Below are 95,746 nucleotides of genomic sequence, written 5' to 3' on the forward strand. Positions count from 1 at the left end.
CAATGTTGTTATTATTCCAGCTGTGTTCAGGCATGGTTCGCGCATAGCTGCCATCTTCTTTTTGGCTACGTTTTAAACCATAGTGTTCAATATAATTAATAATTTCAAACAGACTCACCCCATAAAATGCCTGTGTCACCAGATATGGCGCTACTTTTTTACCAAACAATTTCAACAAGGTTGCATGAAAGCCCGCACTCATTGCCCATCCATGAAACAGTTCATTTTCTTTGGAAAAGAATGACAGGCCTTTGCGTTTTAGGCGTTTATGTTCAATTTCAACCGCCGACTTCAATCCCCCCAAAACAGTTCGTGGCCAAAACTCATAAAAAGTCTCCCCCATTTTCGATGAAGCCGGATCTTCTGGCGTCGCAGCACGTTTATGGTGTCCATAAGGGTGCTCTATACGGAAATGATTGTAGACCAACGGCGCTAAAGTCATATGTGACCAATAATGATCTGATTTTTTAGGACGATGGCACAGCTCATGTGCTGTATTTACTGCTACTCCATTAATTGCCCCCATGGAAACACCCAATAATATTTGGTCGAGCATCGATACATTTTGGCGAGTCACCACATAACCTGCAAACAAATTGGCTGCCATTTGTAGCGGAATGAACAATTTCACAATACGGTCATAGTACGGGTCATTTACCAAGACCTTAATTTCATCATCTGAAGGGGTGTTCTCATCCGCACCGACCAAAGCATCTACCGCAGGAATAATGACATGCAGTAGCAACGGCCCACCCAAAGCGAAGATTTTCTTGGTGGGTTTCGGGCCAAAATGATAGCCAGCTAAAATGCCCATGCCAATCACAGGAAGCCCAGGACTCAATAGCCAGCCAAAACGCTTTTTATCGATCCCTGCTGCATTTTTGACGACCACGCTAGAATTCGTCATTTTCACTGATGCATTCATTACCATTCTTCCAATTTTCTTGTTATGCCTTTATATTTCTAGAAATGGATCATAAAGAACAGTTGCTAACGTCCAAGAAAACAGCGTAATCGTCCTTGGCCTAAAATGACTTAAATTGACCCTAAATCAAATATTAAGCCCAAGAAATATAGACAAGAAACCGTAAAGTATGGATGCTTTAAGTAAAATTTTTGAAGATATACACCTCAACCAATCTGAGTACCTCTACCTCAAACCGCATGGTGAGTGGGCTTTTCGCTACACCGAACAATCCACCATGATGGCTTATGCGGTACTTCAAGGTCATTTCAATATTTGCTTGGGAAGCAAACAAAGCGTACAAGTGGAAGCTGGAGATCTGATATTACTCCCCTCAGGGCCAAGCCATGAGTGTCGCTCCTCAACCACAGACCAACTGTTAGAAGTATTCGATATTTCTGACTTATTTGCCCAAAACCAACACAAAGAAGTCACTTTTGGAAGTGATGCGACACAACAAAAAACCGTAATCTTGGCCTTACATGCACATATGGACCCTATTATGGCGCGTCCGTTGGTACAAGCCTTACCCGCGTTTATTCACCTGCAACACCAAGACCTCAGCACAGTGCCTGAATGGTTGCAAATTGGACTACAATTTCTCGCTCTAGAAGTCCAACGTATACGCCCAGGTCGCGACAAAATTTTGGATCATTTGGTGAGTATTTTATTAATTGAATGTGTACGTGATTATATTGACGCGCTGCAAGACTCGAACAATTGGCTGAGTGCTTTATCTCATCCTGAGCTCTCCAATGCCCTTGCTAAAATTCATGCAGAACCCGCACAGCCTTGGACAGTTGAGTCCCTTGCAGAACAGTGTTGTATGTCACGTTCTAAATTTGCCACATTGTTTAGCCAAATTTTAGGCATTAGCCCTTTGGCTTATTTGCAACAACACCGTCTGCGTTTAGCCGCCCAATACCTGCGTAATGGACAAGGCACAATTCAACAAATTGCACATCGGGTCGGATACAACTCAGAAACAGCTTTTAGCCAAAGCTTTAAACGACAGTATCAAATGAGCCCAAGCCAATATAGAAATAATCAAAACCCAACTTAGAATGCTCGTCCGTAATGATTTAATAGCAATCTTCACTCTACTTATGACTTTGTGCGGTGAGATAAATACCTTGAACTTGCAGACAAAGATTAGCATCTTGTGAAAATCACACTATAATATCCCGCATCCTTGCTAGAGATGGCTTCAAACCACTGCTTGTTTGTTATTTTTCGCTCTAGCCACACTTTTTTAAGTCCAGTTTTCATCCGTGATTCGGCTTATTTTTCAATGTTTTATCTCTTATATGTCCATGCTGACATATAGGAAAATTTAGGTGCCAGCATGGAAATCAAGGTTAATTATCTCGATAATCTTCGCCAAGAAGCGAAGTTCGATGATTTTACAGTCATTGCCGATCAACCGATTCGCTACAAAGGTGATGGCTCTGCACCCGGTCCATTTGACTACTTTTTAGCATCTTCTGCGCTTTGTGCGGCTTATTTTGTCAAAGTGTATTGTTTGGCACGTGACATTCCAACCGACAACATTCGCTTGTCTCAAAACAACATTGTTGACCCTGAAAACCGCTATAAACAAATCTTCAAAATTCAAGTTGAGCTCCCTGCAGACATTTCAGAAAAAGATCGCCAAGGTATTTTGCGCTCTATCGACCGTTGTACGGTTAAGAAAGTGATTCAAACAGGTCCTGAATTTATTATTGAAGAAGTAGAAAGCATTGATGCCGATGCACAAGCCCTACTTATTCCAAGTCTTGCTTCTGAAACCAGCACCATCATTGCGGGTAAAGACCTACCTTTAGAAGAAACCATTGCCAATATGTCGGGTATTTTGGCTAATCTAGGCATGAAAATTGAAATCGCTTCTTGGCGTAACATTGTGCCGAATGTGTGGTCTTTACATATTCGTGATGCTCAATCGCCAATGTGTTTTACCAATGGTAAAGGTTCAAGCAAAGAAAGTGCTTTGGCTTCTGCGCTGGGTGAGTTCATTGAACGTCTGAACTGTAACTTCTTCTATAACGACCAGTTCTGGGGTGAAGACATCGCCAATGCCGAGTTTGTGCATTATCCAGATGAAAAATGGTTCATGCCAGGTCCAAATGGTGAAATGCCAGAAGGCGTTCTGGATGAATATACACTTGAAATTTATGACCCTGAAGAAGAACTGTTAGGTACGCATTTATACGACACCAACTCAGGGAAAACTGAGCGCGGTATTTGCGCTTTACCTTTTGTTCGCCAGTCTGATGCTGAAGTGGTTTACTTCCCATCAAACTTGATTGAAAACTTGTACCTTAGTAACGGGATGAGTGCAGGAAACACCTTAGCTGAAGCACAAGTACAGTGCTTATCTGAAATTTTTGAGCGTGCGGTTAAACGTGAGATTTTGGAAGGTGAACTGACCCTGCCAGATGTACCGCAAGAGGTTTTAGCGAAATATCCTAGCATTTTAGCGGGCATTCAAGGTTTAGAAGAGCAAGGTTTCCCTGTACTGGTGAAGGATGCTTCTCTAGGCGGTCAATACCCTGTCATGTGTGTGACGTTAATGAACCCACGTACAGGTGGTGTATTCGCGTCTTTCGGTGCACACCCAAGCTTTGAAGTTGCGCTTGAGCGTAGCTTAACTGAGCTACTTCAGGGTCGTAGTTTTGAAGGTCTGAACGACTTACCTCGCCCAACATTTAGCTCAAATGCAGTCACCGAACCCAATAACTTTGTTGAGCACTTTATTGACTCAAGTGGTGTAGTGTCATGGCGCTTCTTTAGTGCCAAATCGGACTATGACTTTGTCGAGTGGGACTTTACCAATCAAAGCCAAAACTCAAATGCTGATGAAGCTGATGAGCTGTTCGGTATTTTGGAAAATATGGGCAAAGAAGTCTATATGGCCATTTACCAACATTTGGGTGCAACAGCCTGCCGTATCTTGGTCCCGGGTTACTCAGAAATTTACTTGGTTGAAGACTTGGTTTGGGACAACACCAACAAAGCACTACTTTACCGTGAAGACATCCTCAACTTACACCGTTTAGACGATGAACAACTCGAAGCGCTGGTTGAACGTTTAGAAGAATGTGAGCTAGACGACTATACTGAAATCAAGACGTTGATCGGGATTGAGTTTGATGACAATACCGAATGGGGTCAATTGACTCTGCTTGAACTTAAACTACTCATCTATCTTGCATTAGAGCAGTTTGAGGAAGCAAAAGACTTGGTTGAGGCATTCTTACAATACAACACCAATACCGTTGAACGTGGTCTGTTCTACCAATGCATGAATGTCGTGCTCGAAGTGATGTTAGATGACGACATGGAACTGGAAGAATATGAAGCCAACTTCCGTCGTATGTTCGGTGATGAACGTATGGATGCGGTAATAGGCACAGTTGAAGGCCGTATTCGTTTCTATGGTTTAACAGAAACCAGTATGAAACTTGAAGGTTTAGACCGTCACTTACGTTTAATCGACAGTTATAAAAAGTTACACGCTGCTCGTGCCAAAGCTGTTGGACTAAAACCTTAAAATAAAAAGAAACAACCCAAATACGTTTGGGTTGTTTCTCACTTCACTATCACTATGTATTAAAGAAAATTAATCTAAAATATTTAAAATCGCCTCTACAGGGTTTTCACTATTGCCTGCAAGTAACTGTTTATGCATGGTAATGTTTTGCATGGCTTGAATTTGTGCTGTTTCAATATTCATTAATTTTTCAATTTCAGCTGCCAATTTCTCAGGTGTTGCATCTTTTTGAATTAATTCTTGTATCACTTTCTTACCCGCAATAATATTCGGCAATGAGTAATAAGGAATCTTAATCAAGAGTTTCACCACATGATAGGTGAGCCAGTTCAACTTATAGAAGGTCACCATTGGTCGGTGTAACAGCATAGCTTCTAAAGTTGCTGTACCTGAAGCCAAAGCTACAATATTAGCGGCATTCATAACTTGACGCCCAATCTTCGACTCGGTGCCTGAGTTTTCAAGCAAGTCTATTTGATCGACCAATGCTTTTGGATACTGAGTAAGCAAAGCTTCGATTTGTTGCTTACGTGCATCATTGATTGCTGGTATCACAAAGCGATAGTTTGGATATTTGGCGTAGAGCAATTTTGCAGCATCTAAAACCAGTGGACCGAGCTTTTCAATTTCACCACGTCGACTTCCCGGTAGTAAAGCAATATGTTTTTGACTCAGATCTAAACCCAGCTCTTCTTTGGCTTGTAAAATTGGGTTTTCCAAAGGCAATTGGCTGGCCAAGGGGTGTCCTACAAATGCAGCGGGAACATCCCATTTTTTATAAAATGCTTTTTCAAACGGGAACAAACACAATACCAAATCAATTGAGGCTTTGATGCCATGCACTCGTCCCTGACGCCATGCCCAAACGGAAGGACTAACGTACTGCACTGTTTTTATGGGCAGTTGTTTTTGCTTTAAACTTTTTGAAAGGCGCAGATTAAAGTCTGGCGCATCAATCCCAATAAACACATCGACAGGATGGGCAGTCCATTTCTCTACCAGTCCATCACGTACAGCAAAAAGTTTTTTAATGTCTTTAAGAACCTCAACCAGCCCCATGACCGACAAAATATCCATCGGATAAAAGCTGTTGAAACCCTCTGCAATCATTTGAGGGCCACCAATACCCTCAAATTCTGCATCAATTCCTTGCTCACGAAAACTGCGAATAAGTTTAGCACCTAAAGTATCACCCGATACTTCACCCACTACGATTCCAATTTTAAGTTTCCGATTTTGCAAAGCATTATTCCTTATTTTTCAACCCATACATCATAACATAGCCATTTTTAGATTGGCGCGACTATGTTGGCCCAATCTGGGAATAGCAAAGACTACGATAATGAAAGAAAATCTAAATACACTAAATACTGCGCTTCAAATCTATCAAACAAAATTTTTCGATTTATTTTTTCAATTGTGAAGAACTTGTAAACAATCTCAGCAAACAATAAACTTATCAATAATTATTCTCATTAGTATTAATCAATGTTGAACATCCAATCTCATGGCTTTAGGTTATCAATTATTAGCTTAGCTATTTTTAGTGCTCAATATAGCCTTGCACAAGATGCGCAAAATTTAGCAACGATTACTGTGCAAGCAAGTGATGAACAGGCAGAAGACAGTAAAGCCTATACCGTCAAAAATTCTTCTAGTGCAGCAAAATTAAACATTACTGTGAAAGAAACCCCACAAACTGTAAATGTAGTAACTCGTCAGCAAATGAATGACTTTGCACTCAATAGCACTCGTGAGGTTTTAAATAATACACCTGGAGTCACAGTTACGAACCAAGAAACGGAACGTTCAACGTATATGGCTCGTGGCTTTGAAATCTCAAATATATTAACAGATGGTGTTGGATTTCCATCGAGTAACTACAACTACAATAATACCAACCCAGACACATATTTTTATGATCGAGTAGAAGTCATTAAAGGTGCAGATGCTCTCACCAATGCCTTTGGTGACCCAAGCGCAACGATTGACTACATTCGTAAACGCCCTACCAAAGAGCTCCAAGCGAATGCTGGACTAAGTTACGGCTCGTGGAATACGCAACGATATGAAATGGATGTATCGGGTCCGCTCACTCAAGATGGGAGCATTCGAGGCCGTTTAATGGGTTATGAGCAAACTGGAGATTCATATATTGATCGTTATTCTTCAGAAAAAAATGGATTTTCTGGCATTCTTGAGGCTGACCTAACGGATAGTACTTTACTTACTGTTGGTTATAGTGAAGAAAAAAATAAACCCAATGCAAATAATTGGGGAGCACTGCCACTATTAGATTCAAGTGGCAATCAACTTTCATATGATCGTAATTACAACCCGAATCCTAATTGGGCATATTGGGATAATAAAAGTCAAAATGCATTTATAGAGCTAAAGCAAAAAGTTCACGAAAATTGGGTAGCAAAATTCAGTTATAACTACACGAATACTGAGCATAATAGCAAGTTGCTCTATTATTATGGCTATCCAAATCAGGATGGATCTGACGTATCACTCACTGCTTGGGGTGGTAAAGAAAGTCAAAAAAGACATTTTGCTGATTTAAATTTACAGGGGGAATATGCTTTGTTTGGCCGAGATCACGAGGCCACGATTGGATATAGCTATATTCAAAGTAAGCAATATGATCAACAAACAAATGGATATATTAATGATAACAACATTTCAGATGATTATTCACTGGGCTACTTACGCCAATTAACGACAAATTGGGCAAGTTGGACTCCTCAATCTGTAACTTGGTCTGATTTCAGTGAAGCTGCAAATTATACTCAGAAAATTAACTCTTTATATGCCGCAACTCGGTTACATCTCAGTGATGACTTAAAGTTATTATTAGGTGCCAATTATGTACAAGCAAAAAATGATGGAACTAGTTATGGTTCATCTGTTGCTTATGATGAAAGTAAAGTTTCGCCATATGCTGGCATCACGTATAATTTTACTCCTGAATATACAGGGTACTTAAGCTATACCTCTATTTTCCGCCCACAAACTGGTGCAGAAGTTGATAAAGCGCTTAAACCTGTTGAAGGTGAAAGCTATGAGATGGGAGTTAAGAGTTCATGGCTAGATGAGAAACTCACTGGTACATTTGCTGTATTCAGAACCGAGCAAAGTAACTATCCTTTACGTAGCTCAGATGGCAATCCACTAACACGGAAAGTGGAAACAAGTGATTTACGTTCCCAAGGCATTGAAGTGGGCTTAGCAGGCCAACTCACCGACCACCTGAATATATCTTTTGGCTATGCTCAATTTACCCTAAAGGATCTAAAAAACGGTGGAGATGCTCGAACTTATAATCCGAACCAAACCATCAATCTTTTGACGACATATAACATTCCTACTTTACCAAAACTAAAAGTTGGTGCGGCACTACAATGGCAAGATTCGACGAAATTATATGATTCATCAGTAGACAGTACGATCACTCAAGATGCTTATGCATTAGTCAATTTAATGGCGAGTTATGATTTGAATAAGCATATTTCCCTTCAAGCTAATGCAAATAACGTTACAAATGAAAAATACTTATACAGCTTTCCTGATGGTCAAGCATTTTATGGCGCACCAGCCAATTATAGTGTTGCTGTGAAATTTAAATATTGATTCAATTGCGCCTTGGTTTCAGCTTTTAAAGCCTAGAGACTAAGGTGCTATTATCTGAGTAAAATGTTTAGTCATGAATCAAGTTCTATACCCTGTATCCGTCTTGTATCGGTTTTTAGTTGCATTTGGCTTAGGCTATTTATGCACGTTCATTTTATCTGAACTACTGACTCTCAGTTTTTACCCGCTTTTAGATAAAGCAGAATCCATTTTTCTCGCTGCTTTTTTGTCGCTGATTTTTTTTATCTGTTTTGTTATTTTGAGTTTTTGTGTTCAATCCTTAAAAAAGTTAAGTCTTGTGACCTTTTCACTGGGTTTATGCTTTTTTCTCATGCTGAAGTTCGTAGGTTAAACCATGCAAAAATCCGTTCGCCAATCAATGGCATGGCTGCACTCTTGGCTTGGTCTGACATTTGGTTGGCTATTGTTTGCAATTTTTTTAACTGGTACTGCGACCTATTATCGTCATGAAATAAATCTGTGGATGCAGCCGCAATTTGCCACCATGCAAGTCAAACAAGACACCGCGATACAGTCAGCATATCAATACTTACAACAAAATGCCGCAGATGCACAAAGTTGGTATATAGGTCTGGCAAGTACAAGTTCACCAGTCAATAAAATTTACTGGCAAAAAGCCGACGGTGGTTATGAAAGTAAGACTTTAGATGCAACTACTGCAAAAGAAGTCAGCCTATCTGCAACTCAAGGTGGTGAATTTTTCTATGGCTTCCACTACCAGCTGTACGGTGTGCCCTATTTTATCGGCAGGCTTCTAGTTACTATCGCAGCGTTTTTAATGATGATTATCCTCATTTCAGGCATCATTACGCATAAAAAAATATTCACGGAATTCTTTACCTTAAGGGCATTTAAAGGACAACGTTCGTATTTGGATTTTCATAATGTCACTTCTGTGATTGCTTTGCCTTTTTTTCTCACTATTACATTTACAGGTTTAGCCATTTTCTTTTATCTCATTCTGCCGAATGGTATGAAAAAACTCTACCCTGAACAACCCTTTCAATATTTCGATGAAATACGAAACATTAGCATCGCATCAGATATAAAACCAACACCAGCAACTATGCAAACCATAGGCTACTTTATACAGCAGTATGAACAGCGCTGGGGTAAAACTGAAATTGATAATATCACGGTCAAACATCCTAATACGGACATGGCTCAAGTGAACTTTGTTGCGTCAACTGACTCAACCATCACACGTAGTCCTGACCAACTCAGTTTCAATGCTGAAACTGTTGCACTACTTGGTGATACACGCAATAATAGTGCGATTGCGACACTCAATAATGGTGTTTATGGCTTACATATGGCACACTTTGCGCAGCCACTATTACGTTTAGCATTCTTCTTTTCAGGGCTTTTAGGTTGCGCCATGATTGCTTCAGGACTTTTGTTATGGAGCTTAAAACGTCAATTACAAAATAAGAAACAAAGCTTCCACTTTGGACATTATTTGGTAAATCGTCTCAATACCGCAGCTATTATTGGCTTGCCAATTGCCATGCTGAGCTATTTGTTCACAAATCGTTTACTTCAGTTAGAAGCAGGTCAACCCAACTATGAGATTTACGCCTTTTTTGGCACTTGGTTACTCAGTTTATTCATCGCACTGCTTACTCCACAGCAACACCTTTGGAAAACTCAATTAAAGGGATTCATTTTACTTGCTGTGTCTTTGCCTATTTTCAATCTTTACTATTTAATCAGCCATCAATATGTACATAACTTAAATGAATATTGGTTGTTTTTTCGCGTTGATCTTATGATCATCACCCTTGCGATATTGGCTATTTTCTTACATCAAAAAATCCAGCCGATTCAACAAAAAGCAGTTCAAAAAATTCAGAAAAAATATGCCAATACTGCTACTCAGGAGACCCATTCATGATCTATATCATTACTGGGATCCTTATTGCATTATCCTGCTATATCCTTTTTCTGGTGAGTGAAAAGCAACGGCCTAAAACTCACAAATCACGTTGGTCGAAATGTGCAGAACATTATCAAATCTGTCGCTATTTTGCTTTTGCTGTATTGGCTGTAGCATTAACTTTATTGATTCAATACACGGGTCGCGGTGTAGGAAGTGTTAGTTTCTTTATATTTGCAAGCCCTATCCTTTTTATCCTGATTCTGCGCATCAATGACTTAAAGCCCAAGAAAACAACCAAATCTAGCTAAGCATTTATTTTAAACTCGCACACTTCTTATTTAGATCATGACCTAAATAAAAAGCTGTGCGATTCAATATAAACAAAAAAACTCAACAGAATTTTATAGACTGATCAAAATCATTTAAGTTGAAGCACCCTGCTTTTTTGGTTATAACATGTTTAATAATCAGCACTTTATACAACTTTCCACAGGGTAAAACATTGCGTTCAATTTTAAATTGGTCACAACAAGAAATCATCACTCCTCTTCGACAGTTATGGATTTGGTCGAAACATCATTTTGGCTGGACACTTCTGATTTCGGTCTTTTTAAACCTGATTGTCTTTATTTGTTTCCCGAGCAGTTGGATTCCTACACAGATTCAAAGCAAGATCTTTGATGAAATCACGATTGAAGTCAGTAAAGGAAGGATGAGTACGTTGAAATTTAAACAACAGCATCATTTATGGGTCGCAAACTGCGCATTGATGGTAAAACCGGTTCAGGCACTATGTGACCAATCGGTACATCGTCACCAATTTACGGTAAGGCAGGTCGAAATTTATTATTTGGAACGTGTTTTTTGGAACCTAAAAAATTCCAAAAAAGAGGTCTTTATTCATCAGCTCACTGTAGCTGATCCACGTCAGCAGCACTTCGATATGGCCTATACATCAACATTCGCAGACTTTGAAAAATGGAAACGTCACATCACCCGTCACATCTATGTTGTACGTGGGATGATCGCTCTCAATTTTTTATGGCTATTTACTCTTATATTGTTTAAATCACAAACCGCTTCTTAGCAAACATAATTCCTTGCTATATCTTTTTTTAGAATAAGTAAATCAACAATCAAGACAACGGCTTATATTAAAACGTCATAAGATATGCACGTTTTTGATATTTGGCATATAACAATGTTTGGTCCAATTGAATTTATTCTCGCAGGTGTTTTAGTCGGTTTTTGTGTGGGAATTACAGGTGTCGGTGGTGGCTCTCTGATGACCCCTATCCTGATAAGTCTTTTTAGAATCGAACCTCACATTGCGATTGGTACAGACTTACTTTATGCCGCAATCTCTAAGTTCTGCGGTTCATTTGTGCATGCCAAAAAGTTAAATATTGTCTGGCCAATTGTACTTTGGCTTGCAATCGGTAGTATTCCTGCTTCTTTTGCAACACATTGGGTACTCGACAACTATTTAAGCCAATCTACACATTATAAAGCTGTACTGACCATGGTCTTAGGCTTTATGTTAACCATTACAGGTTTGTCGATTGTTTTTCGTAATCAAATTGAAAAATTTTTCAATAAATTACGCAAAGATGAACTCCCAGACATGACTGAAGACTTAGAAAAAGTCCAGCTTCAAACCAGCAAGAAACGCAAATACATTGTCATAATGGGTGTGGTTCTTGGTGTCTTCGTAACACTATCTTCAGTTGGCGCTGGTGCGTTTGGCATTATGGCTTTGGTCATTATGTTTCCAAACTTACCAATGATTCGTATTATTGGTTCTGACGTAGTACATGCTGTCCTCCTTACTTTTGTAGCAGGTTTGGGTCATATGACTTCAGGCAATGTCGACTTTCACCTCCTGATGTGGTTATTGGTGGGTTCGATTCCTGCAATTATTGTCGGAACACTGATTAGCTCGCGTCTTCCTGAAAAAATCATTCGCAAAGTCCTTGGCATCACACTCTTTGCTCTAGGGGTGAACTTTATGTTGAATCCCGTTAAAGCAAAACCAGTTAAACCTGCAGAAACTGCGCAAGTCGTTCAAATTTCTACACATCAGAATGCCTCAGTTTAGGCATTCTGATTTAAAATAACTCCAAGATTCATCACTTTTTTTTCAAAGATTCATTCGACTTTTTTATAACCTTTTCTCAGCTAAACCGTGTTATATTCAGCTCATAAAGCAACTTAATACGATCGAACCAGTGACGGCAATGAATACTCTACAGTCAAACTCTATTACCCAAAACGATATCGATGACGTGAACTTACAAAGCATTCATCCGCTTGTAACACCTGCGGAATTAAAAACTGAATTGCCTCTCACTGAGTCTGCATATCAAACTGTACTTCACGGTCGTGAAACAATACGCAATATTTTAGATGGTAAAGATAAACGCATTTTTATGGTTATTGGCCCATGCTCTATTCATGACCCAATTGCTGCACACGAATATGCAGATCGTTTAAAAGCGTTAAGTGAGAAAATTAAAGACACCATTTATATCGTTATGCGTGTTTATTTTGAAAAACCACGTACCACTGTGGGTTGGAAAGGTCTCATTAATGACCCAGACATGAATGACTCATTTAACATTGAAAAAGGGTTACGAATTGGTCGTAAGCTTCTGGTTGAGTTAAATGAAAAAGGTTTACCGTGTGCAACTGAGGCACTTGATCCAAACTCACCACAGTACTATCAAGACTTAATCTCTTGGTCAGCAATTGGTGCACGTACCACTGAAAGCCAAACACACCGTGAAATGTCTTCAGGTTTATCTTCACCTGTAGGTTTCAAAAATGGTACAGACGGTGGTTTAACTGTTGCAACGAATGCAATGCAGTCTGTTAAACATGGACACCACTTCTTAGGCCTAAACAACCAAGGACAAGTTTCTGTAATTCGTACTTCAGGTAACCCATACGCACACGTAGTGCTTCGTGGCGGTAACGGCAAGCCAAACTACGACGCAGGTTCCGTAGCAGATGCTGAAGCAGCATTGGCTAAAGCTAAAGTCAGTACGAAAATCATGATTGACACCAGTCATGCAAACTCAAACAAAGACCCATTCCTCCAACCGCTTGTTCTGAAAAATATTACAGAACAAATCATTGATGGTAATAAGTCTATTATTGGCATTATGGTTGAAAGTCACCTTAAAGGTGGACGTCAAGAAATTCCTGAAAACTTATGCGACCTCGAATATGGTAAGTCTGTAACCGATGGTTGTATTGACTGGGATACCACAGAAAAGGTATTACTAGAGATGCACGAAGCACTTAAAGACGTTTTACCAAACCGATAAGTTTAAAAAACGCCATCTTCGGATGGCGTTTTTCATTCTATGATTAAGAAAAAATTATGAACGCTATTGAAACTCACTTAAGCCAAACCCTGAATTTTCAATTCATCCACGAGCATTTACTGACTTCTGGACAACCAACTGCAGAACAGTTAAAGCAAATTAAAGAGTATGGTGTAAATACTGTGATCAATCTTGCGCTCAGTAATGCCAGTAATCATTTGCCCAGTGAAGATCAAATTTGCTTAGATTTAGGGCTGAACTATATACATGTACCTATTTCGTCGGACATGCCTTCTGATGATCAATGTTTATTGATCTTAGATATGATTGATCATTTAGTTCAAGAACAAACCATTTGGGTACACTGTTCGAAGAACTACAGCGTCAGCAGTTTAATGTATTTATATCGTCAGTATTATATGAATATGGATATGCCGACAGCCCATGAGGCCATGCATCAAATTTGGGAACCCAATGACACATGGACAGGTTTAGCACATGCTGTTGCTTTACAACTTCAAGGCCGTAAAGCAACACAAGAGTTAAAACTTGCGATGATCAACCCTGATCATTTTGCATGAGAAATCAACACTGTTGCAGTAGATAAAATACCTTCTTGACGACCCGTGAAACCGAGTTTCTCTGTGGTCGTTGCTTTGATACTAATCTGCGTAACTTCGACATCAAGAACGTCTGCAATACTTTGACGCATTGCCAGATTATGCGGCGCTAACTTCGGACGTTCACATGCTACGGTAATATCAGCATTATTTAATTGATAGCCACGGTCTAAAATAAGTTGATAGACATGTTTAAGCAATACACGACTGTCTGCTCCCTTAAAACGAGGGTCTGTATCTGGAAAGTGTTGACCAATATCCCCCAAAGCCAACGCACCCAATAATGCATCTGTTAAAGCATGCAAAACAACATCACCATCTGAATGTGCTTTCAAACCGTGTGTATGTGGAATCTGAATCCCAGCCAACGTGACAAACTCACCCTCTTCAAAAGCATGTACATCAAGCCCCTGTCCTATTCGAATATGTGCAACCATGCTCAGTTTCCTTTAAGAAATAAATGATTGAAATCTTGTATTCACGCTTTCTCTTTCGCTATAGTTACAAGCAGCGCAACATAGTGAAAGTATAAGCGATCATGCTGTTGAAAACCGACATAAAACTTATGAAAAAATTTAGTATTTTAGTGTGTCTAAGTTGTCTTTGTACCAGCTTTAGTTATGCTCAAGTCATTGACTGTGACGCTCCTTCATCGTCTGGTCTTAAAAAGATCTGTGGTGATCAATTCAAAGACATTCGGCACAAATTAGACACGCAATCAATGACTGCTTTTTTAATCAGTGATGCCCCACAGCGTTTATTAGTCGATACCCAGCAGCTATGGTTGAACCGTCTACAACAATGTAAATCCTTAGATTGCTATCAACAGCAGATGGATTTTCGAATTGATGATCTGAATTTCTATACTTCACTTAATCAAAGTTTGACCCAACACTATTTAAAGTTTGAACATGGGACGATTGCTAAGCAACCTGTGCATCTGCAAGTTCATCAACTGTCTAAAGATAAAATTAAGATTGAAGGTATCGCTTACCGTAATCCTAATAATCGTATAGAGACTCAAACCATTTCATTTTTGGCCTACACTACACCAGATCAGAAACAAAACATCACGGACAATGAAAACAACTGCCATTATCAGTTCAACTTTCAAAAAGCCATTCTTTCTGTAAAAAGTGAAAACAAAGCATGTAATCGTTTTGTTGGTGTGTATCGTGTTTATGACTAGGCTGCCAAATAGATCAACCTAATGAACATCAGGAGGTTAAAAACGTGCAAATATTAGTACAATGCTGCAACCTCCTAGAACAGAAAAAATTGACCATCGCCTTTATCGAAAGTGCCAGTTCTGGTTATTTGTCCAGTCAGTTTTCGATTTATAAACATAGCGGAGCTGACATTTTACTCGGTGGACTGGTCAGTTACGATCCCAGTATCAAATGTGAAATTCTAAAAATAGATCCAGCACTGATTCAGCAATATACAGCAGAGTCGATTGAAGTCACTGAAGCTATGGCTATTCACGGTCATCAACTTTTTTTTCATGCCGATATCATTGTCTCATGTACAGGGTTATTGAAACCTGGAGGAAGTGCGACGCCTGACAAGCCAGAAGGCACTTTTTACACGGCTATTTATTATCAAAATACATTAAGTAGCTACCAGTATTTGCTGCTAGGAACTGCGCTCGAGCGACTTGATCAACTTACGAAAAACGTAGCCCAAATGGTCATTGAACGTATCCAAAATACTTAAAGCATTATACTCAAGTTAACTTTTCTACATTTTGTGACCACTAAAGTGAAACATCATCAGTAAAAAATATGAGGTGCCTCATGATGATAAGAATAATCCATCCACTACTTTTCAGTACCTTATTTTTTTCAAGCCACAGTTTTGCAACTGTAGGTGGACCACAAAATATTGAAGTTTTAGGACTCGACCAAACTGATCAGAAAATTTATGTGATGCGACATTATTTAGATGGTCGGGGTCGTTTGCCACAATTGTATTATTATCAACTCAACAGCAAAACCCCCTCCAAACTGATTGAAGTAAAATCTTTATATATCAATCCAAAAACTCAAAAAATTGACTATGATCAAGACAGTCAAAAGTTTGACCGTGACATTGCAAAAATTAAAAAACGACTCAAAGCTTTAACGCCGATTCCGCCCAAGCAGGTTAAAATTCAAGTCATCAATAAAAAGACTTCAAAAGAACCCTCTTGGTATGACCCTACACTCTCCATCCCGAAGTTTAGCTATCAATATCAAGTGAAATACATCAATTTGAAAAGTCCCATACACAAGGCGGTGGACTATAAAAATGGGCTGCGCATTTCGCAAACTTATAAAGTTCCTCATCAACAAAAAGCACTGGTGACAGTTCAATATCTCGGGATTCCTTTTGAAACAGGTTATAACATTGAGGACCCTGTACTTCTCACCCGCTAAAAAAATAAGCTCTAAAATTATGAAAGTAGAGCCTTTTGGCTGAGTGCATTAGATTTTGGCCAAAGCCCCCTATATCCTTTCTATTGTTAGTTATTGCGGGTCAGAGCCTATATAATCTGCATTTGCACAGAATTAGGATGTCTATACTTAGTTCCACTTGATGTATTGACCGAAACAATTTAGTAGCACCACTTGCTAGATGCATAAATTAATTCAACAACATTGAAAAATTCATCATTTTCTAAATTTCTTACGTATTAATATTCAAATCTTCTAATTGTTGGGATACTGTACAACCAAGTATGAAAAAGCTTGTTTTTTTAAAAAATCTTCGCTAGTATTCATTTCGCTTGAACTTGTTGATATATAACAAATTCAAGATATTAGGGCCTATAGCTCAGTTGGTTAGAGCAGATGTAAAGCCCTAAAGCTTTACAACTTTATAGTTAAAGTATTTATTTCAACTACTTATGTAGTTGTAAATTAACAACTCTAAGTTGTTAATTTATAACAAGGTACTTTAATTGATATTAGACATTGTACATGTTAAAATATCATTATAAATCAAGGGCCTATAGCTCAGCGGTGAGAGCAGCGGACTCATAATTCTATAATCTAATAAAAACAATACAATCTGACGCAATACCACGCAATACAAATTCTATCAAACCCCTTATATACAGTGCTTTATACAATACTTTGCAATATTCCCCAATCTATAGCAACACCCCACAATAGTTCTACAGTCTACTATGAGTCTACTTCGGAGTAGACCTGAGTAGACTCATACAACCATGCAAAGTACTTAGCTGATCGTAGAAAAATGATGCAAAATTTGGCGAATATTGTTGATAGCTGGAACAAATAAATTATGAAAGTATCAGATCTAACACCTATCCAATTACCATACCTTCTCGCTCAAGCAATGAAAGTGAAATCAATTCCAGTGATTGATTGGGAGTTGTGTGGAAAGTTGATAGAAAAAGAGAAAATCAGCTTAGTACGTTCATATTCAAGATGGACTGCTTTTTATGTTGGACCACGCGTTGATAGTCGAGAAGCTGAGCAAGTTGGTGATACGGCTATTGAGGCTGTGATGAAGTGCTACATTGAGAAGAAATTGGGAAGTGAAATTTAATGGCTTATATCACTAAAGATGGCAAGTGGCTTGCTTATCGAGATGCAACACAAGAAATATTAGAATACGATGATTTTTCAGATGTCCAGCAGGTCTATCAACCCGAATGGTTTTGGGTTGATAGTAAGGATGATGCCAAAGTATTTCATGCGGAAAGTATTGCGAGCTCTTTTCTAGTGCGTCGGCGTGGTGAGTTTTGGAAAGGTGCTAAGGTTCTAAGAAATAATTAATTTAAAAAAGAATAGGATAGAATAAGATTCGACAAAATTAATTAAATTTATCAATTATGCGTATACAACACATAGATGGACTACGAGGGATAGCAATTATTTGGGTTGTTTTATACCATAGCTATAGTAGATGGCCACAAAAATTAGATTTTATATCTGCAACACAGCAAATACCATTTTTTAAATATGGCTATTTGGGTGTTCCATTATTTTTTATGATTTCTGGCTTTGTCATATTTATGACACTGGATAAATCTAAAAGCTTTATACATTTTATAACTAAAAGATGGTTTAGATTGTTTCCTGCCATGCTTATAGCAACTATTTTAGTATATTCATCTTCTTCATTTTTTCACGAAAGACCAGCAGGTGATCCAAGTATTATCGATACAGTACCTGGGTTGTTATTTATTTCTCCAGAATTGATACACTATTTATCTGGAATACATATTTATAGCCTTGAGGGTGCATTCTGGTCGCTATATGTTGAAGTAGTTTTTTATTTTTTTATAGGAATAGTCTATTTCAAATTTGGTAGAGATTATTGCATTCCTGCTCTTTTTCTTGCATTAACGCTGTCTTACATTTCATTTGGATTAAATAAAATAGGTATTTCAACTCCTTATGAACTAACAACAATGTTAGGTTTTGTTCATTTTTCTTGGTTCATAATTGGATGTGTTGCATATGAATACATGCGAAAAAATACAAATAAAAACCTTTATATAATTTTCATTATTTCTGTAATACTCTCCATACTTCGCACCCTATACATTGACGAATTAAGTATAATTTTATTTCTATTTAGCTTCTCAACGATATTATTGTTTTTATCTAGCTTTTTCTCCCAAAAAGTTAAACACTTAATATCAAATAGATTTCTTCTTGCTTTTGGTTTTGTTAGTTATCCACTATATTTAATTCATGAAAATGCCTTAATATCTATATTGGTTAAATTAGAGAGATTAGATCTTCTGGAAAACATCTTAATTGCAAGCCCAATATTTGTAATAATGCTCTTATATATTGTGTCATTTATAATTGCAAAATATCTAGAGCCGAAGCTAAGAAACGTTATTGAAAAGGCTTTCACATCAGAACTTCTCAATTCACACACTGAACACAAACAGTGACATGCACTTTTGTCGAAATCGAATGAGCTGTGCAGCCTGAAAGCAGGATGCACAGCAATAGAAGATTAGTTATCTTGAGCAGCATATTTCAAATTATCCGCTACACGATTCGTCCAGCCTTTACCATACGTGGACCACGTCCCTAATGATGTGTAGAACCTCAATCGCTCTGCCGTCAATGAGAGCAATACATCATTCAGATCCAAGGCATTCACTGCAGCAATTGTTTTAGGTCCAATGATTCCATCTGCTGTCACACCGGCAACTTGTTGTAGCTCAATGATCGCTCTTTTCTTCCCCGCATTAATTGCAAAGTCCCAAAGCTGGAAAGTAATGGCTGAATGCAGACCGTGACCGCCTAATTTATCCCACCAGTCTTTTTTATAAATTTCTTTGGCTCTGGCTAATGTGAGATTTTTAATATCAAGATTTGGATAGGTGTTAGCAGCTAAGCCAAACTTTGTACCTTTTAAAGCACCTACCCCAACCTTGCCGCCTGTCCAGTTACCCGGATCACGCTCATCATTGCTGTACCCACCTTCATGGCCAATCAATCGTTGAAAGGCCTGATCAAAGGTAATCGAATTTACTGGTAATGCAGCAAAGCCTAATAGTTTTGGTACAGGATGTATTTCAGGTTGCTTTTTCAAACGTGCAAGCACCATGGCCACACCAACAAACACCCCCAACCACTCAGCAACGTTTTCAGGAATCTTATTTTTAAGCTCTTGTGGAATTAAGTTCCACACTCCTAAAAACTGCTCTGATAATAAAATCAAGGCATAAAAAAAGGCGCTTGCTGCGCCTACTTGTACTGACTTGAGTTTCCAAGCCTGTTGCCAGTTTTCAATTAGTTTCATTTGACTTTCCTTTAGATATAAAAAAGCCCACATGATGTGGGCATGAAGTTTAAGTACGAATTACTTAAAGATAGACCTGAACGTTTCTTTAACTTCAAACGCAATTTCTGAGATTGATTTACCCTTCATGAGTTGAACTGCCTGATATACGATACCAATACAAAGCATACCGAATACTGCAAATATCAGCATCACAAAACCTTGCGCCATATGGGAATAATGACCCAAGCTGTAGTACTCAATAAAAGCAGCTCCTCCATATAAGCTAATCGCTACACTAAAGACGAATTTCATAATCACACCAGGTGTAATCTTGATACGTCCCTGTGTATCAATATCCCCCGATAATGTCAGAGCAAATATAGCCCCAATAATTGCAGCTAAAATCTTTAACACCCAAGGCAGACCCTTAATTGAAATTGGGTCATTCATAGACCACTCCTAATTTTTGGCAATAAAAAAGCACCCGACTGGGTGCTATGAAGTTTTAAACATCTCGCCAGGCGGCGTAAAACCAGAAATATTGTATCTTACAGCTCGCGTAATGCGTAAAGATGATGAATAACCAATAGTATGGGTACTATATCCCCCAAGCCTGAAGTTGGTCTTGTTTATTACATATGATTTATACTGATCATAAGATGATTGTAAAACACCATCCAAGAAATAGTAAAAAATACCATCTTTTCTCATTAGACAATGATGCCTCAATGAGTTTCCAGTAGGGTTTAAACTAGTACCAACTTGTCTGATGCTTCCATCATTAATATATAACTTCGTAGTGCCATCACTCGCCAACTGTAGCTGAAGCGCCCCATTACTTACGGATTCTTGAGTATCAAATAAAAACACTCGATGATAAGTCCCTTGATTTACATTCACCTTGAGAAATTGTTCAATTGTAAAGTCATTCGTATTTAGTGCAGGCACCGATGCTTGCAGATATCTCACGACTGACGTAGTTGTGTAATCAAATGCACCACCATCAATAGTTACTAGAGAATTAGTGATTGACACACCGCTTCTTGTTATAGCTCTTGCGTATTTCGAACGGTCAACAATGTTAGTTGATGGGTAGCTCGTAGCATTTGCAAGCAATAAAAGTTCAACTTGTTGATAAAATTCATCTTTGTTTGATGCCCACACACTAACTTGCTCACCAAATTTTTCGACTGAATTTTTAACAGAGCTCAGCAATAAGTGGTATCTTTTTTCATCAATATCGGTATCAACATAAGCCCTTACATCACTGGCCAATATTGCTTTGGGGGGCGGAAGATTTAGTAGATCAATAGGTGTTTCTGAGCAGTAATAACGCTGCTCATCGACAAAGCCATCCAGCTTCCAATTCAATTCGAGTCTATTAGTCATTTTTAAACTCAACTGTTAAGTTGTAAGGTGCTGAGAAGAATTGACTTAACTCAACTATGTGAATAAAAGGGGTTAGACACTCATAACCATCTCTCAGGGTTTTTAAAATCACTCTGACTGTTCGTGCGTTAGCCTGCATGGACGAAATTGGCAATGTGTAACTTGTGGTACCCGTCACGTTGGCATTTGTCGTTGCTAGTTCAAGATCGTTTTCATCAAGCTGCGTCAGAATTAAATGCGTTTGTGTGCCTAGTTCAATTGTGACACCACCCTCATACCAGCCCAGAATGCTGCCACCCGTTTGCTGTATCCGGTTACGATCCACCCAAGTTAAGACTAAATCTGTCTCAATTTCGGTTGGCCAGTACACATCGTTGATTTTTACATTTGCAGGTGGATACGGTCGAATTGCACGAGCCTGTATCTCAACTTGCTGTGCATCCACATCTTCCAGACTTAGAATTCCACTTGGTGTTGTGGTCAGGGTTTTTACGTTGATGATCTCGCCAGTGACATATTCAGTCGGATCGACCGTGATAAATTCATCTGCAAAGTACAGTACACTGCCCGCCACGTGATTTTGAGGAGTCGTATCGAGCGCACCACGTTTGACAGTGAGTAGCCCAGTTTCCTCATCATAAGCTTGATACACCATGATCTCGTGATTCACCGTAATCTGCGTACCGAGACTGACCATATCAATATCACCTGTATTTTTTACAATGAATGTAGTGTTGATCTGAGAAATATTCTGATCAAGCTCAGCGGTTTCACTATATGTAATTCCGCCTGCTCGCTCATAATCATTGCCGGTATCGGTGTACATCAAAGCATTTAATGAATTACTTTGCGGGCGCTTAGCAATCACTGCTGCATAACCCGCATCTGGGTTATAAGCCAGAGCCTCATCCACAGATTTCTGCCCATTCAATTGAACGGCCTCTAAATAAGACAATTCAAATGCTTTAAACAATGCAGGCTGTGGCGGTTTTGGTGTAGTGTCTACAGGGGTATCAATCACAATGCTTGAAGAAAGATCACTTGAATACGGCACCACTTCAACAAAATCAATGGAGACATCTGTACCCGTACCTAAGTTGATTTTCATGATCCGAACCAAAATGGTACCGCTCCAACGTCTTGGCCATTCCAGTTTGAGTAAGTCATAACGATTCCATTTGCGTGCCTCGTAGAAACCCGTGGTAAGTGTGCCTTGCCAAACTGGTGTAGACATTTGTTTCAGCTTCCACTGACTTACAATAGCTGCATTACGCTGATGCATGAAATAAGGAAACTTCACATCATCAGAATTTTCATGTCCATTTAAGTTCCGAATTGCAGCATTCTCGGCAATTGAAAATGAAGAGTTTTTAATCGCACTTTGATTGTAATAACTCACGTTCAACTTATTAATCAGTTCATCTGCAGATGTTGCTCCATCCAACTGCATACTCTTAATTTTGTTGACAGGCAGTGTTTGAACTTCATTCTCTGCAAACCAGTCATCACGAAATAAAACCATCTCATATAAACCGGTTTGACGGTTCATCCGCACACCCGCTTCGATATGCCCACAAAGCTCATTAATCGCCTCAAGGCACGACTTTTCTGTCACCGACCAAGAGATACCCAATTTTTCTTGATGAAGCACGTCTGCAGCTTTCTTAAAGTTCACATCATTCACATCAGACTCAGGCTTATTCATCGCTGTGTCATCGGTCAAAATTTCACGGATTTTATGAATCGGATTGATATAGCGATGTGCTGCACTTGTTGCACTGAAGCGCATGTACTGCTGATATCCTTTTGTCTCTCCTTTCGCCATGAGACCATCGGCTGGATCGCAAATACAGGTTACGGTTGCACCATTCTTAACTTGAAGTTTAATCATCGCAAATCGTTCCTGATCATCATACGGATCACTCGACACACCATGATTAAAGTAATACGTTGCAGGTGGTTCACTAATTTGAATCATGTAGCGATTAAAGCTAGAACTCGCATATACACCACCTTTTCGAATCCAGTCATAATCTCCAACTTTCTCACCGCCAACGACGGGGCGAAATTCTGTTGAAGCTGTTACAGCTAAATCAATTTCAAATATAGTGTCTGCAGAAAAATTGGAGGACTGAATGGTAAAACTGGATGTGCCAAAATTTCCTATTGGAACGTTTGAATTCCCATGAGGACCATCCTCTCCGACCATGTCCCAACTGAGTTGGTCAAAGTCATATTCAGGCGCATCAGCTTCAGGTGGAGGGAAAATCTCAGCTTTTTCGTCATACCACTGTGGGCGACCATCATTACGAACATGGATTCGCTGTGGCCAAAGCAACATTTCTTTCATGTAACCCGAGTTGCCATGATAAAACGAGTTGTTGTAATACTTAGGTGTGCTCTGTACAACAGCCCCAACAGTTGCTTGCGTTTCTGCTTTTTTTCCAAGCCCACGAAACAGCAAATACGACTGAAAGGGATAACCCGATACTTTAGGAAAGTCTTTTTCATACGTAGCGTTTGGAGGTTGATCTGCTGTACCTGTATGAATATCAATAAATCCAGCAACACCGCCCTCTTTATCCCCATATAAATTTGGGCTTTCGACACGCAGAAAGCTTTCTTCATTATCCGGTTTGAAAATCCAACCGCGGTTATCAAAGTTAATCCCAATCAACTTTTCAATCGGATTGCCAATGAAGGTGGTGAGTTTGGCGAAGTATCTTTGACCAATTGTTTGACTACTGCTTCCGCCCATTTTTTACATACTCCACAACTTGCTGCGCCATGGCATCATTGGTTTGTTCAACAATTTCAATATCAATGCCGTTTTCAAGAAAGACTGTCCAGTCCCAACCTTGAGATAAAAAAAATGCCCGCGATCCGCGAGCACACATTCCAGCTTGACGTATATCTGACATGTAAATCTTCACTTGCCACCTTTCTGTTTGATATCCGTTGTCGCATGCCCCCAAATATGGGTGATGTTTCCATACATATGAGGACTACCTGCTACGTCTGAAAAGGAAACACCTTCATCAGCGATGGTGCCGTCTAATTGATTGGCTGTTTGTTGGTTCTTCTTTTGGGCTTTGCGTATGGCGTAATAGCTGTAAGCCATTGTGACTACCATTAGCGCAAGCATGGCGTAAATCACCCAGGGTGCAATAACCATTCGACACCTCGCTTACTTAATCAATTGCGTATAGATTGGGTTGCTGTTCGGGATGAATTGATGCCCGGCATAACGCGCCCAATTCTTAAACTTCTCATCACACATTTTTTTAGATTGATCACAACCCGGTACAACAGAAAACACATCACCCACTGCTAAACCGACATGCTGGCGGTATAGCGTGAAGCTATTCGCTGTGCTGGTCGTTATTAAGGTATGTACACCACCTTTCAGCATCAACCCCAAATCCAACCATTGATCTGGATAAGACTTGGTTTCCATCACGGGTTGTCCTTCTTCATCAAACATTGGATTGCCTTCTGCATCAAGCACCTGCGTCGGATTAACGGTGAATGTGACATTCAACCCGCTGATTGCAGTGACGGTAATGTCAAAGGCCCAATCTTCAAACTTAAGCCCACACCAGCGGTCATAGATTGAGTTTGGGCAAGAATACTGAAACTTACGTGTCAAAATATTGCGGTTTAAATAAGATTCTCCGGTTTCACATACCAGCGTCAGTGTGTCAGCATCTTCATCATATTTTGGCTGCGTCACCCGGCCTTTATGCAGGACCAGTGTTTCGCCCTGGTAAAGTTCAAGTATGGTAATCGTCACACCACCATAGAAGATCTTGCCTGCAAAGATGGCGGCCAAATCTTCACCCTCTGCATTGAATAAATGCATTTGTGGAAAAGTCACTTCGGTATCGCATTTATCAATACTTTCATCTTCAATGGCAGTGCGTTGCAGGCCACGGATCGGCAAATACTCAATCCCTGCATGAATGATTGCTTTGCGCTGATCCGTAAAATACCAAGCACGTGCACCACGCTTGAGTTGATATAACTCTGCTCTGTTTCTCATGATGATAGTTCCACAATAGGCACGGTCACTTGTGTAATCTGTGCACCTAAAAATTGAAATTCGATTTGATCTGCATCAAAACGGTGTAAGCCCAAATAGCAAATGGTTTGGATGTCGTTGCGCTGCACATTGATCGCTGGTGAAACCGTTAAAGAGCCGCCAGTTTTGGCGGTAATTTCATGTGCGGTCCACATTCCGTTTTTACGCTTTACCGCAATATGCTTACGATCAGCCTCAAGCAAGTATTTCGTGTTGGTACTCAGTGAGGTGGTGATATTTGCCGTGTTTAAAATATTCAAATGCTTTTCATATAAAGGCATCCAAAAGGCTTGGTAGCGGCCCATACGTCGAAATAAGAATCGACGATATTCGCTATATTGATCCCATCTCTTCAACACAGACTTAAACGGTTTTAAATAGCGTGGTTTCTTCCAGTGGGTGAATTGTTGAAACCCACCCACATCAGCATCCACAATGTTTTGGTGTTGAGTCAGTGTCATTTCTAAAGCGCTGCCGTCCAACAACAAAGGCTTAAAGTAGATATCTTCGCCCTGATACTGTTCTGGAATATCTCCCGCATATTCGGGTGAATCTTCAGCCAACACCCGAAAAACAACGCTAGAATTTGACCAAAACCCGCCTGTGCTGATTGATGCATCACCATCAATGATGCAGATCCGCAGCGGCATAATGGTTGCATTCTCCACAGTCACATTTGCAGATAATCGAAAGCCATCTTGATATTCAGTAATTGGCTCTTGAATGACCTCATTCGTTTCAGGATCTCTAATTTCTTCCTGAGTAATGATGTATCGACCAATGCTCACAATCTCTGCAACTTGAGCACCTTCAGAACTTTCAAGCAAAATAAAACCGACTCTAAGGTCGGCTATGTGTGCTGTCGTGTCCATGATAATAAAATCACTGTCCACCATATCTGGAATGCGCTGTCGGAACTGCGGCAATGGAATACCCCATAGATTACGCAAGTTGGCATAGAACATATGAAACATGTCGCCCATCGCTTTCTGCATATTTACGTAATTGAAACTGAGGACCTGTCTTGGTGCATCCCGCTGGATGTAGCGGTCCTCACTACTGTCATAAGCCTCATGAACTTCGGTTTTAAATTCCAGTCGCTCAGTAGAATCAAGCAGAGGGCAATTTGTTAATACATGCACCTCACCATATTTGGTTTGTATTTTCATTTTGTCCTCAAATTACGCTAATTTGCTTTTGTTCCGCTTTTGGTGATAGAGGAATGCCTTCTCACCATCTGGCCCATACAACATCTCTTTAGCCTCATTCTCATCCCTAACAAATATCACACGCAGATTGTTTTCAATAGGTTGAGGATTGGCCGATTGCGCTTGGGCACTTGCCTGAGCTTGTCGTTCAGCGAGCACATCAGCATTGCGATTAATCGTATCCACGGTTCCCATACCGACTCGATATGTGTCTTGTGGAGTGACTAAACCACCATCTGAGTAACCTTTTGGCGGCTGTGACGTGCGCATCGCCTCAACAACGTTTACACCACCCCAACGCTTGATATCCTCTTGCGACCAGACAACTTCACCTTTATGCACGATGCCTGCAGGGTCGAACTTGCCGCCTGTACCAGTGAAGCCACCATCAGAATACCCAGTAGGTGCCGCTACGGATGCAATAATTGAAGCAATCTGGGCACCTTGCGCCATAGCGCCAGCAATCATAGGAATGTTTTGGGGGAAGCCAATCGCAGACGCCTGAGCAATATTTTGCCCCATTGCAATTGCAGCTTGCGCCACAGCAAAGGCCTTTTCAACAGCAAAAGCTGCTGCATAAGCTTTTGATTTTTCGCTGAAGATAGCCCCCATCATGCTAGACACACTGGAAGCCATTTGTTGACCATAACCAAGTTGAAGCTGGAGTGATGAGACACTATAAGCATTCTCAATTGCAGTCATTCTGTCGACATGAGCCTGATACGCCTGCTCCTTTAATGCATAGTTTTCACCTGCCATCGCCAACTCAGCATCAAACAGTGCTTGTGACTTATCCAGTCGATCAAATCGTTCTTTCTCAAGATTAAATTGATCTGTAGTGCCTGTCAGCTCAGAATTAATACTTCCCCATTGCTGAACTGCAGTATTTAGGTTTGTTCGTTTTTCTTCGCCTTGCAATGCATTAGCTATTGCTAACTGACGATTACGTTCATCCAGATCTTGAACATTCAACATAATGCGTTGACGTTCTAGATCCCAGTACTTTTCAGATTCTGCATTTGCATGCATTAGTCCCTGTTGCATCTGGAAAATACGCTGTTCTTTGGCGAGTTGGATTAGGCCGAGTTCGTGAGCACTCTGCTTTTCAGCGTAATCCTTTTTCAACTTACGCTCATTAGCCAATAGCCCTTTTGTGGAGTCAATACGCAGTTTTTTGATATTTGTCTGCGCATTAAGTTTTTCGGATTCAGACAGGTTGTACTCGTTGAGTTCGAAATCAAGTTCTGCTGCATAAAGTTTTTTTCTTGCTTCAGAAATTTCTGTTGCATCAGCAATCATTTTTGTTTTTGAACCTGACTTTAATGATGAATTATTGATTTTCTCAATTTCATTTTTTAAGTCGGTTTCAATTCGGGTGAACTCGCTGGTGTATTCGTAGATGAGGCGTTGAGCATCCTTGAGCGCTCTTTCAGCCTCACGTCTTAATTTTGCCGTATTATCAGCTGCCTTTTTGGAAGAATTTGCCGACCCATCTAAAGCTTTTTGCATTGCTTTCGTATTTGCGGCTGAACTGGCAGTTGCTTTGCTAGCCTCAGTTGCTCGCTGTTGTACTTTGGTTAAAGAGTCAACCAGCTTATTGTTTGAGGTCGGATCACTTAGCTTATTAAACTTGGTTCCCCAGCCATCAATTGTTTTGCTTAAATCATCTAAAACCATTTGATGTGTGACATTTTTATCTGTCATTGCTGCAATAGAGCCACCTATAGTTTTACCGATAATATCAAAAGTTGCAGCAACACCCATCCCAACTTTTGATAGCCAAATAAGCGTATTTGCAACTGATTCAGCAATTCCATTAAATTGCACACCTTGTTCTGATGTTGATAGAAATGCCCCAGCTATTTGATTCAAGGCTGGCAATAGTGATTGAAGAAACTGATTTCGTAGGCCTGCAATTTGCATTTCAAGCAGCTCAGTTTCTACTTTTAATCGCTGAGCTGCAGCAAGGGTTTCCTCATCCATTATTGCCCCAGCATTTCTAGCTGCTTCAGCCCATAATTCAAAACCTTCCCCACCATTCTCTAGGAGAGGGATTAGTAAGGTAGCTTCATCTGCTACAGATTCCATGTATGTGACAAACTCATTCTGTGCAATGCCAGCCTCTTCTAATTTCTGCACATATAAAAGTAGTGCATCTGGGCCGCTTAATTCACGCATAGCATTTGCGAGTTTTAAAGCGCCTTGGGTTCCACCCTCTGTTTTGGTTGCGATTTCTGTGAAAAACTTAGTTAGTTCGCCAGAGCCCTCTTGTGTAAATTCACCAATACGGTCACGGGTATCTTTGAAAATATCTGATAATTTATCCATCTCCACACCCATGGCTCTCGCACCAACGGCCCATTCCTGAAATTGAATTGGTGTAGTACCAGACAAATATGCAAGCTTTTCTATTTCCGCTGCCGCGTTTGCGGTTTGTGTTGCTAGTGCGATTATGGCTCCTAGTGTTACTGCACTACCTATAGTTCCAGCTATTGTCCCCGCCATACTAGCGAACCCAATATTTACCTCTTGGGCGAGTTTGGAAATTCCAGTTTTAAACCCATTAATTTTTGAAACTTCCTTTTCAGCAGCATCCCCTACTTTCTTTATACCTTTAGATGCAACATTGCCATTTGTCTCTAGATTTTTTAGCTCCTTGTTTAGCTCCTCAGTTGTTTTCTTGGAGTTGCGGGAGTCGATTTCGATAACTAAGCGGCTCTTCTGTTCTGTCATTTCAATTTCCTATAGGCGAAAAAAAGCCCCGCAATAGCGAGGCTTGTATGAGTTTTGAGGATTACGGTTCTTTAAACCCACTTAATTCAAATGTGAATTGCTTTGATCCTTCCTGATAGAATTTCGGCTCAATAATCAGTTTCTGGGAGTTTTTTAGTTTTTGAATAACACTATTTGCAGTTTTTGGATATTTAATAAATAAAATATCACTGTCATGGCTATCTGACTCAACCATTGTTATTGATTGAACAGGATTGTTGTCAAATTTAAAATTAACCTCACAACCATCAATCATTCCACACAAAAACTGACCCTTTGAAATTGTAATAATCACATCTTTTTGGCCAGCATTATTTCGAACCATTAAATCAAGGTTAGATCCGCCACTATACGGAAATTCGAAATTAACTTTATTTACACTTGAAGTGTATGTGGTTTGAGATTTTGTTCCTCGCATTTCATCTGTTGATGAGTTGCTTACCCAATTGCTTTTCGGCTCACTAGCTAATCCGCTATTTGAGTTGGATGAGGCGCTACTATTTGAGGTGCTTGATGGCTGACATGAGCCAATGATTGCTAGGCCTATAAATATCAAAACAAGCCAAACAACCCATCGTGGAACATCTTTTTTAACCTTTGCTCCGCATTGAGGACAACTTTCCGCCTTATCACTTACTTGACTTCCACATTCTTTACATGGTTTTAGCGCCATTACCAGCCCCCATTTAATTTATTGCTCGGTTCAAGATACTAACTTTGCAGATCAAAATCTATCTTGTTTTAAGAGATTTTATTAGCCTTTTCAATCACCCATGCAGCAATTTGAGACCCTATTGACCCTCCTATCATCATTGAATAAGCATTCTCAGGCGAATAGGGTGTTTCACCTTTCGACTTACCAGTTGGTTTTAGGAGTTCAATATTCTCCCAATCTTGAATCACATGCTTTGCAATAATCTTCAAATACTCTTGAGCAAATTTAAACTCACTCATTTTGAAAATAGATTTTTTTACAGCTAAATCCCTCAATGCAGCGACACATTCAGGGTTGTTATATGGCTTGATTCTGAAACAACCAAACACAGCGCCATCATCTAACTTATATACAAACCATTTTGATTTATCAGTCATTTCACTTTCCTTGGGGCAATAAAAACCCCGCACAAGCGAGGTTTTTAGGTAAAAATAGATTTCTTCAGGTTGTTTTGAATAAATTTTTTAATTTAAATTTCTTTTGCATTCCAAATACACTGAAGCAGAATACTCATTGATAGATTTATTTTTAAAGTCTTTGGTTGCGTACGCTGGCTTGCTGTAGGCATCTTCGACAATTGACTCCATTAACTCTCGAGTTCCCTTGGATTCACCTGACTTTTCGATTGCCAGCAACATGGTTTTGATCGGTGTGTCATTTTGCCTTTTCTGCATAACAAGCTCTGCATAAGACGACATATCTTTGCAAAATTCCGCCTTAGTCATCTCCGCATTAGATATCACCGCCATACATAACAAGCAAATAAAAAATACAATCTTCTTCATACCCACCCCAAATTTATAATTTAGAACAAGATACTAATTTTTCGGGCAAAAAGAAACCGCCACTTGGGCGGTTCTACTTTTAGAAGTTATATCGAATGCCGGCTTTGTAGGTAACGCCGTCAAAGTCACCGATGTAGCTTGATGAGTAATCATAATCAATGCCGCCATGCCAAGAACACGTACCTGATCCTGTGCTATCACTCCACGTTCCATCATTACAACGTGTTTCACCATCTTCTGAGATATCCCAAGACCATTTATATCCAACACCACCATAAACAGAAAGATTTGGCATAGGTGTATACCCCAACTCCAAACCAACTGGTAGTGTCCAATAAGTTGAGTTATCAAAGCCGTCAGCCTCTAAGATACTTACCCCTGTACCCACGGTTGCTAACGCATAAAAACCATTGGCATTAATGAGGTTTAAGTGGCCACCGAATGAAAATTCATATGCACTGCCATCGTAATTATCACTCTGTTGATATTCAAACTTACCCCAATAACCATTTCGGTGTGGAGTTGATGAAATCCCGATACCAAAACCCTTTAGATCTTCATCAATATCATTTGCAAATTTGCCTTTCTGAGCTGAATACTCAAGCATTAACGAAGCATTAAGCGCTGTCTCGTTTTTATATCTTGTTGGTTGCAATGGTGTGTATTGTGTTTCCGCTACAGGGGTTTCGTAGCTGCTCATTGGTTCGGGTGTGCCTTGTTGAATCAACAAAGGCTTATCTGCCAAAGCCAAGGATGAAATTAAAGATAAAGTACCGATTACTAATAATTTTTTCATATTACCCCCTAAATAAAGGTGATAAATTACTCAATTATTTGAAAAAAGTATATACAACTAAAAGAAAAACCACTCCGAAGAGTGGTTATAATATTGTGAAGAGCAGTGCTTAGAGTGTTATTTTATCAGCTAAGAATCCAAATATTATTTTTTTAAAAGAGAAATACAATTTAATCCTCCAAGTTTAACTCGGGTGATGAATATTTTATGGAGTAATATTTTAATGCTTTAGCGATTCTTCGATCATTCGCTCCACAATTATAGTTAACAGATCCCGATGGTTTAGCTTGTTTCCAATTTCCATAGTAATCAGCATTAAAATTTTTGACACACGCTCCATTGCTACAGTTTAATAACAGAATAGGAGATCCATACTCACTAACATCCCCGTCATATTTTAAATCATCCAGATCAAACTCTTCATATTTCTCCATCACCCCGCCATAGTTATAGTAAATATTAAAAAAACTATCACTCCTTCGAACTTCCGATATATATGAGCATGATTTAAATGATGATTCCAAAAAGCTCAACACCTCTTCTCTTGTGGCTGAAAAGGCTGATGTGCTCACTGTTATTAATAGCACCATTAAAGAAATAACCCTCATAATTACCTCCTTAACGAACAGCAGTATTCTTACTGCCCACATTTTGACTATTTTCTTTTGAAAGATTAACCTCTGGAGGCCTTACTTTGAGAGTTTTTTGTTTATTGAATTTTTCATTATGTTTTTTTCGATTCTCTTCACAAGTACTTCTTTGTTTTAACCCTCTTATCCCGCAATCACTTGCAGTACCTCCAGCGTTTTCACAAACACGAATAAGCTGAGCTGCATTATCACTACACCGAGCTTTTTGCTCTAGAGTAATTTCAGCATTACTCTTAGTTGTGAAAAAAATTACGAACGCAAAACAAAAGATCTTTATATTTGACATATTCAATCCTTAATTTATGGCAGCTCATACTAATGAACACCTAGCTAAGGTTTTATGCAATAAATAAAATGAATTGTTGCAATTTTTACTTTATAAATACATATCACTGTTAGTACTATTAATTTCTTATTGTGTACATGGCTCTCAAAAATTGACTTAAGCTAAAATTAATCAACAAAAGGACTAGTATTACAAGTTGAGTGTCTCGATATGGTGCTCAAACATGAGAATCAAGATCTGTAATTTTGCACACTTCCTAAAATATTAGGAGCATAAAAAAAGCACCCTAGGGTGCTTTTCTTTTGGCATTAAAAAACCACCAAAGGGTGGTTAGCTTTCACCAAACAAATCATCTTTGATATATAGGTCTGCAACTGTCTTAATCCCTATTTTTAACTTTAATCTTTCAATATATTTATTAAAGTCACCATCTTTAGTCAAAATAAATAAAGAGTGATTGGCCAAGGCTATGCCCAATATCTGCAAATCAACCTTTACCTTTTGCTTACCTATATCTAATTTATTTTTATTATAGCGCTCACCTAGTTGAGCTGTTAAATATGCGGCCTTCTCGTCAAAGCTAATTACTCTAGCTTGCCTTTTAAACTTCTGGAAAAAAGAAAAGCGTTCTGCATAATCATGAGCCAAAAATTCACACATAGCTGGTGCAGGAATAAGAGTTTCCTCAACCTTATATAAGTGACAGAACTGCTTAAAACCATAAGCAAAAGCCTTATCATTTAAAAGAGCGACAAGTATATTGGCATCAATCGTTATTATCATGACAAGCGTTCATCTTCCAAAACTCTATATGGGTCATCCAAATCTTGCCACCCACTTCTTCCATAACCAACAAAATCATCCACCCAACTATCTACAGTATCATTTTCTAATATTTCAAAGCTCTCAACTTTAAAATCTTCTAGATATAGCTGGAAATCCCCAGAATCAGAGTATGTGGCAACTCCGTTAAATTCAATTATTCTCTCCGAGGCAAGATAGTTTCTTAAAACCTCAACCATGTTTTGCGTAACCTTGGTATTAACCTTAAATCCATTAAGAAAATTAATCCCAAGATAATAAGAATCCTTGCCAGAAGAAATCTTATAAATCCTGCCTCTTAAGCTTTCATTTTGCTTAAACTTGTTTGGGGTGATAACCGTTTCAATACTTCTTAAAATTTTCATCTGCTTCGGGCTCTCACCCTCACGATGTACCCCGATTTGAGCATTACCCCAATCCAGATGCTTACTCAAATATTGATCTAAATCACCACCATCTGATTGCAAAACTTGATCTATAGCGACTTTATATTCTTCAGCATCTAGTGGCGGACTACCAACATAAATAGATCCTTCCTGTAGATAACCGAAATTATCCTTAGATCCTTTTAGCAAATTAGCGAACTGCTTAAATAGCTCTGCCATTTCGCCAAACTTTAAATCGGTCGGTTTTTTATCTGGCAAGCGGAGTGCAATGACAAGCTTATCTGACATAACCACCTCCCTTTAAGTTGCCTATAAAAATTATCACTATTGCTATATTAGCATTCGCTGTAATTTAACATCTTTGCATTTTTGTTCAATGGCTTAAAAAAAATAAACGTCACTAAATGTCGTAGAACAAGAAATCAACTCACGCCGATTTCTCCCTCACCCTATCCAAAAACAAATTATCCAAAGCAAAGACACACTCAACAAAGATATGCAGCTCACAAGGTGCTTCATACAATTCAAGATACGCATTGATATGACTGCCATCTAGCGGCATAGTCACAGGATGATATGAGCGTCCCCGTGCAATCACATTGAATGCACTCAAAATAGCGTGAGCTATATAACTAAACTCAGGCGCATCATCTAGCTTGCGCCCTTGCTTTTCGCGGATCTTCTTCTGAAAGTCGGTTAGTCCACCGTCTCCTGCGTGCCATTGGTAGAGCTTTGTGACTTTCCCAAAGTGTCAGATTTCACTTGATCCGCTTCTAATTGGATCTTTTCAGCATGCGCTTTTACAAAGGCCCAAATTGCCACACCTATATCACCCATATTTAACAATTTAGTGGCGTTTTCAGGTGTACAAGGCTGCTCAGTTTCTTTGCCATTTTCACGGAAAGATACACCATCCCAGTCTTCAATAAGGTGGCAAGCAGCAGCTTCAAGTAATAATTCATGATAAAGCTTATCTTCACCACTGGCCGTAGATACTACATAACCTTTTGATGCGACCTGATTTTGTGCTCGCTCTAAAGCAACACGATAGGGTTTATAAGATTCACCACGAATCTTAAAGCGAGCCAATACGTTACCTTCAGCATCTTTGTATTCTTTCCAAAGAGATGTTTCTTTGCTTTTTTCAATTTCTACAACTAAGGTCATTTTCTTTTTCCAAAAATATAGCCCCTTTCGGGGCCTTAATTATGCTGTTGTGCGTGTAATTGTTGGTGCTTCTTTCACATGGCGGAATTCCATCGCCATAGTGTGATCATCATTCTTATTGGTATCTGAAAGCCCGTCATTATCAAGCTCCAGCTTCGTGAAATTGAAACCGTAGGCATTACCTTTTGAATCCTCCATGCCAATTTCAGCTGTCATAGTTTCACGTGATTCAACGTAAGGAATCCATTCTTTTGATGTGGTTGTAAGTGCCAAAGTCACATTTAGAGTAATGGTGACATTACCTTCTGTATAGCGGTTTGGAATCAAGCTGCCGTTTCCTAAACATGGTTTAGCAGTCAGATTGTTATTGATGGTGATAGTGAAGGACTCGGCACATGCTGTACCTACTGTTGACACACCACTAATTTTAAACTCATTCACGTTGATTGATGACATGAATGGAGTATCTGTAGCTGCAACAGGATTTACTACTGGTGTTGCAGTTGGATTGCTATAGCCGGTTGCACTAATTGAAGCTGTGCCTGTGATTTTCCCTTCTGTATCGCCTTGAATGGTTAGCTCACCAATTCGACAACCAGTGAAAACTTGGATAAAGCCGACTTTTTTGTCATGCTTAACAATTGTGTATGTTGGTAGTGTGTCACCACCAATTTCCAAAGTTGAAACACTTGGTGTGCCTGAATCAACAAATAAATTACCAGCAACACCTTCAAAAAACATATCTTGGCTTAAGGCTGATAATTCAAATTCAATGCTACCCGTTGCTTCGGCTGAACTTGCCACAGAACCTTGTTCAAAACGTGAATCAACAATCTCATCTGATTGTGTCATTGATACCGTCTTTTTGAGTGAGTCTGAATTTCGACGCAACGTATGCCACACTGGCACCGCAGGCAAAGTATTAGGTGTTTCTTCTTTCGCAATGTGGATTACCACATCAGTGCCCTTTGACATAGTTGTCTCCTGAATTTAGGCATAAAAAAACCGCCCTAAAAGGACGGCTAAATAAGAATTTGGGTTTAGTTCACTACGTACGAAATATTCACGTTGTACTGGTAATAAAGTTCACCATAAGTGCTTACATCAATAATAGAAGCTTCACGCAACTCCAACTCATCCTTTTTATGGAACTGCATATGTTCAGCCCACTTGTCAGCCATCTGAGATATCAAATCTGTGCCTGTATTTAACGGTGCAAACAATTGGATATAAACAATACCGGTAGTGCGTGTACTTGGTTTAGATCCGATCTCTGAAATAAAACTGCCCGCATTTTTAACGGTGATCTTGGCCCATATTTCTTTTTCAGGTGGCTCAAACGGCTTGCCTTCGTGCAAAGGATTATTTGCCAATTGAATATGTTCTTTAAGCATCCCAGTAAAAGAACCAACACGTGCAAGAATGGCTCGCAAAGCTTGAGTATTTGTCATCATTTGTATTTCTCGCACACATACTGAAATGTTAAAGCATAGACACCATTTGGTGCTTGCTCACTATGTCCATTCTCTAATGCAACCGCATACGGGAGGTTATTTTGAATATACACACACGAACCTAAGTGAGCTTTCAGAATTTCCTTAGCACCATCATTAAAAACAACCTGATCTAGATTACCTTTTGGTGATGTATTTCCGGTACCCTCTACCGTTTCATTAGTTGTTGCGTCCACGGTGACACGATGGTTTGAACGAAAAGCACTTGTGTCCACCGGGCTTGCGGTAATTACACCTTGAAGCATCTCTGCACTAACTTTGCGTAAATGACTATCACCATCAGCCAATACCTGTAAGGCAAAATTAGAAGGTTTGTTTTTCCATGACATAATCTAGGCCTTTCTGAGTTGAATTACCCAAATAGATTCTGTTGGGTCTTGCCCAACATTCACCACCTTAAAGCGCCCTTTTGGCGTGGTCCAAACATCACTGATCTGAGGCACTTGAGCTACTTCATTTTGCAATACTGTGGCCTTTGAGTCCGTGACTTGATAATCAGTTGGTTTGACCATATCTTTTAAATAAGAGCCAAACAATACACCCCGACCGCTGTACGCTTCCACAGTAACGGTTGGATAAGTCTGTGTTTCAAAATCAAAGTCACCCGACTGGATTTCTTTTGAACAAGTGAATGTATCTACCGCATCAGCAAGCTTTTTATCAAAGGCTTTTGCTACTTTGGATTGGATTTTGTTTTTGATCATGGCTTTCACTTGCCTCATACATATCAAATAAGTCTTGAGCTATACGCTGTATTGAGTAAGCCTCAAACTCGATACTGGGTTCTTTTTCACCCATCAAAAGCTTTGATCGCTGCCAAATATGTACAGCTTCATGCAATAACAGGCCATGAATAGCAATCAAGGATTTGTCTTGAATTTCCCCAAGTTGAACAATGCAATATTTCCCACCATCGTAGTAATCCACTTGTGCAGGACAGCCAAGAGATAGAAATTCATCTGAATCACTCATGTCGTCAAACAGTAAATCCATATGTATCTGATTGCGGGCCAATGTGTACTTGGAATGCTCAAAAGGCGTGATATACCACTCAGGAACATAGTCTGTATTAATCATGCCCGAAACACCTCGAATCCAAATCCTTTAGACTTCAAATCCAATGAATCAATGAATGCTCGCGCTATCTGCTCATACTCTGAAATCTCTACACTACCTTCAGCAAAGCTTTCAGTCACTTGTACCGTATCAGCCTTTACGCTTTCACTTGTGGTTTGGCGTGCAATACCTGAATAAATCACGCCAGCCTGAATACCTTTAATAATCTCGCAGGCAGAGTCTCTTAACAGCGGGTCAATCGGATCGGGAATAAAACCAACTTCATTCTTCATCCATGTGTTTGCTAGTTTAATCAAACGAGCTTTATCACTATCATCGGCAAAGTCTGCCCCAAGGATAGATTCAGCTTCTTCAACAGTAATAAAGCTCATAGCATTATTCCTTTGGAATTAAGAGGGCCAGCAAATCATCTTTTTTGGCATCAGATGAGAATTCAATTCCTTTCAATTTCAGAACATCTTTTAGTTCATCCACTTTAAGTTTTGTGTAATCCACTGATTGAAGCTCAGTGATACGAGCTTGCATTGCACCAACATCGTTTTTGAAAGAAATCAGCTCACCTTGTGCTGTGGCCAACTGCTGTTTTGTGTTGGTTAAATCAAGCGCGACTGCATCAAATTGTTCTACAGGAACCAAACTAGTCAAATCAGCGGGTTCACCCTGAATCAGCCCAGCCTTTAACGTTTCCAGTTGTTGTTTCAGGTCATCATTTTCAGCAACAACTTTTTCACATTCAGCTTTTGTTTGATCAATAGTGGCTTGCAGTTCAGGCGTAATACCTACCTCCAAACTCACTACCACAGAATCAGTTGAAAGCTTTTCACCTTCATATAATTCATGTTGGCCAAGTTTGAAATCGGATTCATTAATGACTCGAAAATCATCGCCATCTTTAATTTTTACAGTTTTTACTTGTGACATGTAACTCTCCAAAAGAAAGAGCGCGTATAGCGCTCAATCTAAGTTTTATTAACCCAACAGCAAGGCAATATGATCTTGCTTAATTGCCTTTACGCCCCAAGCTAGACGGACATGGTAAACAACCTGCATGAACTGGCGATACACGGCGATTTCAAACGCTAGGCCAGTTAATGGATCAACCACTTGAATTACATCATCAGCAGAGTCACCGCCTTCTGGTAGTGCTGGTGCACGAGTTGCTAATGCAATTGCCGAACGAGCAAATGCCACATTGGCTGTGTAAGCATTACCTCGGGTAATGGCTGTATTATCAGCAGCAGGGATTAATAAGCCTGACTTATTCAGGGCAAGACTTGTACCTGCTAATCCGCCTGACACATATTTGTTGCCATCGCCCGCAAAAGTAACAATGTCGCCAGCTAGAATTGTCCCTGCACCACCATCAACTGCAATGGTTGTAGATTTTGCGCCTACTGCACCGTTGACGAGATAATCAGCACCAGTGCCATTCACATGCAAGCCAGATGCATGCGAGTGACGAATCGCCATATTCATCACACGATCAGTCATACCGTTACGAAGCATGTCTGCTGAACCAGCTTCATTTACCTTAAATAAACCAGACTGCTTACCACGTAAATTACCAATTGCAGCATGACCAAGGACCAGCTGAAGATCAGTACGAGGTGCACCATTTTCTTCAAGAATTCGCAATACGCCTGCAAAGTCAGATAAATCCGCTGCTGTACCAAATGGTGTGGTACCACCTGTACCAAATGCACGTGAGGCATTTTTATAAGCTTCTACATGTACATCTGATTCAATTTCATTCACCAATGTACGCATAGCCTGATAGAAGCGATCAGCCTGAATTGTGCTGAACGTGCCAGCATTAGAAAGACCTTTGGTTTCTTCACCATTCCAGCGCACAGGAACGTGACGGGATTTGGTGATTTGTGCATCTACATGGTCTACGTTGGTATCACCAGTATTTGGAGCATTTGCGCTAGGGATTGTGTCCTGTGCTGTAACTTCAGTGGTCACTGGTACACGAACATTTTGCCCTACTGCTGCACGCTCAATACCAGAGTCACGCGAGACCGCAGGAATGTAACCTGTTAACTCACGTGAAACCTGATCAAGTGCTTCGTAGATATCAGGAATTAAACCTGTAAGAGTGTTAGCCATTCGCTATTATTTCCTTTTAAAAATTAATCAGTAACTTTGCCGCCTTCACGCATAAATGAAGACTGCTCAATAGGTTTTAGGTTTGTAAATTGATCACGCGACATCGTCTTAGACCCGCCCTGACCGCCATCACCTTGAAAACCACCACCTGAACCTTGACCACCTTTTAGAATTGAATCTTTATGTGGGTATCCACCAACTAAAGACTCCAAAGCCTCATCAAAGTCAGCGACTTCACCAGGGCGAGAACGCGAATAAATCTTTTGACCATCCGTGCCGTATGCCACGACCTTGCCTTCTTCGATTTTGAAGCTTTTACCAAATTGGGCTTGGACCATGTCTACGGGTACAGCAATGTTGTCTTGAATGTACTTAGAACGAGCGAATCCACCGCCAATCAACTCACTATGTAATTGCTGTTGTACAGCATCACGCTCAGCGGTTAATTGCTGAATTTGAGGTTCGTAGGTCTTTTTAAGTGCATCGGTAATTTCAGCCTTAACCTTGTCTACCTCGCCTGCATCCACAAGCTTTTTAGCGTCCAAGTTTTGAACAATTCCGAGCGCTTCTTTTACCTTGACGGGATCTAGTCCCTCAAAGGCTTTAACTTGTGCTTCAAACTGTTCTTTGGCTTCACGATGGGATTTCGCTTCACCATTCAGGCGAGTGATCGTTGCCACTGTCTGCGGAGCATCAAAGGCCACCTCTTTACCGTCATCATGAACATAAACAGGCTTACCATCCTGAACCACTACATGACCGTTTTCGTCTAATTTCAATTTCATAAGTCATCCGACCCTTTTTAGTGAGCATCCGCTCGTTACGCTGTCCGCATCCGCTTTCAGCAGGTGTAAAAAAAGCACCCTAAGGTGCTATATTTGGATTTGGCTGTTTTATTAAGTGATTACCCAGTCTTCTGCAAAAATATCTGTTTGTGATGCTAACCAAGGTACAAGCTCGCCCGTTGCTGTCTTCATGTAAATGGCTTCTAATACAGGAATTGCATTACCATCGCCATATCTGTCTGCAATAGCTTGAGCTACAGCCTCGCCATTGATATGAATTAACCACATGCCTTTTCCATTCCAGCCACTGCGAGCAACTTTTTCACCCTGTCTTAGCGCATGAATGGCATCACCAAAGGTTAAATTTCCATTTTGACGATAAGCATCTTTAAACACGCATTTAGGTGACCAAGAGATATAACCTTTATGGCGCTCATCACATGGCTTACCACCATCAACATATTCAACCAAATAACCCTGTTCTTCTGGGTCTTCATTTTCAGGAATTTTCCAACCGCGATATTCGTTATATTCACCACGTGTCATTGTTGTTGCTAAAACTGATTTAGTGCCAACGTATGCGCAAAGAGATAAAGCCAACAATTTCTTACTCATTTTTTTCTCACATAAAAAAGACCCGCTTGGGTCCATGGTTTGATTTGAATTTGGTTTGTAATCTTTTAGCGACCCTGCATTGGTGTGTAGCCATCAAGATCAATATTTTTAACTACAGGCTTTAATGCATGTTGTGCAATCCAAATATCATTACGGCATACAGGACAACTCAGCACATACACTGTTTCATTTCGATCGGATTTTACTTGGGCTTCATTCTTCTGAAACTCAAGCACCGAATGACACTTACCACATGATGCTGTGTAGGTTTGCAGCTCAGGTGGTATACCTTGACTAATTACTTTCATTATTCACCCAATACATTGTTAAATGTCTTTTGATCTAAAGCTTTAAGCTCAGCCAACGTGTACCCCCGCTTATTCAACGGATCAGCAAATTTATCAATGCTGTACTCGCCATTTTTATAAAGCTCATACTTCGATTTACCCAACCAAGTGCGCTGAAAAAACTCATCCGACTGCTCGAAGAACTCTTTAAACGATGTATTTGCATCCAACTGCCCAATTAAGTGTTTGCGCTCATCTTTGGGAATATCTTTAACCTTGCGTTCATCCATCACAAATGGTCTCAACCCTGCAATTTCACCATCTTTATTGCATGGTACGTAGGTTGTGCGGTTATTTGGATGCACAGGGAACCGTGGACGCATTGGATCGTCAATTGGATAGACATCACCATCAATAGAAGCGCAATACTTACACGTGCGACCGTCTAATGTTGCTACAACCTTCACATACTCATAGCCAAGTGCTTTGTATGTGTCGATGTAAGTCGCATTACTGATATGACTACGTGCAGTACGCACCTGGCGTTCTATTTCAATTACGCTTTTCTGAAGAAGCCCACCTACATACTTATACTCATCATTTACTTTAGTTCTTTTACCTTTAATCCGATGAATAATCTGCTGATTGGTCTGGCCTTGAGAAATACCGTCACGAATGACATATTCCACTTTCTTTCGCAACGATGCGGAAATGTCAGAAAATAAGTAATCAACTAACTGACCGCCCGAATACGGCGTTTTCTTAATGGTCTTATAAATTTTCTCACCAGATATAACTGCAGCACTACTAGCAATTAGGTTTGATGAATAAGAGGTCTCATAAACTGCGAGTGATACTGCAGACTTTTCAAATTCTGAACTTAGATCCTCATCAATTGATTTAAACCACTCATTCAGAGTTGCTTTGATTTCTTCAATATTCTGACTAGCTTTAGCTATGCTCGAAAAATTAACACTCTGTAATGCTTTACGCTCAGAATCTGTCAAATCTTCAAGTAATTCACTTAATCTAAGTAATTGAGCATTGGAAAGCTTATTAAATTGAGCTGTTAGCTCGTTTACGCTTTGAGATGATGCTCGATACAAATACGCTTGATGTTGGCTCAGCGCATCAATAAGGGCTTTCTGCGCTGATTTATCCATCTTTATTCCTCATCATCGGGTGGGACATCTATTCCACCATCATCCCGCTTTTCAATTTTCTTAACAATATCTTCCCATTTGTCCTCAGGGAATGTGCCTGTCTGCTCGTAGTGGTACCACACATACATTGGTAACTCACCAGCAAGGCAGGCTTCATAAATCAATTTAGAGCGAGTTGGGTCGTATTTGGGCTTATTAAAATCCTGAGCAATTGTGAAACTTAGCTCATCTACCTTTAGATCATGTTCAGGCATCACAAACTTGGCACACCAACGTAGCGCATTGGTAAAGGCTTCAGATACATTGGCCACAACGAGTGACAAAACCGAATGCTGGATTGAGCTGTCATTGTCTGCCTGGGTCGCTGTCTTATTAGCTGAACCAACTTCAATGAGTCGAGCGCCAAGCTCTTTCATTTGGTTCCACTTATCATTCATACGCTCATAAGCCAGTCCATTCTTTTCCGCTTGGACCATCTTGGCATCTGTAGGTATGCCTGATCGACTACCGACACTAGCACCTGACTCTTTCACCATTGCGTACTGTTCTGGTGTGATGCTTGGGAAACACAACGTAGGCTGACCAACAATGAATGCAGACTCTTCCACATCCGCAGTACTGGCATAGTATGAAAGCTCCATTGAAGCCAATTCATACAGTGGAGCAGTGCCAATCTCATCTGAATTATCCACGGCGCCACAGAACGTAAAAGGAATGTAGTCCCATGGCTTGCCGTGATAGTCAGTTGGAGTGAACTTCTCACCTTCTATCCACTGCCCTTTATCATCCTTTGAGTGGATCTGCACAGTATAAATATGCCCATTAGCCGTTTCTTCCAACAGCAAAATACGATACTGATCAGTTGACTCAACAGCAAAGCCGTTGCGAACCTTTACTGTTTCCAACAATTTTACAAAGCTGAGCTTTTTTTGATTACCAACAATAATGTAATCCCAATCCTTGATTGCACCCGCTTTGATAATATGAATCATCGGAAAAGCGCCTTTTAACTTTTCCTCTTCCTTATTTTTGCTGGGTGCTACTGCTGGGTAGTCAACGTAAACCCCACAGCGATAGTTTTTATTTACCAGTCGTGTCGCACGCTGTGCACATTGCCAAATTGAACGTCCAGCACCATCTGCATTGCGTTCTAAATATTCAAGCGTACTAGGACGATTGAATACAGGTGTTTTCCCAAATGCTAATCCGATATGGCTGGCAAGCGTTCGACTTGTTACACCAGGGAAAATTGCACGGAGCAGATATTCTTCATATCTCCCCTTACCATCCAAATCTTTAGGGGATTTAAAAAGTGTGGGTAGTGGCAAATATACTTCACGTTTTTCTTTAATTGCTTCCTGACCACCACAGGCATCATCCAGCTTATTCCAAGTCTTAATGTGCTTATCATAGTCAGCATGTGTTGCTGTAATGCTCATATTAGAATCCAAACATTGGTAGGTCGATACGAGTGACCGGTTTTATAATCGGGAAGCGCTTAGCCAATGGATAACCACCCGCATCACCAACGTGGTCAAGTCCTGATTTTTTATCTGGCATACCAAAATCGTCATAAACCTGCTGCTCTAATGTTTCGGTCAACCGTGGGCATTTGTTGGTATTTACTAACAACGTACGCTCACCATCACCATTCAAAATCAAAGCATTAACTGAATTAATTCGATCTTTAATCGCCGGGTTAGTTCCACTAACCTCCACCCTAAATCCCTTATCTCGCAAAATCTGATGATCCGATTCACTACTATTTTTTGATGACTTAGCCTGCCCTGCGGCATCAGGTATTACAGTCATGTCATGTAAAGGGAACCGCTCGTTAAGCAAGGTAGCCATCGTAGGTGTATCCCTCACTCCAACCATCTCATCTAAAGCCAAAGGCCTGCCTTCACGGATGACATAGACCACAGCTGCCATCTTCAGGACGTTAAAGTCCATCCCGATGATCAAAGACTCGCCTGGTCTAATTTCTTCATCGGTATGATTTAGTTTTCGGTCAAAATCTGGATATACCGCGCCACTGGTTAAGTTGACGAATTGCCCGCGCAAATATGCTGAAATTAATTGTGGTGGATAGGATTCATAAAGTGATGAAATATAATCATCCGGCAAGTTAGCCTCATTGTCGTATGTTGAAGCTTGAATCATTCCATACAGTGCACGCTTTGCAGGGGTTAGATTCGCCTCTTTAACGAACTGCTGATGCGTAAACTTAAACCCCTCTGGTGTAGTTGCAACGTCAATGCCATTGATTAGACCGGGGTGTTTCACACGCATACGCGCAATGATCTTCCGCCACGCTTGTTGAGCTTTAACCGTAGGCATTACATCCAGCTCATCAATCAAAGCATGGCCAATCTTAAAACCCACAATCGTTTGTGGCTTTTCCATAGATCGGCAGATGATCGTGCTTCGATACTGTCGACCGTAGTAAATATCGACTTCTTTATTTGATTCGTAAATCTTGGTCTTTAACCCCCAGTCAAATGCCACTTCATCAATGGTCGGAAAGAAGATGTCACGGATCTGCGGATAGGTTGGCGCAAAGTAACCTAATGGCACCTTAGGAAATTCCCAAGACTTGTCACATAGGCTTGAACAGCCTACCCACGTTTTTCCTGATCCAAAACCTGCAACAAAGGCACGAAACTTATTCTCCAGCTGTAAGAAATTAGCCTGAGGTACATTCAGGGTCGGATTGATGTTCGGCATTTGATTTACTCGCATCCACGACCTGTATGGTCACTTTGACTGGAGTTGGATCATCAGCACCCTCACCATCCCCATTTTTGATTTTGTCTATCTCAAGCTGCTTAAGCTGAGCGTCTAAGAGTTGAAGTTCATAGCCATGCATTTCATCCTTAATCTGCTTAATGATGTTCTGCTTCATTTTCTTATTCTTGTTCCAGTCCTCATACATCTTCTGGAGTTCATTTAGGCGTACTGCTTTATTCGCCAAAGGAATGTCGTAGATATTGGACTTAAAATCTTTTCTAGTCCGAATGAAAAGATCCTTTAATTTCTTACTCATTCCCCTGCAAGTTGCTTTTGTTGGATCGTATGAAGCGACCTGCTGACGCTCAATTTCAATGCCAAATTCTTCCCTTACAGCATCCACTACTTGTTGAGGTGTTTCAAAGCAAGCAAGAGACTGAACTATAAAGATTTTTACAGGCTCTCTTAGTGTTGCCATAAACACCCCTTTGTAAGACTACGTAAGGGTAAATAGGCAAAAAAAAGAGCCTTAAGGCTCAATTGATCACACAGTTCCCACAACACGCAGACACATTAAAATCAGATACAAACGGCGCAGTCTTGGTGATTTCGACTAAGCGCTTAACGCTGTCGCTTGCACCCCAACGTTTGACTACACCATAGAACTCTTCAACGTCATGGCTAGCTAGGTAATGCTTTGGTAAACCAGTATTGTCGCTATAGATAATCTCGTCGTCTTGGTCACGCTCTACACCAATGTGATAAAGCTCATGTTCTATTAAGGCACAGAAGTCATGATCTGAAGCTTGCTCACAAAATGATGCGTCTATAGTGATGAGATAAACTGGCACACAACCAAACCAGTCCCTCATCTGCTGTTCCTGCCGAGCCTTCTTCCATCCGCCCTGGTTAAACATCACTTTTTCACATTGGCCCAGTACCATACGCTTCTTTGCCATACATGCAGATGACGCCCAAGCAAATGCTAAAAAGGTTTCATCGTCATGTAGTAACTCTGAGATATGGTCATGATCTGGATTGTGGAGTTGGCCACCAATGGTTAGATAATTCTTAATCACCCATTCTTTTAATTCCACGGCGGGCGCAAGGCGAATTGCTTCTTCTTCCTCAGCCTGATCAATGAGATCCGTCGGTGGGAATGGTCTGATCTGTTCCATTGAATATTTGTCTCTTTAAGTTTTTCAGCCATTGAGATGCAAAATTAGCTTCAATCTGAAGTGGCCCATATTCATCAACCTTGTAGCGATTTGCTGACTCAATACGTACTACGGTATATCCCATCTCGGCAGCGTCATCGTATCGGTCTAGACTCCAAGCCTTATTCGCCAATTTCCCACCACGACCACCAGACCAAGGACCACCTGAAATCTCAACTAAGATTCGATGTTCGATTAAATGGAAATCAAAACGCCAATGCTTTGTAGATTTAAATTGGAATTTCTTTTCATATTTGATGCCTAGAACACCTAAAGCATGTTCAAATTCTTCTTCTGCTTCTAAGTATGCCTCTTTGGCTTTTGGCAAAGGTTTAGAGCGTGGTTTCGTTTTAGGTGGGCGCTTTTTGGTTTTCCAAAAATAGTCGTCTGCGTTCATATACAGCACCCATTAAAAAACCACCCGAAGGTGGTTCATTTAAAACAACATCGACATTTGTCCAATTTCATAAATGATTAAGGTAAGAATAAAAGCCGAAACCGAGATTACAAGCACATCTTGTGAAGTCATACTTATCTCCCCTTTGTTGTTCTTTTTTTATACTCTCACAATTAAAATAATTATCAACACTAAAAGAATACATTTCTCACAATTTACAGTGATAGATATGTAAGAAATTATACAAAGATGAAGTATTAGTTAATTAATTGTGTAGGGCCATTCTTAGATTCTTAACCCGATCTTTCAACTTAATCATAATGCTATCAATCACCAGCAACTCATTACGAGTCAAGCTAGAACATCTGAAGATTCAAATTTCCTCTTATGCCCCAAGATATCTGATTTGCACCAATATTCATCTAACTGAGTGTTAATTAAATCTTCTTCCATAGATTCGAGAACATAAAAAAGCCTTAACTCTTCATTTCTTTCTAGAATCTTAAGTCTATATTTTTCTATTTCAGCCACTCCAGGCTTGGCAATAACTTTCTGAAACCCAGCGCTAAATATTATTGGTGCAACTGGTTTTTCGTATTCACATTGCCACTCTATTTCGTCAGCAACTCCCCCTACAGCTAAAATTTCCCTAACCTTACCTGCAGCTACCCCACCAATGACCGCGATTTTCATAAAAATCTCGATATATAATATAAAGGTAGATTGATAACACATTAAAATATTTAAACAAGCACAATATTTTAACAAATATTTTCTAAGCTTGAGTTTATATCTAATTACCTACATCCCATATAATGAAGCTATAGGTTATGTATATTTTAGTAATAAGAAAAACCCCGCCAATAATGCATATTGAGCGGGGTTTCGTGTGCCGTAATCCGTTCGGCAAAAGCCACCGAAGTGGCAGGGTCAATCAATCTCATCCAAGCAATCACGGCAAACTTTAATCTCATCACCGTCAATCGTGTGATCAATCTCAGTTGCACCGTGAAGGCCAAATAAACACATTAACAATCGGAGCACTTTGTTCTCCTGAATTTTGGTGCGCCATGCAGGGCTCGAACCTGCGACCATCCGCTTAGAAGGCGGATGCTCTATCCAACTGAGCTAATGGCACTAGGTGGCGGCATTAAAATTTAAACCACTACGAATAAAGTTAAGCCGCCATTGGGTGCCTTGATATTGCTTTCACGGAACATTTCTCAAGGCATTAAAAAAGCCCATGTTTGAATGAGCTTTTAAAGCTTGGTCTCGGATAAACCGTAATACGACCAGTATAGTAAAACTATAGCCTAGTTATCAGAATAATGATAGACCTTACACCTTTATTTCTTTGTAGGTTTCTTTCTTGTATTTTTCTATTGATTTTGCAGCTTCGTCTATAGCGGACTCCAAAGCCAATGACATTAAGTTTTCGTACTGCTTCCAAGTTAGACGGTAGACATTCGTTGTCATCTGCATGGTATTAATCCCCGCATAATACAAACGTCCTTGAGCAGTAAAATTATTCTCAAGCTGGGGATCCAAAGAGAAATCTATAACCATGCGTGCAATTAAGTAAGCCAAGTGATTCATGGTAATTTGCTCAGGCTCTCGCTTCTTATCTGCCACGGCGTTTTGAAGCATGATATTTACCAGGTGCATACGCACATATTCATAATCACTTTCACATTTACCATCAAAGACAATTAATGAAGTAACCGACTTTGCCAACTGTGTATCCATTGTAGCAATGGCACCTAAACGATCTTCGTAATTCAAAGGTTTCTCCCCAGTGCCATGAGCTTGTGGCTCAAAGTTTGGTGACTTCGCAGTAATGCCATGAGTCAACCATTCAAATTGTTCAAATTTATCTGCCATAACTGCATTCATCCCAAATCCCCTTAAATCAAACTCAAATCTAAAATAGTCATAGTTCCCCAATGAACCGCACCTGTATCAATCCAATAGCAGTTGTCGCGCTTGCATGGCTTTTGGGTAACTGTGTGACCCATGATTACCGCATCAACTCCTGTTACATGGGTGTATTGCTTTTTCTCCTCATCTAGTCGGTCACGCCCCCATATCGCCAAATCGGCAGGACTTCTGCCGTCTATTTTTTTTGACAAGGGATTGGTGAGAACTTGCTTAAATTCATCCCAGTTATTTTGTTCAATATGCCCATGAACAAATCCATATTTCTTGCCTCGATGTGTAACCTCCAAAGCAATAGGTAAAGCAGAAAATGTTTTAGCAATTTGAAATTGATCTTCAACACTCAGCTCGTAAAACCACTCTCCTCCATTGGAAATATGGCAACGCTTAGAAGGAACATCACATCGCCCCCAAATACACAAATCCTCATGATTACCGCGTACCGATGTAAACCAAGTCTCATCAATGAGACTTACACATTCTTTGTTCTGGGTACCTCGATCCACCAAATCCCCAACAGCAACAAGCAAGTCATTTTCAAAATCAAAACCGATTTCTTTTAAGCGACTCATAAGCAAGTTGTAACAGCCATGAATATCACCAACCGCATAAAGCTTGCCTTTTATCTCTTTGCCCCAAACCTTAACCATTGCCATTTCATCACCCTATTAATTTTAAAATTTGCTCAATCGCTTTGCCGCTTTTCACTTGCTCAGTACTAAACCGTATTACCTGATAACCCATCATTGTTGCTGTGTTGTATTTCTCTAAATCACCTAAATAACCCTTTCCCCTTGTATGCCTGCCATTACTCCAGATCCCACCTTCCACTTCGACCAAAATCTTTTTGCCCTTCAAATGAAAATCAGCTCTCCATTTACGTGTGGGGTGAAACTTAAACTCCTGCTCAAACTCAATTCTAAGCGCCTTGAGCTGTAGGCTTAGGGTTTGCTCGCCCTCACTAACAACACGCTGTTTCTTAACCGATGCAGGTCGTTTAGCTCTGCGTTTTGGTTTGTAGATTCTTCGATATTCAGCTAGGGAGATGCTGGTCACTGGCACCTCGTTTAATCAAGGTAAAACACCCATAATTTCCAACAAATTTCTGCCCACTGTCATCAATTGCCGCGACTGCAAAATTCTTAATATGCGTCACAGTTAGTGTGCTTGTTGGTTGCTTCCATGCTTCAACGTCATGCATCACCTTGTCACCAATATGAAATGGATTACTCATGCTCAGTCACCCGAAATCAACTTGATCACCAAAATCACTACAACTAATGCAGAGCAAAATCCCAGTCCAAAACTAAAGCCTCGATTCATCCACTCCCAAACAGCGCCATTATTAAAACCGCCGTTTACCCACTTCCAAAAAAACTTAATTGCAAAGAATACAAATCCACTAAGCAACAGACAGAGCAGAAAGTCTTTATTACTCATCTCTCAATCACCTCTACATCAGCACATAGACACATAAACGGTGTTCCATCATCCAAGCGCCCAAATACACGGCCATCTTCAACACGATCTAATACACCGTATCCAGTGAAGCGTTTGCCTGAGTAAATCGTTGCTGATTCACTTATGAAATCCACTTTTACGCGGTCGTCTGCTTTCATGCTGATGCCCCATACTTTTCAAAGAAAAACACCACAGGTTCTGATTTGATTTCTATCAATCCAAAACGATGTAAGTGACGTGCATGTGTGCTATCACGAAGCAATTGAACGTCTCGGTAATGCTCAATAGACCTGCGCCACATTTCCAAAGACATTGATGATTTATTTGTATTACATGGCACGCATGCTGGATTCATATTTTCCAATGTGTCGTTTTGTGGTCTAAGCATTTCACTGGTTGTCCGTAGTCCAACACCAGGTATAAACTCCAGATCGCGCTTTACCGCTTCAATATGATCTGCATGCCACTTATCACCAAGCTCACAACCGCAATAAGCACAATGGCCACCAAATTTCATTTTTAAGTCTGTGCGCTGTTGTTTGGTTAATTTCATTTCGTCACCCCAAATAACTGTTTTGCTTTACCGCTGAGGAAGTAGCGAAAATCATCATTCTTTCCACCTTGAATCACGCTGACCAACCCCATTACAACTAAGCCACTTAAATAACGCTGCACAGATCGAATACTTAAATGAGGCAATGCCTGCGCTTGAATTTCTCTAGATGTGGCAATTTTGGTATTTTTAATAACGATCAAAACATCAATACCACGGTTTAAAACTGCGGCTTTGCTGTAGTCCACTTGGCGTTCATTCATACGGCCTCCGCTGTCCAAACTACATCATTCAAACTTGGTCTAAAAACAACTACACAACACCCAAACGGAGCATTAGTTTTTGAATTTCCAAATTTCAATCGGCCCCGAATAAAGTGAATTTCACGACCTAAACAGTAATCTTGAAACCAACGCGCATCAGTACGCACCGGAACCAAAGCAACAACTGTGTGCCCTTGCTCAGCTGTGTATGCTGCCTTTGACACCCAATCAATAATTTCACGACCATAAGGAGGGTTCATCCAACATGTACCAGTCCATTCTTGCTTCAAACCATTATCTGCAGGACTAAAAAAACGACCACACTTAGCATTTTCAGCGAGTGCACAAACATCCAAATCAAATTTAAAAACGGCGTTCAGCTTGTCAAAAAAGTCTTGCGGGGTTGCCCATATATCAGTTCGCTCTTCCGCTAATCCAAAAAGTTGATGATTTGCCATTGAATTCACACTTCACCCCCAACACGCTCATCTGCCCAATTACACTCAACCATATCCAAACCATCATGTTGAAAACGAGACCAGAGACGATCACCAAGGTCTTGTTCCAATTCATGTGCTGTCATGTTTGAAATCAACATGGTTGGTTTGCCAGCGTCATATCGCGAATAAAGAACTTTGTGCACCAGTTGGAGACGGTTTTCATGACGGTCATGCAATCCATATTCATCAAGAATCAATAGATCGTATTCTGTGAAGCGATGAACGGCATTTACCTCACTGTCATCAGCCTTGGTCCATGCATTCGCAATTTCATTAGCCATGTCTTCAGAGGTCACATAGCGGGCATACTTTTGGGTCTCGAGAATGTTTCGAGCTACGGCGCAAGCTAAGTGTGTTTTCCCAGTACCGGTGCGACCAATCATGATCAAATTGCGCTTAATCCCCTTCGTGAAATCTTTCACAAATGCGACGCATTGAGTTTTTGCATTTTGCTGACCGCTATTCGCGACCAAGTATTCTCTGAATCCACTGTTCGCATGACGGGTTGGAAGTTTTGCGCCTTGGAAGTGTTTTTCACGAACCATGGCATTCACGGCGTTGTGGTGTTCTGCTTGAGCTTTGTTAAGCGCTTCCGTTGAGCATTGCTTGCAGAACGATTTACCACGGAAAGAAACCATTTGTGCCTGGTGCAACTGGCAAAATTCTGTTGATTTCTGAATATCAAAACTAAGCGGTGCGATTGCGTTCATAGGAGCCCCCTTGTATCCACATCACCTGTTGCTGGTTTATAGTTCTGAACTTCACCCCAAGGATCATTCACGTTGCGGTTATTTGGTTTTTCAGAAGATTGTTTACGTGACGGTTTTTTTGCCTCGCGCTCAGCTTTGGTCACTTGTTTCTCAAATTCCTGCACCAACCAAGCTGCGAACTTTCTCGTTTTTTGGTTTTCAGTGAGATAGATTTTGTTTTCCCAGTGCGCATTGAAACTACCCAAGTGAAATTGGAAATCAGGCATGGTTAAAATTTCGTTTACGCAATGACTGAATTTTGTTTGAAGTAAAATTGTGCTTAGGAAATTTTGATCAGGTTTCCATGAGTCATCCTGAGCTGAATTTTCAGGTGATTCCTGTTGTGTGTTTATATCTGTAGTAATCTCTGTAGTAGTCTCTGTATTTGTCCCCTTTTTGAAATGGGGAGGGTCTACCTTTTCAAATGGGGAGCCTCCCCCTTTTGAAAGTGGGAGGGTGGTCATTTCAAAAAGCACAGGGGTAATAAGCTCAATAAACAAAACATTGTTGTATTTCTGATTGTTAGCTTCAATTGTGCGAAAATGACGTTTGAGCACTCCACACTTCTCAAGACGATCAAAAGCCTCTTTGACTTGCTGTTTTGAGAAGCCATATTGATCAGAAAAACTTTGGTAAGAACGCTGCAAAAGATCAGATTTGAACTTCTTTTTTACGCGCACAACTTGGCCAGAATATTCATCTCGCACCACTGTAGGTCGATGCCAATACACAATTTCTGAAAGCACAACAATCGCGTTCAAATCGGGTTTTCCACTCTCTAAAACGAATGTACTAAACCAACTGGTCGGCAAGATATTGCCTTCAAGGTGAACGCTACCAACCTGATCCACAACATCATGGCCAGTGCTGAATAAACTCATGCAGCATCCCCTTTTTCGATATTTTTAATAAAACGCCCAAACATAAAAATCTGACCAGCTCGATGCAGGCTTGAAATGATTTCACCTGCGTACCAAGCTGAAACACGATGATCATTGATCAGCATTTCCATAAACTCATCTCGCGTGACGGCAGCATTCTTTTCATCGCCTTTGATCTTGCGTAGATTCGCCCTACGGATCTCCAGCAATCCATCTAATGTGCGGAGTGCTGGCTCGTACCATGATTGTGTCCACTGAACCTGCTTATGCTCAGGTTTCTTTTGAATAGCCTTGTTGGTAATCATGGAACCTCCGCTAAGGCTTGTTCAGCTTCTGTTAAACGGCGTTTTGCATTGAGCTCAATAGTTGAGGCACTACGAACAAACTTTTTGTTTAAGGTTAAAATGCCAATACCAATGTAAACATCGACCGTGTTTTCGTAGACTTCCATGACGTTATAAATTTCATCGAAGTTGCCTATGACTTCATTAAGTACTACAGCATCACCGATTAAAAAATCCGTATTGTCTTCAATTACTTGTTGTGCTAAATTTAATTTATTCATAAAGATTTACCCTCTGAATTGAATGTTTGAGAAAGCCTGATCCCGACAATCAGGCTTTTTCTTTTTGTGCATTTGATGTGTACTTCTGCATTTGCTTAAGTGCTGCCTGATCCACGGCGGTAATCAACTCGATCAAGCCTTGAGTAATTTGGTGGATTTCTTCGTATTCCGCCGGTGTAATAACCCCATCCTCGTAAGCCTCATACACAACCCGGTTTGCTTTCCCGCTTTTAATGTTGTGCTGCATCATTGCTTCAAAGATTGATAGCTCATGATGTTTGCTTGAGTCGCAATCCACTGGCACAAGTGCATAACCCATCTGATGCGCCCACACCTTTAAAATTTCAGGGTTCTGCGTGTACATCATGATGGTTTCAAGCTTCTTTAAGCTCGGTAGATGGTTCGGCATTCCTACGTTGCCGTAGTTGCAAATCGTGTTATGTGAATCACCAGTGACCTGAGCAATTTCCTTTGGCGAAATCCCCTGCGTCTGGTTAATCATTTTAAAAATTGCCGTTTGGGCTTCACGGCTTAGTGTTATTTCTTGCATTTGTGAAATCCTTGATTTGTTTCACGTTTCTTTGGCGGGGCTATCGCGAGATAATTTGTTAAGCAACATTGCGATTAAGAGGTTTTTTCCCTTTCGCTAAGTCACGAATTTGGTATTCACGAGCTAATGGAATTTTTTCAGCAGGCCATTGACTGACAGCGTTGTGAGAAATACCAAGCTTTTCGGCTAATTGAGTAACTGAGCAATTGAGTAATCGCAGAGCATCCGACTTAGTCATTTAGGTTACCCTATAAGTAATTTAACTTACCCAATTTAACTACATAAAACTTACCTCGTCAATTGGTAAGATAACTTACAAATATTTGGTTGTATTGATATGGAAACTCTTGGTAGCCGCCTTAAAGCATTAAGAAGACAAAGAAATCTTACTCAACAGAAAATTGCTGATGCGCTTGGTGTCTCTAAAACCTCTGTGATTTATTGGGAAAAAGATGAGAATGTACCCAAACACGAGAGTTTAATTGCATTAGCCAGAACCTTAGGTACAACAACTGAATGGCTTTTGAGTGGCGTGGGAGTTCCAGAAAAGAGCAATGCTGATATAGCTAAGATCGAAGTTGGTATTTATCAAGCTGGAGATCCAGTTCCTGATGGGTATGTAGCTATTGATTATTATGATGATGTATTTGTAAGTGCAGGAAATGGGTACTTAAATCTAGAAAAACCAAGTAATAACAAAATGTTGTTTCCAGTTGATTTAATTAAAGAATGCAATGTTGAACCAGCAACTACCAAGGTAATTCACGTTCGCGGTGAAAGCATGTTTCCCAAATTAAAAGATGGGCAAGCCATATCAATTGATATGTCTGCCAAAACTATATATGACGGTGAAATTTATGCTTTTCAGGTTGGAGATGACACCAAAATTAAATACCTGTTTAACTGGAATGATGAGGGCAAAGGCGGATTTAAAGCTGTTTCTGCAAATTCGGATAAAAATCAATTTCCTGATGAGTATTACTCTCCTAGCCGCATTGAATCAGAAGGTATATCTGTACTAGGTCAATATTGGTGGAAGCAGGTTGTGAAGCGAATTCGACGTTAAAATGATTAGAACTAAAATACTTATATGAAATCATTTGGAACACTAATTTATATTCAATGTAAGTAGTTCGCCACCACATACTAAAAATGACTTCAAACAACCCACCTAAGCAGTGGGTTTTCTTTTGCTTATTAAAAACTAGAAAGTAAGTTATAAAAATAAATAGTAATCTTACTTACCTTTATAGTTGACAATAAAGGTAAGTTAGCTTACCTTTATCTCACAGACATTAAAAAGCCCTGAGACTTTCGACGGGATCAGGGCTTTTGCAAATTGCGAGATCAATTATGAACAAAACCTTATCCCCTTTCAATACCATCAAGATATCTCTTGGTGTAGCTGCTGTAACAATAGGCGTGCTGAGCTGTGGCTTTAAAACTGCACCGCAGGCTGCTCAACCTGTAGTTGCCAACGTTGCCCCATCTGAATACCAACTCCTTGCATTACGTATGACTGGTGATAACCACGGCGAAGCGGTTATTCGTTTAGATGGTTTCCGTGTTACAGCACGTTTTGAAGTTGAGGCATACCCTGACAGCTACGGCGTGCCGGGTAGTGAATTCACTGCAGTTGATGTAACCAGCCTTGATGAAGTGACTGTTTCTGATGCCCTAGGCAATCCATACAACGACTTCACAGATCACATCGACCACCAAAACTTCAATGCCCTCATCAAAGGCTATATCGAAAAGCATCGTTTAGTGGAGGCGGGCTAATGACTACTTCTACTCAAAATAGTTTCTCTAAACGTCTTGATGACGATGCTCAAGGCAATACACGTTTAAGCCTTGGGACTAAATACCCTGTCGTTTATGTGGCAAAAGGAAAAGACATTTTCAAGGAAACACCAAACGGTCTTGTAAAAGTCACTCTTGAAGAGCAAGTGGCTAAACCTTGGATTCGTGAAAACTTTGAACGTGAACGTGCTTTCCAACAAAGAAAAACCATGGCTGTTCGCCTTCAAAAGTCACTTACACGTGCTTATCCAAAATCATATAAACGAGCTAAAGGCTCACTGTTCTGGGCATAAGGAGTATTCATCATGGCTATACCTATTATTCCAGCAGACCAAGCATTAAACGTAAGCGCGATTATTACTTACATCTATGCAGATCCAGGGCTTGGTAAAACGTCTCTAGGCTTTACAGCAGATAAAGCAATTTCATTTGACTTTGACCGTGGTGCACACCGCACTGGGGAACTTCGTCGCGGAGCTGTTGTTCCAGTTCAGCAGTGGTCAGATATTGAAAACATTACTGAACAAGATCTAGCACCGTTCAATACTGTTGTTATTGATACCGTTGGCGCAATGCTTGAATCCATCAAGACACATTTACTTAAAACAGCAAATAACCGTCAGCAAGATGGTGCACTCAAGTTAAAAGCCCAAGGCTTAGCAAACATGAAGTTTAAGCAGTACATCAATACACTTTTAAGCTTTGGTAAGGATGTTGTTTTTATTGCCCATGCCTCAGAAGACCAAAGTGGTGATCAGATCATCTACCGTCCTGAGCTTGGCGGTAAGAACCGAAATGAACTTTACCGTATTGCAGACATCATGGGTTATTTGACCACTGTTACTACTGGTGAAGGTAAAAATGCGAGAGTTATTAACTTTAAGCCATCTCCAACACATCATGCGAAAAATTCAGGTGCTTTAGGCGGTGAGACTGGTGAGGTTTGGGTACCCGATCTTAAATCACACCCTACTTTTCTTGCAGGCTTAATTGCAGAGGCGAAAGCCCATATCAACACACTTACCCCTGCTCAAATCGCATTAAATAAAGCACTTGAGGATTTGGATAACTGGAAACAAAGCTGCGAAGAAGCTGTTTATGCAAGCGACTTAAATCACCTGACCGAAACCCTAAAGCAAGACAAAGAACACACATATTATCAAAACATGCGTCAAGCCATGCTTGCTCGAGCGAAGGCACTCGGCTGCACATTCGATATACCGCGAGAAACATGGATGGAGCCACCTGAATTTAATGGGATATCAGAATCTCAACGTGATGAATTGCAAGATCTTCTTGCGCAAGCAGGACTCGATGTGATGGCTTTCTGCGAAGACCAAGGGATCGACAGTCTATTAGCCATTGAAGCTCAGCATTTTGACAATGTAAAAGCCCACATCATCAATACCACCCAAGAACAAGGGAGAGCGATTGCATGAGCTACACCTACTCTTCCATTACCCGTGTGCTGATAGTACAGCACAATGGTCGGGTGAAAACTTATACGAACATCAACCTCTTTGGGATTGAGGACTGTATTCAAAACTTTGTGAATACGTGGGGGTATAGATGATCTTCAGAATTAAAAACAAGCATGCCATTGCCTTCATGATTTGGCTTGAATTATTGGGCTATGTAAAGAAACAACTGGCTGATGGCAGTTGCACGTTCTCAGGTAAAGGCACAAAGAAATCGTTGAGCTATGTGTTTGTAAAGAATGATTTAACAGGTAATGCAGCATGTCAGTCACTGTATGAAGAATACGTGAATTACCAAGAGTCTAATTATATCGAAATGAAGGTGGCGGGATGAAAAATCAAAAAATGCCAACATTGGCAGAAAAACAGGAATTTTGGGCTGAGCAATTGCCAAACTTTGAAGCTACATATTGGCTACCAAGTCATTTTGAATATGTAATTTTCGACATGGAACAAGGGAACTATGTAATTAAAGATGGCCTCAACAAAGATTTCGAAGTAGATGCGACTGAAATTTGGCATCGCGTGAATACTGGTTGGGCAATGTGGAAAAAGGCGATTAATTTTAGTCGGAAACAAGCTCAACCTGTACCTGAAGGGTTCGAACAAGCTTACAGCGAAATATTCTCGCCTATCGTCAAACGTCCATATCCACGTTTAGAAAATGGAGATTACAAGTACATCGAAATCAATCAAGGTTGGAAATTATGGCAAGTGGCTACAGCTCAAGCCGTTCCTGAATGGATTTCAGTTAAGGATAAGCTACCAGGGTTTAATCAAAGTGTGCTTAGTTGCGATGGTTTCGAAACCTGCGTGGCTGAATATCTTGAGTCCTGCAAAAATGAGTATGGTGTTTTTTTTGAAGAGGGTTTCTGGATTAATGGTGCAGCAAGTATTTTTGAAAATGTGACCCATTGGATGCCCCTACCTGAAGCGATCGAAGCACAGGAGCAAAGTCATGATTGAAAAAACATTTCAAATCCAACCAGTCGATGTTCCTGAAGATTTAAACAGTCTTTGGTTTCATCCTGACATTGCTGAACACGACACTATTGATGATGGTGCTGAATACTACACTGCTGAACAATGGGAGCAACTGCAAGACAATCTAGGTGTAGATATTGTTCTTGAACGTTGGGAATACATGGATATTCCAGAAATTCCTGATGAAGACTCAGCTGATTGGTCTAAGTGGAAGCCTACACCTCCAACAGAAGGTTTATTTCTGATAGCAGCTTATGACACCGAAGATGGTCCTGTTTTATGGTGGGCTAAAGAGCGTTTACCGCATTCTGTGCAGCAAAGTTTGGGAGAGATTTTATGAATAACCTACTCCCCCATGAGCTAATTATTGACAACTTTGCAGGTGGTGGCGGGACTAGTACTGGCCTTGAGCAAGCGTTCAATCGCCCTGTTGATGTTGCCATCAACCATGACCCAAAAGCTCTTGCAATGCATCGAGTGAATCACCCTGAAACTAAGCACTATTGCGAAAGCGTTTGGGATATAGATCCGATTGAAGTTACTGGCAATCAACCTGTAGGACTTGTTTGGCTTTCACCTGACTGCAAGCACTTCTCTAAAGCTAAAGGTGGAAAGCCTGTAGAGAAAAAAATTCGCGGTTTAGCTTGGGTTGCACTCCGTTGGGCTGCAAAGGTTCGCCCTCGAGTAATCATGCTTGAGAATGTTGAAGAATTTAAAACTTGGGGACATCTCAACTCAAAGGGTATGCCTTGCCCTGTGCGAAAAGGACGGACTTTTAATAGTTTTGTTAATGCGTTAAAGAAGCAAGGATATGAAGTAGATTACCGTGAATTACGAGCATGTGATTTCGGTTCACCGACTATTCGAAAGCGCTTCTTTTTGATTGCCCGTCGTGATGGCTTACCTATTCAATGGCCTGTGCCTACTCATGGTCATCCTAAATCTATCCAGGTGAAGAAAGGCAAATTAAAACCATGGCGCACGGCGGCTGAATGCATAGATTGGTCAATTGAATGTCCAAGCATTTTCACACGTACACGTCCGCTTGCAACTGCAACACTTGAACGAATTGCGGGTGGGCTTAAGAAGTTTGTTTTTGATAATCCAGATCCGTTCATTATTAATGGTATGGCACCAGTTTTAACTGAATGCGCAAATGCATCGAATAAACGGTCAATGCCGATTAATGAGCCGCTACGTACAATCTGCGCGCAGACTAAAGGTGGACATCATGCACTCATTACTCCAAGTCTTGTGGTAAACACTTCTGGCCATCATGGGAATAATGTGATGAATCCCTTACACACTATTGCAACTGGTGGGCATCACGGCTTAGTGTCGGCATTTTTAGCCAAAAACTATACTGGTGTTGTGGGTAGTTCAGCAAAAGAACCTGTCCATACAATTACAGCCAAGGACCACAATTCACTTGTTGTCAGTCATTTATCGAAGATGAAGAACAATTGCATTGGTCAGGAGCTGGGTGAACCGATCCACACCATGACCACTGTGAATCAGTTTGCAGAAGTGCGCGCTTTTCTAACTGCCTTCTATGGCAATGAGAAAGACGGTAATTCAATTGGGGAGCCTTTACGCACTATTCCAACACGTGACCGGTTCGGATTGGTAACTGTAGGCCAACAGCAATATCAAATTGTAGATATTGGTTTCCGTATGCTTCAACCAGTAGAGCTATTCAAAGCTCAAGGTTTTCCTGATTCTTATATTTTTGAAAAAGGACTGGATGAGCATGGTACCGAAATCCGTTTGACTAAGACTGAGCAAACAAGAATGGTCGGCAATTCAGTCTGCCCTCAGTTATCTCGAGCATTAGTTGAGGCCAACTTTAAACATGAAAGCAAATATCGAGGTGCGGCATGACTGAACTTAACCACCCTTTAATCCGATATCACGGCGGTAAATTTCGTTTAGCTCATTGGGTAATTGCTCAAATGCCCAACCATACTTGCTATACAGAGGTTTTCGGCGGTGCTGCAGGTGTTTTACTTCAAAAGCCAAGAGCTTATGCCGAAGTCTATAACGACCTTGACGGCGACATCGTTAATTTATTTAGAGTTCTCCGCGATGCTGAATTACGTGATCAACTAATTGAGCAACTAGTACTAACTCCATACAGTCGAGAAGAATTTGAAGATGCTTGGAGTGTGGCCACAACTGAAGTTGAACGTGCAAGACGGGTAATTATTCGTGCGCAAATGGGTTTTGGTTCCGCAGGAGCAACAAAAGGAATTACAGGTTTTCGTATTGATACTAAACGCCAATATGGTACAGCCCAATCATTATGGGCTACCTATCCTGAACATCTCCAACTAATAGGTCAGCGTTTAAGCTCAGTCCTCATTGAAAACCGCCCTGCTGTTCAGGTTTTAAAGGACCATGATGCTTCTACGACACTGCATTATGTAGATCCACCTTATGTACATGACACTCGGTACTCAGGGGCTAAGACTGGAAGAATATACCGTCATGAAATGGACGATAAAGACCATCTAACTTTATTAAAAACATTACTCGAGCTAGAAGGTATGGTGATGCTATCAGGCTATCCGAGTGAGCTTTATAACGATACTTTAAAAAATTGGAAACGTGTCGATACTAAAGCAAGAATTTCTGCTGGTCGCGGTACTGATGTTCGTACTGAATGTCTTTGGATTAATCCAGCTGCTCAACATCATGACCTATTTGGAGGTGCAGCTTGACTAATCTCCAACTCATCGCCCAAGACCTTGCCGAAGAATTTGCACCACTCGTTATAGGCAAGTCAGGTACCACCAAAACATTCACGGCGGAGCAAGCCTCTGCCCTTTATCACATCCTTGTAGATTTTGGATTTAAAGACGAATTCACAGGACTGGACACTAAATTGCCGTTTGAGCTAATTGATATCAAGAAGGAGGCGGTATGAAAAAAGTAATGCAAACCATCACTGGCTTGGGTGGTAACTGTGAAGGTGCAACAATTGCCACACTACTAGGTTTAAATATCGAAGATATCCCAAGCTTTTGGGAAGGCATTGATATTAACCATCCCACAGCACCGGGTAGCGGCACACTATATCAAGATAACCTGAATTATTTCCTGCGCCAGCATGGCTACAGAATGCTGAATCTAGGCGTTGATAAAAACCCAACTGAGCAAGATCAAAATTGGGTTATTGAAATTAGTAAAGCGATTGGTGCAAAACACTTGGTTGCGGGGATTTCCCCTCGCGGGCATATGCATTCTGTAATTTATGAGCACGGTCAGCTTTGGCATGATCCTCACCCTGAAGGCGGTGGTGTTATTCCATGTCAGGTTTGCATGCTGGTTCCAATCTTTGATGTTTTGCAGAATGAATTGAAGGAGGTGTCTTAATGGCTCGTTTAACCAAATTGGACCGTTTATCAGTTGAAGAAAGAAAGGCTTTGGTTGAGGATTTTCGAAATTCACCTGATGACGGCCTTTTTACACCTGAAGCTGTATCGCTGGCATGTGGCTTCTCAATTTCATGGCTACAAAAAAAGCGTTGTGAAGGTGGAGGAATACCTTTTTCAAAACCAACAGTTCGAACCATCTTATATAAGAAACAAGATGTTTTGGATTATGTAAATAATCATCGAATGCTTCATACAGCTTAATAGAAAGCCCACTTATGTGGGCTTTAATTATTGATCTTTAAACCTTTGTATATACTCTTCTTTGTAGTTCTTGAGGACTATTTCTTCAATTTCATTCATTGCTTCGCGTAGCCTCTTATCACTAACCTGGACATAGCCAGAAGTAACATCATTATCATCGCTATCTTTCTTGTGATTTAGCAGTCTTTTAATTGTATAGTGCCCATAGTCCAAACCTTCAGCAATTGATCCAAATGTTCTACGCAAGTCATGGAAAGTGAATTTAACGGCGCAAAGATCGTTAATTTTTGCTCTAACTTTAGAGATATTCACAATATGCCCTGTTTTAGATTTGGCTGAAGGGAATACCCAATCACTTTTTACATTCCGTCTACGCTTTTTCAAAAGCTCGAATAAAAAATCCCCCAAAGGTAACGTATGAGGCTCTCCATTCTTAGGATCTATTGAGGTTATCGTTCCGTATTTTAAATCTATGCTGGACCATGGAAGCGATTCACACTCTTCTCTACGAAATCCAGTAAGAATGAGCGTCAATATAAAGTCTCGATTTGTTTCGAGTACCTGCCCTCTATCCTGGTATTCAAATATTGCTTTAATCCAATCTGGTAACTGGTCTTCATTAATATATGTTTTACGGCGCTTAATCTTATTCCATACTTTTTTCGCGCTTAATGTTTTTGTCGGATTATATGGAATGAGTATTGGTTGATCATCATCACTTAAATAATGCTCTACCGAGAAGTTATATATTGCAGAAAAAACACGCATAGCCATATTTGCCTGAGCTTTACTATTTTTACTCAGTTCTGCATGTTTTTCCTGAATCATCCGTCTTGAGATTTCATCCAGCTTAACACTCTGCCAATCGCCCAAATACTTATCTCGGACAACCATATAATCATGGACAGTTCTTGGCTTAAGTGATTTTAATGAGAGATAGTTATCAAAAGCATCTTTAACTGTTGGCTTTTGCTTAGCAATATTTAATCTTTCATCTTCTTCTGAAATTCGTTTTCTTTTCTCTGTATTTGGGTTTAAGCCTTGCGACATTTGCAGTAGCTTTTCACGGGCCATTTCCCTTGCTTGGGCTAATGTAATATTCCCGTGTAGACCTAAAGTAGACCGGACAGACTTACCTAAAACCTTCTTTTCAACAATATATGTCTTATAGCTATTGTTTACACGCACAGCAAAGCCGATCAATTCACTGTCTCTATAGATGGCCGGTGTCAGCTCTAATTGATCAATAAATGACTTTGTTAGCTTTACTCTTTTGGATGACATATATAGAATCGCTATCTGTCGCAATATCAAACAATATAGCACAATAATTTTTACAGTCTACTATGCGTCTACTTGGTAAAAATGCTTGCTTCAAGTCAAAATATTGGATAGTATTGGACACATCGCAAGTAATTGATAAATAATTACTTCGACACATATAGGGCCTATAGCTCAGTTGGTTAGAGCAGCGGACTCATAATCCGTTGGTCCACAGTTCAAGTCTGTGTGGGCCCACCATATAAAACAACCACTTAGGTGCATTAATCCTAGGTGGTTTTTTATTGGCTATTTTTATATAAACATTTTGAATTCAAGTATTAGTCGTTTCTGCTTATTTAAAAAAAAGATTCGAAATTTTCATTTAAGCAATCCTTTCTAATCTTCACCATTCTCAGAATCACGACCTAATTTATCTTTGCTTTAGATTTTCCTGTCAAATCTTATTTCAGGCATTTTTTATGATAACTGTAACAAATTCTTTGCCTAAACTTGCAGCTATAGATTCAAATGATATGAGACAAGCCATCATGACTGATCGCGCCCCATTGTTTCTATACCCTCCTACAGAAACCTATACTATAATCACTTAGCCTCACTACTCACAAAAATATGGCTAAGTTAAGCATTGAATAACTGTGAACATAACATCCAACACGCTATATATGACTAGTAAGTATAAATTTTAAGCATCCAAACATGATGCTCTAACAAAGTATCTCATTTAGAATAAGAGCTATTAACGATTATAGATGATTGAAAATTAAATTTTTAAGTCAATCAAGCTAGTTATAGCTAGCATCAAAAATCAGTGCATTTATACATTATTACCACTAAATACTGATTTCCTTTTTCTTACGAGACTCAATGAAAAATTCAACAACCGACCACAGAACAACCAAACCGAAAAGGACAAATGCCCATAAAAAAGTCGAAAGATAAGTCATTTTAACAATCCTGAACTTTGTTACACCAAAGTTAAAGTATGAAATTTCACACTCTTTTCTTAGACCAAAGTCTAATCTTTCATTTCGATTATGAATAGTAGTATTTTTAAAAAAATTATACTTATTTTCTATTAATAAATATCTATAAAGACTTATTGCATACCTTTTAATCATAATTATTTAGCCTACTAATGGAAAAATCTGACCTCTAATGTCTGATCAGAATTAAGTTAGGGCTTGACTCAAACGCCAAACAAGCAGACATTAGCCACTTTAAAAAACACTTGTATATTTATGCTCATGTTAAAGAAACTGATTGGCGAGTCTGCATTTAAGCTCGCAGGCTGGAAATACCATGTGGAACCAAATGTTTTAGAAGATAAGCAAGTCATCATTGGATTTGAGCATACCTCTATGCTCGATGCTGTTTTATCACTGGCCATTTTTCAAATCTACGATATGAAAATCCATACCCTGATTAAAAAAGAATTATTCAAGGGGCCAATCAAGCCACTACTCGAGGCGATTGGTGGTATTGCAGTTGACCGTAAGTCAAATAAAGACATCGTGTCGCAAATGGTTGAACACTTTTCTCAACATGAAAAATTCAACTTGGTGATTGCACCAGAAGCAACCCGTGCAAAAACAGGCGAAGCACGTAAACCGATTCGTACAGGCTTCTGGCATATTGCAAAAGCCGCAAATGTCCCTATTGTACTCATGTATGCGAATTCGCAAACCAAACAAGGGGGTATTTTTGGAAAAATCTATCCCACAGAGTTAGATCATGATTTGGCCCTCATTAAAGCACTTTATAAAGAACATGTTGGTTTAGATATCGAAATTCCCGAAGCTAGAAATGATCCCAAATCAGCTCATCTAAATGACCTAAAAGAATGTGAATAGCCCCTCTCCTTTAGGTCTAAATCAATTCTTTCTAAGGGCTCATTTTTGAAATGAATTGCTTCACAATCTAAATTTGAAATAACTGGCTTTATTTCAAACAATTTTATTTATTTTTTGTTTAATCTGACTCATTTCAGAAAAACACCTACTTTCGCATAAAAAAGTGCTTATGGTAGAATTTGCACAATTTGATAGGCACAAAGCCAATCTACAAGGAGCATATTTCGCATGGCGGGTCATTCCAAGTGGGCCAATATTAAGCATCGTAAAGCAAAACAAGATGCTAGCCGTGGTAAACTTTTTACCAAATTTATTCGTGAATTAACAACTGCTGCAAAGCTTGGCGGTGGTGATGCTGCAAGCAACCCACGTCTCCGTGCAGTTGTAGAAAAAGCACTTTCTGTGAATATGACACGTGACGTCATTAACCGCGCAATCCAACGTGGTGTTGGTGGTGAAGATAACGACGATTTAAAAGAAATTACTTACGAAGGTTATGGTGTTGGTGGTGTTGCAGTTATTGTAGAAACCATGACTGACAACTTAAACCGTACTGTACCAGATGTGCGTCACTGTTTCTCAAAAACAGATGGTAACTTAGGCACAAATGGTTCAGTTGCTTTCTTATTCACAAAGCGTGGTGAGATCACTTTTGAAGATGTGTCTTTAGAAGATCAAATCATGGACGTAGCCCTTGAAGCAGGTGCTGAAGATATCGAAGTAGATGAAGATGAAATCTTAGTCATTACTACACCCGAATCTTTTGGTGATGTGCAAGATGCTTTAACTGCTGCTGGCTTAAAATCTGATAATGCTGAAGTGGTCATGAGCCCTTCAACAAAAGCTGAAATTTCTGATATCGACCAAGCGAAAAAGATCATGAAAATGATTGATATGCTGGAAGATTTAGATGATGTACAAAACGTTTATACCAACGTTGAGTTCTCTGATTCGGTGTTGGCAGAATTAGACGCCTAGTCTTTGCTTGATCAAAATGCGCGCTCAAATATAACTTTGGGAGCGCATTTTTTATGTCTGATTTAATACACTTTCAATAAATTTTGCTTTTTTGCAACGATATTTATCCATGCTTAAATGCTGGCTGTCGTGTTTTAATTGATTATAAGCCATGACTAAATTCTGATTTTTCAACAAGCGATCACGAAAGATCAAAAAACTTTGCCACTGAGAGTTTTTCACAACCAATTGAATAGCAACATCATCCTGCTGTAGCGACTCTAACATACATAGTTCATGCGTTCTTAAAGTATCAAGCTTTTCAACAAAACCTAAACTGGAAATACTAACGATGGCTGAGTCAAAATCTACAGCATCAACAGCCACATAAATATCCAAATCACCTTTAGAAACTGCATAAGGAATGGCAGATGAACCAATATGTTCAATCTGTGCTTTGGGTATGAGAGCTAAAAGTTGTCGCTGATAGTATACAAATTTTTGATGGCAAGATGCTTGATACTCAGTAGCTGCATAGAACCTCAGCATACGCTAAACCTTACTCAACAAACCGCTACAGTTAAATACATTATATTCTTTAATCACAAAGCTTGAATGAAGTGCCACCACATGCTCAATTTTACCAATGCGTTTGAGTAAAATATCACTGTAATTTTCCATATCTCTTGCCACAACTTCAACAATAAAATCTGCTGACTGCCCTGTCACTAAAAAGGCATTGGTCACTTCAGGAATGCTTTCCAACTCTTCCAAGAACTTGGAAAAAGTGTCGGTATCATGTTTACTCAAAGATACTTGGAGTAAAACATGTAGACTAAACCCGAGTTTTTGATAGTTAATATCTCGCTTAACTTTAGTCATAATCGCATTATCAATCAGATGCTTAATACGACGATGCACCGAACTGACCGATAAATTAATACGCTCTGATAATTCGTTTAGATTGATATCTTCATTACTTAAAATTTCTAAAATTTGCTTATCAAAACGGTCTAATTCCATTTTTTAACTCTCATAATGCATTATGTTTATAGGTGTTTATTTCATATTAAGCTTTTCAGATGAAAGATAAAGCTTATTTGCATATTTTTTTCATTTATTTTCAATTTCATAAGAATATATCAGCTTTTTCAGACAAAGAATGGCATGATCTTTTACAAAGTTGTAAATAGACTGAGAAAATTTCTATTCAACTTCTCTCAATAATTATACTGAAAATACAAGAATGGCAAAGGCTATCTGTATCACATACCTCCTTTGCCTTGTTTGGCTTGAGCTTATCTTAAATGCCGCGCCAGTCGACCCGAGCATTGCGTTCGGTTTGATAGACTCTTAAAACATACTGCCCCAAAGGTAAATTGCTTAAATAGGTTTTATAGGCACTGAATTCTTCAGATAGGCTATCCTCATGGTCTTTTTCCCAAGGAGTCCCTTTAATTTCAAGCACAGGGGCTAACATTGAACACACAGCAATATCCGCCAAACCTAAACGATCTCCCACAAAGTAACGCCCATGATTAGCAATTAACTTTTCATTCAAGACCTCAATTAAACGCTGCATTTCAACTTTCGAGTGCTCAACTTTGTCGGCATTGAGTTCATAACCTTTCGACATCAAAGTTTTAATCAGAGGTTTGGTGTATTTTTCAAATTTACGTAAATAGCCCTTTTCGCCCAACATAATTTGTAGCGATTGGTCATTATCGGATAAAGCATGTGCCAACCCCCAACGGCGAACGTGTAGCCCTAAATCATTGGCTAGAGCATTAACATCTAAAGCCTCTTTACGAAGCTGTGCTTCGCTACGTAACAGTCGATGTTCTGGATAACGCTCATCCAGATATAACGCAATCTCGGTGGTATCTGCGACCCATTTGTCTTGATCACGTAAAATAGGCAATTTATTCTGCCCTGTCTTTAACTGCGCAAACGCCCGATGAACCCCAGGCACTACATTTTGCGCGACAAAATCTAGCTCTTTATGATCGAGCAACCAGCGAGCTTTCTCACAAAAATGAGATAAAGGAAACTGGTATAAAGTTCTCATAAATGCTCCACATTTATTTTTCTATTTTGGCTTTTTAGCAAAGCCATCTATTTCAGTTGGATACTTTAGTCACTGTATTTAAGATTTACAATGTACTTTTTACCCAAAACTGCCCAGCAAATGTTCAACAGCCTTTATCAAATTTATACGTTTTTTTCTCTACAATATCTCAAATCTAAATAAGTAAAAATTTAACGACATTGCTTAGACTGCAACCAAAATACATATTTTATATTTTTCAAACACTTAGAATATTCATCAAATGATTAAACTTAGCATATTTTATTTTTAACTTTTTAGCTGCTAAGCAATTCAAAATCCTTCATTTAATCATTCAAACAATCCCAAGTAGCGTATAGAGATTAAGTAAAGGTGCTTTTATGTCTCATACTCTCTCTAAAAATATTCACGTGATACAAAATGATCAGGATGCGATTAATGCAGCCTATCATGTCGCTGACTTTGCCTTAGAAGGTCGGGATCAACGTGATCAGAACCGTCAGCTTCCATTTGCTGAAATCGAATTATTCAGCAAAAAAGGCTTAGGCGGTATTCGTATTCCTCAAACTTTTGGAGGCGCATTTGTTTCCAATAAAACTTTAGCTCAGGTTTTTCGCATTATTAATAAAGCCGACTCAAGTGTCGGTCAAATTCCACAAAACCAAATTGCGCTACTCAACATGATTGATATTTTAGGTAGCGAACAACAAAAACAGTTTATTTTTAATGAAATATTAAACGGCAAACGCCTTGCCAATGGTGGCCCCGAACGAAATACCAAAGACACTAAAACATTAAATACGACATTAAGCATTGAAAATGGTCGTTACTATGTCGATGGTGAAAAGTTCTATTCTACAGGGAGTAGCTTTGCCCATTGGTTAGCCATTAAAGCCATTCACCCTGAAGGTTATGTGGTACTGACGCTTGTTGATGCCACAGCACAAGGTGTCGAAGTCATTGATAACTGGAACGGTTTTGGTCAGCGTACAACCTCAAGTGGCACAGTAAAATTACAACGGGTTGAAGTCGATCCACTCCTTATCTTTGATGAGCGGAAACTAGCTGAGGACGTTACTTATCGCGGTGCCTTCTCTCAGCTAATGCAAGTCGCGATTGATGTGGGTATTGCAGAAGCTGCGTTTGAAGACACATTGTCAGCGGTTAAAAAAGCCCGACCGATTGTCGATGCGCAGGTTGAGAAAGCCAGTTTTGAACATTACACTTTACAAGAAGTCGGCAAATCTGCAGTGCTGCTGGATGCCGCTATCCTACTGCTCGACGAAGCTGCCGAATATTTAGATGAGCTTGACCAACTAAGCGTTGTCAGTGCGGAACAAGCAGCTCAAGCCTCCATTTTAGTCGCCGAAGCCAAGGTTTATGCCAATGATGCTGCACTACAAATTTCTGAAAAACTCCTAGAGCTTGGTGGGAGTCGTTCGAGCCTAAGCCAACATAACTTAGATCAACATTGGCGCAATGCACGCGTACATACCTTACACGACCCGATCCGCTGGAAGCTGCATGCACTGGGTAACTACTATTTAAATAACACTTTCCCTGCCCGCCACGCTTGGATTTAAGGAGAGCATCATGACTTCATTTCAACCCATTCTTCCTCTTCAATCCCAAGACACGGCATATGCACATATTATTCAAAGTGATGCTGAAGCCTTAGAAATTGCCAAAAATTTGGCTGAGCAGTTTAAACAGCAGGCTATCCAACGCGATGCTGAACGAATTTTGCCTTTTGAGGAAATTGAAGCCTATAGCCAATCTGGGCTTTGGGCTATTACTGTACCTAAGGAATTCGGGGGGGCCGATGTTTCCAGCTATACGGTCGCGCAAATTATTGCGCTAATGAGTGGTGTGGACGGTTCGATTGGACAAATTCCACAGAACCATTTCTATGCCTTAGAGGTTTTACGTAATAACGGTACTGAACAACAAAAGCGTAAACTCTATGCAGAAGTGCTCAAAGGCGCTCGCTTTGGTAATGCCTTGGCTGAGTTTAAAACTAAAAATGCAACACAAAAACAAACTGCACTGAGCCAAACGGAACAAGGCTATGCGGTCAATGGTGAAAAGTTTTATTGTACGGGCAGCCTGTTTGCAGACCGCATACCGACCTTAGTCAAAGATGCCGATGACAAAGAGTTTCTAGTTTTCATCCCACGGAATAGCTCAGGACTAGAACTGATTGATGATTGGTCAGGTTTTGGTCAACGTACCACAGGCAGCGGTACAGTCAAATTTAATCATGTCGCTGTAGGTGCAGAAGATATTGTTCCTTTCGATACAGCATTTTCCAGACCGACTCTGGTGGGGCCTTTTGCTCAAATTATGCATGCTGCAATTGAAACGGGCATTGCACGTGCTGCTTTTGAGGAAACACTGGTTCGTGTACGTCGGGCTCGTCCGTGGATTGACTCTGCTGTTGAACAGGCAACCGATGATCCTTTAACACAGTTTGAACTGGGACGAGTGGTTGCCGATGTACGTGCCAGTGAAGTCTTACTCAAACAAGCGGCACGCTCCATTGACGCAGCACGTCCTAATCCAACCGCTGATAACATTGCTAAAGCATCACTGGATGTAGCGAAAGTTCGTGCCCACAGCACAGAAACCGCATTAAAAGCAGCTTCGAAATTGATTGAACTGGCAGGCAGTCGTGGTAGTCAACGTGAAGATGGCCTAGACCGCTTTTGGCGTAATGCACGTGTTCACACGCTACATGATGCGTCACGTTGGAAATATTACTTCATTGCCAATTATCTCCTTAATGGTGTGCTTCCGCCACGCAGAGGGACATTGTAATGACACTATCATCTCAAAATAAAAATCCGAAACAAATCATTCTGAATGCCTTTGATATGAATAGCGTAGGTCATATCAATCACGGTTTGTGGACACACCCACGCGATGAGTCGCATCGTTTTAATGAGCTCAGCTATTGGACCGATTTGGCGCAAACTTTAGAACAAGGTTTATTTGATGGTTTATTTATCGCCGACATTACGGGTGTCTACGACGTTTATCAAAATGGTCTGGATTTAACCCTAAAAGAGTCGATTCAGCTTCCAAGCCATGACCCTAGTACACTCGTTTCTGCTATGGCCGCCGTTACACAGCACTTAGGTTTTGGTGTCACTGTGAATCTGAGCTATGAGTCGCCTTACCAATTTGCACGGCGCTTTGCAAGCCTCGACCATTTAACCCACGGTCGTATTGGCTGGAATATTGTCACCGGCTACTTAGACAGCGCAGAACGGTTAATTGGTCAAAAAGGTTTAAAAGATCACGACTTGCGCTATGAACAAGCCGAAGAGTTTCTCGAACTCTGCTATAAATTTTGGGAAGGTTCTTGGGAAGACGATGCCATACAAAAAGATAAGTTAAACCGTGTCTTTACTGACCCTTCAAAAGTTCATGCCATCCAGCATCAAGGCAAATTTTTCCAAAGTCAGGGCGTTTTTCAGGTTTCCCCATCTATTCAACGTACACCTGTGCTTTATCAAGCGGGTGCCTCAAGCAAAGGCTTAGCCTTTGCAACCCAACATGCTGAAGCCATGTTTATTGGTGCTGACACGCCTGAAAAACTTAAACAGCAAGTCGATAAAATTCGTGCGCTTGCATTAAGCCATGGGCGCAATGAGCAAGCTATTAAACTCTTTGTCGGTATTAGTGTGGTGACGGCAGAAACGGACGAGTTGGCTCAAGAAAAACTCGCCGAATATATTCGCTATGCCAGTCCAGAAGCAGGTTTGGCACATTTTTCAAGTTCGGTCGGAATAGATTTGGCTCAGTTCACAGATGATGAAGCGATCCCCTATAAACAAACCAATAGCATTGCCTCGGTCAATAACAAATTTAAAGAACAAAAAGTTACCCGAGCAGATTTAAAAGCCCAGCATGTACTGGGAGGACGCTACCCGCTAATGGTCGGGAGCGGAAAAACTGTAGCAGAAAAACTCATCCAGCTATTAGATGAAACTGGCGTAGACGGCTTTAACCTTACACGAACCGTTGCTCCAGAGTCACATCAAGACTTTATTCGTTGGGTCATCCCAGAGTTACAAGAGCGTGGCCGTTATAAAACTGCCTATGAAACAGGTAGTTTACGCCACAAATTATTCGCTCAAGGTGACCGACTGTCCGCAGACCACCCAGTACAGCAGTATCGCTGTCAAAGCTCGTCCCCTCATACTCAAACACAGCAAAAACAAACCGCATAAATTTTAAAATACGAGAAATATCATGGCTCAAACTGCAAAAACAAAATTTACCGTTATTGGGGTAATTGTCGCCGCTATCGTCATCGCACTAGTGGCTTGGTCTTATCATAAAAAATCGAGTAACACTGAACTGGTGATTGGGATCAGCCCACCCTTTGCAAATCCCTTAAAAGTGGCTGTAGAAGAAGCAAAACAGCAAGGCATCAACGTCAAACTGGTGGAATTCTCAGATTGGAACACTCCAAATATCACGCTCAACCATGGTGATATTGATGCCAACTATTTCCAGCATCAGCCCTTCTTAGATAACGCTATCAAGGAGACCCAATTTAAACTGAAAGCACTGGGTAAAGGCGTCACCACACACGTCGGTTTATATTCAAAAAAATATGACTCAATTGATGCGATTCCTGAAAATGCACGTACAGTTATTCCAAACGATCCAGTCAACCAAGGCCGTGCGCTTTTACTGTTACAACAGGCTAAATTGATTAGCTTAAAAGACCCAAACAATCATCTATCGAATCTGCAAGATATTGTGAGCAATCCTAAAAAGCTTCAGTTTATTGAAGTTGAAGGTCCACAAACTGCACGTGCCGTTGATGATGCTGACTTGGTCTTTAGCTATCCACATTATTTACGTCTTGCAAAAACCATTGACCCAAATGATGCGCTGATCTTAGATGACAACACCAACACCCTGTATTCGATTTTATTTGTGGTGCGTGACGACTACCAACAGAAACACCCAGAGAAAGCCGCGCAACTTGAAAAGTTCATCAAGATTTATCAAACATCGGACAAAGTTAAACAGACTTTGAATAGTGAAATTGGCGAAAAACTTTGGTTCCCTGGTTGGAAGTGAGTATAGGCCATGACGCAATCTTTCACTCAAAATCGAAAAAAATGGCTGATTGGCTTGAGTGTCATCGTGGCAATTTTTGCTCTAGCGGGTTACCGCTATAGCAAAAGCCATGCGCAGGATGATGTCTTAACGATTGGCATTAGCCCACCTTATGCAGAATTGCTGCAAAGCGTGGCAGATGATTTAAAAAAGCAAGGTATTCAGGTCAAACTGGTTGAATTTTCGGACTGGCATGCGCCAAATGTTGCTGTGCAAAATGGTGACATTGATGCCAACTTTTTTCAGCAAAGCGTCTTTCTACGCAATGCAATTCGCGAAACAAATTATGACCTGCATGCATTCGCCACAGGCACAGGAAGTCATGTCGGACTATATTCTAAAAAATATCAGTCCTTAGATGCACTACCCACTCAAGCCCGTGTGGTTATTCCCAATGACCCCGTGAATTCGGCGCGTGCACTGATTTTACTGCATCGTGCGGGTTTGATTCAGCTCAAAGATATCAACAATGAATTGTCTACCGTAAAAGATATTGTGAGCAATCCTAAACAACTTCAGTTTATTGAAGTAGAAGGCCCACAAACTGCTCATGCATTTAATGATGCCGATTTAATTTTTGGCTTCCCGCATTATTTAAAAATGGCCAAGGTCACAGATCCGCATCATGCCCTTTTTCTTGATCCGATAGACAAGAAATACGCCATTTTATTTGTGACACGTAAAGACTATCCAGACCAAAACCAAAAACTTGCGACTTTTGTGCAAGCATTCCAAAACTCAAAACATGTTCAAGAAATTTTAGACCGTGATTTTGGCCAAGGTCTGTGGTTTGAAGGCTGGAAATAAGGAGAAAAAGAATGGTCAGCTTTGGTTCTCATGTGGATTTTTCCATTCCACATATCAAAATTCGTAATTTAAACAAACACTATGCAGTACAAGGGCATAGTGTACATGCACTCAAAAATATTGACCTCGACATACCGACAGGGAAAGTGTTTGGCATTATTGGCAAAAGTGGCGCAGGTAAATCTTCCCTACTCCGCACCTTAAATGGTTTAGAACGTATTAATGAAGGTCATATTCATATCCATCAGCAAGACTTGGCAACATTGAGTCATGCTGAATTAATTCAGCTCCGCCAACGCATTGGCATGATTTTCCAACATTTTAATTTAATGTCTGCCAAAACAGTCTATGAAAATGTCGCACTGCCCCTCATCGTTGCCAATTATCCCAAACAAGACATCGAACAACGAGTCAATGAAGTTTTACAGTTGGTTGGGCTGAACGATAAGGTTCAGCATTACCCATCACAACTGTCTGGCGGTCAAAAACAGCGTGTCGGCATTGCCCGTGCATTGGTTCACCATCCTGAAATTTTACTCTGTGATGAAGCAACATCTGCACTCGATCCAGAAAGCACCTCTCTGGTGTTGTCCTTGCTCAAAGAGATCAATCAGAAGTTGGGTATCACCATTGTATTGATTACCCATGAAATGCAGGTGATTCGGGAAATCTGCGATCAGGTCGTGGTCATTGATGGCGGTGAAATTGTGGAATCAGGTGAAGTTTGGTCTGTGTTCTCTCAACCGCAGCAAGGCATTACCCAAGAACTGCTGAATCTAGAACAACTCGATTTGCCTTTTCGCTTAAATGCGGGACCCACGCAGCTCGATACACATGCCATTTTCAAAATTCGCTCGACTTCAGATGCGCATCATCCACCTGACTTAAAACAGATTTTGGAGTACTTTCCACAAACTGTGCATTTGTATCAAAGTCAGGTCGACACCATCCAAAACCATTTAATTGGAACATTGATTATTGCTGTTCCCACACAGGGCTTAGAAATTCAATCACTACTACAAAAACTAAAAGCGCATGTGACACATGTAGAGGTACTTGGCTATGCACGACCAACTCATTGATTTATTACTGACAGGCACTATCGACACCTTAATCATGGTTGGCGCATCTGCATTTTTTGCCTTACTCATTGGTTTGCCAATGGCAGTGGTTCTCGTCAGTACCTCTGAGCATGGCATTTATCCCTCTAAAAGTATCAACCATAGCTTAGGCTGGTTGGTAAACATCACTCGTTCTGTTCCCTTCCTTATATTGATGGTGGCACTCATTCCTCTCACACGTTGGATTGTAGGCACCAGTTATGGCGTTTGGGCAGCAGTTGTCCCTTTAACTTTGGCTGCAACCCCCTTTTTTGCACGAATTGCAGAAGTCAGTTTACGCGAAGTAGATCAAGGGTTGATTGAGGCTGCGCAAGCGATCGGCTGTAACCGTACTCAAATCATTTGGCATGTGTTGTTACCTGAGGCGCTACCCGGAATTGTCGCGGGTTTTACCGTGACCATTGTGACCATGATTAACTCCTCTGCCATTGCAGGCGCCATTGGTGCAGGTGGTTTAGGTGATATCGCCTATCGCTATGGTTATCAGCGTTTTGATATGCAGATCATGTTGGCCGTGATTGTTGTGCTCGTGATTTTGGTGATGTGTGTACAAGCAATTGGAGACAATCTGGCAAATCAACTCGATAAGAGAAAAGTTTAATCACATCTCCCATATTAAGTAGAGCACCCTACCCCCACTTAAGTTTTTAACCCCTCCTTTTTCTAAGAAGGGGTTCAATATCAAGTTCACTACCTACTTATAATTGCTATCGCTTTTGATTTATCACAGCATTCTGACCAACTGAATCAACACTGTTTTTCTTTCAAATTCATATAGAAAAATATGGCTCTCAATATACAGATAGACATGTATAAGCTATAACGTATCCTCAAGCCTAAATAAGAATAATCCCCCTAAGATGAGTCATTCCTCTAAAATTAAAGTACTCGCTTTCGACATCTTTGGAACTGTCGTGGACTGGCATTCTTCAATCGTCCAAGAAGTGGAACGCCTAGCCTTGAACATCAATGCCAACCAATTTGCATTAGACTGGCGTGCAGGCTATCGACCTGCAATGGATCAGGTTTTGTTGGGTCAGCAGCCGTGGACTTCCATTGATGATATTCACCGCCTCATTTTGGATGAGCTTTTAGTGAAATATCAAATCTCCACACTGAGCGAAGCTCAAAAAAGCGATTTAAACTTTATTTGGCATCGTCTCAACCCTTGGCCAGATACAGTCGTAGCGCTTAATCAATTAAAACAAGATTATATTATTTGTACCCTTTCAAATGGCAACATCCGTTTATTGGTCGATTTAGCAAAGTATGCAAAATTGCCTTGGGACACTATTTTCTCTGCTGAAAACTTTAAAGCCTACAAACCTTCTCCTAAAACCTATTTAGGTGTCGCAGACTTACTTAATGTTGCACCCAATCAAGTGATGATGGTGGCTACCCATCAAGATGACCTTGCTGCAGCACGTGGCTGTGGACTTCTGACGGCTTATATTGAACGCCCCTTTGAGTATGGTGCAGCCCAATTGAAAGACTCTAGTCCTTGCATAGACAATGATCTACATGCTACAGATCTGTTAAATCTGGTTTCTTTATTAAAAGAAAAGGCTTAAAAGGCTCGTATATAGGGCTTAAATGAGGACGTTCTGCACGCAACATGATTTACAACTTTGATTCTTCTGCCCTGAGACCTGACTTTGTCATGGCTTTCATGTAAAATCACTGGCAATTTTTATATAACACGTTGTGAGTTATTTCATGGGTTTTAATTGCGGTATTGTCGGCTTGCCGAACGTTGGTAAATCTACACTTTTCAATGCATTGACTAAAGCTGCTATTGCTGCTGAAAACTTCCCATTCTGTACCATTGAACCGAACACAGGCATCGTTCCTGTGCCAGATCCACGTTTAGACAAACTTACCGCAATTGTAAAACCTCAACGCGTAATTCCAACGACTATGGAATTTGTAGATATTGCAGGTTTAGTTGCGGGCGCATCTAAAGGCGAAGGCTTGGGGAACCAATTCCTTGCAAACATTCGTGAAACGGATGCAATTGCTCACGTTGTGCGTTGTTTTGAAGATGAAAATGTCATTCACGTTAACGGTAAAATTGACCCGCTTGATGACATCGCAACCATCAACACGGAACTTGCACTTGCTGACTTAGAAACTGTGACAAAAGCTGTGACTCGTTTAGCAAAATCTGCAAAAGGTGGAGACAAAGAAGCGCTTGCAACCAAAGCGGTTTTAGACAAAATTTTACCTTTACTTGATGAAGGCAAACCTGCCCGTGCTGCTGACCTAGACGACGACGAACGTAAATTGGTTCGTGGCTTTGGTTTAATGACTTTAAAACCAACCATGTATATTGCGAACGTTGCAGAAGATGGTTTTGAAAACAACCCACATTTAGATGCTGTGAAAAAACTTGCAGCTGAAGAAAATGCAATCGTCGTTCCGCTTTGCAACCAAATCGAAGCTGAAATTTCACTACTTGAAGATGAAGACCGTGCTGAGTTCCTTGAAGCTTTAGGTATGGAAGAGCCGGGTCTAAACGTGGTGATTCGTGCAGGCTACGGTCTTTTGGGTTTACAGACTTACTTCACGGCGGGTGTACAAGAAGTTCGTGCTTGGACCGTTAAAGTGGGTGCTACTGCACCACAAGCGGCAGGTGTGATCCACACTGACTTCGAAAAAGGTTTTATCCGTGCTGAATGTGTTGCTTATAATGACTTTGTTCAATACAACGGTGAAGCAGGCGCGAAAGAAGCAGGAAAATGGCGTTTAGAAGGTAAAACCTACATCGTTCAAGACGGTGATGTTCTACACTTCCGCTTTAACGTATAAGCCATTTCGAATATAAAAAAACCCGATACCAATCGGGTTTTTTTATAAGCTTAAACCAAGCTTAAAAACAGCATAAAATAACATATAAACACCTGATCCATTTGGATCTCACACAATATTATAACTTCTATTCTTTTGTATTATCGCTAATTTAATCACAGGCACTAATGCCTTCATTGAACAAACGAAAATGAAAAAGATCAGCACATTTATTGCAGCAGGTTTATTCACCACCCTTAGTGCAACAGCATTTGCATGCCCTCAAGGCACAACACTGTCGGGTGGTACAGGTGCAAATCATAAAGGTGGTAAGTGTGTCCCGACCATGAACATGGCAAAGCATGATCATGGCATGAAACAAGAGAAAGTAGCAAAGCAAGATAAAATGGCTAAACATGATCCAGCCATAAAGCAAGATAAAATGGTGGAACATGATTCAATGAAAGCCAATGATATGACCAATAAATCCCATAAAGATTCTCATGCTCCAAGCCCGAATGCATCCAAAGTTCAGCCAGATACACATAAAGTCTCGAAGACATCTTAAAACAGCATAAAAAAGCCAGTGAAATTCACTGGCTTTTTAAACTGCTTTTATTAAGGTGATATCACAGAGACATGCTTATTGTCCATTGTCGCACGTTGTTTACGCGCTGCATCTAGCATCCGTTGCTCGATATCTTTTCTAAAACCAAGCATAAACACCATTTCAGCCAAAACAAATAATGGACCAATGGCAAGGCCAATTACATCGTCCATAAACGCTGGCTTTTTCTTTTCATAAAAATGTCCAACGAACTGAAACACCCAACCCACCACAAAAATACCAATACTTAAACTTAACCAAAGACCCAAATCAAATTGCGCAATTTTATACGCCAATGGATAAGCCATGGCATAGATCACCAGCATGATCAGACCAAAAATTCGATCTAAGCTCAGGTAGTAAACAATACTCGCTAAAATCAAAACCATCGCCAAAGTGATTTCAAAACCACCCACAGCCCAGCCAGCTCTTGCGGTTAAGCACATAATTGAAAACACAATCAGGGGAATACCCACAAAGTGGGTCATAATATTCTTATGATCGAGATGGTAAGCCGCATATTGGCTAAGTAACTGCTCAAGCTTTGACATTTTAATCGTCCTTGTAAAATACTTTTATTCAATATATAAAAAAAACTCGACCTAAGTTGTCGGCTAAGTGACAATTACAAATATGGAAATTTTTAAGATTCATCATAAGGATTGAATGTGCTTAAGGAAGCTGAACTCCACATTTTAAAAAATAACATTTGGTATTCCCAACTACCTATTTTATTTCAAGATTTCATTTCACAGTACGCTACACAAGTGCATATAGAACGTGATCAGGCCGTGTTTCATCATGGCGATGCTTTCGACGGAATCTATGCCGTCCTTCATGGGAAAATCCGCTTAGGCTATATTGATATTGAAGGAAATGAGTCAATTGCGGCAATTGCTGAGCCAATCATGTGGTTTGGAGAAATTTCATTAATTGATCAACAACCTCGCTCCCATCATGCAATTGCTGTTGAAAAAAGTACCATTCTAAAAATTTCCAACACTGCCATTGAAGACTTACTCCACACACATCCGCAATTTTGGTTTCATATTGCGCAGCTGAGTTCGCAAAAGTTACGTCTCGCATTTTTGGAATTGATCGCTATCCAAAGTCAAAATATTAGCCAAAGGTTGGCTCAACGCTTGCTTTTTATTTTGAATGGCTATGGCAACCATGTGCATATTGAAAACCATATGATACATCTTTCTCAAGAACAGCTAGCTCAAATGTTAATGTGTTCAAGGCAAACCATTAACCAAGAATTACATCAACTAGAACAACAAGGGATTTTGAAAATATCGTTTAAAAAAATTGAAATTCTTAATCTTCCAAGACTTCATACGCTAGCACACGCAACAATGTAATTTTGAAAATAAACTTAAGATCTTCTCTCTCCACTCGCATTGTTTGAAAACAATATTTTTTATGATTCATATTCACTTAAGGAGCCAAAATTCATAATTAAACATACAATTTACATATTTCCGTTTACATTAAATATCTTTATATTTCAGTTAGGCGCGAATGCCTATGACATAAAAGATGAATACGATGAAAAAAATCACAACACTTCTCACAGCAGGACTTTTCTCAGTACTAAGCGCATCAGCATTTGCCTGCCCTAAAGGTACAACTTTAACTGGTGGAACAGGCCCAAATCACAAAGGGGGTTCTTGTGTAGCAGTGAATGGCGTAGCTCAAAAAGCAAAAACATCCGAAGTAAAAGCCGAAACTACAAAAATGAAAGATAAAACGACGACTACCAATAAAACAGCCACTGCTAAATCTAAAGGTACTGTGGAAAATGTAAAAACTGCGACAGCAACCAAAGTGAATGCTGAAACCAATACAAAATCAAAAAGCTCTAATCAGGCAAAAGTAAAAAGCGAAACAAAGAATCAAGTGAGCAAAGACGTAAAAAATAAAGATGCAAAAGCTGTTTCAAATAGCACCTTAAAATCGTAATTCATCGTAATCATTTAAAAAAGGCGAAATTATTTTCGCCTTTTTTATTCAAACTAAAAAATATTGTTATTGGCTTTCGTGTTACCTAAATTTGGATGATCAATGGCATCCTTACACTGAACTTTGTCACGCTCATATTCGTGTTGCGCTTTTATGATCTGCCTATCTTTCTCTAAAGTTGCTCGCGCCCAGACATCCAAACTCGTCAACGCCTTTCGGCATAACGCATACTTTCCTTCAGTCACGGAGTCGGTCATTTTGACATTAATACGCCACTCTGTACTGAGCTTACGTGCAGGTTGTCGTACTTTAGTCTCGATTTGATCCAGTTGTTTGTGATAGACCAAACTATCGACTTCATTAATAAATGCCCAAGCACGCTGTGCATATTCTGTTGCGTCATTGGTAATTTTTGGCGCAGCCTTAATTTCTACTTTTTGTTCAGGAGCTTGCTCTGACTGTCCACAAGCTTGCAAAAGTAAACTGCTCACAATAATAGCAGCCAGCCCTAAAGTACGTAATTCGAGCTTCAACATGGTTAAACGCCTCAACAAACAATTCGGCACTATGCTAGTGAATTCAGTTACAATACACAATCAATTTTGACCTAGTGATAAAGTCTTCTTCAAGGTGTGTTGTGTCCGAACTTAATCCCACTCCTGCACAAGCTGCTGGCTTTTGGCAAGGGGCTAAGGATAGCCAAGCGATTATCTTTACCTATCTACCTGTTTCTTTTGCCTTTGGTGTATCTGCAACCCAGTTTGGCTTTAGTGCATGGGAGGCTTTATTTTTATCCTGCTCAATGTATGCAGGTGCTAGTCAGTTTTTAGTCGTTGCACTGCTCGGTAGTGGTACATCTATTTGGATGACTGCCCTCACTGTCATTGCCCTAGATATTCGTCACTTACTCTACGGCCCTGCGCTACAGAACCTAATTCAGGATAAACTGAACCTAAAGAAAACTGCTATTTGGTCATGGGGATTAACCGACGAAGTCTTTGCTTCAGGCATGATCAAGTTGTCACAGCGTCGCCAAGAATGGTCTGAGTCTTGGATGCTGGGTTTAAGCCTATTCAGTTGGCTCGCATGGGCGACAGGTTCTTTTCTAGGTGGAATGTTTGCAGACCAAGTCAGCCATTTACCCCAGTTCTTACAAGCCGCTTTAGACTTTTTATTGCCTGCACTTTTTTTAAGTTTTTTATTGGCAGCTTTTGAAAAGAGGCACACTTTCGTGGTCACTGTGACTATTCTGGTATCTGCGATTGCCTGTTACTTTATTGACTTATCTGCTGCCATTTTTATTGGCATCAGTTCAGGTATTTTTGCTGGCTTGTTTAAGCACTATATACTGAAAAAACCAGACCCCGAACATAGTGGAGATCAAACATGAATATCGAAATTATCTTGGTCGGCATTTTAGTGGGTATTGCAAACTTCGCTTCACGCTTTGGGCCATTCTTCGTCATTCAAAAGCTTCAACAAGGTTCACAAAAGCGCGGTGCTTTATGGTTGAAGATTGCATTGGGTTCAATTGGTATTTCAGCAATTAGTTCGATGCTTGTGGTTGCAACTTTGCCACCACTGTTGGATGCACCCAATAAAAGTCTTGCCATGTTAGTCGGCTTCATTGTCTTGGCTGGCCTTTATTTCAAATTTAGACAAATCGTCCCTGCTACACTGACCGCAGCACTCAGCTACGGCTTGGTCTATACCTATATGCCTATGCCTTTTTAACCCATATTTTACGTCCATTAAAACTTGAAGTGCTATTTGAAATGATTCATCTGTGCAAGTCATTTCAAGTTTGATTTGAAAAGTTTATTTTGCATCCTTTTGCATGAAAATTTTGACTTTGGAATGCACCGCTTTATAAAAAAAATTGTTGGACAATATCATTAATTTATGTGAATGAACCCTGAACACCTTTAAGAGTTCTGCTATTCTAAAAGCCCATAAAATCAAGCATGGATGATTTACATGAGCGTTACTATTGGTACCCCACTTCAGTCTTCAGCATTTAAAGTCCTGCTACTGGGTTCTGGAGAGCTAGGGAAAGAAGTTGTGATTTCTCTACAACGCTTAGGTGTAGAAGTTCATGCTGCTGACCGTTACGATCATGCTCCTGCAATGCAAGTGGCACACTATGCCCACACCTTAAATATGGCAGATGCGACAGCGCTTAAACAACTTATTGAAGACATTAAGCCGAACCTGATTGTTCCTGAAATTGAAGCCATTGCAACCCAAGTATTGGTTGAAATCGAACAAAAAAATATTGCCACAGTCATTCCATCTGCAAAAGCAGTAAACCTCACCATGAACCGTGAAGGCATCCGTCGTTTAGCTGCTGAAGAACTGGGTTTGCCCACTTCTGCTTACCGCTTTGCCAACACCTTAGAGTCGTTCCGTGCAGCATGTGATGACATTGGTTATCCAAACTTTGTTAAACCTGTCATGTCATCTTCTGGTAAAGGTCAATCCCGCGTAAAAGAGTTCGCAGAAGTAGATGCTGCATGGGAATATGCGCAAACAGGTGGTCGTGTAAACCAAGGGACTGTGATTGTAGAATCGCAAATTGATTTTGATTTTGAAATCACTCTATTAACAGTTCGCTCTAAAAACCCTGAAACAGGCGAAATTGAAACGTCGTACTGTGACCCAATTGGTCACCGCCAAGATGCGGGTGATTATGTAGAAAGCTGGCAACCTCAAGCTATGTCACCAGTGGCCCTCGATGAAGCAAAGCGTATTGCCAATAAAGTTACCATCGCATTGGGTGGCTGTGGCATTTTCGGTGTAGAACTCTTTGTCAAAGGCAATAAAGTGTGGTTTAGTGAAGTATCACCACGCCCACATGACACAGGTCTTGTAACGCTTGCTTCTCAGTTCCAAAGTGAATTTGAACTTCATGCTCGTGCGATCTTAGGTTTACCTGTAAATACGGCACGTCACAGTGTTGCAGCCAGTGCCGTAATTTATGCGGGTGTAGATGCAAACAACTTATCTTTTTCTGGCTTAAATCTTGCTTTGGCAAACCCAAATACTGATTTACGCATTTTTGGTAAGCCAGAAGGCTTTACACGTCGCCGTATGGGCGTTGCAACAGCACGTGCTGAAACAACTGACCAAGCACGTGAACTCGCTGCTCAAACAGCAGAACTGGTTAGCGTTCATCAAAACTAAGCGTTGTTAAAATTTACGGATACGGAACATGATCAATACTTCTCCACTGCTTAGCTATGTCAGCAGTAATCACGACATTAAAGCGATCAATCAATGGCGTAGTGATGTCGAAAATCAATTACAAGAGAGTTTTGATCATGGTCAATCCATCCGTGATGTCATTTTAACCCGTTCAAATTTGATTGATGAGGCACTTATTTTCCTTTGGAAACATGCTGAACTCAATCAAACCGATTTGAGCTTATTTGCGGTTGGTGGCTATGGTCGCCGAGAGATGTTGCCTTATTCAGACGTAGACATCATGATCCTGTCTGAAGATGAATTTAGCGAAGAACAAGAAAAGCTCATTTCTGTCTTTATTTCCTCCCTGTGGGATGTCGGCAATTTCAAACCTGGCATTAGTGTACGTACCATTGCCAACTGTGTTGAACAAGCCACAAATGACTTAACTGTTGCCACAGCCCTCATCGAGTCCCGTTTAATTATAGGCAATGAACACTTAGCCAAATGGCCACGACGTATTGTTTCGCAAACATGGACAGATAAAACCTTCTATGATGCAAAAATGGAAGAACAGGCCAAACGCTATGCGCAACACAATTTCACAGAAAGCAATCTAGAACCCGACATAAAAAATGCGCCGGGTGGCATTCGGGACATTAACCAAATTGGTTGGATTGCAAAGCGACATTTCCGCGTCAATCGCATTTATGACTTGGTGCATTTGGGCTTTATTTCAGAGTTCGAGTTAGGGGTATTAGAAGAAGCCGAAAGCTTCCTCTGGGAAATTCGTCACCACTTACATCGCCTCACCAAACGCGATGAAAACCGCTTATTATTCGACTATCAACGCGATATTGCTGCGAAGTTTGGCTATGTGCGCGAAGAAGGCAAATCCCCGAATTACCCAATTGAGCAATTCATGAAGCGTTATTATCGAAGCGCTCAACAAGTGACTACACTGAATGAAATGCTGTTGGCTTATTTCAACGAGTCAGTCATTACCCCACGCCTACCAAACTATGAACGTAACATTGAAGAAATCAATGAAAATTTTAAACTAGTTGATGGCAAACTAGCTGTTCAACACCATAAGATTTTTTCTGAAAACCCAAGTGCCATCTTAGAAATTTTTTATTTATTGGCAAACCGCCCTGAGATTACGGGTATTCGTGCACGGACTTTACGCCTCCTCACTTTAGCTGCAAAGCACATTGATCAAGAGTTTCGGGATAACCCAACCCATCAAGCCTTGTTTATGGCGATCATTCGCTCACCACATCGCTTATATGAGACGATGGTGGCAATGAAACGTTATGGAGTATTGGGCAACTATATTCCTGCATTTGGGCAGATTATGGGATTAATGCAATATGACTTGTTCCATATCTACACAGTAGATGCACATACCTTACTACTACTGCGTAACTTAAACCGTTTCAAAGAACCTGAGTTTGCCAAAGACTTCCCTGTCGTGAGTTCGGTGTTCCAACGTCTAGCACGTCGGGATATTGTCTATTTGGCTGCCATTTTCCATGATATCGCTAAAGGCCGTGGTGGAGACCATAGTGAGCTAGGTGCAACTGATGCGATTGAATTCTGTCGTAATCATGGTTTTACCGAACGCGAATGCAACCTTGTCGCATGGCTCATTCAAAACCATTTACTCATGTCCGTCACTTCTCAAAAGAAAGATATTTCTGACCCCGATGTGGTTAAAGCTTTTGCTGAGAAAATGGGCGACATGGAACATCTCGACTATCTGTATACGTTGACTGTTTCAGATATTAATGCCACCAATCCTTCGCTTTGGAATACGTGGCGCGCTTCTCTCATGCGTCAGCTCTATACGCATGCACGTGATGTGATTCGCTCAGGTTTAGGCCGTCCTGTGGATTATCAAATGCTCATTGAGGACACCAAGTTTTCTGCCAGTGAACAACTGGTCGAAGAGTTTGCACTGGATGACGTCGAAAAAGTCTGGCAAGAACTGGGCGATGAATATTTTCTCAAAGAGTCTGCAGATGAAATTGCTTGGCACACACGTGCTATTTTACAGCACGGTGATAACCCAGAACCGCTGGTTTTGATGCGTGCACAGCGTAAATTTGCTCAGGATGCAGTACAAATCTTTATTTATACTCAAGATCAACCCAACTTGTTTGCAACAACGGTTGCCATACTTGACCGTATGAATTTGGATGTACAAGATGCACGTATTATTACCGCAACCAAAGCATTTAGTTTAGACACTTATGTCGTGCTTGACCGCTTTGGCACCCTACTGACTGACCCAGAACGTGAAGCCAAAGTACTGTCTGCTTTAAAAGATGCCTTAGTCAATTCAGATAAATATCCTGGGCTCATGCAACGCCGCATCCCACGTCAGCTACGCCATTTTGACATTGAGAATACGGTTGATATTACGCTGAATGAAGCACTGCAACAAAACATGGTCGAAATTGCAACACTTGACCATCCCGGCCTACTTGCCAAAGTGGGCGGGTTGTTTATGATGCAAGGTCTAGATATTCACTCTGCTAAAATTGCCACTCTAGGTGAACGTGCCGAAGATATTTTCTTTGTCACTAAAAAAGATGGTCAACCCATGACTGAAGCTGAAGCTGAGACTTTTGCTGCTCAACTAAAATCTGCCTTAGATGAAGCGTCTAGTCAGGTCTGTGGTCAACATTAACAATACACACTGGTATTTTGTTTCATGAACTCGAGTTTATCCCTTTTACATCCTTATCCTTTTGAAAAGTTAAATAAACTATTTCAGGATATTACTCCCGCAGACTTACCCCTCATTCCACTCTCGATTGGTGAGCCTAAGCATCCTGCGCCAGAGTTTGTGAAACAAGCCATTATTGATAATTTTCAACATTTATCGACCTATCCAAACAGTAAAGGTCTGCCAGAATTACGTACCAGTATTGCAAACTGGTTGACCCGTCGTTTTCAACTCAATCAAATTAGTGCAGAGAACAACATCCTGCCTGTTTCTGGTACCCGTGAAGCAATCTTCTCTTTTGTTCAAGCCTTGGTGAACCGCGAAGATGTACCTTATGTGGTGATGCCTAACCCGTTCTACCAAATTTATGAAGGTGCTACCTTACTTGCTGGGGCAAAACCATATTTTGTAAATTGTACTGAAGAAAATGGTTATCTCGGTGACTTTGATGCTGTGCCTGCTGAGGTCTGGGAAAAAACTGCCTTATTATTTGTTTGTACGCCAGGTAACCCAACAGGTGCGGTACTCTCAAAAGAGCAGTTTAAAAAATTAATCGCACTTTCAGACCAATATGGTTTTGTCATTGCATCGGATGAGTGCTATTCAGAACTTTGGTTTGATACTGCGCCTGTGGGTCTACTCGAAGTTTGTGCTGAAATAGGCCGAAATGACTACAAAAACTGTGTTGTATTCCACTCATTATCTAAACGCTCAAACTTACCGGGTATGCGCTCTGGCTTTGTCGCGGGTGATGCAACATTACTCAAACCTTATTTACAATACCGTACCTATCATGGTGCAGCGATGCCTGTACAACACCAGTTGGCTTCGATTGCGGCTTGGGATGATGAAACACATGTTGAAGAAAACCGTGTGCAATATCGTGCAAAATTTGACTTATTTCAAAACGAATTAGGCCACTTACTCCCTCTACAAAAACCAGATGCAGGCTTTTACTACTGGTTAAAAGTAGATAATGATGAAGCTTTTGCAAAAATGCTGATGGAGAAAGCACATGTCAAAGTACTTCCAGGGCGTTACTTGTCACGCAATACTGAGCAAGGCAACCCAGGCGAAAACCATGTGCGTCTTGCTCTAGTCGCCGACCTTGCACAGTGTGAGCAAGTCATTTCGCGCTTAAAAGCAATTTTATAAATAAGTTCATCTAAAAAAGAAAAGCTCCTGTAACGGAGGTTTTCTTTTTTTTCTTCGATTAAAAATCAAATGATGCACTTAAAGTAAATGTACGAGGTTGTGCCAGAGTTAAGTATGTATAATCATTAGTACTTGCTGAAGCCCAATACTCTTTATCAAATAAGTTAGTAATACCAAAATTAATCACTGTAGGAACTTGATTAATCTGGGTTCTATAGTTCGCTCCGACATCTACACGCGTCCAATCGTTTAATTTTAATGTATTCGCATTATTTGCGTACTGACTACCGGTATAAACGACACGACCATTAATTGAAACATCTTGTGCTACAGGCAATTTCCAATCCGCTTCTACATTCGCCTGAAACTCTGGTACACCAATCACTTGGTTGCCATCAAACAAACCTTGATACGTATCTTTTTGCTCAGTATCAATCCATGTTACACCACCTAAGATGCGAACTGCATCGGTTAATTGACCATAGGCATTAAATTCAATACCCTGGTGAATATTTTTCGCATCAGTAAGTTGAGCTGACCCTGCTGTATTTACAGCAGCTTTACGACGTTCTGTATTGAAATAATTTAAACCACCACCAATTGCACCATTTTCATATTTAAAACCAATTTCTTTTTGTTTTGACACAAAAGGATCAGCCACATAATAGTTACCAGTACTATCTAAAATACCATCACCTTGAACCAATGCTTCGACATAGTTGGTATAAACAGCTAATTCAGGAGTAATTTTATAACTTACACCTAAAGCGGGTGTAACTTTATCTTTATTAATTTTGTGCTTATAGACACCGTATGAATAAACATCTTGATCTATTTCTTGATAACGCGCCCCAAGCATGACAGTTAGACGATCATCTAGAGCAGTAATATTGTCGCCCAAAGCCACACTTCTTAAAGTCGTAATATTCGCTTTCGGATAAGTTCCTTTTGAACCAAGCCATTTATCAATATTGGACTCATTACTATAAATAGGGTTATAGAAGTTATCGACCACTCCTGTCGCATAACCATAACTATAACGCTTATCTGCTCGGTACATCGAAGCAGAAAGAACGGCATTATGGCTTAATGTGCCAGTATTAAATTTAGTTTTAATACCCACCTCACCAGTATTGTTCTTATCTTTTCGTAAAATTGTTGAAGCAGATAAAGAAGCAGCACCTGTTTCAGTATTACTGAGTTGCTGACTAGAATATACGCCCGCTTCTTCACTAACACGGAAACCATAAGCAGCATATGCTGTCACAGCATCATTAAAATCATATTCTGCACGATAACTACCAAAAACATCTTCCTCATTAGAATATGTCCATGATTGTCCATGATAATTCGTATATTGTGATGCATTTGGAACCGAAGTTACTGCATTAGTCAAACGCAAACTTGGACGGTTTTCTTTAAGACGGTTGTTGTTGTAACCTAAATCCCCAGATAAACGTAACTGATCACCACGATAATCGAAAGCAATAGAAGCCAATCCAAGCGAATTATCTTCTTTATCTACTTCTGTACCACCGCCATGATATGCTGTATTTACACGCACACCATATTGATCATTTGCACCAAAACGTTCGGATACATCACTCGATAAGTAACCACCATTAAAATCTGTACCAGCAGTTACACGTTTAAGGGGCTCATTGGCCGCACGTTTAGGTACCAAGTTAACAGAGCCACCAATACCTGAACCGCCTGGCATTGCGCCATTTAAAAATGCTGAAGCACCTTTGAAAACTTCAACTCGCTCAAATAACTCTGTAGGAATGTATTGGCGCGGCAAAATACCATACAGGCCGTTATAACTTGTATCGTCAGAGGCTAAAACGAAACCACGAATAAAATACGTTTCCTGAAAGTTTCCAAAACCCTTAGCTAAACGAACTGACGGATCTGCTTTAAGTACATCACCTACACTTTTCGCTTGACGTTCTTGGATATATTGATTGGTATAGCTGGTCAAATTAAATGGTGTATCAAGATTCTTTTGATTCCCAAAAATCCCGACTCGACCACCAGTTGCTACTTGTCCACCAGCGAAAGCTTCCATTAAACCATTTGCAGAAGCATCAGCACTTGCAACAATTCGAATTGTTTCTAAAGCTGTGACATTGCTCGCTTGAGATGATGAGTCAGATTCAATGGCCACTTGAGTTTCAGCAGCATGTGAAATGCTGTACCCAGATACACATGCCATCATTAACACCAATGGTTTTAGCTTAACCATTTCCCACCCTCGTTCATCAATCTAAAATTCGAACCTGATAGTAAATGAGAATTAGTCTTAATCAAAACTATTTGATTCTTATTTAGATAGTAAATTCAAATGAGAATTAATTACTTCATTGTTATAAGTTATATAAATCAACAAACTCTAGACATTATTAAGTTTTTAGATTAGCCCATCTATAAACAAAATTATGGCAAAAATGGCAAAACAGATACCTGATACCTTATAAAGCCAGCCTAGTTGCCTTGTTAAATATTGGTTCCAATCATTTAGGCTAAAAAGTTTCAACAACAGTAAATTCCAAATCAATACTATCCCCACCATCCACAGACTAATGCAAAGTAATTGAACTACATTAAATTTTGAATAAACCAAAAGAATCAGACTACTATAGAACAGCATATTCTTTGGGTTCAAAAGACTAGACTGTAACCCCCTGACAAAACAAGCGCCTCTCGCTTGTGGGGATGGCTGTATATTTTCATCTATTTTGATTTTTTCTTTCTGCGCATAAACTACACACTGCCACGCCAAATACGTTAGATAAACAATGCCTAATCCACGCAATAACATCAACACATAGGGATGGATGTAACCAAGCCAGCACAATAAAATAAAAATCAATATTAGAATTAAGGCATTACCCGTCACGATACCCAAAACGGTATATCGTGCCATTTTTCGACCACTCTTCAGAAAAGTTAGCAAAATCAGGAAAAAATCTGGACCCGGAGAAAGCAAAGCAACAAAATGTGTCACAGCAATAATAATGAAAAGTTCCATCAGATAACTCAATAAAAAATCGAGTTAATCCTAACGATTACTTAAAATGGACTCTTGGATAAAATTGCGCGATGTTGCTTCTGATAAAATTTCGGTGTTGTCCCTGTCAAAGCTTTGAAAACGCGCTGAAAATGACTTTGATCACTAAAACCTAGCGCATAACTTAATTGCGCAATGTCCATACCTTGCTTCAAGAATGAGCGTGCTTGATTTATTTTATAATTTAGCTGATAAGCATGTGGCGTCATACCTAACGATGCTTTGAAAAGCCGAATAATGGCATAGCGACTCAATTGTATCGCTTTTGACATTTCTTCTAAAAATAAAAACGCTTCTTCTTGCTGGATCATCGTCAAAAGATGACTCAATTCTTCTTGTGCATAGGAACTAACTACAATTGGCTCAAATGCAATTTGAGGTAATAACAACTCAGCGAGCGTCGTAATTAAAATCTGTTCTTTTTCCCAATAGGACAATCTAGGGCTAAATAGCTGATTGTTCAACCGACAGAAATCTTGATACATGTTGGCATCTTTATAGATTTTCGGTTTAAATTTAGGTATTCCTAAATAGTCTTGCTCTGTTTCATATAGAAGTTGTTTCAGCCAAGATGCATCTAAATGCATCATTTGATAACTCCATGCTTGTCCTTCCACTGGATTACAAGCATGCTCCACATGTTCTGGAATCAAGACCAACGTACCAACTTCTATAGCTTGTGTTCCCGCAAAGGCACTGCTAAATATACTTCGTCCCTCATCTACAGCCCCAATCGAAAAAGTGGAATGGCTATGCGACTTATAACAGGCACGACTTTCACATGCCCTACGTGTTTCCACATAAGGCATGCATGAATCACTCCAAAACTCTACACCATCAGACTGAAACTGACTATTCACAACCAGTCCAAAAAATTTTACGTTTGCAGTGCTTTTTCAATATCATCTTGAATTGCTTCAGGTTTAGTGGTTGGTGCATAACGATTGATCACTTTGCCATCTTTTCCAATTAAGAACTTAGTAAAATTCCACTTAATCCCACTACCTAAAATACCTTTACTATTATTAGTTAAATAACGAAAGATGGCGTGAGCCTCAGGGCCTTTCACATCGACTTTGGAAAACATAGGGAAACTAACTCCATAGTTCTTTTGACAGTATGCGCCTATTTGCTCATTACTTCCTGGATCTTGCCCCCCAAATTGGTTACAAGGAAAGCCCAAAACTTCAAAACCTTGTGCCTTGTATTGTTCATATATTTTTTCTAAACCTGCAAATTGTGGAGTAAAGCCACATTTACTGGCTGTATTAACTATGAGCAGGACTTTGCCTTCATAGTCAGCAAAAGATTTATTTTTCCCATCTAACAATTCCGCTTCAAACTGATAAATGTTTGTCATGGATAAGTATCCTCATCACTTTTTTCTTGTGTTTCTAGTTCTAATGAAGCCGAGTTTACACAGTAACGTAAACCTGTAGGCTCAGGTCCATCTGTAAAAACATGGCCTAAATGAGCATCACAGTGATGACATACAATCTCAGTACGCACCATGCCATGTGAAGTATCCTGATGCTCTTCTATAACAGCTGTATTTACGGGCTTATAAAAACTTGGCCATCCGCAACCGCTGTCATATTTATTTTCAGAAATAAATAAAGGTGTCCCACAGCAGCGACATACGTAAGTCCCTGCTTGTTTAGTATTCCAATATTTACCTGTAAAAGCTGGCTCCGTCCCCTTTTGTCGCGTAATGCGAAATTCCTCTGGTGATAACTCTCTTTGCCATTCTCGGTCTGTTTTACTGAGCTTTCCCATGATTAGGTCCCTTTCTATCTTGCTATTTAAAATAGGATAATCCCATATTTACGTGATTCATCTTAAAATTTCTAGTGTTTAATTCACAATTTACAAAAGACCTATAATCCCAATAAAAGCAAAAAGTAAGCAAATTTAAAAACATGGTGAGCAATTTTATTTCTTAAATGCTTTTTTGGAAGCAATTTTAATGTTACTCTTATAGGCATTCTTGCTTAGGATTAAAAAATGTCGCAAAAAAAGAGCGTTATTTTTAAACATCTACTGCCTGTGATTAAACAATATCAACAGGTGGGATTTACGCATGAAAAAATTGTTGCTTTACTTAAAGATGAACATGATTTGGACCTAGTAACAACAGAAACATTTAAAAGTTATTTATATCGTTATGCAAAAGTGACCTCCACTCTTTCCGAGAACATCAAAATGCCGAACACTCTCCAAACCCCACGCGAAATAAAAAAATCGTCTAAACTCGAGCATGTATGCTACGACATCCGTGGACCAGTGTTACGAGCGGCCAATGAAATGGAAGAAGCTGGTCATAAAATTATCAAACTCAATATTGGCAACCCTGCACCGTTTGGCTTTGAAGCACCTCAAGAAATTATTAACGATGTGGCTTTAAACCTGCCAAATGCAGTAGGTTATACCGACTCAAAAGGGATTTTCCCTGCGCGTAAAGCCATCTGTCAGTACTATCAACAAAAAGGCATTTTAGATATGCACGTTAATGACGTGTATATCGGCAATGGCGTCTCTGAATTGATCGTGATGGCAATGCAAGGCTTGTTAGATGATGGTGACGAGATGCTCGTCCCGATGCCAGATTATCCGCTTTGGACGGCTGCTGTAAATTTATCAGGCGGTACAGCGATTCATTATAAATGTGATGAAGAAAACTTCTGGTATCCCGATATTATAGATATGGAGAGTAAAATCACACCACGCACCCGTGGTATCGTGATTATTAATCCAAACAATCCAACAGGTGCAGTTTATCCACGTCATGTGCTTGAGCAAATCGTTGCATTAGCTAAAAAGCATGATTTAATTTTGTTTGCAGATGAAATTTACGACAAAATCGTTTATGACGGTATTGAGCATGTTTCTGTAGCAGCGTTAGCGGGTGACCGACTCTGTATTTCATTCAATGGTTTATCTAAAGCATACCGTATTGCGGGTTACCGCTCAGGCTGGATGGCAATCACAGGTGATAAGTCTCGTGCGGTCGACTATATTGAAGGTTTAGACATGCTTGCTTCTATGCGTTTGTGTGCCAACCACCAAGCACAGTATGCGATCCAAACAGCTTTAGGCGGTTACCAATCAATCAATGATTTAATTCGCCCAGGCGGTCGTTTGTACGAACAGCGTAATATTGCTTGGCAAATGTTGAATGACATTCCTGGCGTATCTTGTGTTAAACCTGAAGGCGCGATGTATTGCTTCCCGAAATTGGACCCAGAAATCTATCCAGTTCAAGATGATGAAAAACTGATGCTTGATCTACTTCGTGCGGAAAAAGTACTTCTGGTTCAAGGCACAGGCTTTAACTGGCCTACACCAGATCATTTCCGTGTGGTATTCCTCCCTGCTGAAAATGAACTACGTGAAGCCATTACCCGTGTAGGTCGTTTCCTTGCGAAAATGCGTTAATTGATCACTTAAAAAAACCGTACTTTATGTACGGTTTTTTTATTTACAAAACTGTAATACATCACTTTTCAAGTTTGGCATAAGTTTAAAAGAAGCAGCCATTTTGCTGTGATTCCATTGAGATGATGGGGAGTCGCTTATGGGGACAATTGCGGTAACATCCTGGAAATACAATGCTTCTTCACGCTATTTAAAAATTTTCTATGCCGATGGTTCAGGCGAGTTGTATCATCCCGTGCCTGAATTTGTTTATAACAATTTAGTTCGATGTAATAATAAAACAGCTTTTGTTCATAAATATTTAGAATATGATTTGCACTTTACACGCTTAAGTATTCATTAATTTTTCAAGCACAAACAATCAGGATTTATCCTGATTGTTTTTCATGATCTCTCGTCACTAACAACAAACCTGCGCCAATCGCCAGTGTAGACAAACTAAACTGCTTTTCTTGCTGAATAAGTGCTATAAAATCTGCAACTTGATCCGCATGCGATAGAACATTATCAACCACCAAAACTCCGCGTGAAACACACATTAGTCGTTTCAAATCTGGCCAATAGTCGATATAAGCATCACGCTCAGCATCTAGCAATATAAAATCAAAGATGGCTTGCGACTGCTTCAGATATTCAGCTGCATCACCGACCCAAAACTCAACGCCATTGGATAAATTGAAATCCGCAAGATGACTAGCGGCTTGCTGACTTCTCTCAGCATCAATTTCCAAAGTGGTTAATCGAGCATTCACTTGCTGTGCCGCATAAGCTAGCCATAATGTTGAGTAACCTGTTGATGTACCTATTTCTAATATCTGCTCAGGCTGCTGAATATGAAGCAGTTGCGCCAAAAATTGTGCAGACTCGGGTTCAATATTGCGAAAGCGTGCAATACGATCTGTTTGCTCACTATCATGTTCTTGAAAGCGATGATATAAGGCCGATACTTTACTCAAAAATTCTGCATGCATCATCAAATCCCCTCTACTTTACTTAGCTTCGTTTATACTTCTTGAATCAGTTTAAAGCGCTCAACCTCGCGGTCATCCTCTAGCATTACCGTTTCAGTAAACATGGCAAATGGACGCACCCAAATCGAGTAATCACCATATAAACACTGATAAACCACCAGTTTTTCTTCAGTTTCACTATGTGTTGCCACATGTAAGACTTGATACAGTTGCCCTTTATAATGTTGATAAATACCACGTTGTAATTGCATCAGTTACTTCCCTATTTTTAACTGTCTCGATCATACCGAATTTCAGCTCACTAAACTGCGAATCAGTTGAAAAATCATTTAAATTCCCCATATAGCTTTATGAAATGATTCAAGAAAACACCTTAAAATCTATAAAACCGATTATTAAAATAAAAACAAACTGTTTTATCTATTTTTAGATTTACTCTATGATTCTTTTATCAAATAATTTTACAGACTGCTTTGGAGAGCTTAACCATGTTAGATCAAAATACTTCAGCTCAATTAAAAACGCTTCTTGAACGCCTTGAAGGTC

The 95,746-nt window shown here is 40.2% G+C and carries 117 protein-coding genes and 2 tRNA genes (1 of these 119 running past the window's edge); 50 read left to right on the forward strand and 69 right to left on the reverse strand.

Going from position 1 to position 95,746, the window contains the following annotated elements; genetic code table 11:
* Positions 1 to 925 carry the 5' portion of an alkane 1-monooxygenase gene (locus ACE01U_RS08830; RefSeq protein ID WP_395579234.1) on the reverse strand. It extends 272 nt beyond the left edge of the window, so only the first 925 of its 1,197 coding nucleotides appear in the window; the start codon lies at positions 923 to 925; its stop codon lies off the left edge, out of view.
* A 169-nt stretch (positions 926 to 1,094) separates the two neighbouring features.
* Between ACE01U_RS08830 and ACE01U_RS08835 the strand changes: the two genes are divergently transcribed.
* On the forward strand, positions 1,095 to 2,027 hold the full coding sequence (locus ACE01U_RS08835) for a helix-turn-helix transcriptional regulator (protein ID WP_395579235.1): 933 nt from the start codon (positions 1,095 to 1,097) through the stop codon (positions 2,025 to 2,027).
* A gap of 282 nt (positions 2,028 to 2,309) precedes the next feature.
* Positions 2,310 to 4,514, forward strand: a complete 2,205-nt coding sequence (locus ACE01U_RS08840; protein WP_395579236.1) for an OsmC domain/YcaO domain-containing protein — start codon at positions 2,310 to 2,312, stop codon at positions 4,512 to 4,514.
* A gap of 69 nt (positions 4,515 to 4,583) precedes the next feature.
* On the opposite strand, the gene lpxB is transcribed toward ACE01U_RS08840, so the two are convergent.
* Entirely contained in the window at positions 4,584 to 5,756 is a 1,173-nt protein-coding gene (lpxB, locus tag ACE01U_RS08845) for a lipid-A-disaccharide synthase (protein WP_395579237.1), read from the reverse strand.
* A gap of 246 nt (positions 5,757 to 6,002) precedes the next feature.
* On the opposite strand from lpxB, the gene ACE01U_RS08850 reads away from it, so the two are divergent.
* The 7 genes from ACE01U_RS08850 to ACE01U_RS08880 all read left to right on the forward strand — a co-directional run bounded on the left by ACE01U_RS08850 (position 6,003) and on the right by ACE01U_RS08880 (position 13,957).
* The gene (locus ACE01U_RS08850; protein WP_395579238.1) at positions 6,003 to 8,147 is read left to right on the forward strand and encodes a TonB-dependent siderophore receptor; all 2,145 of its coding nucleotides are present in this window, start codon (positions 6,003 to 6,005) and stop codon (positions 8,145 to 8,147) included.
* A 355-nt stretch (positions 8,148 to 8,502) separates the two neighbouring features.
* Positions 8,503 to 10,062 carry a PepSY-associated TM helix domain-containing protein gene (locus ACE01U_RS08855; RefSeq protein WP_395579239.1) on the forward strand — a complete coding sequence of 520 codons (1,560 nt, stop codon included), beginning with the start codon at positions 8,503 to 8,505 and terminating at the stop codon, positions 10,060 to 10,062.
* The gene (locus ACE01U_RS08860; protein ID WP_395579240.1) at positions 10,059 to 10,355 is read left to right on the forward strand and encodes a hypothetical protein; all 297 of its coding nucleotides are present in this window, start codon (positions 10,059 to 10,061) and stop codon (positions 10,353 to 10,355) included. The genes ACE01U_RS08855 and ACE01U_RS08860 overlap by 4 nt, the downstream gene beginning before the upstream one ends.
* 194 nt (positions 10,356 to 10,549) lie before the next feature.
* Positions 10,550 to 11,134 carry a hypothetical protein gene (locus ACE01U_RS08865; RefSeq protein ID WP_119063901.1) on the forward strand — a complete coding sequence of 195 codons (585 nt, stop codon included), beginning with the start codon at positions 10,550 to 10,552 and terminating at the stop codon, positions 11,132 to 11,134.
* Between the two features lie 114 nt (positions 11,135 to 11,248).
* Entirely contained in the window at positions 11,249 to 12,145 is an 897-nt protein-coding gene (locus ACE01U_RS08870; RefSeq protein ID WP_086209251.1) for a sulfite exporter TauE/SafE family protein, read from the forward strand.
* Between the two features lie 139 nt (positions 12,146 to 12,284).
* Positions 12,285 to 13,376 carry a 3-deoxy-7-phosphoheptulonate synthase gene (locus tag ACE01U_RS08875; protein ID WP_110974899.1) on the forward strand — a complete coding sequence of 364 codons (1,092 nt, stop codon included), beginning with the start codon at positions 12,285 to 12,287 and terminating at the stop codon, positions 13,374 to 13,376.
* A gap of 56 nt (positions 13,377 to 13,432) precedes the next feature.
* Positions 13,433 to 13,957, forward strand: coding sequence for a protein tyrosine phosphatase family protein (locus ACE01U_RS08880; protein ID WP_086209253.1), 525 nt, complete (start codon positions 13,433 to 13,435; stop codon positions 13,955 to 13,957).
* On the opposite strand, the gene ispF is transcribed toward ACE01U_RS08880, so the two are convergent.
* Positions 13,945 to 14,433: a 2-C-methyl-D-erythritol 2,4-cyclodiphosphate synthase gene (gene ispF / locus ACE01U_RS08885; RefSeq protein ID WP_151706588.1), complete on the reverse strand. Its 489-nt coding sequence runs from the start codon at positions 14,431 to 14,433 to the stop codon at positions 13,945 to 13,947. The genes ACE01U_RS08880 and ispF overlap by 13 nt on opposite strands.
* A gap of 101 nt (positions 14,434 to 14,534) precedes the next feature.
* Here ispF and ACE01U_RS08890 point away from each other — a divergent pair, with 101 nt between their 5' ends.
* From ACE01U_RS08890 to ACE01U_RS08915, 6 genes are all read left to right on the forward strand, one after another.
* Entirely contained in the window at positions 14,535 to 15,185 is a 651-nt protein-coding gene (locus tag ACE01U_RS08890) for an A1S_1983 family putative colistin resistance protein (protein ID WP_162900276.1), read from the forward strand.
* A 44-nt stretch (positions 15,186 to 15,229) separates the two neighbouring features.
* Positions 15,230 to 15,712, forward strand: a complete 483-nt coding sequence (locus tag ACE01U_RS08895; RefSeq protein ID WP_395579241.1) for a CinA family protein — start codon at positions 15,230 to 15,232, stop codon at positions 15,710 to 15,712.
* 80 nt (positions 15,713 to 15,792) lie between these two features.
* Positions 15,793 to 16,413, forward strand: coding sequence for an aminotransferase (locus ACE01U_RS08900; protein WP_395579242.1), 621 nt, complete (start codon positions 15,793 to 15,795; stop codon positions 16,411 to 16,413).
* An 871-nt stretch (positions 16,414 to 17,284) separates the two neighbouring features.
* A complete protein-coding gene (locus ACE01U_RS08905) occupies positions 17,285 to 17,551 on the forward strand; it encodes a phage protein NinX family protein (RefSeq protein ID WP_395579243.1) in 267 nt (88 codons plus the stop codon).
* Entirely contained in the window at positions 17,551 to 17,781 is a 231-nt protein-coding gene (locus ACE01U_RS08910; protein ID WP_395579244.1) for a hypothetical protein, read from the forward strand. Before ACE01U_RS08905 ends, ACE01U_RS08910 begins: the two co-directional genes overlap by 1 nt.
* 56 nt (positions 17,782 to 17,837) lie before the next feature.
* Positions 17,838 to 18,914: an acyltransferase family protein gene (locus tag ACE01U_RS08915; protein WP_395579245.1), complete on the forward strand. Its 1,077-nt coding sequence runs from the start codon at positions 17,838 to 17,840 to the stop codon at positions 18,912 to 18,914.
* 65 nt (positions 18,915 to 18,979) lie between these two features.
* On the opposite strand, the gene ACE01U_RS08920 is transcribed toward ACE01U_RS08915, so the two are convergent.
* From ACE01U_RS08920 to ACE01U_RS09180, 53 genes are all read right to left on the reverse strand, one after another.
* Complete coding sequence (locus ACE01U_RS08920; RefSeq protein ID WP_395579246.1) at positions 18,980 to 19,774, reverse strand: glycoside hydrolase family 108 protein; 795 nt, start codon at positions 19,772 to 19,774, stop codon at positions 18,980 to 18,982.
* 60 nt (positions 19,775 to 19,834) lie between these two features.
* Positions 19,835 to 20,206, reverse strand: a complete 372-nt coding sequence (locus tag ACE01U_RS08925; RefSeq protein ID WP_395579247.1) for a hypothetical protein — start codon at positions 20,204 to 20,206, stop codon at positions 19,835 to 19,837.
* A 45-nt stretch (positions 20,207 to 20,251) separates the two neighbouring features.
* Positions 20,252 to 21,145, reverse strand: coding sequence for a LamG-like jellyroll fold domain-containing protein (locus tag ACE01U_RS08930; RefSeq protein ID WP_395579248.1), 894 nt, complete (start codon positions 21,143 to 21,145; stop codon positions 20,252 to 20,254).
* On the reverse strand, positions 21,138 to 23,903 hold the full coding sequence (locus ACE01U_RS08935; protein ID WP_395579249.1) for a hypothetical protein: 2,766 nt from the start codon (positions 23,901 to 23,903) through the stop codon (positions 21,138 to 21,140). The genes ACE01U_RS08930 and ACE01U_RS08935 overlap by 8 nt, the downstream gene beginning before the upstream one ends.
* The gene (locus ACE01U_RS08940) at positions 23,887 to 24,066 is read right to left on the reverse strand and encodes a hypothetical protein (protein WP_395579250.1); all 180 of its coding nucleotides are present in this window, start codon (positions 24,064 to 24,066) and stop codon (positions 23,887 to 23,889) included. The genes ACE01U_RS08935 and ACE01U_RS08940 overlap by 17 nt, the downstream gene beginning before the upstream one ends.
* Before the next feature lie 8 nt (positions 24,067 to 24,074).
* Positions 24,075 to 24,320 (reverse strand): hypothetical protein, encoded by a 246-nt coding sequence (locus ACE01U_RS08945; RefSeq protein ID WP_228267851.1) that lies wholly within the window; start codon positions 24,318 to 24,320, stop codon positions 24,075 to 24,077.
* 12 nt (positions 24,321 to 24,332) lie between these two features.
* Positions 24,333 to 25,187, reverse strand: a complete 855-nt coding sequence (locus ACE01U_RS08950; RefSeq protein ID WP_395579251.1) for a phage BR0599 family protein — start codon at positions 25,185 to 25,187, stop codon at positions 24,333 to 24,335.
* The gene (locus ACE01U_RS08955) at positions 25,184 to 26,395 is read right to left on the reverse strand and encodes a hypothetical protein (RefSeq protein WP_395579252.1); all 1,212 of its coding nucleotides are present in this window, start codon (positions 26,393 to 26,395) and stop codon (positions 25,184 to 25,186) included. Before ACE01U_RS08955 ends, ACE01U_RS08950 begins: the two co-directional genes overlap by 4 nt.
* A 12-nt stretch (positions 26,396 to 26,407) precedes the next feature.
* Positions 26,408 to 29,167 (reverse strand): hypothetical protein, encoded by a 2,760-nt coding sequence (locus ACE01U_RS08960; protein ID WP_395579253.1) that lies wholly within the window; start codon positions 29,165 to 29,167, stop codon positions 26,408 to 26,410.
* A 61-nt stretch (positions 29,168 to 29,228) separates the two neighbouring features.
* Positions 29,229 to 29,879 carry a zinc-ribbon domain-containing protein gene (locus ACE01U_RS08965; RefSeq protein ID WP_395579254.1) on the reverse strand — a complete coding sequence of 217 codons (651 nt, stop codon included), beginning with the start codon at positions 29,877 to 29,879 and terminating at the stop codon, positions 29,229 to 29,231.
* A 68-nt stretch (positions 29,880 to 29,947) separates the two neighbouring features.
* Positions 29,948 to 30,298, reverse strand: coding sequence for a phage-derived protein YdaY family protein (locus ACE01U_RS08970; protein WP_395579255.1), 351 nt, complete (start codon positions 30,296 to 30,298; stop codon positions 29,948 to 29,950).
* Positions 30,299 to 30,385: 87 nt separating this feature from the next.
* Positions 30,386 to 30,706, reverse strand: a complete 321-nt coding sequence (locus ACE01U_RS08975; protein ID WP_395579256.1) for a hypothetical protein — start codon at positions 30,704 to 30,706, stop codon at positions 30,386 to 30,388.
* Between the two features lie 79 nt (positions 30,707 to 30,785).
* The gene (locus ACE01U_RS08980) at positions 30,786 to 31,502 is read right to left on the reverse strand and encodes a DUF3761 domain-containing protein (protein WP_395579257.1); all 717 of its coding nucleotides are present in this window, start codon (positions 31,500 to 31,502) and stop codon (positions 30,786 to 30,788) included.
* 170 nt (positions 31,503 to 31,672) lie between these two features.
* Positions 31,673 to 32,110: a hypothetical protein gene (locus ACE01U_RS08985; RefSeq protein WP_110975616.1), complete on the reverse strand. Its 438-nt coding sequence runs from the start codon at positions 32,108 to 32,110 to the stop codon at positions 31,673 to 31,675.
* Positions 32,111 to 32,120: 10 nt separating this feature from the next.
* Positions 32,121 to 32,438 carry a hypothetical protein gene (locus ACE01U_RS08990; RefSeq protein WP_110975615.1) on the reverse strand — a complete coding sequence of 106 codons (318 nt, stop codon included), beginning with the start codon at positions 32,436 to 32,438 and terminating at the stop codon, positions 32,121 to 32,123.
* A gap of 330 nt (positions 32,439 to 32,768) precedes the next feature.
* Positions 32,769 to 33,221, reverse strand: coding sequence for a type II toxin-antitoxin system VapC family toxin (locus ACE01U_RS08995; protein WP_110975614.1), 453 nt, complete (start codon positions 33,219 to 33,221; stop codon positions 32,769 to 32,771).
* Complete coding sequence (locus tag ACE01U_RS09000) at positions 33,218 to 33,934, reverse strand: hypothetical protein (protein WP_110975613.1); 717 nt, start codon at positions 33,932 to 33,934, stop codon at positions 33,218 to 33,220. Before ACE01U_RS09000 ends, ACE01U_RS08995 begins: the two co-directional genes overlap by 4 nt.
* A 408-nt stretch (positions 33,935 to 34,342) precedes the next feature.
* Positions 34,343 to 34,813 carry a phage-derived protein YdaY family protein gene (locus ACE01U_RS09005; protein WP_110975611.1) on the reverse strand — a complete coding sequence of 157 codons (471 nt, stop codon included), beginning with the start codon at positions 34,811 to 34,813 and terminating at the stop codon, positions 34,343 to 34,345.
* A gap of 39 nt (positions 34,814 to 34,852) precedes the next feature.
* Positions 34,853 to 35,788, reverse strand: coding sequence for a phage tail tube protein (locus tag ACE01U_RS09010; protein WP_110975610.1), 936 nt, complete (start codon positions 35,786 to 35,788; stop codon positions 34,853 to 34,855).
* Between the two features lie 65 nt (positions 35,789 to 35,853).
* Complete coding sequence (locus tag ACE01U_RS09015; RefSeq protein WP_395579258.1) at positions 35,854 to 36,267, reverse strand: phage tail terminator-like protein; 414 nt, start codon at positions 36,265 to 36,267, stop codon at positions 35,854 to 35,856.
* Positions 36,264 to 36,656 (reverse strand): hypothetical protein, encoded by a 393-nt coding sequence (locus tag ACE01U_RS09020; RefSeq protein WP_395579259.1) that lies wholly within the window; start codon positions 36,654 to 36,656, stop codon positions 36,264 to 36,266. The genes ACE01U_RS09015 and ACE01U_RS09020 overlap by 4 nt, the downstream gene beginning before the upstream one ends.
* A 3-nt stretch (positions 36,657 to 36,659) precedes the next feature.
* Entirely contained in the window at positions 36,660 to 37,031 is a 372-nt protein-coding gene (locus ACE01U_RS09025; RefSeq protein WP_395579260.1) for a glutamate 5-kinase, read from the reverse strand.
* Positions 36,988 to 37,404 carry a hypothetical protein gene (locus ACE01U_RS09030; protein ID WP_395579261.1) on the reverse strand — a complete coding sequence of 139 codons (417 nt, stop codon included), beginning with the start codon at positions 37,402 to 37,404 and terminating at the stop codon, positions 36,988 to 36,990. Before ACE01U_RS09030 ends, ACE01U_RS09025 begins: the two co-directional genes overlap by 44 nt.
* On the reverse strand, positions 37,401 to 37,775 hold the full coding sequence (locus ACE01U_RS09035; RefSeq protein WP_395579262.1) for a hypothetical protein: 375 nt from the start codon (positions 37,773 to 37,775) through the stop codon (positions 37,401 to 37,403). Before ACE01U_RS09035 ends, ACE01U_RS09030 begins: the two co-directional genes overlap by 4 nt.
* Before the next feature lie 4 nt (positions 37,776 to 37,779).
* On the reverse strand, positions 37,780 to 38,325 hold the full coding sequence (locus ACE01U_RS09040) for a HeH/LEM domain-containing protein (protein ID WP_395579263.1): 546 nt from the start codon (positions 38,323 to 38,325) through the stop codon (positions 37,780 to 37,782).
* Between the two features lie 48 nt (positions 38,326 to 38,373).
* Positions 38,374 to 39,513 (reverse strand): major capsid protein, encoded by a 1,140-nt coding sequence (locus ACE01U_RS09045; RefSeq protein ID WP_201951060.1) that lies wholly within the window; start codon positions 39,511 to 39,513, stop codon positions 38,374 to 38,376.
* Between the two features lie 23 nt (positions 39,514 to 39,536).
* Positions 39,537 to 40,298 (reverse strand): DUF6651 domain-containing protein, encoded by a 762-nt coding sequence (locus ACE01U_RS09050; protein ID WP_395579264.1) that lies wholly within the window; start codon positions 40,296 to 40,298, stop codon positions 39,537 to 39,539.
* Positions 40,299 to 40,409: 111 nt separating this feature from the next.
* Positions 40,410 to 40,913, reverse strand: a complete 504-nt coding sequence (locus ACE01U_RS09055) for a DUF2829 domain-containing protein (protein WP_395579265.1) — start codon at positions 40,911 to 40,913, stop codon at positions 40,410 to 40,412.
* Positions 40,914 to 40,978: 65 nt separating this feature from the next.
* Positions 40,979 to 41,221: a hypothetical protein gene (locus ACE01U_RS09060; RefSeq protein ID WP_395579266.1), complete on the reverse strand. Its 243-nt coding sequence runs from the start codon at positions 41,219 to 41,221 to the stop codon at positions 40,979 to 40,981.
* Positions 41,221 to 42,363, reverse strand: a complete 1,143-nt coding sequence (locus ACE01U_RS09065; RefSeq protein WP_395579267.1) for a minor capsid protein — start codon at positions 42,361 to 42,363, stop codon at positions 41,221 to 41,223. The genes ACE01U_RS09060 and ACE01U_RS09065 overlap by 1 nt, the downstream gene beginning before the upstream one ends.
* Before the next feature lie 2 nt (positions 42,364 to 42,365).
* A complete protein-coding gene (locus ACE01U_RS09070; RefSeq protein WP_395579268.1) occupies positions 42,366 to 43,802 on the reverse strand; it encodes a DUF4055 domain-containing protein in 1,437 nt (478 codons plus the stop codon).
* A gap of 1 nt (position 43,803) precedes the next feature.
* The gene (locus ACE01U_RS09075; protein WP_395579269.1) at positions 43,804 to 45,090 is read right to left on the reverse strand and encodes a terminase large subunit domain-containing protein; all 1,287 of its coding nucleotides are present in this window, start codon (positions 45,088 to 45,090) and stop codon (positions 43,804 to 43,806) included.
* Positions 45,050 to 45,571 (reverse strand): DUF2280 domain-containing protein, encoded by a 522-nt coding sequence (locus tag ACE01U_RS09080; protein WP_234953511.1) that lies wholly within the window; start codon positions 45,569 to 45,571, stop codon positions 45,050 to 45,052. Before ACE01U_RS09080 ends, ACE01U_RS09075 begins: the two co-directional genes overlap by 41 nt.
* A 58-nt stretch (positions 45,572 to 45,629) precedes the next feature.
* Positions 45,630 to 46,271 (reverse strand): putative metallopeptidase, encoded by a 642-nt coding sequence (locus ACE01U_RS09085; RefSeq protein ID WP_395579270.1) that lies wholly within the window; start codon positions 46,269 to 46,271, stop codon positions 45,630 to 45,632.
* Entirely contained in the window at positions 46,231 to 46,707 is a 477-nt protein-coding gene (locus tag ACE01U_RS09090; RefSeq protein WP_395579271.1) for a hypothetical protein, read from the reverse strand. The genes ACE01U_RS09085 and ACE01U_RS09090 overlap by 41 nt, the downstream gene beginning before the upstream one ends.
* 351 nt (positions 46,708 to 47,058) lie before the next feature.
* Positions 47,059 to 47,400, reverse strand: coding sequence for a hypothetical protein (locus tag ACE01U_RS09095; RefSeq protein ID WP_004693401.1), 342 nt, complete (start codon positions 47,398 to 47,400; stop codon positions 47,059 to 47,061).
* A gap of 146 nt (positions 47,401 to 47,546) precedes the next feature.
* Positions 47,547 to 47,714, reverse strand: coding sequence for a hypothetical protein (locus tag ACE01U_RS09100; RefSeq protein WP_395579272.1), 168 nt, complete (start codon positions 47,712 to 47,714; stop codon positions 47,547 to 47,549).
* 54 nt (positions 47,715 to 47,768) lie between these two features.
* Positions 47,769 to 47,845: transfer RNA gene (locus ACE01U_RS09105), tRNA-Arg, on the reverse strand.
* A gap of 200 nt (positions 47,846 to 48,045) precedes the next feature.
* Positions 48,046 to 48,600: a hypothetical protein gene (locus ACE01U_RS09110; protein WP_395579273.1), complete on the reverse strand. Its 555-nt coding sequence runs from the start codon at positions 48,598 to 48,600 to the stop codon at positions 48,046 to 48,048.
* A gap of 11 nt (positions 48,601 to 48,611) precedes the next feature.
* A complete protein-coding gene (locus ACE01U_RS09115; protein ID WP_395579274.1) occupies positions 48,612 to 49,298 on the reverse strand; it encodes a metallophosphoesterase in 687 nt (228 codons plus the stop codon).
* A gap of 4 nt (positions 49,299 to 49,302) precedes the next feature.
* A complete protein-coding gene (locus tag ACE01U_RS09120) occupies positions 49,303 to 49,698 on the reverse strand; it encodes a DUF559 domain-containing protein (RefSeq protein ID WP_395579275.1) in 396 nt (131 codons plus the stop codon).
* Positions 49,676 to 49,876: a hypothetical protein gene (locus ACE01U_RS09125; RefSeq protein WP_395579276.1), complete on the reverse strand. Its 201-nt coding sequence runs from the start codon at positions 49,874 to 49,876 to the stop codon at positions 49,676 to 49,678. The genes ACE01U_RS09120 and ACE01U_RS09125 overlap by 23 nt, the downstream gene beginning before the upstream one ends.
* 2 nt (positions 49,877 to 49,878) lie before the next feature.
* Positions 49,879 to 50,082, reverse strand: a complete 204-nt coding sequence (locus tag ACE01U_RS09130; RefSeq protein WP_395579277.1) for a hypothetical protein — start codon at positions 50,080 to 50,082, stop codon at positions 49,879 to 49,881.
* Positions 50,079 to 50,261, reverse strand: a complete 183-nt coding sequence (locus tag ACE01U_RS09135) for a hypothetical protein (RefSeq protein ID WP_395579278.1) — start codon at positions 50,259 to 50,261, stop codon at positions 50,079 to 50,081. The genes ACE01U_RS09130 and ACE01U_RS09135 overlap by 4 nt, the downstream gene beginning before the upstream one ends.
* On the reverse strand, positions 50,258 to 50,656 hold the full coding sequence (locus ACE01U_RS09140) for an HNH endonuclease (RefSeq protein ID WP_395579279.1): 399 nt from the start codon (positions 50,654 to 50,656) through the stop codon (positions 50,258 to 50,260). The genes ACE01U_RS09135 and ACE01U_RS09140 overlap by 4 nt, the downstream gene beginning before the upstream one ends.
* Complete coding sequence (locus ACE01U_RS09145) at positions 50,653 to 50,919, reverse strand: hypothetical protein (protein WP_395579281.1); 267 nt, start codon at positions 50,917 to 50,919, stop codon at positions 50,653 to 50,655. Before ACE01U_RS09145 ends, ACE01U_RS09140 begins: the two co-directional genes overlap by 4 nt.
* Complete coding sequence (locus ACE01U_RS09150) at positions 50,916 to 51,386, reverse strand: DNA N-6-adenine-methyltransferase (protein ID WP_395579282.1); 471 nt, start codon at positions 51,384 to 51,386, stop codon at positions 50,916 to 50,918. Before ACE01U_RS09150 ends, ACE01U_RS09145 begins: the two co-directional genes overlap by 4 nt.
* Complete coding sequence (locus ACE01U_RS09155) at positions 51,383 to 52,129, reverse strand: ATP-binding protein (protein WP_395579283.1); 747 nt, start codon at positions 52,127 to 52,129, stop codon at positions 51,383 to 51,385. The genes ACE01U_RS09150 and ACE01U_RS09155 overlap by 4 nt, the downstream gene beginning before the upstream one ends.
* Complete coding sequence (locus tag ACE01U_RS09160) at positions 52,126 to 53,049, reverse strand: hypothetical protein (protein ID WP_395579284.1); 924 nt, start codon at positions 53,047 to 53,049, stop codon at positions 52,126 to 52,128. Before ACE01U_RS09160 ends, ACE01U_RS09155 begins: the two co-directional genes overlap by 4 nt.
* On the reverse strand, positions 53,046 to 53,354 hold the full coding sequence (locus tag ACE01U_RS09165) for a hypothetical protein (protein ID WP_395579285.1): 309 nt from the start codon (positions 53,352 to 53,354) through the stop codon (positions 53,046 to 53,048). The genes ACE01U_RS09160 and ACE01U_RS09165 overlap by 4 nt, the downstream gene beginning before the upstream one ends.
* Complete coding sequence (locus ACE01U_RS09170) at positions 53,351 to 53,614, reverse strand: hypothetical protein (protein ID WP_395579286.1); 264 nt, start codon at positions 53,612 to 53,614, stop codon at positions 53,351 to 53,353. Before ACE01U_RS09170 ends, ACE01U_RS09165 begins: the two co-directional genes overlap by 4 nt.
* A gap of 49 nt (positions 53,615 to 53,663) precedes the next feature.
* Complete coding sequence (locus ACE01U_RS09175) at positions 53,664 to 54,164, reverse strand: phage regulatory CII family protein (RefSeq protein ID WP_395579287.1); 501 nt, start codon at positions 54,162 to 54,164, stop codon at positions 53,664 to 53,666.
* Positions 54,165 to 54,222: 58 nt separating this feature from the next.
* Entirely contained in the window at positions 54,223 to 54,402 is a 180-nt protein-coding gene (locus ACE01U_RS09180) for a Cro/CI family transcriptional regulator (protein WP_086207688.1), read from the reverse strand.
* 99 nt (positions 54,403 to 54,501) lie between these two features.
* Between ACE01U_RS09180 and ACE01U_RS09185 the strand changes: the two genes are divergently transcribed.
* The 13 genes from ACE01U_RS09185 (at position 54,502) to ACE01U_RS09245 (ending at position 62,067) form a co-directional block, all read left to right on the forward strand.
* A complete protein-coding gene (locus tag ACE01U_RS09185; protein ID WP_395579288.1) occupies positions 54,502 to 55,230 on the forward strand; it encodes an XRE family transcriptional regulator in 729 nt (242 codons plus the stop codon).
* A gap of 287 nt (positions 55,231 to 55,517) precedes the next feature.
* Positions 55,518 to 55,946 carry a hypothetical protein gene (locus tag ACE01U_RS09190; RefSeq protein WP_395579289.1) on the forward strand — a complete coding sequence of 143 codons (429 nt, stop codon included), beginning with the start codon at positions 55,518 to 55,520 and terminating at the stop codon, positions 55,944 to 55,946.
* The gene (locus ACE01U_RS09195) at positions 55,946 to 56,260 is read left to right on the forward strand and encodes a hypothetical protein (RefSeq protein WP_395579290.1); all 315 of its coding nucleotides are present in this window, start codon (positions 55,946 to 55,948) and stop codon (positions 56,258 to 56,260) included. The genes ACE01U_RS09190 and ACE01U_RS09195 overlap by 1 nt, the downstream gene beginning before the upstream one ends.
* Positions 56,261 to 56,272: 12 nt before the next feature.
* Positions 56,273 to 57,406 (forward strand): ATP-binding protein, encoded by a 1,134-nt coding sequence (locus ACE01U_RS09200; protein ID WP_395579291.1) that lies wholly within the window; start codon positions 56,273 to 56,275, stop codon positions 57,404 to 57,406.
* Positions 57,403 to 57,540, forward strand: coding sequence for a hypothetical protein (locus ACE01U_RS09205; protein ID WP_395579292.1), 138 nt, complete (start codon positions 57,403 to 57,405; stop codon positions 57,538 to 57,540). Before ACE01U_RS09200 ends, ACE01U_RS09205 begins: the two co-directional genes overlap by 4 nt.
* Positions 57,537 to 57,779, forward strand: coding sequence for a hypothetical protein (locus ACE01U_RS09210; RefSeq protein ID WP_395579293.1), 243 nt, complete (start codon positions 57,537 to 57,539; stop codon positions 57,777 to 57,779). Before ACE01U_RS09205 ends, ACE01U_RS09210 begins: the two co-directional genes overlap by 4 nt.
* Positions 57,776 to 58,411 (forward strand): DUF551 domain-containing protein, encoded by a 636-nt coding sequence (locus tag ACE01U_RS09215; RefSeq protein ID WP_395579294.1) that lies wholly within the window; start codon positions 57,776 to 57,778, stop codon positions 58,409 to 58,411. The genes ACE01U_RS09210 and ACE01U_RS09215 overlap by 4 nt, the downstream gene beginning before the upstream one ends.
* Positions 58,404 to 58,769 (forward strand): hypothetical protein, encoded by a 366-nt coding sequence (locus tag ACE01U_RS09220; RefSeq protein ID WP_395579295.1) that lies wholly within the window; start codon positions 58,404 to 58,406, stop codon positions 58,767 to 58,769. Before ACE01U_RS09215 ends, ACE01U_RS09220 begins: the two co-directional genes overlap by 8 nt.
* Entirely contained in the window at positions 58,766 to 60,310 is a 1,545-nt protein-coding gene (locus tag ACE01U_RS09225; RefSeq protein ID WP_395579296.1) for a DNA cytosine methyltransferase, read from the forward strand. The genes ACE01U_RS09220 and ACE01U_RS09225 overlap by 4 nt, the downstream gene beginning before the upstream one ends.
* Complete coding sequence (locus tag ACE01U_RS09230; protein WP_395579297.1) at positions 60,307 to 61,149, forward strand: DNA adenine methylase; 843 nt, start codon at positions 60,307 to 60,309, stop codon at positions 61,147 to 61,149. Before ACE01U_RS09225 ends, ACE01U_RS09230 begins: the two co-directional genes overlap by 4 nt.
* Positions 61,146 to 61,355, forward strand: coding sequence for a hypothetical protein (locus tag ACE01U_RS09235; protein ID WP_395579298.1), 210 nt, complete (start codon positions 61,146 to 61,148; stop codon positions 61,353 to 61,355). Before ACE01U_RS09230 ends, ACE01U_RS09235 begins: the two co-directional genes overlap by 4 nt.
* Positions 61,352 to 61,804: a hypothetical protein gene (locus ACE01U_RS09240; protein ID WP_395579299.1), complete on the forward strand. Its 453-nt coding sequence runs from the start codon at positions 61,352 to 61,354 to the stop codon at positions 61,802 to 61,804. Before ACE01U_RS09235 ends, ACE01U_RS09240 begins: the two co-directional genes overlap by 4 nt.
* Positions 61,804 to 62,067: a DNA-binding protein gene (locus ACE01U_RS09245; RefSeq protein ID WP_395579300.1), complete on the forward strand. Its 264-nt coding sequence runs from the start codon at positions 61,804 to 61,806 to the stop codon at positions 62,065 to 62,067. The genes ACE01U_RS09240 and ACE01U_RS09245 overlap by 1 nt, the downstream gene beginning before the upstream one ends.
* A gap of 27 nt (positions 62,068 to 62,094) precedes the next feature.
* Here the strand turns inward: ACE01U_RS09245 and ACE01U_RS09250 are convergent, their stop codons facing one another.
* The gene (locus tag ACE01U_RS09250) at positions 62,095 to 63,351 is read right to left on the reverse strand and encodes a site-specific integrase (protein WP_395579301.1); all 1,257 of its coding nucleotides are present in this window, start codon (positions 63,349 to 63,351) and stop codon (positions 62,095 to 62,097) included.
* 160 nt (positions 63,352 to 63,511) lie between these two features.
* Between ACE01U_RS09250 and ACE01U_RS09255 the strand changes: the two genes are divergently transcribed.
* The 3 genes from ACE01U_RS09255 (at position 63,512) to ACE01U_RS09265 (ending at position 66,179) form a co-directional block, all read left to right on the forward strand.
* A tRNA-Ile gene (locus ACE01U_RS09255) sits at positions 63,512 to 63,588 on the forward strand.
* Between the two features lie 1,007 nt (positions 63,589 to 64,595).
* Complete coding sequence (locus tag ACE01U_RS09260) at positions 64,596 to 65,201, forward strand: 1-acyl-sn-glycerol-3-phosphate acyltransferase (protein ID WP_395579302.1); 606 nt, start codon at positions 64,596 to 64,598, stop codon at positions 65,199 to 65,201.
* Between the two features lie 228 nt (positions 65,202 to 65,429).
* Positions 65,430 to 66,179, forward strand: a complete 750-nt coding sequence (locus ACE01U_RS09265) for a YebC/PmpR family DNA-binding transcriptional regulator (RefSeq protein ID WP_395579303.1) — start codon at positions 65,430 to 65,432, stop codon at positions 66,177 to 66,179.
* 51 nt (positions 66,180 to 66,230) lie between these two features.
* On the opposite strand, the gene ACE01U_RS09270 is transcribed toward ACE01U_RS09265, so the two are convergent.
* From ACE01U_RS09270 to ACE01U_RS09280, 3 genes are all read right to left on the reverse strand, one after another.
* A complete protein-coding gene (locus ACE01U_RS09270) occupies positions 66,231 to 66,704 on the reverse strand; it encodes a GrpB family protein (protein ID WP_395579315.1) in 474 nt (157 codons plus the stop codon).
* A gap of 6 nt (positions 66,705 to 66,710) precedes the next feature.
* Positions 66,711 to 67,181 (reverse strand): Lrp/AsnC family transcriptional regulator, encoded by a 471-nt coding sequence (locus ACE01U_RS09275; protein ID WP_086209319.1) that lies wholly within the window; start codon positions 67,179 to 67,181, stop codon positions 66,711 to 66,713.
* 280 nt (positions 67,182 to 67,461) lie between these two features.
* Positions 67,462 to 68,226, reverse strand: coding sequence for a glutathione S-transferase family protein (locus tag ACE01U_RS09280; protein WP_086209320.1), 765 nt, complete (start codon positions 68,224 to 68,226; stop codon positions 67,462 to 67,464).
* Positions 68,227 to 68,606: 380 nt separating this feature from the next.
* Between ACE01U_RS09280 and ACE01U_RS09285 the strand changes: the two genes are divergently transcribed.
* The 10 genes from ACE01U_RS09285 (at position 68,607) to ACE01U_RS09330 (ending at position 78,648) form a co-directional block, all read left to right on the forward strand.
* Positions 68,607 to 69,809, forward strand: a complete 1,203-nt coding sequence (locus ACE01U_RS09285) for an SfnB family sulfur acquisition oxidoreductase (RefSeq protein WP_291374847.1) — start codon at positions 68,607 to 68,609, stop codon at positions 69,807 to 69,809.
* A gap of 10 nt (positions 69,810 to 69,819) precedes the next feature.
* Positions 69,820 to 71,043: an SfnB family sulfur acquisition oxidoreductase gene (locus ACE01U_RS09290; protein WP_395579304.1), complete on the forward strand. Its 1,224-nt coding sequence runs from the start codon at positions 69,820 to 69,822 to the stop codon at positions 71,041 to 71,043.
* Positions 71,043 to 72,461, forward strand: coding sequence for an LLM class flavin-dependent oxidoreductase (locus tag ACE01U_RS09295; RefSeq protein WP_395579305.1), 1,419 nt, complete (start codon positions 71,043 to 71,045; stop codon positions 72,459 to 72,461). Before ACE01U_RS09290 ends, ACE01U_RS09295 begins: the two co-directional genes overlap by 1 nt.
* A 22-nt stretch (positions 72,462 to 72,483) precedes the next feature.
* Positions 72,484 to 73,326: a MetQ/NlpA family ABC transporter substrate-binding protein gene (locus ACE01U_RS09300; protein WP_395579306.1), complete on the forward strand. Its 843-nt coding sequence runs from the start codon at positions 72,484 to 72,486 to the stop codon at positions 73,324 to 73,326.
* Between the two features lie 9 nt (positions 73,327 to 73,335).
* The gene (locus tag ACE01U_RS09305; protein WP_086209325.1) at positions 73,336 to 74,172 is read left to right on the forward strand and encodes a MetQ/NlpA family ABC transporter substrate-binding protein; all 837 of its coding nucleotides are present in this window, start codon (positions 73,336 to 73,338) and stop codon (positions 74,170 to 74,172) included.
* An 11-nt stretch (positions 74,173 to 74,183) separates the two neighbouring features.
* Positions 74,184 to 75,254 carry a methionine ABC transporter ATP-binding protein gene (locus tag ACE01U_RS09310; protein ID WP_395579307.1) on the forward strand — a complete coding sequence of 357 codons (1,071 nt, stop codon included), beginning with the start codon at positions 74,184 to 74,186 and terminating at the stop codon, positions 75,252 to 75,254.
* Positions 75,235 to 75,894, forward strand: a complete 660-nt coding sequence (locus ACE01U_RS09315) for a methionine ABC transporter permease (protein WP_004693438.1) — start codon at positions 75,235 to 75,237, stop codon at positions 75,892 to 75,894. Before ACE01U_RS09310 ends, ACE01U_RS09315 begins: the two co-directional genes overlap by 20 nt.
* A gap of 259 nt (positions 75,895 to 76,153) precedes the next feature.
* Positions 76,154 to 76,864, forward strand: coding sequence for a haloacid dehalogenase type II (locus ACE01U_RS09320; RefSeq protein ID WP_086209327.1), 711 nt, complete (start codon positions 76,154 to 76,156; stop codon positions 76,862 to 76,864).
* A 145-nt stretch (positions 76,865 to 77,009) separates the two neighbouring features.
* Entirely contained in the window at positions 77,010 to 78,101 is a 1,092-nt protein-coding gene (ychF, locus tag ACE01U_RS09325; RefSeq protein ID WP_004693442.1) for a redox-regulated ATPase YchF, read from the forward strand.
* A 190-nt stretch (positions 78,102 to 78,291) separates the two neighbouring features.
* Positions 78,292 to 78,648, forward strand: a complete 357-nt coding sequence (locus tag ACE01U_RS09330) for a hypothetical protein (protein WP_395579308.1) — start codon at positions 78,292 to 78,294, stop codon at positions 78,646 to 78,648.
* A 50-nt stretch (positions 78,649 to 78,698) separates the two neighbouring features.
* Here the strand turns inward: ACE01U_RS09330 and ACE01U_RS09335 are convergent, their stop codons facing one another.
* Positions 78,699 to 79,238, reverse strand: a complete 540-nt coding sequence (locus tag ACE01U_RS09335) for an Mpo1 family 2-hydroxy fatty acid dioxygenase (RefSeq protein WP_086209329.1) — start codon at positions 79,236 to 79,238, stop codon at positions 78,699 to 78,701.
* A 117-nt stretch (positions 79,239 to 79,355) separates the two neighbouring features.
* On the opposite strand from ACE01U_RS09335, the gene ACE01U_RS09340 reads away from it, so the two are divergent.
* Together ACE01U_RS09340 and ACE01U_RS09345 are read left to right on the forward strand one after the other, a co-directional pair.
* On the forward strand, positions 79,356 to 80,051 hold the full coding sequence (locus ACE01U_RS09340; protein WP_110974885.1) for a Crp/Fnr family transcriptional regulator: 696 nt from the start codon (positions 79,356 to 79,358) through the stop codon (positions 80,049 to 80,051).
* 187 nt (positions 80,052 to 80,238) lie between these two features.
* Positions 80,239 to 80,652 (forward strand): hypothetical protein, encoded by a 414-nt coding sequence (locus ACE01U_RS09345; protein WP_086209594.1) that lies wholly within the window; start codon positions 80,239 to 80,241, stop codon positions 80,650 to 80,652.
* A 53-nt stretch (positions 80,653 to 80,705) separates the two neighbouring features.
* Here the strand turns inward: ACE01U_RS09345 and ACE01U_RS09350 are convergent, their stop codons facing one another.
* Positions 80,706 to 81,188: a hypothetical protein gene (locus ACE01U_RS09350; protein WP_086209331.1), complete on the reverse strand. Its 483-nt coding sequence runs from the start codon at positions 81,186 to 81,188 to the stop codon at positions 80,706 to 80,708.
* A 101-nt stretch (positions 81,189 to 81,289) separates the two neighbouring features.
* On the opposite strand from ACE01U_RS09350, the gene ACE01U_RS09355 reads away from it, so the two are divergent.
* The 5 genes from ACE01U_RS09355 to dapC all read left to right on the forward strand — a co-directional run bounded on the left by ACE01U_RS09355 (position 81,290) and on the right by dapC (position 87,724).
* Positions 81,290 to 82,042, forward strand: a complete 753-nt coding sequence (locus ACE01U_RS09355; RefSeq protein ID WP_086209332.1) for an AzlC family ABC transporter permease — start codon at positions 81,290 to 81,292, stop codon at positions 82,040 to 82,042.
* Positions 82,039 to 82,386: an L-valine transporter subunit YgaH gene (gene ygaH / locus ACE01U_RS09360; RefSeq protein WP_395579309.1), complete on the forward strand. Its 348-nt coding sequence runs from the start codon at positions 82,039 to 82,041 to the stop codon at positions 82,384 to 82,386. Before ACE01U_RS09355 ends, ygaH begins: the two co-directional genes overlap by 4 nt.
* Before the next feature lie 234 nt (positions 82,387 to 82,620).
* On the forward strand, positions 82,621 to 83,835 hold the full coding sequence (purT, locus tag ACE01U_RS09365) for a formate-dependent phosphoribosylglycinamide formyltransferase (RefSeq protein WP_395579310.1): 1,215 nt from the start codon (positions 82,621 to 82,623) through the stop codon (positions 83,833 to 83,835).
* A gap of 28 nt (positions 83,836 to 83,863) precedes the next feature.
* Positions 83,864 to 86,530: a [protein-PII] uridylyltransferase gene (glnD, locus tag ACE01U_RS09370; protein ID WP_086209335.1), complete on the forward strand. Its 2,667-nt coding sequence runs from the start codon at positions 83,864 to 83,866 to the stop codon at positions 86,528 to 86,530.
* Between the two features lie 24 nt (positions 86,531 to 86,554).
* Positions 86,555 to 87,724, forward strand: coding sequence for a succinyldiaminopimelate transaminase (gene dapC / locus ACE01U_RS09375; RefSeq protein ID WP_086209336.1), 1,170 nt, complete (start codon positions 86,555 to 86,557; stop codon positions 87,722 to 87,724).
* Positions 87,725 to 87,782: 58 nt separating this feature from the next.
* On the opposite strand, the gene ACE01U_RS09380 is transcribed toward dapC, so the two are convergent.
* From ACE01U_RS09380 to msrB, 5 genes are all read right to left on the reverse strand, one after another.
* A complete protein-coding gene (locus tag ACE01U_RS09380) occupies positions 87,783 to 89,969 on the reverse strand; it encodes a TonB-dependent receptor (protein ID WP_395579311.1) in 2,187 nt (728 codons plus the stop codon).
* 165 nt (positions 89,970 to 90,134) lie between these two features.
* Complete coding sequence (locus ACE01U_RS09385) at positions 90,135 to 90,755, reverse strand: LysE family translocator (RefSeq protein ID WP_395579312.1); 621 nt, start codon at positions 90,753 to 90,755, stop codon at positions 90,135 to 90,137.
* A 41-nt stretch (positions 90,756 to 90,796) separates the two neighbouring features.
* Positions 90,797 to 91,603, reverse strand: a complete 807-nt coding sequence (locus ACE01U_RS09390; RefSeq protein ID WP_395579316.1) for an AraC family transcriptional regulator — start codon at positions 91,601 to 91,603, stop codon at positions 90,797 to 90,799.
* Between the two features lie 68 nt (positions 91,604 to 91,671).
* Positions 91,672 to 92,154 (reverse strand): glutathione peroxidase, encoded by a 483-nt coding sequence (locus tag ACE01U_RS09395; RefSeq protein ID WP_110975958.1) that lies wholly within the window; start codon positions 92,152 to 92,154, stop codon positions 91,672 to 91,674.
* Positions 92,151 to 92,570, reverse strand: coding sequence for a peptide-methionine (R)-S-oxide reductase MsrB (gene msrB / locus ACE01U_RS09400; RefSeq protein WP_004693474.1), 420 nt, complete (start codon positions 92,568 to 92,570; stop codon positions 92,151 to 92,153). Before msrB ends, ACE01U_RS09395 begins: the two co-directional genes overlap by 4 nt.
* A gap of 228 nt (positions 92,571 to 92,798) precedes the next feature.
* Here msrB and ACE01U_RS09405 point away from each other — a divergent pair, with 228 nt between their 5' ends.
* Together ACE01U_RS09405 and ACE01U_RS09410 are read left to right on the forward strand one after the other, a co-directional pair.
* A complete protein-coding gene (locus tag ACE01U_RS09405; RefSeq protein WP_395579314.1) occupies positions 92,799 to 94,229 on the forward strand; it encodes a pyridoxal phosphate-dependent aminotransferase in 1,431 nt (476 codons plus the stop codon).
* A 139-nt stretch (positions 94,230 to 94,368) separates the two neighbouring features.
* Complete coding sequence (locus ACE01U_RS09410; RefSeq protein WP_086209342.1) at positions 94,369 to 94,572, forward strand: KTSC domain-containing protein; 204 nt, start codon at positions 94,369 to 94,371, stop codon at positions 94,570 to 94,572.
* Positions 94,573 to 94,597: 25 nt separating this feature from the next.
* On the opposite strand, the gene ACE01U_RS09415 is transcribed toward ACE01U_RS09410, so the two are convergent.
* On the reverse strand, positions 94,598 to 95,203 hold the full coding sequence (locus tag ACE01U_RS09415; RefSeq protein ID WP_119063828.1) for an O-methyltransferase: 606 nt from the start codon (positions 95,201 to 95,203) through the stop codon (positions 94,598 to 94,600).
* A 29-nt stretch (positions 95,204 to 95,232) separates the two neighbouring features.
* Positions 95,233 to 95,451, reverse strand: coding sequence for a DUF1653 domain-containing protein (locus ACE01U_RS09420; protein WP_086209344.1), 219 nt, complete (start codon positions 95,449 to 95,451; stop codon positions 95,233 to 95,235).
* Positions 95,452 to 95,746: the final 295 nt, after the last annotated feature.

The sequence above is a fragment of the Acinetobacter halobius genome (genome assembly GCF_044130335.1).
Classification (GTDB): domain Bacteria; phylum Pseudomonadota; class Gammaproteobacteria; order Pseudomonadales; family Moraxellaceae; genus Acinetobacter.

What these genes read in the sequence shown, in the direction of transcription:
- ACE01U_RS08835 (WP_395579235.1), top strand. Translation starts at nt 1,095, where the DNA reads ATGGATGCTTTAAGTAAAATTTTTGAAGATATACACCTCAACCAATCT.
- ACE01U_RS08840 (WP_395579236.1), top strand. Translation starts at nt 2,310, where the DNA reads ATGGAAATCAAGGTTAATTATCTCGATAATCTTCGCCAAGAAGCGAAG.
- ACE01U_RS08850 (WP_395579238.1), top strand. Translation starts at nt 6,003, where the DNA reads ATGTTGAACATCCAATCTCATGGCTTTAGGTTATCAATTATTAGCTTA.
- ACE01U_RS08855 (WP_395579239.1), top strand. Translation starts at nt 8,503, where the DNA reads ATGCAAAAATCCGTTCGCCAATCAATGGCATGGCTGCACTCTTGGCTT.
- ACE01U_RS08860 (WP_395579240.1), top strand. Translation starts at nt 10,059, where the DNA reads ATGATCTATATCATTACTGGGATCCTTATTGCATTATCCTGCTATATC.
- ACE01U_RS08870 (WP_086209251.1), top strand. Translation starts at nt 11,249, where the DNA reads ATGTTTGGTCCAATTGAATTTATTCTCGCAGGTGTTTTAGTCGGTTTT.
- ACE01U_RS08875 (WP_110974899.1), top strand. Translation starts at nt 12,285, where the DNA reads ATGAATACTCTACAGTCAAACTCTATTACCCAAAACGATATCGATGAC.
- ACE01U_RS08880 (WP_086209253.1), top strand. Translation starts at nt 13,433, where the DNA reads ATGAACGCTATTGAAACTCACTTAAGCCAAACCCTGAATTTTCAATTC.
- ispF (WP_151706588.1), bottom strand. Translation starts at nt 14,433, where the DNA reads ATGGTTGCACATATTCGAATAGGACAGGGGCTTGATGTACATGCTTTT.
- ACE01U_RS08890 (WP_162900276.1), top strand. Translation starts at nt 14,535, where the DNA reads ATGCTGTTGAAAACCGACATAAAACTTATGAAAAAATTTAGTATTTTA.
- ACE01U_RS08900 (WP_395579242.1), top strand. Translation starts at nt 15,793, where the DNA reads ATGATGATAAGAATAATCCATCCACTACTTTTCAGTACCTTATTTTTT.
- ACE01U_RS08905 (WP_395579243.1), top strand. Translation starts at nt 17,285, where the DNA reads ATGAAAGTATCAGATCTAACACCTATCCAATTACCATACCTTCTCGCT.
- ACE01U_RS08910 (WP_395579244.1), top strand. Translation starts at nt 17,551, where the DNA reads ATGGCTTATATCACTAAAGATGGCAAGTGGCTTGCTTATCGAGATGCA.
- ACE01U_RS08915 (WP_395579245.1), top strand. Translation starts at nt 17,838, where the DNA reads ATGCGTATACAACACATAGATGGACTACGAGGGATAGCAATTATTTGG.
- ACE01U_RS08920 (WP_395579246.1), bottom strand. Translation starts at nt 19,774, where the DNA reads ATGAAACTAATTGAAAACTGGCAACAGGCTTGGAAACTCAAGTCAGTA.
- ACE01U_RS08925 (WP_395579247.1), bottom strand. Translation starts at nt 20,206, where the DNA reads ATGAATGACCCAATTTCAATTAAGGGTCTGCCTTGGGTGTTAAAGATT.
- ACE01U_RS08930 (WP_395579248.1), bottom strand. Translation starts at nt 21,145, where the DNA reads ATGACTAATAGACTCGAATTGAATTGGAAGCTGGATGGCTTTGTCGAT.
- ACE01U_RS08935 (WP_395579249.1), bottom strand. Translation starts at nt 23,903, where the DNA reads ATGGGCGGAAGCAGTAGTCAAACAATTGGTCAAAGATACTTCGCCAAA.
- ACE01U_RS08940 (WP_395579250.1), bottom strand. Translation starts at nt 24,066, where the DNA reads ATGTCAGATATACGTCAAGCTGGAATGTGTGCTCGCGGATCGCGGGCA.
- ACE01U_RS08945 (WP_228267851.1), bottom strand. Translation starts at nt 24,320, where the DNA reads ATGGTTATTGCACCCTGGGTGATTTACGCCATGCTTGCGCTAATGGTA.
- ACE01U_RS08950 (WP_395579251.1), bottom strand. Translation starts at nt 25,187, where the DNA reads ATGAGAAACAGAGCAGAGTTATATCAACTCAAGCGTGGTGCACGTGCT.
- ACE01U_RS08955 (WP_395579252.1), bottom strand. Translation starts at nt 26,395, where the DNA reads ATGAAAATACAAACCAAATATGGTGAGGTGCATGTATTAACAAATTGC.
- ACE01U_RS08960 (WP_395579253.1), bottom strand. Translation starts at nt 29,167, where the DNA reads ATGACAGAACAGAAGAGCCGCTTAGTTATCGAAATCGACTCCCGCAAC.
- ACE01U_RS08965 (WP_395579254.1), bottom strand. Translation starts at nt 29,879, where the DNA reads ATGGCGCTAAAACCATGTAAAGAATGTGGAAGTCAAGTAAGTGATAAG.
- ACE01U_RS08970 (WP_395579255.1), bottom strand. Translation starts at nt 30,298, where the DNA reads ATGACTGATAAATCAAAATGGTTTGTATATAAGTTAGATGATGGCGCT.
- ACE01U_RS08975 (WP_395579256.1), bottom strand. Translation starts at nt 30,706, where the DNA reads ATGAAGAAGATTGTATTTTTTATTTGCTTGTTATGTATGGCGGTGATA.
- ACE01U_RS08980 (WP_395579257.1), bottom strand. Translation starts at nt 31,502, where the DNA reads ATGAAAAAATTATTAGTAATCGGTACTTTATCTTTAATTTCATCCTTG.
- ACE01U_RS08985 (WP_110975616.1), bottom strand. Translation starts at nt 32,110, where the DNA reads ATGAGGGTTATTTCTTTAATGGTGCTATTAATAACAGTGAGCACATCA.
- ACE01U_RS08990 (WP_110975615.1), bottom strand. Translation starts at nt 32,438, where the DNA reads ATGTCAAATATAAAGATCTTTTGTTTTGCGTTCGTAATTTTTTTCACA.
- ACE01U_RS08995 (WP_110975614.1), bottom strand. Translation starts at nt 33,221, where the DNA reads ATGATAATAACGATTGATGCCAATATACTTGTCGCTCTTTTAAATGAT.
- ACE01U_RS09000 (WP_110975613.1), bottom strand. Translation starts at nt 33,934, where the DNA reads ATGTCAGATAAGCTTGTCATTGCACTCCGCTTGCCAGATAAAAAACCG.
- ACE01U_RS09005 (WP_110975611.1), bottom strand. Translation starts at nt 34,813, where the DNA reads ATGACCTTAGTTGTAGAAATTGAAAAAAGCAAAGAAACATCTCTTTGG.
- ACE01U_RS09010 (WP_110975610.1), bottom strand. Translation starts at nt 35,788, where the DNA reads ATGTCAAAGGGCACTGATGTGGTAATCCACATTGCGAAAGAAGAAACA.
- ACE01U_RS09015 (WP_395579258.1), bottom strand. Translation starts at nt 36,267, where the DNA reads ATGATGACAAATACTCAAGCTTTGCGAGCCATTCTTGCACGTGTTGGT.
- ACE01U_RS09020 (WP_395579259.1), bottom strand. Translation starts at nt 36,656, where the DNA reads ATGTCATGGAAAAACAAACCTTCTAATTTTGCCTTACAGGTATTGGCT.
- ACE01U_RS09025 (WP_395579260.1), bottom strand. Translation starts at nt 37,031, where the DNA reads ATGATCAAAAACAAAATCCAATCCAAAGTAGCAAAAGCCTTTGATAAA.
- ACE01U_RS09030 (WP_395579261.1), bottom strand. Translation starts at nt 37,404, where the DNA reads ATGATTAATACAGACTATGTTCCTGAGTGGTATATCACGCCTTTTGAG.
- ACE01U_RS09035 (WP_395579262.1), bottom strand. Translation starts at nt 37,775, where the DNA reads ATGAGCTTTATTACTGTTGAAGAAGCTGAATCTATCCTTGGGGCAGAC.
- ACE01U_RS09040 (WP_395579263.1), bottom strand. Translation starts at nt 38,325, where the DNA reads ATGTCACAAGTAAAAACTGTAAAAATTAAAGATGGCGATGATTTTCGA.
- ACE01U_RS09045 (WP_201951060.1), bottom strand. Translation starts at nt 39,513, where the DNA reads ATGGCTAACACTCTTACAGGTTTAATTCCTGATATCTACGAAGCACTT.
- ACE01U_RS09050 (WP_395579264.1), bottom strand. Translation starts at nt 40,298, where the DNA reads ATGAAATTGAAATTAGACGAAAACGGTCATGTAGTGGTTCAGGATGGT.
- ACE01U_RS09055 (WP_395579265.1), bottom strand. Translation starts at nt 40,913, where the DNA reads ATGAGTAAGAAATTGTTGGCTTTATCTCTTTGCGCATACGTTGGCACT.
- ACE01U_RS09060 (WP_395579266.1), bottom strand. Translation starts at nt 41,221, where the DNA reads ATGAAAGTAATTAGTCAAGGTATACCACCTGAGCTGCAAACCTACACA.
- ACE01U_RS09065 (WP_395579267.1), bottom strand. Translation starts at nt 42,363, where the DNA reads ATGGATAAATCAGCGCAGAAAGCCCTTATTGATGCGCTGAGCCAACAT.
- ACE01U_RS09070 (WP_395579268.1), bottom strand. Translation starts at nt 43,802, where the DNA reads ATGAGCATTACAGCAACACATGCTGACTATGATAAGCACATTAAGACT.
- ACE01U_RS09075 (WP_395579269.1), bottom strand. Translation starts at nt 45,090, where the DNA reads ATGCCGAACATCAATCCGACCCTGAATGTACCTCAGGCTAATTTCTTA.
- ACE01U_RS09080 (WP_234953511.1), bottom strand. Translation starts at nt 45,571, where the DNA reads ATGGCAACACTAAGAGAGCCTGTAAAAATCTTTATAGTTCAGTCTCTT.
- ACE01U_RS09085 (WP_395579270.1), bottom strand. Translation starts at nt 46,271, where the DNA reads ATGGAACAGATCAGACCATTCCCACCGACGGATCTCATTGATCAGGCT.
- ACE01U_RS09090 (WP_395579271.1), bottom strand. Translation starts at nt 46,707, where the DNA reads ATGAACGCAGACGACTATTTTTGGAAAACCAAAAAGCGCCCACCTAAA.
- ACE01U_RS09095 (WP_004693401.1), bottom strand. Translation starts at nt 47,400, where the DNA reads ATGAAAATCGCGGTCATTGGTGGGGTAGCTGCAGGTAAGGTTAGGGAA.
- ACE01U_RS09110 (WP_395579273.1), bottom strand. Translation starts at nt 48,600, where the DNA reads ATGAATGCAGTTATGGCAGATAAATTTGAACAATTTGAATGGTTGACT.
- ACE01U_RS09115 (WP_395579274.1), bottom strand. Translation starts at nt 49,298, where the DNA reads ATGGCAATGGTTAAGGTTTGGGGCAAAGAGATAAAAGGCAAGCTTTAT.
- ACE01U_RS09125 (WP_395579276.1), bottom strand. Translation starts at nt 49,876, where the DNA reads ATGAGTAATCCATTTCATATTGGTGACAAGGTGATGCATGACGTTGAA.
- ACE01U_RS09130 (WP_395579277.1), bottom strand. Translation starts at nt 50,082, where the DNA reads ATGAGTAATAAAGACTTTCTGCTCTGTCTGTTGCTTAGTGGATTTGTA.
- ACE01U_RS09135 (WP_395579278.1), bottom strand. Translation starts at nt 50,261, where the DNA reads ATGAAAGCAGACGACCGCGTAAAAGTGGATTTCATAAGTGAATCAGCA.
- ACE01U_RS09140 (WP_395579279.1), bottom strand. Translation starts at nt 50,656, where the DNA reads ATGAAATTAACCAAACAACAGCGCACAGACTTAAAAATGAAATTTGGT.
- ACE01U_RS09145 (WP_395579281.1), bottom strand. Translation starts at nt 50,919, where the DNA reads ATGAATGAACGCCAAGTGGACTACAGCAAAGCCGCAGTTTTAAACCGT.
- ACE01U_RS09155 (WP_395579283.1), bottom strand. Translation starts at nt 52,129, where the DNA reads ATGAACGCAATCGCACCGCTTAGTTTTGATATTCAGAAATCAACAGAA.
- ACE01U_RS09160 (WP_395579284.1), bottom strand. Translation starts at nt 53,049, where the DNA reads ATGAGTTTATTCAGCACTGGCCATGATGTTGTGGATCAGGTTGGTAGC.
- ACE01U_RS09165 (WP_395579285.1), bottom strand. Translation starts at nt 53,354, where the DNA reads ATGATTACCAACAAGGCTATTCAAAAGAAACCTGAGCATAAGCAGGTT.
- ACE01U_RS09170 (WP_395579286.1), bottom strand. Translation starts at nt 53,614, where the DNA reads ATGAATAAATTAAATTTAGCACAACAAGTAATTGAAGACAATACGGAT.
- ACE01U_RS09175 (WP_395579287.1), bottom strand. Translation starts at nt 54,164, where the DNA reads ATGCAAGAAATAACACTAAGCCGTGAAGCCCAAACGGCAATTTTTAAA.
- ACE01U_RS09180 (WP_086207688.1), bottom strand. Translation starts at nt 54,402, where the DNA reads ATGACTAAGTCGGATGCTCTGCGATTACTCAATTGCTCAGTTACTCAA.
- ACE01U_RS09185 (WP_395579288.1), top strand. Translation starts at nt 54,502, where the DNA reads ATGGAAACTCTTGGTAGCCGCCTTAAAGCATTAAGAAGACAAAGAAAT.
- ACE01U_RS09190 (WP_395579289.1), top strand. Translation starts at nt 55,518, where the DNA reads ATGAACAAAACCTTATCCCCTTTCAATACCATCAAGATATCTCTTGGT.
- ACE01U_RS09195 (WP_395579290.1), top strand. Translation starts at nt 55,946, where the DNA reads ATGACTACTTCTACTCAAAATAGTTTCTCTAAACGTCTTGATGACGAT.
- ACE01U_RS09200 (WP_395579291.1), top strand. Translation starts at nt 56,273, where the DNA reads ATGGCTATACCTATTATTCCAGCAGACCAAGCATTAAACGTAAGCGCG.
- ACE01U_RS09205 (WP_395579292.1), top strand. Translation starts at nt 57,403, where the DNA reads ATGAGCTACACCTACTCTTCCATTACCCGTGTGCTGATAGTACAGCAC.
- ACE01U_RS09210 (WP_395579293.1), top strand. Translation starts at nt 57,537, where the DNA reads ATGATCTTCAGAATTAAAAACAAGCATGCCATTGCCTTCATGATTTGG.
- ACE01U_RS09215 (WP_395579294.1), top strand. Translation starts at nt 57,776, where the DNA reads ATGAAAAATCAAAAAATGCCAACATTGGCAGAAAAACAGGAATTTTGG.
- ACE01U_RS09220 (WP_395579295.1), top strand. Translation starts at nt 58,404, where the DNA reads ATGATTGAAAAAACATTTCAAATCCAACCAGTCGATGTTCCTGAAGAT.
- ACE01U_RS09225 (WP_395579296.1), top strand. Translation starts at nt 58,766, where the DNA reads ATGAATAACCTACTCCCCCATGAGCTAATTATTGACAACTTTGCAGGT.
- ACE01U_RS09230 (WP_395579297.1), top strand. Translation starts at nt 60,307, where the DNA reads ATGACTGAACTTAACCACCCTTTAATCCGATATCACGGCGGTAAATTT.
- ACE01U_RS09240 (WP_395579299.1), top strand. Translation starts at nt 61,352, where the DNA reads ATGAAAAAAGTAATGCAAACCATCACTGGCTTGGGTGGTAACTGTGAA.
- ACE01U_RS09245 (WP_395579300.1), top strand. Translation starts at nt 61,804, where the DNA reads ATGGCTCGTTTAACCAAATTGGACCGTTTATCAGTTGAAGAAAGAAAG.
- ACE01U_RS09250 (WP_395579301.1), bottom strand. Translation starts at nt 63,351, where the DNA reads ATGTCATCCAAAAGAGTAAAGCTAACAAAGTCATTTATTGATCAATTA.
- ACE01U_RS09260 (WP_395579302.1), top strand. Translation starts at nt 64,596, where the DNA reads ATGTTAAAGAAACTGATTGGCGAGTCTGCATTTAAGCTCGCAGGCTGG.
- ACE01U_RS09265 (WP_395579303.1), top strand. Translation starts at nt 65,430, where the DNA reads ATGGCGGGTCATTCCAAGTGGGCCAATATTAAGCATCGTAAAGCAAAA.
- ACE01U_RS09275 (WP_086209319.1), bottom strand. Translation starts at nt 67,181, where the DNA reads ATGGAATTAGACCGTTTTGATAAGCAAATTTTAGAAATTTTAAGTAAT.
- ACE01U_RS09280 (WP_086209320.1), bottom strand. Translation starts at nt 68,226, where the DNA reads ATGAGAACTTTATACCAGTTTCCTTTATCTCATTTTTGTGAGAAAGCT.
- ACE01U_RS09285 (WP_291374847.1), top strand. Translation starts at nt 68,607, where the DNA reads ATGTCTCATACTCTCTCTAAAAATATTCACGTGATACAAAATGATCAG.
- ACE01U_RS09290 (WP_395579304.1), top strand. Translation starts at nt 69,820, where the DNA reads ATGACTTCATTTCAACCCATTCTTCCTCTTCAATCCCAAGACACGGCA.
- ACE01U_RS09295 (WP_395579305.1), top strand. Translation starts at nt 71,043, where the DNA reads ATGACACTATCATCTCAAAATAAAAATCCGAAACAAATCATTCTGAAT.
- ACE01U_RS09300 (WP_395579306.1), top strand. Translation starts at nt 72,484, where the DNA reads ATGGCTCAAACTGCAAAAACAAAATTTACCGTTATTGGGGTAATTGTC.
- ACE01U_RS09305 (WP_086209325.1), top strand. Translation starts at nt 73,336, where the DNA reads ATGACGCAATCTTTCACTCAAAATCGAAAAAAATGGCTGATTGGCTTG.
- ACE01U_RS09310 (WP_395579307.1), top strand. Translation starts at nt 74,184, where the DNA reads ATGGTCAGCTTTGGTTCTCATGTGGATTTTTCCATTCCACATATCAAA.
- ACE01U_RS09315 (WP_004693438.1), top strand. Translation starts at nt 75,235, where the DNA reads ATGCACGACCAACTCATTGATTTATTACTGACAGGCACTATCGACACC.
- ACE01U_RS09320 (WP_086209327.1), top strand. Translation starts at nt 76,154, where the DNA reads ATGAGTCATTCCTCTAAAATTAAAGTACTCGCTTTCGACATCTTTGGA.
- ychF (WP_004693442.1), top strand. Translation starts at nt 77,010, where the DNA reads ATGGGTTTTAATTGCGGTATTGTCGGCTTGCCGAACGTTGGTAAATCT.
- ACE01U_RS09330 (WP_395579308.1), top strand. Translation starts at nt 78,292, where the DNA reads ATGAAAAAGATCAGCACATTTATTGCAGCAGGTTTATTCACCACCCTT.
- ACE01U_RS09335 (WP_086209329.1), bottom strand. Translation starts at nt 79,238, where the DNA reads ATGTCAAAGCTTGAGCAGTTACTTAGCCAATATGCGGCTTACCATCTC.
- ACE01U_RS09345 (WP_086209594.1), top strand. Translation starts at nt 80,239, where the DNA reads ATGAAAAAAATCACAACACTTCTCACAGCAGGACTTTTCTCAGTACTA.
- ACE01U_RS09350 (WP_086209331.1), bottom strand. Translation starts at nt 81,188, where the DNA reads ATGTTGAAGCTCGAATTACGTACTTTAGGGCTGGCTGCTATTATTGTG.
- ygaH (WP_395579309.1), top strand. Translation starts at nt 82,039, where the DNA reads ATGAATATCGAAATTATCTTGGTCGGCATTTTAGTGGGTATTGCAAAC.
- purT (WP_395579310.1), top strand. Translation starts at nt 82,621, where the DNA reads ATGATTTACATGAGCGTTACTATTGGTACCCCACTTCAGTCTTCAGCA.
- glnD (WP_086209335.1), top strand. Translation starts at nt 83,864, where the DNA reads ATGATCAATACTTCTCCACTGCTTAGCTATGTCAGCAGTAATCACGAC.
- dapC (WP_086209336.1), top strand. Translation starts at nt 86,555, where the DNA reads ATGAACTCGAGTTTATCCCTTTTACATCCTTATCCTTTTGAAAAGTTA.
- ACE01U_RS09380 (WP_395579311.1), bottom strand. Translation starts at nt 89,969, where the DNA reads ATGGTTAAGCTAAAACCATTGGTGTTAATGATGGCATGTGTATCTGGG.
- ACE01U_RS09385 (WP_395579312.1), bottom strand. Translation starts at nt 90,755, where the DNA reads ATGGAACTTTTCATTATTATTGCTGTGACACATTTTGTTGCTTTGCTT.
- ACE01U_RS09390 (WP_395579316.1), bottom strand. Translation starts at nt 91,603, where the DNA reads ATGCCTTATGTGGAAACACGTAGGGCATGTGAAAGTCGTGCCTGTTAT.
- ACE01U_RS09395 (WP_110975958.1), bottom strand. Translation starts at nt 92,154, where the DNA reads ATGACAAACATTTATCAGTTTGAAGCGGAATTGTTAGATGGGAAAAAT.
- msrB (WP_004693474.1), bottom strand. Translation starts at nt 92,570, where the DNA reads ATGGGAAAGCTCAGTAAAACAGACCGAGAATGGCAAAGAGAGTTATCA.
- ACE01U_RS09405 (WP_395579314.1), top strand. Translation starts at nt 92,799, where the DNA reads ATGTCGCAAAAAAAGAGCGTTATTTTTAAACATCTACTGCCTGTGATT.
- ACE01U_RS09410 (WP_086209342.1), top strand. Translation starts at nt 94,369, where the DNA reads ATGGGGACAATTGCGGTAACATCCTGGAAATACAATGCTTCTTCACGC.
- ACE01U_RS09415 (WP_119063828.1), bottom strand. Translation starts at nt 95,203, where the DNA reads ATGATGCATGCAGAATTTTTGAGTAAAGTATCGGCCTTATATCATCGC.
- ACE01U_RS09420 (WP_086209344.1), bottom strand. Translation starts at nt 95,451, where the DNA reads ATGCAATTACAACGTGGTATTTATCAACATTATAAAGGGCAACTGTAT.